The following is a 90,115-nucleotide window of genomic DNA, read 5'->3' as shown; positions in this document are numbered from 1 at the left end:
TAGCCGGGCAACAGCCAAGCGGCGCGATTCGCGCCGACCGATGTCGAACGCGGTGCGCTCCGGTGTGGTGACCGCCCGCCCGGCCAAAGTCTGCACCTCGTCGTCGAACAGTGCATCTCGCCGTGTCAGCACGTCTCGGGGTGGGCGGGGGTTGGCATAAACCAGCTCGACGCGGACATTGTCGTCGATCCACTTCGCGCCATGCAGCGCGGCGGCCGCTGCGCCGGCGATGACCCCGCGGCGCCCCGACCACAGCCAGGCGGCGGCAATGCGTTGGTCAAGGGATGGTTCAACCCGCTTGGGCAGGTAGACGTTCGGAAGCACGGCCCGGTACCGGGTCCGCAACTGGTGGCGGCTCAGCGCGCCGCGCGCCAACGCCTCGCTGCCGATAAACGGCTGTCGCGACTCGTCCACGCCGGCAGCCTCGCACGCCGGCTGCGCCGCGGGCTTCCCGCTGTGCACAGGCGCGGGCGTGGCCACGACGGCAGGTGCCTCAGCGAATTCTCAGCCGCCCGCCGCACAGTTAGAGCATGGCAGGACAGTCCGCACGCTGGATCACCACCGCGCGTGTCCTGCGCCGCGCGGGATTCGGGGTGAGCGGCGCCGAGGTCGACACCGTGGTGGCACAGGACTGGCCGGTCTACGTCGACACCGCCCTCGGTGCGAATCCCGACGCCGACCCCGGCGCGATCGCCACCCCGATACCGACCCTGGAGCCCCCGCGCATGCCGGGCAAAAAAGCCACCACCGAGGCCCGGCATCACTACGACCGGCAGCTGAGCGAGCAGATGTCGGAGCTGGCGGGGTGGTGGCTACGCCGCATGGTCGCCGTGCGTCAGCCGATCCACGAAAAGCTGACGCTGCTCTGGCACAACCACTTCGCCACCTCCGCTCAGAAGGTGCGAATCGCCGCGTACATGGCGGCGCAGAACCAGAAGCTGCGCACATTGAAGCTCGGCGATTTCCGCACCCTGGCCTACGCGATGCTGACCGATGCCGCGATGCTGCGCTGGCTGGACGGACAGACCAACACCGCCAGGGCCGCCAATGAAAACCTGGCTCGCGAGTTCATGGAGCTGTTCGCGCTGGGCCACGGCAACGGTTACACCGAATCCGATGTTCGTGCCGGGGCCCGTGCGCTGACCGGATGGGTCATCGGGGCGGGCGGAGGGACGACGATGCTGCGGCGGCGTCACGACGACACCGTTAAGACGCTGTTCGGCGTCACCCGCGACTTCGACGCCGCGGGCTTCTGCGATGCGGTGCTCGCCCAGCCTCTATCGGCGGGGCATGTCGCCGGGCGCCTGTGGCAGCAGCTGGCTTCCGACGACCCACCCTCACCGCAGGCGCTACAACGGCTGGTCAGCGCCTACGGGCCGGGCCGGGATCTGCGGGCACTCACCCGGGCGATCCTGACCGACGACGAGTTCACCACCGGCCGCGCCACCGTCGTCAACACCCCGGTGGAATGGCTGGTCGGGGTGATCCGCTCGCTGCGAGTGTCGCTCGACACCCCGGCGCGGGTGAAAATGGCCGACGCGACGCTTAAAGCGCTGGGGCAGCGGCCGTTCTACCCGCCGAGCGTGGGGGGCTGGCCACGCGGGCGGGTGTGGCTGACCACCGCCAGCGCCGGCGTGCGGCTGCGGGTCGCAAGCCAACTGGCCCGCGTCGGCGACCTGTCGGTAATCGAGGACACCGCGGCCGGTGACCGCATCGACGCCGTCGGCTATCTCATCGGTGTCGGGTCCTGGTCGGACCGCAGCGCCACCGCGCTTAAACCATTGGTGCGCCAGCCCCCGCAGCTGGTCGCCGCCGCTGTCAACACGCCGGAATACCTGACGTCTTAGCGAGGGCCGATGCCTGCAATGAGTCGCCGCAAGTTTCTGATCGCCAGCGCCGGGGCCGGCGCTTTGGGTCTGCTGTCCGCGGCGGCGGTCAGCTGGCCCGACCTACGGCATGCAGCGTCTGACCGCCCCCTCGCCGAGGGCAGCGGAATCCTGGTGATCATCACGCTTTACGGCGGCAACGACGGTATCAACACCCTGATTCCCTACGCCGACAATGCTTATCATGATGCTCGTCCCGAACTTGCTTATGCGCCAGGCGATGTCTTGCCTCTCGATGATCAGCTGGGACTCAACCCGGCTTTGCGCGGCCTGGCACGGATGTGGTCCGAGCGCAAGCTGGCCATCGTGCGCGGCGTGAGCTACCCGCAGCCCGACCGCAGCCACTTCCGGTCCATGGACATCTGGCAGACGGCATCTCCTGCCGAACCCGTCTCGACCGGCTGGATCGGCCGCTGGCTTGACGCCACCGGTGACGACCCGCTGCGTGCGGTGAACATCGGCGCCGTGCTGCCGCCGCTCGCGGTCGGTGACAAGTGCACGGCGGCAGCCCTTTCACCGTCCCTGACCCCGCAATCCGAGCAGCGGTTCACGGCGACGATGGAGGCACTGGGTGCCGCCGACCCCGGTGACAGCCCGGCCATGTCGGCGGTGTGCGCGGCCTACCGGGCGGCCCGCACCACCGACACCACCTTCGCGCCGGTCAAAGCGTCCGGTCAGGACCGTAACCCGCTGGCCGCACAGCTGGCCGTGGTGGCCCAGGCGGTGCGAGCCGGGGTGCCCACCCGCGTCTACCTGGTCCAGCTCGGCGGTTTCGACACCCACGCCGACGAACGGGACACCCAGCAGCGTCTGCTGCAGACCTTCGACGAGGCGGTGGCGGAATTCCTGCGGGAGATGGCCGTCGACCGCCACGGCAAGAACGTCGTGGTGCTGGCGTATTCGGAGTTCGGGCGCCGGGTGGCAGCCAACGCGTCCCAGGGCACCGACCACGGCACCGCCGGCCCGGTCTTCGTTGCCGGAGCCCCCGTCAAGGGCGGGTTCTACGGCGAGGAACCCAGTCTCACCGACCTGGACAACGGCGACCTGAAGCCGACCATGGACTTTCGCGACGTCTACTACGACCTGTTGGTACACACCCTCCAAAGCGATCCCACACCCTCGGTCGGCACCGGCCGACATGGCGTGGGTTTCCTGTAGGCGCCGCGCTTACGGTGCCACCGCACGAGCTGATCAACGCGGTGCGTCAGCTGCCGCGAATCAACCTGTTCCATCACCCCGAAAAACTCCTCCACGACGATCGATGACGACGATCCGTGACCATGCCAAGCCGGCCACCGGACGGACACCTCCGCCTAACGATCGAGCAGCCGCACACAATCGCGGGCGATGGCCAGCTCCTCGTTCGTCGGAATCACCAGCACCGTGATCGGTGAGGTATCGGTGGAAATCCGTCGTGCTCCGGAGGCACCGTCGGCGTTGCGGTTCTCATCGAGCTCGATGCCGAGCTCTGTCATGCCGCTCAGTGCGTCACGGCGCACCGCCATGTCGTTCTCGCCGATCCCGGCGGTGAAGCTCACCACGTCGGTGTGACCCAGCACCGCTAGGTAGGCACCGAGATACTTCCGCAACCGGTGGATGAACACGTCATAAGCCAATTGTGCTGAGCGGTCACCGGATTCGATCATCTCGTGTAGTCGCCGAAAGTCACGCTCGCCGGCCAGACCGAACACTCCGGAGCGGTGGTTGAGCATCGAGTCGATGTCGTCGACGCTCATCTGCGCGGCACGCCAAAGATAGCTGATGATCCCCGGATCGATGTCCCCGCTGCGAGTGCCCATCACCAAACCCTCCAGCGGGGTGAGACCCATCGACGTCTCCACCGGGCGGCCCGCTGCGATAGCCGACGCTGAGGAGCCGTTACCGAGATGCAGCACGATCTGATTCAGGCGTTCCAGTGGCCTACCCAAAAATGCCGCCGCCTGCTGGCTCACGTACTGGTGCGAGGTGCCGTGAAAGCCGTATCGGCGGATTTGCCACCGCCGTGCCACGCTGCGGTCGATGGCATAGCTGGCCGCCGCGGGGGGCAGGTCGTGGAAAAAGCCGGTGTCGAACACCGCGATATGGGGAATGTCCGGAAGCAGGTGGCGGGCCATTTCGATCGCGGTTACCGCGGGCGGATTGTGAAGTGGCGCCAGTGCGGACAGCTTTTTGAGTTTGGCGATCAGGGCGTCATCGACGAGGGTCGGCTGAAAAAACGTGGTGCCCCCGTGCACCACCCGATGCCCCACCGCGACCAGCTCGCCGCACCTCGGTGTGAGGCCCGCCTCGGCCAGCATGTCGAAGGCTAACCGCAGGGCCTGGTCGTGATCGGCCACCCGATGGTCACGTTTCAGGAGCTGTCCGGCCGCGACCAGCCGCGCCGAGGAGGCCCGTTCACCGATCCTCTCGATAATGCCGTCAGCAGTGGATGCGCCCGAATCCGGATTGATCAGACGGTATTTCAGCGAGGAGGAACCGGAGTTGATCACCAGCACCGTGCGCTCAGCGCTCATGGGCATCCTGGGCCTGGATCGCGGTGATGGCGACGGTGTTGACGATGTCTTCAACCAGCGCGCCACGGGACAAGTCGTTTACCGGTTTGTTGAGCCCCTGCAGCACCGGTCCGATCGCGATCGCCCCGGCGCTGCGCTGCACCGCCTTGTAGGCGTTGTTGCCGGAGTTGAGATCCGGAAAGATCAGCACTGTCGCTCGGCCCGCGACCGCGGAATCATGGGTTTTGGCGGCCGCGACGGTTGGGTCGACGGCGGCATCGTATTGGATGGGCCCCTCAACCAACAGGTCGGGTGCCCGGCTGTGAACCAACTCTGTTGCCGCCCTAACCTTGTCGACGTCAGCTCCGGCACCGGAGTCACCGGTGGAGTAGGACAGCATGGCCACCCGCGGCTCGATGCCGAACCGTGCGGCGGTGCGCGCCGAGCTGATCGCGATGTCGGCGAGCTGCTCTGTGGTGGGGTCGGGGACAATCGCGCAGTCGCCGTACACCAACACCCGATCTTCCAGACACATCAGGAAGACGCTGGACACGATGGAAACACCCGGTGCGGTCCCGATGATCTCCAGCGCCGGGCGCACGGTGTGTGCGGTGGTGTGGGCGACGCCGGACACCATGCCGTCAACGATGCCGTTGTATACCAGCATGGTGCCGAAATACGACACGTCATTGACGATCTCGCGGGCCTGCTCCGCGCTCACTCCTTTGGCCTTGCGCAGCTCGGCGTACTGGGCGGCGAACCGGTCGCACAACTGGCTGGTCCGCGGGTCGATCACGGTAGCACCGTTCAAATCCACGCCGAGTTCGGCTGCGCGCGCACGAATCTGGTTTTCGTCCCCGAGGAGGGTCAAGTCCGCAATCCCGCGCTGCAGCACCCGTCCGGTGGCCTTGAGGATACGGTCATCTCCGCCCTCGGGAAGCACGATGTGCTTGCGATCCGACCGGGCGAGTTGACGCAACCGGTAGGTGAACATCTGCGGTGTGGTCACCGTCGGGACCGGGATAGCCAGCTGCGCCAACAGATCCGCGATGTCGACGTGGCGCTCCATCAGTTCCAGCGCGGTGTCGATCTTGCGCTGAGACCCCGCGGTGACCCGGCCGCGCACCGACGCCACCGCGCTTGCGGTGTCGAAGGTCCCCAATGCGGTGGCGATGATCGGCAGCCGAAGCCCCAGACCGGCTACCAGTTTGGCGATCGACGGATGCAGCTCGAACCCGCCGTTGAGGATCATGCACGACAGCGACGGGAACCCTTCGGCGGCATGCGCACTGGCCACAGCCAGCACCACGTCCGAGCGGTCGCCGGGCGTGATCACCGCCGCGCTGTCGTGGAGCCGTTCCAGCACGTGGTCCGCGGTCATCCCGGCGACCACCACGCCCATCGCCTCGCGCCCCAGCAGCGCCACGTCGCCGCTGAGCAGCGCGCCGTTCACCGCCTTCTGCAGCTCAGCCACCGTCGGGGCCCAGAGCAGCGGTTCGTCGGGCAGCACATAGGTTCGCAGGGGGAAGGCCCGCAGTGCCGCGGCGACGGCGTGCAGCTGCGACGGCTCGCAACGGTTGGCCACCACGGCGGCGGTATGGGCGTGCTGGGCGTCCAGCTCGGCTAAGCACACCTCGACGACGCCGGTGATTTCCCTGGGGCTGCGGCCTTTGGCCCGCACCACCAGCAGCACCGGCGCACCGAGGTTGACCGCGATACGGGCGTTGACGCTCAACTCGGCGGGGCTGGTGACATCGGTGTAATCGCTGCCCACGATCAGCACCGCGTCGCAGGCATCGGCGACCGCGTGGTAGCGATCGACGATGTCGGCGATCGCGGCCTCGCGGTCCGCGTGCAGCTGGGCGTAGGTGACGCCCACGCACCGCTCGTAGGGCAGCGCGGCGGTGGCTTGCGAGAGCAGCAGCTCAAGGATGTAGTCGCGGTCCTCGCCCGGTTGCGGCGATTGCGAGCGCGGCGGACCGGCCCCGGAGACCCGCGTGATCGGGCGGAACACGCCGACCTTGGGCACCGTCGCGGTCAACCGATGCAGGATTCCCAGCGCAACCGTCGACTTGCCGGTGTCCCCTTCGGGCGCCGCGATGTATATCGCCGAGGCCGTCGGGGCATGCGGGCCGGACACGCCGGGTGACGATGCCGGCCGCGATGCGGCGGCGGGGAGAACCGAGCCATCGGACACCGGCATTAGCCTCCCGTATCAGCCGAGCCGCCGCAGCCGCGGCGCGAGGTCCTTCTGGAAAAGCTCCAGGAACCGGCGCTGGTCGTGACCCGGCGCATGGAAAACCAGGTGGTTGAGACCCCACGTCACATACTGGCCGATCCTTTCAACGGCCTCGTCGGGGTCCGATGTCACGATCCAGCGCCGCGCGACCTGCTCAATCGGCAACGCATCGGCGGCCTTTTCCATCTCGATCGGATCCTCGATACTGTGCTTCTGCTCGGCGGTCAGCGACAGCGGGGCCCAAAACCGGGTGTTCTCCAGGGCAAGTTGCGGGTCGGGATCGTAGGAGATCTTGATTTCGATCATCTTGTCGATGTCGTCCACGTTGCGGCCCGCCGCCGCCGCCCCTTCCGCCACGGCGGGGATGAGCTGGTCTTTGTAGAGCTCCGCGCCCTTGCCGGAGGTGCAGATCATGCCGTCACCGACCCGCCCGGCGTATTTGGCTACCGTGGGGCCGCCGGCGGCGATGTAGATGGGTACCCCGCCTTCGGGCACGTCGTAGATCGAGGCGCCCTTGAGCCGGTAGTAGTCGCCGTCGAAATCGATGCGGTCACCGCGCCACAACTCCCGCATCAGCCGCACCGCTTCGCGCAGCCGGGCGAACCGCTCCTGAAACTCCGGCCAGGCGCCCTGATGGCCGGCGGCGATCTCGTTGAGCGCCTCGCCGGTGCCGACCCCCAGAAACACCCGGCCGGGGTACAGGCATGCCATGGTGGCGAAGGCCTGCGCGACAACCGCGGGGTGGTAGCGAAACGTCGGGGTCAGCACCGAGGTTCCCAGCACAATCCCGCGGGTGCGCTCCCCGACGGCGGTCAGCCAGGACAGCGAAAACGAGGCGTGCCCGCCCCGATGACGCCACGGCTGGAAATGATCGCTCACGGTCGCGCTGTCCATCCCGTGGGTCTCGGCGGCGACCCCCAGTTCCACGAGTTCCCGCGGTGCGAACTGCTCAGCCGACGCCTTGTATCCGAGTTTCAGCCCAGCCACCTGTCTTTTCTACCGTCCTGCCTAAACTCGCGGGCATGGCGCCGGTGTTGACAGCGGTCACCGATACCGTGCACCTGGCCCGGGGGTCCGCCGTCAACTGGTTGCTGGTCGCCGACGACAGCGGGGTCATGCTGATCGACGCCGGCTATCCGGGTGACCGTGACGACGTGCTGGCCTCGCTGCGCCAGCTCGGCTATCGGCCCGGCGACGTGCGTGCGATCCTGCTGACCCACGCCCACATCGATCATCTGGGTTCGGCGATCTGGTTCGCTCGAGAGTGCAGCACGCCGGTGTATTGCCATGCCGACGAGGTGGGACACGCCAAACGGGAGTACCTGCAACAGGCGTCGGCGTTCGAGGTGTCGCTGCGCGTCTGGCGGCCCCGCTGGGCGGCGTGGGCCGCGCACGTGATGCGCAACGGTGGGCTGATCCGCGAGGGCATCCCGACGGTGCAGGCGCTGACCGCCCAGATCGCGGCCGAGCTGCCCGGTCACCCGATGGCCATCCCCACTCCCGGGCACACCAGCGGGCACTGCTGCTACCTGGTCGACGGCGTGCTCGCCAGCGGCGACGCGCTGGTCACCGGGCATCCGCTGCTGCGCCGCAGCGGCCCGCAGTTGCTGCCCGCGGTGTTCGGCCATAACCAGGGTGAATGCGTCCGCAGCCTGGCGGCGCTGGCGCTGCTGGAAACGGAGTTGCTGGCGCCCGGCCATGGCGAGCTGTGGCGAGGCCCGATCCGGCAGGCGACCGACCAGGCGGCGGCCCTGGCGAAGAGCCGCGCGTCGCGGCGCCTGTTGGCGTGCGCAGCCAGCCGGTTCCGGTGCGTGCCGTCGCGACCGGGTTAAGCGTCCGAGCGCCGTCGCAGCGCCGACTCGGCAACCGCCCGCCAACCGAGCAGCAGCACGGCGGTGACCGATGCCGCCACCACCACGAAACTTGCGGCCACCCCTGCCGCGGTGGCCTTGCGCAGCAGCATCCCGACCACCAGCGTGCACAGCCACACCACCACCCCGGTCGGGGCCAGGGCAGTGGGGCGCCGCCAGCCGCGGGAAGCCAGCCATCCGGTGACGGTTCCGGTCAGAAAAGGCCAGGCCGTCACCGCGAGGCCGGCGGCGCCGAGACCTTCGTCGTGGCTGCGCCTCCCGGCGGCGCAGAACACCAGGACACCGAGAACGTCGGCGCCCAGCCACGCCGGGCTGCGCCGTGGTCGCATGGCGCGAGGGTATCGCGTCGGGCCCGGCTTGACCGCGCCCCGTGGTGAACGTAGATTCACCGCCAATGAATAATCATTCACAGCGATATCGCCCGGCGGCGAAGACATCGCTTACCGGATCGATGGAGCCCTCGCGGTCATGACGGTCAACCGGTGCGGGCGCCGCAACGGTTTTTTCGACACAACCGTCGAGGAACCGATCGGGGTATTCGGGGACCCCCGACTGCGCCCGGCAGAGCACCGTGCGATCGGGGAGCTCTTATGAGCGCCAAACTCGCAGTCGTCACCGGTGCGGGATCCGGTATCGGCAGGGCGATCGCATGGGGCTTTGCCGCGCAAGGCGACCGGGTTGTCGCCGCCGACCTCGACGAGGCGGCGGCCACGGCCACCGCCCGCGAACACCCGACGCTGATCACCGCCCTGCCGGTTGATGTGGCGGACCGTGCGCAGGTGGAGGCGCTGCGCGACCGGACGCTGGCCGAAGTGGGCAGCCCCAACGTCATCGTGAACGCGGCCGGCTGGGACCGCACCGATCAATTCCTCAACGCCACACCGGAATTTGTGGACAAGGTGGTGGCCATCAACTTCCTCGGCCCGGTGCAGGTGTGCAGCGCGTTCCTCCCGGGAATGATCGAGACGGGCCGCGGCGGACGTGTTGTCAACGTGGCCAGCGATGCCGGACGAGTCGGCAGCTCCGGCGAAACCGTCTACGCCGGGGCCAAGGGCGGTGTCATTGCACTCACCAAATCGCTGGCCCGGGAAATGGCCCGCCACCAGATCACCGTCAACTGCGTGTGCCCCGGTCCCACCGACACCCCGCTGTTTCACGCCCAGCCCGAAAAGCTGAAAGACGCCTTGATCAAGGCGATCCCGTTTCGCCGGCTGGCCAAGCCCGAGGAGGTGGCCGCAGCCGTGTTGTTTTTCGCTTCCGATGACGCGTCGTTCATCACCGGGCAGGTGATCAGCGTCAGCGGCGGACTCACCATGGTGGGCTGAGTCACCCGATTAGGATCAACCGATGAGCACTACTGCGCCTTTTAATCCCTATGACCCGCTCGGCCTGGACGCGTCGCTGTCCGCCGACGAGATCGCGGTGCGTGACACCGTGAGACGGTTCTGCGCCGAGCACGTCACCCCATATGTGGCCGACTGGTTTGAGGCGGGTCAGCTGCCGGTGGTGCGGGAACTCGCCAAGCAGTTGGGCCAGCTCGGGCTGCTTGGTATGCACCTGCACGGCTACGGATGCAGCGGGGCTTCCGCCGTGCACTACGGCCTGGCTTGCCTGGAGCTGGAGGCCGCAGACTCCGGCGTCCGCTCGTTGGTGTCGGTGCAGGGCTCGCTGGCGATGTTCGCAATTGCGAATTTCGGTTCCGAGGAGCAGAAGCAGCAGTGGCTGCCGCCGATGGCGACGGGTGAGCTGCTGGGTTGTTTCGGGCTCACCGAACCCGACGCCGGCTCGGATCCGGCGGCGATGACGACCCGGGCGCGACGCGACGGTTCGGACTGGGTGCTCACCGGCCGGAAGATGTGGATCACCAACGGATCGGTGGCCGACGTTGCGGTGGTGTGGGCCGTTACCAGCGAGGGCATCCGCGGATTCGTGGTTCCCGCCGACACCTCGGGTTTCACCGCCAACACGATCCACCACAAGCTGTCACTGCGGGCGTCGATCACCAGTGAGTTGGTGCTCGACGAGGTACGGCTGCCGGCCGAGGCAATGCTGCCCAAAGCCATTGGGCTGCGGGCTCCATTGGCGTGTCTCTCCGAAGCGCGTTACGGCATCGTCTGGGGGGCGATGGGCGCGGCACGGTCGGCCTGGCAAGCCGCCCTGGACTATGCGTGCCAGCGCACTCAATTCGGCCGCCCGATAGCCGGATTCCAGTTGACCCAGGCGAAACTCGTCGACATGGCGGTCGAGCTGCACAAAGGGCAGTTGTTGGCGCTGCACCTGGGGCGCCTGAAGGACCGTGTAGGGCTGCGCCCCGAGCACGTGAGCTTCGGCAAGCTCAATAACACCCGCGAGGCACTCAAGATCTGCCGGACCGCCCGAACAATATTGGGCGGCAACGGCATATCCCTGGAGTATCCGGTCATCCGGCACATGGTCAACCTGGAATCCGTGCTGACCTACGAGGGCACCGCCGAGATGCATCAACTTATCCTCGGGCAGGCCTTTACCGGCATCAACGCGTTCCGCTGAAAAGAGCACCGATGGGCCTGACCTACACCCAGGAGCATCACCAGTTCCGGCATTTGGTGCGCGATTTCGTGAAGCAGACCGTTGTTCCCGCCCACGAGGCCTGGGAACGGGCGGGTTGCTGGGATCGATCCCTGTTTACCGAGGCGGGCAAGCTAGGGCTGCTGGGCTTTTCGGTGCCCGAGCAGTTCGGCGGCCCGGGAGTCAACGACTTTCGGTACCACGCGATCCTCATCGAAGAGCTGCAGCGGGCCGGAGCTGCGGCCGAAGCGGTGGCGTTCGCGCTGCAGAACGATATCGTGCTTCCCTATCTCACCGACCTGACGACGGTCGAGCAAAAGCAGCGGTGGTTACCCGGAGTAGTGACCGGAAAGACAATACTGGGCATCGCGATGACCGAGCCCGGGGCCGGCAGTGACCTGACGGGTATCCGCACTTCCGCGGTCCGGGAGGGCGACCACTACGTCGTCAACGGTGCGAAAACCTTCATCTCCAACGGTCAGACGGGTGACTTGTTCGTCGTCGCCGTGCGCACCTCGCCGGACCCGCACCGTGGACTTGCCCTTCTGGTGGTCGACGCCGACACCCCGGGTTTCAGCCGTGGCCGCAACCTGGAGAAGATCGGCCTGCACGCCCAGGACACCAGCGAGCTGACCTTCACCGACATGCGGGTGCCCGTCGATAACCTGCTCGAAGAAGAGGGCAAGGGGTTCTACCAGCTGGTCGCTAACCTGCCGCAGGAACGGCTTTCGCTGGCCGTCGGCGCGGTGGCCGCCGCGGAGGCAGTGCTGGCCGAGACGCTCGACTATGTGCGCCACCGGCAGGCCTTCGGCTCACCGATCGCCGGTTTCCAGAACACCCAATTCGTGCTGGCCGAGCTGGCCACCGAGATCGACATCGCCCGGACCTACCTGGATGACTGCATCGGCGAGCACCTGAACGGTGCGCTGACCGCTACCCGGGCGGCGCGGCTCAAATGGTGGACCACCGAACTGCAGGTGCGCACCGCCGACCGGTGCCTGCAACTGCACGGCGGGTATGGCTACATGCGCGAATACCCGGTGTCGCGGGCGTTCGTCGACGCCCGCATCCAGACGATCTACGGCGGAACCACCGAGATCATGAAGACCATCATCGCCAAGGATCTGGGCATCTAAGGGCCATGGCGATCGACTTCGGTGACCTTCCGGTGCGAGACGCTGTGCGTGCCGCGCGGATCAGCTCACGGCGCCGCCAGGTACTTGACGCCGCGGTCAAACTCATGGGCAAGACCGGGTTTCATCGGATGTCCATGCAGGATTTGGCGAGCGAGGCCAACGTGAGTGTCGGCTTGATCTACAAGTACTTCGGCGGCAAAGAAGACTTGCTGCTGGCGACGATCGTGCGCATCCAAGACGCGTTTCGCGATCAGCTGGCCCCGGCGATGGATGCCGCCGGAGACGATATCGTCGAGAGATTGGCCGCCGGTATCCGCCGCTACATCGAGATCGTCGACGAGAATCTGGATGCCGTGATGCTGACCTACCGGGAAAGCCGTACCCTCGACACCTCCGGCCGCGCCCAAATCAAAGAGCTTGAAATCAGCACCGCAGCGCCGCTGCGCTCAGCGATCGAGGCCGGTATCGCCGCGGGGATATTCCGCGGGGCCGACGTGGAGCTGGCGGTGTTCGACATCATGCTGCTCGCGCAGGGCTGGGCGGTCAAGCACTGGCACTTCGGTTCGATCTACAGCGTCGACGAGTACATTCGGTTACAGACCGGCATGCTGCTCAGCTCGTTGCTTTGCCATGAACTCCGCAAAGATTACGCGCATCTGTTGGCGGGAGAGCAACTGTGACAGGCGTTTTGACGAGCGGATAGCCCGGGTCGGGCGGTACCCGGGCCGCATGCGGTCCCGTGGGGTCCGTTGGACGATGATCCCCGGTGAGGAAACCGGTTCAGCCCCGTATCCGCCGCGCGGGCATGCGATCGTCGGCCAGGCCGCTGCGCCCGAAGCGGGCCAGCCACTCGTGCAAGGTCGCCGTCGACGCCTCCCAGCCGTGTTCGGTGAGCCAAACCCCGACATCGGCGCGCTCCTGCGGGTACCACAGTTCCTCGACATCGACGACGGCGGTGCTGACCAACCGGGCGGCCTCCGAATGCAGGCGCCGCATCTGGTCACGCTGGCGCGCCAGCCGTTCGGGATTCAAGGCCTCGGCAGCGACGGCGTTGGTGGCCAATCGGCTGCCGACGGCGCTGAGCGCGTGGATCCGCGTGAACAGCACATCCTGGGCCGATGGCGTCAGATAGCGCAGCAACCCTTCGGCCGACCAGGCGGTGGGTTCGGCCGGGTCCAGGCCCGCGGCGCGCAGCGCGGCGGGCCAGTCGTGGCGCAGGTCGACCGGCACGGATATCAGCTTGGCCGCGGGGCGCGCACCGTGGTGGCGCAGCGTGGCCTCCTTGAATTCCAAGACCTTTGGCTGGTCGACTTCATAGACGGTGACCCCGTCGGGCCACCGCAGCCGGTAGGCCCGGGAGTCCAGGCCCGATGCCAAAATCACCATCTGCCGGATCCCGGCTTCGGCGGCCTGCAGAAAGAACTCGTCGAAAAACACCGTCCGCACCGCCATGAAATCCACCATCGCGCGCACCAGCGCCCGCACCTCGGGGTCGATATCGTCGGGCAGCGCCGGCTCGGCGAACAGGCTCCAGATGCCCGGTCCGGCCGCATCCAGAAACACCCGCGCGAACGGATCGCTGATCAGCGGGTTTCGGCTCTCGGTTTCCACCGCGCGCGCCGCGGCAACCTGCAGCGCCGTGGCACCCACACTGTGGGTGATGTCCCAGGTGTCGTCGTCGGTTCTGGGCATACTCACCCGCTCCTTTCGGATCGGTCGAAGAACCTGCCGTGCCGCGCAGCGGCCCTGGCCCCGCAACCAGCCGCCTCCGCAGCGTCGTGACCGACGGGAGCGACCATTCAGGCCAATTCAGATGCGGCCGAACGTGGTTACGTACGCCATCATAGGCATGCGCCCGCGTAGATGACGTCCGACCGGGCGGTGTTCAACCGGCGTCGCCCCTTGCAGGACCACCGGGCTGCTGGCGGTCCTGCGGATGGTCCAACGGAACGTCAAGAGCCGATATCGTTGCGGCCAGGCCGTCGTATTGTGCTGCGAGCATACAGAATTCGATCAGCTGACGGAGATCGAAATGACAGGTCAACGCCTGCCAGGTGCCGGCGCTGATCGAGCGATTTGTGACGAACTCGTCGGTGGCCCTCAGCAACGCCTGCTGTCGTGGCGTCAGCCGGTCGCCGGGTTCACCGGTCCCTTGGGGCCAGGCGACTATCGCGTCCTGCGTCTTCGCGTCCAGCCCGCGACGGCGCGCCATTCGCCGGTGATGCTGCAACTCGTATCCGCAGGCCCGCAGCTGCGCAACCCGCAGGATCACCAACTCGGTGTCGGCACGAGGCAGCCGGCCGCGCAGCAGCACACCGGAGTACGCCAGCCAGACCCGGAACAGCCGCCGGTGGCGACCCAGCGTGGTGAACAGGTGCATCTCGGGCACGCGGACCGTTCGGGCGGCGAACTTCGCCAGCAGCCAGTTGACCGGGCCCAGCTCGCGCAGGCCCCCGGACGGGATGCGTCCGGCCGGATCGGGTCGCGGGCCGCCGGTCACGCCTGCTTCACCAGGTAGGGCGACACCGTGCTGCGATGCTCGTCGAGGTCGAGGGCTCGGCCCAACGCCGGGAAGGCCCGTTGCGGGCAGTTGTCGCGCTCGCAGATCCGGCAGCCGGCCCCGATCGGTGTGGCGGCATTCCCGGACAAATCGAGTCCTTCCGAGTAGACGAGCCGGTGGGCGTGGCGAAGTTCGCAGCCCAGCCCGATGGCGAAGGTCTTCCCCGGCTGACCATAGCGGGATGCCCGCCGCTCCACGGTGCGGGCCACCCACAGGTAATTACGGCCGTCGGGCATCTGCGCGATTTGCACCAGGATCTTTCCCGGGTTGGCGAACGTCTCGTAGACGTTCCACAGCGGACAGGTACCCCCGGTGGACGAGAAGTGAAAACCGGTGGCCGACTGGCGTTTTGACATGTTTCCTGCCCGGTCCACCCGGACGAAAGAGAACGGCACCCCGCGCAACGAGGGGCGCTGCAGCGTGGACAGCCGGTGGCAGATCGTCTCATAGCTCACCGAGTAGAACGCCGAGAGCCGCTCGATGTCATAGCGGAAGTTCTCGGTCACGTCGTGGAACTGCCGATAGGGCAGTACCGTGGCGGCCGCGAAGTAGTTGGCCAGCCCGAGCCTTGCCAGCGTGCGCGCCTCCCCGCTGGTGAATTTGCCCTGCTCGACCAGCCTGTCGATGAGATCGCCGAATTCCAGGTAGGCCAGCTCGGCGGCCATCTTGAACACCTGCTGGCCCGGCGAGAGATGACTGCTGATCTCCAGTGTCTTGGTCTCCGGGTCATAGCGGTGCAGCACGGTGTCACCGAGATCGATGCGCTTGACGATGTGCACCCCGTGCACCTCGGTGAGCCGGCGAGACAGCTCCCCGGCCAGGTCGCCGCGGTGCATCCGCATCCGCACCGTCAGGTCTTCGGCGGCGGTGTCCAGCTCGTGCAGGTAATTTTGCCGCTCGTAGAAGTAGTCCCGCACCTCCTCGTGCGGCATGGTGAGCACACCGGTGCCGCTGCCGTCGGAAAACCGCTGCTCGGTCGCGGCGGCCAGCTGCGCGGTGGTGATCCGGTAGCGGCGGTGCAAGTTGACCATGGCACGGGCCAGCGCGGGGTGCGCGCTGACCATTTCGGCGACCTCGGGCAGCGTGACGTCGATGCCCAGGTCGCGGTCCATCGTCACCTCCCGAAGCTCGGCGACCAGCCGGGTGTCGTCCTGGGAGGCGAAAAACGTCGCGTCCACCCCGAACACCTCGGTGATCCGCAGCAGCACCGCCACCGTCAACGGGCGAACATCGTGTTCGATTTGATTGAGGTAGCTTGGCGAGATACCCAGCATTTGCGCCAGGGCGGCCTGGCTGAACCCGCGCTCGTTACGCAGCTGGCGAACCCGGGAGCCGACAAACGTCTTGGCCACCCGAGCCAGCCTACCCGAGTGCGAAGACACGCTTCGCAGAGTTGGCAAGGTCCCGTCGACTGGTGGTCCGATCCCCTCGTTTGGCATCATCCGCGGGGGAGGGTATGGCACCGCGGCACAGGGAGACGACGACGGGGAGTGAGGCAGTGAGCCTGGACAAGGTGATGATGCCGGTGCCCGACGGCCACCCCGACGTATTCGATCGCGAATGGCCGCTGCGGGTCGCCGACATCGATCGCAGCGGGCGGCTGCGGCTGGACGCGGCCGCCCGCCACATCCAGGACATCGGCCAAGACCAGCTGCGTGAGATGGGCTTCGAGGAGACCCATCCGCTCTGGATCGTCCGGCGCACCATGATCGACCTGATCCGCCCGATCGAGTTCGGCGACATGTTGCGGCTGCGGCGCTGGTGTTCGGGCACCTCGAACCGGTGGTGCGAGATGCGGGTGCGCATCGACGGGCGCAAGGGCGGGTTGATCGAGTCCGAGGCGTTCTGGATCAACATCAATCGACAGACCCAGATGCCGTCACGGATTGCCGACGACTTCCTGGCCGGCCTGCATCGCACCACGGGTATCAACCGGCTGCGGTGGCAGGCGTATCTGACGGCGGGAAGACGCGAGGACGCTGCGGAGATCCACGAGTTTCCGATCCGCGTCACCGACATCGACCTCTTCGACCACATGAACAACGCGGTCTACTGGGCGGCCGTCGAGGATTATCTGGCTTCCCGGCCGGAAATGCTCTCGGCTCCCCTGCGGGCGACCATCGAGCATGAGGCGCCGGTCGCTCTCGGCGACAAGCTGGAGATCATCTCGCACGTGTATCCGCCCGGCACGACCGATCGATTCGGTGCCGGCCTTACCGATCGCACCGTGACAACGCTCACATATGCCGTCGGCGACGAGTCGAAGGCCGTCGCGTGCCTCTTCGCCCTGTGACGGCCCGGTAGGCAACCGTTCCCGGTGTTTTTGACCGCAAACGTGCGTGCTGACCTGCGATTTGTGGTTACCGACGGGTAAGCCGTGCCGCGACTCAACCGCACCGCCTATTGCCAACATTCGCACAATTCGCAAAATCTCGGCAAATCGTCACCGAAATTGGCACGGGAAACGGCTAGATCACGCTGCGGAGCTGTGCCATTGTCGGCTTAACACATGAGTGAAGAGCAGTTCCGCGAATGCCTGGCGGAAGCGGTGGTGCTTTGCAACTCAGCTACGAAGGACGGTAAGGAGCGGTCGAGTGGCTATCGTGGGCAAGCCGAAAAGCGTCGAGCAGATCCAGCACGACTGGGATACCAATCCGCGCTGGAAGGACATCACCCGGACCTATGGCGCCGCCGATGTGGTGGCTTTGCAGGGCAGCGTGATCGAAGAGCACACGCTGGCCCGCCGCGGCGCCGAGGTGCTGTGGGCGCAGCTACACGACCTGGAGTGGGTCAACGCGCTGGGCGCACTGACCGGTAACCAGGCCGTTCAGCAGGTGCGCGCCGGACTGCAGGCGATCTACCTGTCGGGCTGGCAGGTCGCCGGGGATGCCAATCTCTCCGGGCACACCTATCCCGACCAGAGCTTGTATCCGGCCAACTCGGTGCCCCAGGTGGTGCGCCGGATCAACAACGCGCTGCTGCGCGCCGACCAGGTCGCCCAGATCGAAGGCGACACGTCGGTGAAAAACTGGCTGGTGCCCATCGTCGCCGACGCCGAAGCCGGCTTTGGTGGCGCGCTGAACGCCTTCGAACTGCAGAAGGCGATGATCGCCGCGGGCGCCGCCGGCACCCACTGGGAGGATCAGCTGGCCTCGGAGAAGAAGTGTGGTCATCTCGGCGGAAAGGTGCTCGTCCCGACCCAGCAGCACATCCGTACGCTCACCGCCGCCCGGCTGGCCGCTGACGTGTGCGACGTGCCGACCGTCGTGATCGCCCGCACCGACGCCGAAGCGGCCACGCTCATCACGTCGGATATCGATGAACGCGACCGGCCGTTCATCACCGGCGAGCGCACCCGGGAAGGCTTTTACCGCACCCGCAACGGCATCGAGCCGTGCATCGCGCGGGCCAAGGCTTACGCGCCGTTCGCCGATCTGATCTGGATGGAGACGGGTACCCCGGACCTCGAGCTCGCCAAGCAATTCTCCGAGGCGGTCAAAGCCGAATACCCCGACCAGATGCTGGCGTACAACTGCTCGCCGTCATTCAACTGGCGCAAGCATCTTGATGATTCCACCATTGCCAAGTTCCAAAAAGAATTGGCCGCAATGGGATTCAAGTTCCAGTTCATCACGCTGGCCGGTTTCCATGCGCTGAACTACTCGATGTTCGACTTGGCCTACGGCTATGCCCGCAACCAGATGACCGCCTATGTCGAATTGCAGGAACGCGAGTTCGCCGCCGAGGAGCGCGGCTACACCGCGACCAAGCACCAGCGCGAGGTGGGTGCCGGCTACTTCGACCGGGTCGCCATCACCGTGGACCCGGCGTCGTCGACGACCGCGCTGGCCGGCTCCACCGAGGAGCAGCAGTTCCACTGACGTTCTGCGCCGAGCAGACGCAAAAGCGCCCTCCGCTCGGCGTGTCGCGGGGCTTTTGCGTCTGCTCGCGCATCTGAGCTGGAGTTGACAGCACCGGCCCCGCCCAGCCAAGCTGGCGGGGCCGGTTGCGGTGCATGACAAGACGACTGGAGTGGCAGTGGGCGAGGTAGCGATCCAGCGGGTCGGGGTAGTGGGAGCGGGGCAGATGGGTGCGGGCATCGCCGAGGTCTGCGCCCGTGCGGGTGTGGATGTGGTGGTGTTCGAGATCACCGACGCGCTGATCGCCGCGGGGCGCAACCGGATTGTGAAGTCGCTGGAACGCGGCGTCAGTGCGGGCAAGGTGACCGAGCCGGAGCGCGACGGGGCCCTGGGCAAGTTGACCTTCACCACCGACCTGAAAGACTTCGCCGATCGCCAACTGGTGGTCGAGGCGGTGGTCGAAGACGAAGCGGTCAAGACCAAGATCTTCGCCGAACTGGACCGGATCATCACCGACCCCGACGCGGTGCTGGCCTCCAACACCTCCAGCATCCCCATCATGAGGCTCGCCGCGGCCACCAAAAATCCGCAGCGGGTGTTGGGTCTGCATTTCTTTAACCCGGTCCCGGCGCTTCCGCTGGTCGAGTTGGTCTCCACACTGGTCACCGACCACGCCGCGGCCGATCGGACCGAGGAATTCGCCGGCGGCGTGCTGGGCAAGCAGGTGGTGCGCTGCCCCGATCAGTCGGGCTTTGTGGTGAACCGGCTGCTGGTGCCCTACCTCCTCTCGGCGATCCGGATGGTCGAGTCCAACTTCGCCACCGTCGAAGACATCGACAGGGCCGTGGTCGCCGGTCTTTCTCACCCGATGGGACCGCTGCGGTTATCCGATCTGGTGGGCCTGGACACCCTGAAGCTGATCGCCGACACCATGTTCGGCGAGTTCAAGGAGCCGCAATACGCTGCGCCGCCGTTGTTGGCGCGCATGGTCGATGCGGGTTTTCTGGGCAAGAAATCCGGCCGGGGCTTCTACTCGTACTGATGCTCGTCCTGACCGGGCGGGCCCCGGCCGCCTACCCGCGGCCGCCGTGGGGATGGTTGGACATTGCTGAAAGATTGTGCCAAGCAACAGATTTCGGAAGTAACTCGGCGGAAGTCTACTTTTGAAGCGTGAATTGCCTGACGTCGGTGTAGCCGTCGCGGAACAGCTGCGCGCAGCCCGTCAGGTAGCGCATATAGCGTTCATAGGTCTCCCCGGATTGCATCCTGAGGGCGTGGTCCTTGTTGGCCTCCAAGTTGGCCGCCCAGGCCTGCAGCGTCCGCGCGTAGTGGGGTTGCAGCGCTTGAACTTGGGTCACGGCGAACCCGCCCGCCACGGCGAGGTCCTCGACCATCGGGCTCGACGGCAGCCAGCCGCCCGGGAATATCTCGGCCAGAATGAACTTGCAGAAGTCGACCAGCTCGCGTGTCAGCGACAGGCCCAGTTTCCTGGCCTCCGCGAAGGTGAGGCGAACGATGGTGTGCAGCAGCATCACCCCGCCGGCCGGCAGGACGTCGTAGGCCATCTTGAAAAAGGCCGGGTAGCGTTGCCGGCCGAAGTGTTCGAACGCGCCGATGGAGACGATACGGTCAACCGGCTCGTGGAATTGTTCCCAGCCTGCCAGCAACACCCGCCTGTCGCAGGAGGTGTCCATCCGGTCGAACATCCGCCGGACGTGGGCGGCCTGGTTTTTCGACAGGGTAAGGCCGACGACGTTGACGCCGTACTTCTCGACGGCCCGTCTCATGGTGGCGCCCCAGCCGCATCCGATGTCCAGCAGCGTCATCCCGGCCCGCAGGTCCAGCTTCCCCAGAGCCAGGTCGATCTTGGCGATTTGCGCTTCTTCCAGGGTCATGTCCGCGCGCTCGAAATAGGCGCAGCTGTAGGTCAGCGTCGGGTCGAGGAAAAGCCGGTAGAAGTCGTCGGAGAGGTCATAGTGGGCCTGCACCTGCCCGAAATATGGAGTGAGTTGTTGGGCCATGGCGACTTGGGCCTTCCTGGGCGTCAGATGCGCCACCCGGTGCCGGGAAGGCCTGACGAAACCCTCCGTGACCGATCCGGATGCATCCGCCGCATGCTAGCTGTCGGGAGTGCTGGCATTGTAATCGCCACCGGCGGGCAGGCAACAGGGCCGGCTCAGATCAGCCGCAGCACGGCCCCGATCGCGAGGCCCGCAACCAGCAGTGCGCCGGCCTGCCGCACATGCACCCAGGCCAGGGCGGCATACCAGAGCGGCCACACCGGGTAGCCGGGCGGCGGCCGCTCGGGCGGCGGGCGGCGGAAATGCGGCCAGATTTTTGCCAGCCGGGGCAACGCCGCGAGAACCAGCACCGCCGGCCACGGCATCGCCCGGGCCAGCACGGCCAGGCCGACCAGCGGGTAGAAGCCGGCCATCAGCGCCAGGGTCACGGCGCGGGCGCGGGTGGCGCCGAGGATCACCGGCAGCGTGCGGATGCCCAGTGGGGCGTCGTAGGGGATTTTGTCGATGTGCTTGCCCATCAGCACCGTGGTGCACAGCAGGCCGTAGGGGAGCGATGCCAGCACAACGTCCGGGCCGACCGCGCCGACCGCGGCGTAGTAGGTCCCGCACACCATCAACGGACCCCACACGACGAAGACATCGGGTTCGCCCAGGCCGCGTTTTTTCAGCCGCAGGGGCGGCGCGGTGTAGGCGACGCTGAGCACGAATCCGCTGAGCGCGAACACCGCCACCGGCCAGCCGCGGGCCGCCGTCAGCACGATCAGGATCGCCAGGTCGGCCAGGTTCACCAGGACAATCGCCCCGACCAACGTCCGGCGGCTGACCAGCCCGGAGAGCACCGGGTGCGGGGCGTAAAGCGCCCGCGGGTAGCCGGCGCTGTCGGTGCCGGCCCGGGTGTCATACAGGTCGTTCATCAGGTTGTTGGCGATGTGCGCGCAGGTGATCCCCACCACGGCCAGCGCCAGCCAGCGCCAGTCCACACCGCGGTGGCCGACCGCGAGCAGGGCGGCGAGCAGGCCCGCGAACAGGGTCAACGGCAGCACCGCGGCGCGCGTGACCACCAGCCAGCGGGTGACGACGTCGATCGGCTGGCCGGGCGGCGGGTTGGTGGTGCGCAGCGCATAACCCCACGACCGCAGCCGGGAGCGGACCGTCAGCTCAGCCATGACCGGCCCGCCTCACTCGCGCGGCGGCACGATCGGCGACGGGTGCGGCTGTTCCCGGAATTTCTCCAGCGACCCGCCGGCCTCGACAATGCCGCAGATTGCGCTCCACGACAGCATGGTCAGATAGTCGATCAGTTCGTCGGCACTCATCCGGGGGTCGGAGATCCACGAGTGGGTGGCCAGCTGCACACCGCCAACGATCATGTACGCCCACGGCTCCACCCCGCCGGTGTCCATGCCGGCTTCCTGCATGCGCCGACGCAGCATCGTCGCCAGCATCCGGGCGATGATGCGCTCGGAATCGGCGATGACTTTGCTTTTGGTCGGCGAGCTGTTGGCCATCACGAACCGGTACGGCTCGGGCTCTTCGGTGACCGTTTCCACGTAGACCCGGATGATCTCGCGGGTCAGCTCGAAACCGTCCAGGTTCGCCGACAGCGCCGCGGCCATGTTGGGGATCAGCGTGGTTTGCGCGAACCGCATCAGCACCGCGGTGGTCAGGTCGTTTTTGTCGACGAAATAGCGGTACAGCACCGTCTTGGAGACCCCGATTTCGGCGGCGATCTCGTCCATGCTCAGGAAGCGGCCGTGTCGGCGGATCGCTTCGATGGTGCCGTCGACCAGCTCATTGCGGCGCTCGACCTTGTGTTTGTGCCAACGCCGCTTGCGACCATCGGTCTTTACTGTCCCAGCCAGGAGATGCTCTGCCACTATCGCGAAATCCCATTCACTTGACTCCTCGATAGTACGGCCCGTTATGCGCCTCGTCCCGGATGGGACGCGGCGCGCTGGGCACCCGGACCCTCGGTCGCGCACGGCGCGCCGGCGGTGGCGGATGATGGTGCCGTGGCCGTTAAAACCGATCCGCCGGCCTTGCTGGCGCCGCCCGCTAGCCGGACGACCGTGCCGGCCGGCCGGCATCGAGCGCCCGCTTCCCTCGCCGAATCGTTTGCCGGGGCGGATCCGGGGGCCGACGCCGAGCGGTCCCGGACGCTGCGCAAGATGAAAGCGGTGGCGCTGGGCTTCCTGGTCGGCGCCAGCGCGCTGTTTCTCGGTTGCCGATGGCTGCAAGCCGAAGGCCCGGCTTTTTCCTGGGCGGGTTACCTGGGCGCCGCCGCGGAAGCGGGCATGGTCGGTGCGCTCGCGGACTGGTTTGCGGTCACCGCGCTGTTCAAGCACCCCCTGGGCCTGCCGATCCCGCACACCGCGATCATCAAGCGTAAAAAAGACCAGCTCGGTGCGGGCCTGGGAACTTTTGTCCGGGAGAACTTCCTCTCGCCACCGGTGGTGGGGACCAAGCTGCGGGACGCGCAGATCGCCGAGAGGCTGGGCCGGTGGCTCTCCGATACCCGGCATGCGCACCGGGTTGCCGCCGAGGCCGCGACGGTGTTGCGGGTGCTGGTGGGCCTGCTGCCCGACGAGGATGTCCAGCAGGTGATCGACCGCACCATCATCAAGCGGCTCGCCGAACCGCCGTGGGGCCCCCCGGTGGGGCGGGTATTGGCCACCGTGCTGGCCGAGAATCGCCAGGAGGCCCTGATCCAGTTGCTCGCGGACCGGGCTTTTCAGTGGTCCCTGAACGCCGGCGAGGTGATCCAGAAGGTGGTGGAACGCGACTCCCCGAGCTGGTCGCCGCGCTTCATCGACCATCTCGTCGGCGACCGCATCCACCGGGAGCTGATGGACTTCACCGACAAGGTGCGTCGCGACCCCGGCCACGAACTGCGTCGCTCGGCGACGCGCTTTCTGTGTGAATTCGCCACCGACCTGCAGCACGATCCGGCCACCATCGCCCGCGCCGAGCGCGTGAAAGACCAGCTGATGGCCCGCGACGAGATCACCACCGCCGCCGCCACCGCGTGGACGACCCTCAAACGGCTGGTGATCGAGGGTGTGGACGACCCCTCCAGCACGTTGCGCGCCCGTATCGCCGACACCGTGATCCGCGTGGGCGAGTCACTTCGCGCTGACGCCGAGCTCCGGGAAAAGACCGACGCTTGGATCGTCCGGGCCACCCAGCATCTGGTCGCGCACTACGGGTCGGAGATCACCACGATCATCACCGACACGATCGAGCGCTGGGATGCCCGGGAGGCCAGCCGGCGCATCGAACTGCACGTCGGTCGTGATCTGCAGTTCATTCGGATCAACGGCACCGTGGTGGGCGCGCTGGCCGGGCTGGTGATCTACACGGTCGCGCAGGCACTGTTCTGAGCTGCGCTAACTACTGCTTGCAAAAGTTAGCATCTGGCCGTACTCTGGTTCGCGTCAGCACCGACAATTCAGGCAGCCAGGGGGTCGCCGATGCCAATGCCGCAAGAGGACAAGCTGGCCGCCGTGGTGTCCAGCGCGGCATCCGACATCGGCAGCTTTATCAGGGCGCAACGTGAAGCCGCGCAGGTGTCGGTGCGGCAACTGGCCGAAAAGGCCGGTGTCAGCAACCCGTATCTCTCCCAGATCGAGCGCGGGCTGCGTAAACCCTCCGCCGAGGTGCTCAACCAGATCGCCAAGGCGCTGAGGGTGTCTGCCGAGGTCCTCTACGTGCGGGCCGGGATCCTCGAGCCCGGCGAGCGCAGCCAGGTGCGTGACGCCATCGTCGCCGACACGGCGATCACCGAGCGGCAGAAGCAGGTTCTGCTGGACGTCTACGCCTCGTTCGTGCAGCAAAACCAATCCGCCAGAGGTGACGGGACGGCCCCTGCCTGAGCCCCGTCCGATGCGGTCCGTGACGCGAGCACACCCCGGCAGCCGACAACGAAAATCCGCTACGAAAGGATCGACACCATGCCCGAAACCCCGACTATCGACGACCTGAGGGCCCCGTTGCTGGCCGCGCTGGGCGCCGCCGACCTGGCGTTGGCCACCGTCAACGAACTGCTGGCCGAGCTCCGCGAACGTCTGGAGGAGACCCGCACCGACACCCGCGGCCGGGTCGAGGAGAGCCGGGCCCGGCTGACCAAGCTGCGCGAGGATCTGCCCGAGCAGCTGCGCGAGCAGTTGCGCGAGCTGCGCCAGCGGTTCACCGCGGAGGAATTGCGCGAGGCTGCCGATGGCTACCTGGAGGCCGCGACCACCCGTTATAACGAGCTGGTGGAGCGCGGCGAGGCCGCCCTGGAGCGGCTGCGCAGCCAAGCGGGCTTGGAAGACGTGTCGGCGCGCGCCGAGAGCTACGTCGAGCAGGCGGTCGAGCTAACCCAGGAAGCGCTGGGCACGGTCGCGTCGCAGACCCGTGCGGTCGGTGAGCGCGCCGCCAAGCTGGTCGGCATCGAGCTGCCCAAGGAAACGGCCGCAAAGAGCAGCCCGGCTAACCCGGCTAAAAAGACGGCAGCCGCCAAGGCCCCGGCCAAAAAGGCGCCCGCGAAGAAGACCCCGGCCAAGAAGGTCACCGAAAAATAAGCGACTTCTCGCTCCACTCTCCTGCACCGCTGCACGCCGGGTTGTCCTTCGGCACCTCGGAGTCGACGCCGGAGGTGGCGCCCGCCTAGGCTTACAGCGTGATGCTTCAAGGCTTGGCGGGTGATGTCCTGCTCATCGTTCAGATCGCCGTCCTACTGACGTCGGTGTATGCGCTCGTGCACGCGGCGCTGCAGCGCGCGGATGCCTACACCGCCGCCGAGAAGTTGACCAAGCCGCTGTGGTTGCTGATCCTTGGCGGCGGCGTGGCGATGGCCTCTGTCTTGAGTTACGTTTTCGGTGTGCTCGGCGTGGTGATCGCCGCCTGCGCAGCGGGGGTTTACTTAGTCGACGTGCGGCCCAAACTCCTTGAGATTCAAGGCAAGTCGCACTGAGGGCATGCGACGGAGCAGGCGAGCCCTGGTGCTGATGCCGCTGGGGGCGATCACCGCCGCGCTGGCTGTCGCCGTGGCATCCGCGGACCCGGGCGCCGAGGAGTCGACGACACCCTCACCCCCTTTCGTGGACCACGTTGAGTGGGTGCACTCGGGCCGTTCGGCCAGCCTGCGGGTCTATCCGACGCCGGCCGGCCGGACGGCGGCCAGGCAGCCGGGGACAGCCGCCGAAGCCGACGAGGCCTGGGCCGAGGTGCTCACCGTTGCGCCCGATGCCGGCACGCCGGGCATGCGCGAGCAATTCATCTGCCACTGGCAGCTCGCCGAGCTTGTGCAACCCGGCAAGTCTAGCTGGAACCTCGAGCCCTGGCGGCCGGTCGTCGACGATGCCGCGATGATCGCTTCGGGCTGCAACCCCGGCGGCGGGCCGGAGCCCTTCTCGTGACCCATCGACCATCCCGGGAGCAACTGGCGGCGCTGATCGACCACACCCTGCTCACACCGGAGGCCACGGCCGCCGACGTGGCGGCCGTGGCTGTCGAAGCCGCCGAACTTCGGGTGCACGCGGTGTGCGTCGCCCCCCCAATGGTTCCGATCGCCGCGGCAGCCGCCGCCGCGGGAGTGCGGATCGCCGCGGTGGCGGGTTTCCCCTCGGGCAAACACGCAGCCGCGGTCAAGGCGCACGAAGCCGCGCTGGCCGTCGCCGCCGGTGCCAGCGAGATCGACATGGTCATCGACGTGGGCGCCGCGCTGGCCGAAGACCTCGACGCGGTGCGGTCGGACATCGCCACGGTCCGCGCCGCGGTGCCCACGGCGGTGCTCAAGGTGATCGTGGAGTCCGCCCTGCTGCTCAGCCGGGCCGACGAGGGCACGCTGAGCGCGGTGTGCCGGGTCGCCGAAGACGCCGGCGCGGACTTCGTCAAGACCTCAACCGGGTTTCATCCGGCGGGCGGGGCGTCGGTGCGTGCCGTCGCGGTGATGGCCGAAGCCGTCGGTGGGCGGCTCGGGGTCAAGGCCAGCGGCGGCATCCGCAGCGCGGCCGACGCTCTCGCGATGCTCGACGCGGGCGCCACACGCCTGGGGCTTTCCGCCACCCGCGCCGTGCTCGCCGGGCTGGCCTGACAGCGGGCTGGCCGCGAGCCGCGGTTCCCGCGCCCCGTTCAGAGGCCGGCGAAACACGGGTTCTTGCCGCCGCCGCCCGAGGGGATGGTGGCGTTGCTGGTCGAAAACGTGGCCACCACCCCGGTAGCGGTGACCTGCACGCTGTCGGCGTGGATGCCCAGTGGGTAGTTCCGGGTCGCCTTAGAGGTCAGGTCGTCGAGGTTTTTTTGCACCGTGTCCGTCGATAGCTTGCTGCCCAGCGCGGTCAGGCTGATCACTTGCAGCGACAGGCCGTTGTTGACAATCTGCGGCTTGACCGTCGCCTTGTCCAGCAGACCCTGCAACTGGATGGTTCCCTCACCCGGGTTGGTGGTGACCTGGCTGGTGACGAAGCTGCCCAGCACCGGGATGGCGTCCTGGATCGACTGCTTGATGCCTTCCGCTGACCAGGTGATGGTGCCGGTGAGCGCTCCGATCGTGCCCTTGGAGCCGGTCGCGTTATGCAGCCGGACGTTACGGATGTCGATGCTGATCGCCATGCGTTTGGCGTCGCGGATCTGATTCCCGGCGGTCTGGATGGCGATGTCGGGATAGTGGCGGGTGAAGTACTGCCACAGCAGTGGCGGCGGAAAGGCAAACGACACGTGGGCGCTGTCTTGCACCTCGCACTGCACCGCGCGGGCCACTTTGGCGTCCGCGAGGTTGCGGACATACAGTTCGGCGCCGATCAGGCCAGCCACGACGGAGAGCACCACAATCACCAGGACCAACACCAGGGACAGCCCGCTGCCCGCGAAGTGACGCTTGGCTTTCGCGGGTGACCGGGTGGACGGTGGCCGGGTGGACAGTCGCGTCGTGGCCGGGTCCGGCGGGGTGGGAGCCCGGCCGGACGGCCCCGGGGGCGGGGAGGCCGGCCGTTGCCCCGGGGGCGGGGAGGCCGGTCGTTGCCCCGGAGGCGGCGAGCCGGTCCGCTGCCCCGGCGGATAGCCAGTTTGCCGGGCAGGCGGCGGGCCGGCCTGCGGGCGCGGCGGCCCGGCAGGGGGTTGCGGGCCGCGATCACCTCGCGGTCCGCCGGGACGCATCCGCGTGGTCGGGGACTCCGACGGCCGTTCGGGCCGGCGCGGCCGACCCTGGCCGGGGCGAGCCCATTTCGAGGGGTCGTGGGGCGACGGGCCCTGCGGAGTCGTCATCTGCGCGATTCTGCCTCATGAAGCCGGCGTCGAGACCGTGGGGTCGTCGCTGGTCGCGGAGCCACCGCGTCCGGTCTCACAGTTTGGCGAAGCAGGGATCTTGGCTCTGCGCGGGGATGGTCGCGTTGCGGCTGGAGAAATGGCCCACCACGCCGGTAGCGGTGACCTGAACGCTGTCCGGGTGAATTCCGAGGGGAAATCTGCTCATCAGCTGGCCGGTGAAGGTGTCCAGGGCGGGTTGCACGCTCTCCCGGGGGAACGGCATGCCCAACCCGTTGAGGTCCACCACCTGCAGCACCAGCCGGTCGTCGATGACCTGCGGCCGGACGGTGACACTGCCCAGCCCCAGTGGGCCTTTCAGCTCGATGGTGCCGTTGCCGGGGTTGGTGGTGACGCTGCTGACCAGCTGCCCGACCACCGGAAGCGTGTCCTGCACGGTCTCCTTGATGCCCTGCGCCGACCAGGTGAGGGTGGCGTCCAGGGCGCCGATCGTGCCCTTCGAGGTGGCGGTGCCGTGCAGGTCGACGTCGTAGATGTGCACGTCTGCCGCCATGCCCTTGGCTTCCTTGATCTGGTTGCCCGCGGTCTTGATGGCGATGTCGGTGTAGTGGCCGGTGAGGTGTTGCCACAGGAACGGCGGCAGCGGGCCGAAGGCCACACTGACCTTGTCGCGGGTGACGCACTGCGCCGCCTGGGCCACCTTGTTGTCGGCGATGTGCTGGGCGTATAGATCGGCACCGATCAGTGCGGCGACGGAGAGGGCCACTGCGGTGATGAGGATCAGCACGACGGACAGCGGGTCGCGCAGGAGACGGCGTTTGGTCTTCACCGGGGCGTCTTTCGGTGGCGGCCGGCCCGGGAGCGCCACGCCGACGGGCTGCTGCGGGCCCGCCGACCTGCCGGGCGGAGGCGGTGGTTCGGCTGGCGATGCGGGTTGCGGTGCCGGCTGGCCGCCGGGGCGTGCCCACACCGTCGGGTCGTCGGCAGGGGGGCCGGGCGGGGTGGTCATCCGCGCGATTCTGCCTTATCGGCGCGGGCGAAGTCGCGCCGGTTGCGCAGCACCGCGATGGTGTCGCGGGCGGCGGTGACGGTGTCGACGTCGATCTCGGCGACCACCAGCTGCGGATCGGCCCCGGCTGATGCCACCACCTGGCCGAACGGCGAGACCACCAGGCTGGCGCCGACCCCGGTGGGCGCGGTGGAGGCCGGCAGGCTGTCGCCGGGGTCGGCCTGGCCCGCCGCGGCGATGTAGCTCGTCGAGTCCAGGGCCCGGGCGCGCGCCAGCAGCGTCCACTGTTCCAGCTTGCCCGGCCCGCCGGCCCAGGAGGCGCAGATCACGATCAGCTGGGCCCCGCGGCGGGCCAGCTCGATGTACAGCTCCGGGAAGCGGATGTCATAGCAGATCGTCAAGCCCACCCCGAGGTCGTCGACCGGGACCACCACCGGCTCGCGGCCGGGAGCGACGGTGCGTGATTCGGCGAAACCAAACGCGTCGTAGAGATGGATCTTGTGGTAGTGAGCGTCGATGCCGGCTCCGGTCGCGATCAGCGTGTTGGTCACCCGTCGGTCGCCGGCGGGGGTGAACATCCCGGCAATCACGGTGATCCCGGTTTCGGCGGCGATTTGGCGCACCCCGTTGGCCCAGGGCCCGTCGAGGGGCTCGGCGATCGGGGCCAACGGAACACCGAACCGGCACATCGTCGCCTCCGGGAACACCACCAGCTGCGCTCCCGCGTCGGCGGCCCGGCCGGCGTAGTCGCGCAGCTGGCCCAGGTTCGCCGCCGGGTCGGTGCCGCTGAGGATTTGCGCCAACGCAATCCGCATGGCCTCAGCCTAAAGGCGCCGCTAGCGGGCGCGGATCCGGCGCGGCCGGGTCAGGCGTTCTCGGCGATCCAGGTGGTGGTGAAGCGCTGCTCGGCGATCAGCAGCTCGACCAGCTGACTGCCGATCAAGTTCTCGATCCTGCCTCCGATAAGTGGCACCCGAACCTCGACCGTGGCCCGAAACGTCAGCCGGGCACCACCGGAATCGCCGACCGGTGCTAGCACCCCGGTCCCGGTAAGGCCCACCGGGAGGTTCGGGATGGAACCGAGAACGGTGGCGTTAGCGACGCCGTCGACGACCGGGCCCCACTTCTCGTCGCGCCGGATCCGCAGATCGCCGCGATGCAACTGGGTGACCAAAGCGGGAAGCCGGTCACCGCGCAGCACCTGCACGGTGACCACGTCGATGCTGCCGTCGCTCCCGACCCGCATCGACTCCAGCGCCGCCTCATCGGCCCCGGAATTGGCCAGGCGGGCCAGCCAGTAGCCCTCGTCACCGAAAGCACGATGAACCTGTTCGACGGTGCCCCCGTAGTCGGTGGACATGTCGAATGAACGCGGCATAGCAGGTCAGGCTACCGTTACGGCTCATGAGGCAGGGCGGCGCGGGAACGTTGTTCGCCGGGGCGCATATCGCCGAGAATGTGCCGCTGGCCCCCCTGACCACGTTGCGGATCGGCCCTACGGCGCGGCGTGTCATCACCTGCACCACCACCGAACAGGCGGTCGCGGTGTTGCGCCGCCTGGACGCCGAGCGCTGCCAACCGCTGCTGGTGATGGCCGGCGGCTCCAACGTGGTGATCTCCGAAACCCTGACCGACCTGACCGTGGTGCGGCTGGCCAACGACAGCATCAGCATCGACGGCAACATCTTGCGCGCGGAGGCCGGTGCGGTGTGGGACGACGTCGTGGTCGCCGCCGTCGAACACGGACTCGGGGGACTGGAATGCCTGTCCGGCATCCCCGGTTCGGCCGGTGCCACCCCTGTGCAGAACGTGGGTGCCTACGGCGTGGAGGTGGCCGACGTCATCACCGGGGTCCGGCTGCTGGACCGGCGCAGCGGTGAGCTGCGCTGGGCATCGCCGTCCGAGTTGGGCTTCGGCTACCGCACCAGCGTGCTCAAGCCCGTCGGCGGTGACGGGCTGCGGGTGCCCATCGTGGTCGTGGAGGTGGAGTTCACGCTGGATGCGTCCGGCCGCAGCGCGCCGCTGCGCTATCACGAGCTGGTCACCGCGCTGCACGCGACGGCCGGTCAACGCGCCGACCCGGCCACCGTCCGGCGGGCGGTGCTGGCCCTGCGGGCGCGCAAGGGCATGGTGCTCGACACGGCCGACCACGACACCTGGAGCGTCGGGTCGTTTTTCATCAATCCGGTCGTCGCGCCGGCCGTGTACCGGCGCCTGGTGGAGCGGGCCGGCGCCCCGGTACCGCACTGGCCGGCGCCGGGCGGCGTCAAACTCGCGGCCGGCTGGCTGGTGGAGCGGGCCGGCTTCGGCAAAGGCTACCCGGGCACCGGCAGCGCCCCCTGCCGGCTGTCCACCAAGCATGCGCTGGCCCTGACGAACCGCGGTGGGGCCACCGCCGCCGACGTGGTGGCCCTGGCTCGCACCGTGCGCGACGGGGTGCGCGATGTGTTTGGAATCACCCTGGAACCCGAACCCGTGCTGGTGGGCTGCGTGTTGTAGCCGTTGCTTTCGGGGGCGGGGCGTTGGGCCCGGTATCTTTATCTGTCGTGAACACAGCCGGTGGCCCGACGCCGATCTGCCGGCGCCGGGCCTTGTCTGCGCTGGCGGTGGGGGTGTTCGCACCGAACGTGCTGGCCGGGTGTTTCAGCAGACCCAGCAAACACGCGGAGACACCGCCGCCACCACCGGTGCCGACGGTGACGTTCCGGCCGGCGCTCGGCACTCCCGCCGCGGCGAACGTGGCACCCACCGCGCCGGTCGGTGTCGAGGTCAAAAACGGCGTCTTCGCGCAGGTGGCCTTGACGAATCCGCACGGCAAGGTGGTGGCCGGGGCGTTCAACCGGGATCGCACCGCCTACACGATCACCGAACCGCTGGGTTATGGTGTCGCCTACACCTGGAGCGGTGCGGCGATCGGCCGCGACGGCAGGGCGGTTCCGGTCGCCGGCCGGTTCACCACCCTGACACCCAAAAAGGTGATCAACGGGCGGTTTCAGCTCGCCGACGGCCAGACCGTGGGAGTGGCGGCGCCGATCATCATCCAGTTCGACTCGCCGATCACCGACAAGGCCGCCGTCGAACGGGCGCTCATTGTCACCACCGACCCGCCCGTCGAAGGCAGCTGGGCATGGCTGCCCGATGAGGCGCAGGGCTCGCGGGTGCACTGGCGGACCCGCGACTACTACCCGGCGGGCACCACGGTCACCGTCGACGCCAAGCTCTACGGGGTGGCGTTCGGCGACGGCGCCTACGGCAAGCAGGACATCAGCCTGAACTTCCAGGTCGGCCGCCGCCAGGTGGTCAAGGCCGAGGTCACCTCGCACCGCATCCAGGTGATTCGCGACGAGGGGGTGATCATGGACTTTCCCTGCAGCTACGGCGAGGCCGACAAGCCGCGCAACGTCACCCGCAACGGGATCCACGTGGTCAGCGAGAAATACGCCGACTTTTACATGTCCAACCCGGCCGCCGGTTACAGCAACATCCACGAGCGCTGGGCGGTGCGGATCTCCAACAACGGCGAATTCATCCACGCCAACCCGGCCAGCGCCGGCGCGCAGGGCAATACCAACGTCACCAACGGCTGCATCAACCTGTCCACGGCCGACGCCGAGCAGTACTACAACAGCGCCCTCTACGGCGATCCCGTGGAGGTGACCGGCAGCTCGATCCAGCTGTCCGCCGCCGATGGGGATATCTGGGACTGGGCGGTGGACTGGGACACCTGGAAGTCGATGTCGGCACTGGCGGGCCAGGGACCCAAGCCCGGCAAGCCCATCCCGGTCACCGCGCCCGTCGGCCCTTCCGGCGCGGCCGCGGTGCCGGACGCACCCACCGCCCCGTCCGGCACGGCTAGCGCGCGACCCGGCGGGTAGCCGATGCCTGGTCGCGCGGCCGGATGACGATCTGGTCCAGGTTGACGTGGGACGGGCGGCTGGCCACGAATCCGATCACCTCGGCGATATCGGCGGCCACCAGCGGGGTCATGCCCTCATACACCGCCTCGGCTCGCCTCCGGTCGCCGTCGAAGCGCACCAGGGAGAACTCGGTCTGCACCATGCCAGGTGCAATCTCGGTGAGCCGCACGGGTTTTCCCAACAACTCACCACGCAGGGTGCGGTGTAACGCGCTTTGCGCGTGCTTGGCCGACGTGTAACCCGAACCGCCGTCGTAGATCTCGAACGCCGCAATCGAGGTGATCGTCACGATCAGCCCGTCGCCCGAGGCGATCAACTTGGGCAACAACGCCCGGGTGACCCGCAGCGTGCCCAGCACATTGGTCTCCCACATCCAGCGCCAATGGTCCAGGTCTGCCTCGGCGACCGGTTCCAGCCCCTTGGCACCCCCGGCGTTGTTGACCAGCACGTCGACTCGGCTCAATCCGCTCGCCAGTGCTTCCACAGCGGCGCCGTCGGTGACATCGGCCGCCACGGCGGTTCCGCCGATCTCATCGGCCAACGCCGCGATCCGGTCCGCCCGGCGCGCCACCGCGACTACGTGAAAACCTTGCGCGGCAAGGGTTCTCGCGGTCGCTTCACCAATGCCCGCACTGGCGCCGGTGACCACCGCGACGCGTTCGTGCGGTTGCGGTGATGGCGTGCTCATCTCACCAACTCTAGCTTTGCGTGCTAGATTCCCTCGTGTGTACCTGAGCGCCTTGCTCGGCCTGTGTCCGATCGCGGACCGCGGGTGTTGTTGCCGCGCGGTCTGCCCCGCCTGAGCTCACCCCACGCCGGGGTGGCCGGGCCCGCCGTCGGAACCCAGGGACTCGGACAAGGACACCCATGCGCTCAACCACTCTCACCAACCACCCGACCCATCGTGCCCCGGGAGGCCCGCGACGAGGGCGGTCGCATCACCGGGTCGTTGCGCCGTCGCTGCATCTGTCGGACGCCGCCGCGGCGGCGGTCTTCCGGGCCGTGCGGCTCCACGGCCCCGTTGGCCGCGACGTCATCAGCGATGTCACGTCGCTGAGCGCCGCGACGGTGAACCGGCAGGTCAACGCGCTGCTTGAGGCCGGGCTGCTGCGTGAGCGCGCCGACCTTGCGGTCGCCGGGGCGATCGGGCGTCCACGGGTGCCCGTCGAGGTCAATCACGAACCGTTCCTGACGCTGGGCCTGCACGTCGGGGCGCGAAGCACCCGCATCGTGGCCACCGACTTGTTCGGCCGCGCGCTGGACGCGGTGGAGGCACCGACCCCGCGCGGCGCCCAAGGGCCCGCGTTGGCCTCGCTGGCCGACACCGCGCGCCGATACCTGCAACGCTGGCATCGCCGCCGACCGCTGTGGGTGGGGGTCGCGGTCGGCGGAGTGGTTCACGGCGCCAGCGGCCACATCGATCATCCCCGGCTGGGCTGGCGTCAGGCACCCGTCGGTCCGGTGCTGGCCGACGCGCTGGGCCTGCCGGTGTCGGTGGCGTCGGCGGTGCACGCCATGGCCGGGGCGGAGTTGCAGCTCGGCATCCGCCGGTTCGCGTCGAGCCCGTCGAGCAGTCTTTATGTCTACGCGCGGGAAACCGTGGGCTATGCCCTGGTGATTGACGGTAGGGTACACAGCCCGGCCGGCGGCCCGGGCACCATAGCCGCCCTGCCCGCGCCTTCCGAGCTGCTGGGCGGTTCCGGGCAACTGGAGTCCACCGTCAGCGACGAGGCGGTGCTGGCCGCGGCGCGGCGACTTCGTATCCTGCCCGAGGTCGCCACACCTGGGCCGGGGCCGGCCATTGCCGAGGTGTTGCGGGTCGCCCGTAGCGGCAACCAGCTGGCCAAAGACCTGCTGGCGGAACGGGCCCGGGTGCTCGGTGAAGCGATTGCGCTGCTGCGTGACCTGCTCAATCCCGAGGATTTGGTGGTTGGCGGCCAGGCGTTCACCGAATACCCGGAAGGGCTGGTGCAGGTGAAAGCCGCGTTCGCCGCGCGTTCCGTGCTGCCGCCGCAGGAGATCCGGGTGACTGTCTTCGGCAATCGGGTGCAGGAGGCGGGTGCGGGGATCGTGTCCCTGGATGGGCTCTACGCCGATCCGCTGGGGGCGATGCGGCGCGCCAGAGCCCTCGGGTCACCGGGGCGGGCGCTGGGGCGCGCGGCGCGGGGATCGTCGAGGTGACGTGAGCATGTCGGCGACGCTGCGAAGCGCCCTGCCAAGATGGCGGTGTGGTGCCTACCGACGTTTTCCGCTCTGACGTTCGCGGGCTCGATGCGGCCGGGGTGCGCGATCCGGGCCGGGTGGCGGTGTTGTCGGTGCACACGTCACCGCTGGCCCAGCCGGGCGTCGGCGACGCCGGCGGCATGAACGTCTACGTGTTGCAGACCGCGCTGCACCTGGCACGACGGGGCATCGAGGTGGAGATCTTCACCCGGGCCACCGCATCGACCGATCCGCCGATCGTGCCGGTGGCGCCCGGGGTGCTGGTGCGCAACGTGGACGCCGGTCCTTTCGAAGGGCTCGACAAATACGACCTGCCCGCCCAACTGTGCGCGTTCGCAGCGGGGGTGTTGCGGGCCGAAGCCGGTCACGAGGCCGGCTATTACGACATCGTGCACTCGCACTACTGGCTGTCCGGTCGGGTCGGCTGGCTGGCCCGGGACCGCTGGGCCGTGCCGCTGGTGCACACCGCGCACACCCTGGCGGCGGTGAAAAACGCGGCACTGGCCGACGGGGACATCCCCGAGCCGGTGCTGCGCACGGTCGGTGAGCAACAGGTCGTCGACGAGGCGGACCGGCTGATCGCCAACACCGAGGAGGAAGCCGGGCAACTGGTTTCGCTGCTCAGCGCCGATCCCGCCAGGATCGACGTGGCCCACCCCGGCGTCGACCTCGAGGTGTTTCATCCCGGGGACCGCCGTGCCGCCCGGGCAGCGTTGGGCCTGCCGACGGATCGGCAGGTGGTGGTCTTCGTCGGGCGCATCCAGCCGCTGAAGGCACCCGACCTGGTGCTGCGGGCGGCCGCCAGACTCAGACGGGTGCACATCGTGGTGGCCGGTGGACCGTCGGGCAGCGGTCGCGCGGCCCCGGACGGACTGGTCCGGCTGGCCGACGAACTCGGTATCAGCGCGCGGGTGACATTCCTGCCGCCGCAATCTCGAGAGGATCTCGCCACCCTGTTCCGGGCCGCCGACCTGGTCGCCGTGCCCAGCTATTCGGAGTCGTTCGGCCTGGTGGCGGTGGAGGCGCAAGCGTGCGGCACGCCGGTGGTTGCGGCCGCGGTGGGCGGGCTGCCGGTGGTCGTGCGCGACGGGGTCAGCGGCATGCTGGTGTCCGGCCATGACGTCGACCGGTGGGCGGATGCCATCGAGGAGTTGCTGCGGCTCTGCTGCGGGCCGCGAGGATGGGCGATGAGCCGCTCGGCGGCCGCGCACGCCGCGGCGTTCTCCTGGGACAACACCGTCGATGCGTTGCTGGTCAGCTACCGGCGCGCGATCGCTGATTTCACCGTCCGAAACCGCCGCCGGGTGCGCGACCCGGCATCGGCACGAAAACCCCGGCGCTGGACGGTGCACCAGGAGGTCCGGGCGTGATGAGTTGCGCCGTCGAGGATGATTCCGACGGGGCCGGGATCGTGGGGGCACCGCCCGGTTGCGGGGGAGAGTGGCGCCGATGAGTTCAGCTGTACAGCGGGTTATCGAGGAAGCGCTGCAGGCCAGTCAGCTGGCTTACACGCGCCACCGGGGCGCCCACGGGGGGCCACCGGGATTGATCGTGGAGTTGCCCGGGGAACGCAAGCTCAAAACCAACACCATTCTGAGTATCGGCGAGCACGCGGTACGCATCGAGGCGTTCGTGTGTCGCAAGCCCGACGAGAACCACGAAGGCGTTTACCGGTTTCTGCTCAACCGCAACCGCCGTCTTTACGGCGTCGCCTACACGCTGGACAATGTCGGCGACATCTATCTGGTGGGCCGCATGTCGTTGGCCTCGGTCACCGCCGGCGAGATCGACCGGGTGCTCGGTCAAGTGCTGGAAGCGGTGGACTCGGATTTCAACACGTTGCTGGAGTTGGGTTTTCGCTCCTCGATCCGAAAGGAGTGGGAGTGGCGGGTGTCACGGGGCACCTCGCTGAAGAACCTTCAGGCGTTCGCTCACCTGATCGACGACGAGGAACGTTCGGCGACGATGCGGGCCGCGAAGCGGCCCGAGGAGGGGGCCGGCGATCAGATTTGAGCGATTTGTGCTTGGCCGGCGATAGGAGTGCTTGCGGCTGTTCGCAGCGTCGGACCGACCCGGCCTAGTGAACGCTGCGACCGCCACACCGCAGCGGGTCAGGCCATGACAGACTAGGCCGCCATGGGATCACAACACGCAGCCGCCACACTGGTCCTCCTCCGTCACGGCGAGAGTGAGTGGAACGCGTTGAATCTGTTCACCGGGTGGGTCGACGTCGACCTGACCGATAAGGGCCGGGCCGAGGCGGTGCGCAGCGGTGAGCTAATGGCCGAGCACAACCTGTTGCCCGACGTGGTGTACACCTCGCTGTTGCGACGGGCGATCACCACCGCGAACCTGGCGCTAGACACCGCCGATCGGCACTGGATCCCGGTGCGGCGTAGCTGGCGGCTCAACGAACGCCACTACGGTGCGCTGCAGGGCCTGAACAAGTCCGAGGTCAGGGCGCGCTACGGCGAGGAACAGTTCATGGCGTGGCGGCGCAGCTACGCTACGCCGCCGCCGCCGATCGAGAGGGGCAGCCGGTTCAGCCAGGACACCGATCCCCGCTACGCCAACATCGGGGGAGGCCCGCTGACCGAGTGCCTGGCCGATGTGGTGGCCCGGTTCGTGCCGTACTACACCGATGTCATCGTCCCGGACTTGCGGGTGGGAAGGACGGTGCTGATCGCGGCGTCCGGCAACTCGCTGCGCGCGCTGGTCAAATACCTGGACCGGATGTCCGACGATGCGATCGTCGGGCTGAACATCCCCACCGGCATTCCGCTGCGCTACGACCTAGACGCCGAGCTTCGTCCCCTGGTGGCCGGCGGCACCTATCTCGATCCCGAAGCCGCCGCCGCCGGCGCCGCCGCGGTCGCACGCCAGGGCACGTGAGCGGTTTCGAGACATCGCGGAAAACAAGACGTGAACAGCGGACGAATTCCTGCATTGCACTCTGTGACATGTCCGATTTAGGCCCCGGGCAGCTAGGGCGATGTTCACCTGATTTGTAGGATTTTCGCGTGACTATGTTCTCGGCGCTGTTGTCGGCCGGGGTGTTGTCGCTATCGGCACTGGCGGTCGGCGTTGCCGCGGGAACCCGGATGGCACCGCGGGTGACCGAGCGCCGCCAGCGTGCGGCCGCCGAATGGGCGGGGATCACGGTCTCGCAGATGCTGCAGCGCATCGTCGCGCTGATGCCGCTGGGCACCGCGGTGGTAGACGGTCATCGTGACGTGGTCTACCTGAACGACCAGGCCAAACAGCTGGGATTGGTGCGTGACCGGCAGCTCGACGAGCAGGCCTGGCAAGCGGCACTGCGGGCGCTGGCCGGCGAGGACGCCGAGTTCGATCTGTCACCGGGCAAGCGTGTGCCCGCAGGCCGGTCCGGGCTGTCGGTGCACGGCCAGGCCCGGCTGCTGAGCGAAGAAGACCGCCGCTTCGCCGTGGTCTTTGTCTACGACCAGTCCGACTACGCCCGGGTGGAGGCCACCAGGCGGGACTTCGTGGCCAACGTCAGCCACGAACTCAAGACACCGGTAGGCGCTATGGCCGTGCTGGCCGAGGCCTTGCTGGCATCGGCCGATGACCCCGAGACGGTGCGCCGCTTCGGCGAGAAGGTGCTCATCGAGGCCAATAGGCTTGGGGAGATGGTAGGTGAACTGATTGAGCTGTCGCGGCTTCAAGGCGGCGGGCCGTTGCCCAATCTGGGCGCTGTGGACGTGGACACAATTGTGGCAGAAGCGATTTCGCGTCATAAAGTGGCCGCGGACAATTCAGACATCGAAATCAGAACCGATGCGCCGAGTGGCTTTAAGGTGCTGGGCGATCAGACCCTGCTGGTCACCGCGCTGGCCAACCTGGTGTCCAACGCGATCGCGTACTCGCCACGCGGCTCACTGGTGTCGATCAGCCGTCGCCGCCGCGCCGAGTTCATCGAGATCGCCGTCACCGACCGGGGTATCGGCATCGCACGCGAAGACCAGGAGCGGGTGTTCGAGCGGTTCTTCCGGGGGGATAAGGCGCGCTCGCGGGCAACCGGCGGAACGGGGCTCGGCTTGGCGATCGTTAAGCATGTCGCTGCCAATCACAATGGCAGCATCGGATTGTGGAGCCAACCGGGGACCGGGTCGACGTTCACGTTGTCCATCCCGGCATATCGGGAGACCGGCGAAGACGCCGAGATATCGTCGAAACGCGACGCGAGGCCCGACATTTCTCAACGTGAGGAAGAGTTGAGCCGATGACCCGCGCCGACGACGAAGCAGAGCGAAGCGATGAAGAGGAGTGGCGCTGATGACCCGCGCCGACGACGAAGCAGAGCGAAGCGATGAAGAGGAGTGGCGCTGATGACCAGTGTGCTGATCGTGGAAGACGAAGAGTCGCTGGCCGATCCGCTGGCTTTCCTGCTGCGTAAGGAAGGCTTTGAGGCGACGGTGGTCACCGACGGACCGTCGGCGCTTGCCGAGTTCGACAGGGCCGGCGCCGACATCGTGTTGCTCGATTTGATGTTGCCCGGGATGTCAGGCACCGACGTGTGCAAGCAGTTGCGCGCCCGGAGCAGCGTCCCGGTGATCATGGTGACCGCCCGAGACAGTGAGATCGACAAGGTCGTCGGCTTAGAACTGGGCGCCGACGACTACGTGACCAAGCCCTACTCGGCGCGCGAGCTGATCGCCCGGATCCGCGCGGTGCTTCGCCGCGGCGGTGATGAAGAGCCCGACATCAGCGATGGCATTCTGGAGTCCGGTCCGGTACGGATGGATGTCGAGCGGCACACGGTATCGGTGAATGGCAAGCCGATCACATTGCCGCTCAAGGAATTCGACCTTCTCGAGTACCTGATGCGCAACAGTGGACGGGTGCTGACCCGCGGGCAGCTGATCGACCGGGTGTGGGGCGCAGATTATGTCGGCGACACCAAGACACTCGATGTCCACGTCAAGCGGTTGCGCTCCAAGATCGAAGCCGACCCGGCCAATCCGGTGCATCTGGTGACGGTGCGTGGACTGGGCTACAAGCTGGAGGGTTAACCAGTGGCTGTCGGGCACGTTATCATGCCTGCGCCGCCACCAGCTCGTCGGTGACCGCCAGCGCCAGCGCCATGATCGACAGTTGGGGATTGACTTCCGGACAGCTCGGCAGGATTGACGCGTCGGCGACCCACACCCCCTGCACACCGCGCAGCCGGCCGCGCTGATCGACCGGGCAGCGCTGCTCATCGGCGCCGGCCGCTGCGGTTCCCGTAGGGTGAAAAGCCGCCAGGTGCAGGCTTTTCGGGTTTGCTCGGCGCAGCACGTCCGAAAGGGCCGGCAGCGACGTCACCGTCGGCGCTGCCGACAGACCGGTGAGCACCTCAACCGCACCGGCGGCAAATAGCAGCCGGCCCATCGCCTCGATCGCGGCCATGAGCTTAGCGATGTCTGCCGGGGCGATATGGTAGCGCAGCAGCGTCTCATCGCGCACCGATAGCACCCGGCCCACGCCCCGGTCGGCCACCATGGCACCCAGCGTCGCGACTTGAGGTGCCCGCTGCAGCCAAGCGAGCAATTCGCTGCCGTAGCCAGGGAAGACTATCGAGCCCATGCCCGGCGGGGTAGAGGTCGCCTCGATCAAGACGCCTTCGGACGCGTGCAACTCGTCGACCGCCGCGCTCTGCAACACCCCGCGCCAGGCGAAAACGTCCTCGTTGAAGCGTCCGGCGACCGCGACGGCCGGATGCAGGGCAAGGTTCCGGCCGAGCTGTGGATGGTTACCAATACCGCTGCGCCGCAACAGGTTTGATGTTTCGGTTGCGCCCGCCGCAACCACGATCGTGTCGGCGAGAATGTCCAGCGCGGTGCCGTCAGGCCGGCGTGCCCGCACGCCGCGGGCACGCGCGTTTTCGTGCAGCAAGATCCGCTCGGCGCGGGCATCACTGATAATGCGTGCACCGGCTGCGCAAGCCTGCGGCAGCGCGTTGAGATGCACGCCGAATTTGGCGTTGCGCGGACAGCCGATCGCACATTGACAACACCCGTCGCACCCGGGGGCATTGCGGGGGATGGGCGCCGCGCGCCAGCCCAGCGCGCGGGCGCCGTCGAGCAGCAGGCGACCGTTGCGGCCCATGATTTCCAGCGGCACCGGGGCGACCTGCAACGTGTGCTCGACCTCGTCGAGGTATCCCGCCAACAGGTCGGGATCGGCGAGCGTCAAGCCGAATTCGTCGCGCCAGCGTCGCTGGACGGACAACGGAGGACGATAGCAGGTGCCGGAGTTGACGACGGTGGTGCCGCCCACCGCCCGTCCGATCGGCACCACCACCGCGGGCCTGCCGAGCGCAATAGTGGCTCCGGCCCCGCGGTACAGCCCGGCGTAGCGGTCGATCGGGTGGCCGGCACGGAACTCGTCGACCGTCCAGCGCCGGCCCTCCTCGACCACGACGGTGAGCCGGCCCGTGCGGGCCAGCGTGCGGGCCGCCATCGCCCCCCCGGCGCCGGAGCCGACGACCACCGCATCCGCCTTCAGCACCGACGGGCTATTTACAGCCGAGATGACGGTCAGGGCAGCGTCCGGGCGCGCGACATCGTGTTCTGTTGCGCGGGCGAGCAGTTCAGCAGCGTAGCTATCGGCGCCGTTGGCGAGAAGCACGATAGCCTTCAAGCCCTCGATCGCGGCGGCGGCATCCGGTCCGAGTGATGCTAGCCGGCGCAACACGTTCATGCGGGTATCGGGATCCAACCGTAACAGCGACCTTCCGGTGGTGAGATAGCTTGCGGCGACGACCGATAGCAGCCCCCAGCGCACAGCCGTTCGCGTCCCCACAGGCAGTCGGGCGACATAGCGGTCCACCCGTTCGACAAGCTGAGCCGGCGACGGCCCACCGCATTCCTGGGGCAGCAGCGCGGCACCGAACGAGGCGATGGCCCGCCGGGCAAGCGAACTCATCGCCGAAGAGCGCGCCGCCGGCCGAGGCGGCGACCGAGCATGATGAAAAACGGGTAGCTGGCGAACATGGCGCCCGCAACGGCATGCATGGGCCAGCCCAGCTGAGCGGTATTCAGCGCAAAGATTCCACTGTTCCACATGAAGTCGCGGCCGTTTTGGGCGCGGAACGGACGCCACATCACGCCGAGTCCCGGCACGTTCTGGTACAGGCCGAACGACGTGCCGAAGAAGAGCCCGACGGTAGCGGCCTCGGCGATGTCGCGGTTCTCCTCGGGTACCACCCGTTCGATCAGCACGCCGGCGGCGATCAGCAGCGGTGGGTCGAAAAGGAAGCTCATGAGACGGTCCTCTCGTTGACAGCGGGGGCTTCGGCGCCGCGCAGGCCGACCTCGGCATGACCGGTGCCCCATACCGACCAGCGCCGGTCGCCGACCTCGACGTGGATATCGGCCCGTTCGGTGTTAGTGCATACCGCGCGGGCACCGTCGGGATCGGTGTACGCCAAGCTGACGCAACGGCTTTCGGGCTGGTCAACACGGATCAGCACCCGGCGGCGGCCGATGTGCCCCGCCAGCTGCCAGTGTCGCAACCCGAGGGTGGTGCGCAGCCGTGTGGATGGCAAACCCAGTGCCGGCCAGTCCTTTCCGCCGATACGAAAGCGGGTGAATGCGATCGGAGGCAGGCGGCACACCCCGGGAGTGTGCGGCACCGCGGTGACGACCTCGAGCACGTCACCGTCACCGAGATCGGCGTGGATCCATCCCCAGCGCCTCGCGTTCCCGCGCCCGTAGACGTGGGCCACGCCGCCCTGCCAGCCCACGACGCGCTGGGTGGCGTCACCGACGCTCAGGGATCCGGTGAAATCGGCCGTGGGGGCGATCACCACCTGAGCGCCCGGCAACAGCTCGCGCTGCCACGCGATCCGTGGGAAGGTCCACAACGGCGCACCGGTGTCCTTCCAGCTCAGCCGCCATGCGATCGATCCGGCGCGCCCGGTGAGCTCTCCGGGTGCCGCCCGTGCGCCGGCGGCGTCGAACCAGGCGGCGCCCGCCGCGGGCCGCGCCGGAACGGGACCGAACCTCTCGGTGCGCGGGGCGCCGTCCACCGGAAACCAGGTCACCCAGCCGTGCGCATAGGCGCTCCGCCCGGCTCCGGCCGGCGGGCACGCCGGTGCGACGGTTTCGTAGTGCAGCCACAGGCCGGCGCGGGTGAGCGGATCCGAGAGGGTGGCATACCACACCTCCAGGCGGCCGGGCTGGCCCCGCCAGCGGGGGGCCGCGGCCGCCTCGGCGTTGTCGTCCATTCGGTCCCCCTGCGCTGCGGCGGCGACTGACACGTCCCGGGTAGCCCTGCCGATCGACACGATGCCCACGACGCGTGTCCACTATATTGGTTGAGCCAATGAGCCAGTCAAGACCGATTCGTCCGCCCGAGCGCCGGCGCCTGGATGAGCAGATCGCGGCGTCGATCGCCGACGCCATCCTCGACGGCGTTTTCCCGCCGGGTTCGACGCTGCCGCCCGAGCGGCAGCTGGCCGAAGAGCTCGGCGTCAACCGCACCTCACTGCGCCAGGGCCTGGCCCGGCTGCAGCACATGGGCCTGATCGAGGCCCGCCACGGCAGCGGCACCGTGGTGCGCGATCCCCAGGACCTTACCCATCCCAAGGTCATCGAGGCGCTGGTGCGCAAACTGGGCGCCGACTTTCTGGTCGAACTGCTGGAAATCCGAACGGCCTTGGGCCCGCTTGTCGGGCGGCTGGCCGCCGAACGCGCCACGCCAGGTGACACCGACGCCTTGCGGGAGGCGTTGCAGGCCGTCGAGGCCGCCGACACGTCGGCGGTCCGGCAGGCGGCCGACCTCGCGTTTTTTCGGGTACTCATTCACGCCACCCGCAATCGCGCGCTGGGGTTGCTGTACCGCTGGGTCGAGCAGGCCTTCGGCGGCAGGGAGCACGCGCTCACCGCGGCCTACGGTGATGCCCGCGCGGTGGTGGCCGAGTTGCGGGCGATCAGCGATGCGGTGGCGGCGCACGAGGCCGTGGCGGCCGGCGCAGCAGTCGAGGCGTACCTGCGTGCCAGTGCGCTGCGGATGGTCGAGGCCTACGCAAGCGCTGATTGAGGTGCTTACCGCGACCCGACGCCCGGGCGACGGTACCCCGCCGCCCGGGTTGCCGGATGCACGGCGATGAGTCCTAATTCACTGCGCCGCTTGCACATTGCCGCCAGTTCGGCGTAGGCCTTCTCGCCTATCAGTTCAGTGAGCTCTGCGGCCAGGCTCTCCCACACCTGCCGGGCGCCGACGTGCACGGCCGGATCACCGGTGCAATACCAGTGCAGGTCGGCACCGCCCGCGCCCCAGCCGCGACGGTCGTATTCGGTGATGGTGGTTTTGAGGATCTCGCTGCCGTCGGGGCGGGTCACCCATTCTTGACTGCGCCGGATCGGCAACTGCCAGCAGACATCGGGTTTCATGGTCAGCGGGTGCACACCGAGCCGAAGCGCCGCGATGTGCAATGCGCAGCCCGGACCGGTCCTAAACCCCGGCCGGTTCAGAAAGATACACGCCCCCTTGTATTTTCGGGTCCGCCACTGTTGTTCGCCGTCGTGCTCGTCGCGTTCCAGATAGCCCTTGCGGCCCAATCCTTTGTCTCGGTACTGCCAGTCGTCGTCGGTCAGTTTGGACACCGAGTCCGCCAGTCGGCCGCGGTCGTCGTCGTCGGACAAAAACGCACCGTGCGAACAACAGCCGTCATGCTCTCGGCCGGCCACGGTACCCCGGCAGGCGGGGGTACCGAACACACACGTCCAGCGCGACAGTAGCCACGTGAGGTCGGCCGCGATCAGGTGTTCGGGATTATCCGGGTCGTAGAACTCTACCCATTCCCGGGGGAAATCCAATTCCACCTCTTGGGCCTCTTGTCGAGGCCCCGGCTGCGGTATCGCCACAAGTCCCTACCGTAGACGAGATTCCGGCGATCGGGTCCGGGCCACGTAAGCTGGTGTTCCGTGCGATTAGGCGTGCTCGACGTGGGCAGCAACACCATCCATCTGCTGGTGGTCGACGCCCACCGGGGTGGGCATCCGATGCCGATGAGCTCGACCAAGGCCACCTTGCGGCTGGCCGAGGCCATCGACGGCTCCGGCAAGATCTCCCGCCGTGGTGCGGACAAAATGATCTCGACGATCGACGAGTTCGCCAAAATCGCCATCAGCTCGGGGTGCGCGGAGTTGATGGCCTTCGCCACCTCGGCGGTCCGCGAGGCCAAGAACGCCGAGGCCGTGTTGGCGCGGGTGCGCGCCGAGACCGGTGTTGACCTACAAGTGCTCCGCGGCGTGGACGAGTCGCGGTTGACCTTTCTCGCGGTGCGCCGGTGGTACGGGTGGAGTGCCGGGCGGATCGTCAACATCGACATCGGCGGCGGCTCGCTGGAGTTGTCCAGCGGTGTCGATGAGGAACCCGACGTGGCGCTGTCGCTGCCGCTGGGCGCCGGACGGCTGACCCGCGAATGGCTGCCCGACGACCCGCCCGGTCGGCGCCGGGTGGCGATGCTGCGTGACTGGCTGGACACCGAGCTGGCCGACGCCTGCGCGAGCGTGCTGAAAGCCGGCACCCCCGACCTCGCGGTGGCGACCTCGAAGACGTTTCGTTCGCTGGCGCGTCTGACGGGTGCGGCGCCGTCCGCGGCCGGTCCACGGGCGAAGCGGACACTGACCGCCAGCGGCTTGCGGCAGCTCATAGCGTTTATCTCTAGGATGACGACGGCTGACCGTGCAGAGCTAGAAGGGGTGAGTGCCGAGCGGGCGCCGCAGATTGTGGCGGGAGCGTTGGTGGCGGAGGCAAGCATGCGAGCGCTGTCGATAGCAACGGTGGACATTTGCCCGTGGGCGCTGCGGGAAGGGCTGATTTTGCGCAAACTCGACAGCGAAGCCGACGGCACCGCGCTTGTCGGGGCCTCCGTGCGCGATCCCGGCGGCCACCCCGTTGATCGGATCGCGGTCGACCGATCGAGAGGCGACACAGGATGACTGGACCACACTTCGATTCCCAAAACGATTCCCAGAACCAGAACACTCGGCCGATATCGGTGGCCGAATTGCTGGCCAAGAACGACATGATCGGCTCCCCGCCGATCAGCGGTCGACGCCGGCGCCGCCGAGGCAACGCCGATGCGGTGACGGTCGCCGAACTGACCGGCGAAATACCCGTCGTCAGTGACGACGATCCGCACGCCAAGAGCAGCCATCAGGCCACGCATTCCCGCCGCTCGAACGGCGGTGTCCGGCACGGCGAACCGGTGTCCGCTCTTCCGGGATCCGAAGAGCCGCTCGATCCGGTCGCCGAAGAGGTTCCTGCCGAGCGGTCTCAGACCGGGTATTGGTCCGAACCCGAGCCGCGTTGGCCCGAATCCCCGCCACCGAGTTCCGCCGAACCCCCGCGGTCTGGCCGGTTTCCGCGGGCGGGGGCTACCGGGGTCGAGCGCATCGGTGACGGGGCCCAGCAGTCCGGTGCCGAGGAGATGAGCCCCGACCCGTTGGTGGATTACGCCGACATCCCGGTCGACGTGATGGATACCGAGGTGCGCGAAGCGCAACCGGCGACCGAGGATTCGGCCTACGTGCGCTCCTACCTGGATGCACCGGCGGGTCGGCTGGTCGGCGGTAAAGCCATGACCGGTGATCCGCACGGTGCTGAGTCGGCGGTCGGTGCGGACCTCGACGACGTCGATGTCGGGGTGGATGCGACCGGTCCCGATGACAACGGCGATGCGTGGCCGAGCCGGACCCAGACGCTGCTGCACGGCGGGCTGGTTGTGCTGCAGTCGGTCCTCGCGGTGATGCTCGGGGCCGGGTTGTTCGTCGCGTTCGATCAGCTCTGGCGCTGGAACAACATTGTGGCACTGGTGCTTTCGGTTGTCGTCATCCTCGGCCTGGTGGTGGCGGTACGGGTGGTGCGCAAAACCGAGGACATCGTCAGCACGTTGATCGCGGTTGCGGTGGGGGCGCTGGTCACGCTCGGCCCGTTGGCGCTGCTGCAATCGGCCTAGGCGCCCCAGGAGCGTAGTGCGTCCTGCCATCAACGTCGGCCTGTCCACCGCATCGGTCTATCCGCTGCGGGCCGAGGCCGCCTTCGAGTATGCGGCCAGGCTCGGTTACGACGGGGTGGAGCTGATGGTGTGGGGCGAGTCGGCCAGCCAGGACATCGACGCCGTCGAGACGCTGTCGCAGCGTTACCTCGTCCCGGTGCTGTCGGTGCATGCGCCGTGCCTGCTGATCTCGCAGCGAGTGTGGGGCTCCAACCCGATCCCCAAGCTGGAACGCAGTGTGCGGGCGGCCGAACAGCTCGGGGCCCAGACGGTTGTGGTCCATCCACCGTTTCGGTGGCAACGGCGCTACGCCGAAGGATTCAGCGAGCAGGTTGCCGCCCTGGAGGCCTCCAGTGAGGTGATGGTGGCCGTGGAGAACATGTTCCCGTTCCGGGCGGATCGGTTTTTCCGGGCCGACCAGTCCCGGGAACGGATGCGCAAGCGCGGCGGCGGGCCGGGTCCGGCGATTTCGGCGTTCACGCCGTCCTACGATCCGCTCGACGGCAACCATGCGCACTACACGCTGGACTTGTCACACACCGCCACCGCGGGAGTTGACGCGCTGGAGATGGCGCGACGGATGGGTTCCGGGCTGGTGCACCTGCACCTCTGTGACGGCAGCGGGTTGCCGGTAGACGAGCACCTGGTGCCGGGGCGAGGCACCCAGCCCGCCGTCGAGGTGTGCCAGATGCTGGCCGCCGGCAGCTTCACCGGCCACGTCATCCTGGAGGTGAGCACCTCCGGGGCGCGTTCGGCCCGGGAACGTGAGGCCATGCTGGCCGAATCCTTGCAGTTCGCCCGCAAGCATCTGATGCGCTCGGTGGGGGTGACGGGCGACCCGCTGCGCGCGGCTGCGCCGCGCTTGCGATCGCCCGGGAGCGGTCTGTCATGCTGTCCGGCATGGCCAGAATCGCGATCATCGGCGGCGGCAGCATGGGCGAGGCCTTGCTGTCGGGGCTGCTGCGGTCGGGAAGGCCGGTCAACGACCTGATGGTGGCCGAACGGCTGGCTGATCGCGCCAGATACCTGGCGCAGACCTACTCGGTGACGGTGGTCCCGGTGAGCGACGCGGTGGCCAACGCGGCGTTCGTCATCGTGGCGGTCAAGCCCGCCGACATCGAGTCGGTGATCGGGGAGATCGCCCGAGCGGCTGCGCGCGCCGAAAACGAGCGGGTGTTCGTCACCGTTGCCGCCGGTGTCACCACCGCCTACCTGGAAGCCAAGTTGCCGGCCGGCACCCCCGTCGTGCGGGCGATGCCCAACGCGCCGGCACTGGTCGGCGCGGGGATTAGCGCCCTGGCGAAGGGCCGTTTCGCCACTCCTGAGCAGCTCAAAGAGGTCTCGGCGCTGTTCGAAGCGGTCGGCGGGGTGCTTGTTGTCGCCGAAGCGCAACTGGACGCGGTGACAGCGGTCTCCGGGTCGGGTCCAGCGTATTTCTTCCTGATGGTCGAGGCCCTGGTGGACGCCGCTGTCGGGGTGGGTCTGAGTCGCCAGGTGGCCACCGAACTGGTGGTGCGGACCCTGTCCGGATCGGCCGCGATGTTGACCGAGCGAATCGAGCACGAGCGCCACTCGAGCGGGGACACCCCGCCGAGTGGGCAGGTTGACACCAGCGCTGCTCAACTGCGCGCGACCGTTAGCTCGCCGGCGGGTACCACCGTGGCCGCGCTTCGCGAACTCGAACGTGCCGGCTTTCGCTCGGCGATCGACGCCGCTGTCCAGGCCGCAAAAAATCGCGCTGAACAGCTACGAATTACATAAGAGTAATTTACAAAATTTCCATTGAATATCCCCCACCCGTCGCAATAACCCCAGTAGTCCCGCTATTCTCCTCGTTGTACGCGCGCGTTGATCCCAGCGAAGGGGAAGTCGCTGGGATGAGCGTGCCCGACTGGAATGGGTTGCGATGACGTCAATGAACGGGCCATCGGCACGCGATTCGGCTGGCGGTAAACCCGCGCGAGACACCGGTTCTTCCGAAGGCCAGCCGGCCAGGACTCAATTCCTCACCGTGGCCGAGGTGGCGGCGCTGATGAGGGTCTCCAAGATGACGGTCTACCGGTTGGTGCACAGCGGGGAGTTGCCGGCGGTACGGGTTGGGCGGTCCTTCCGAGTGCACGCCAAAGCCGTGCACGACATGTTGGAGACCTCCTACTTCGACGCGGGTTAACCAACCGGCGACCACGCAGTCCCAAAGCGCGGTCTGCGGACAGTCGGGGCGATCAGACGCGGGTGGCCGCTCATGGCGGTGTCAGCCACCGGGTTTCGGGCTGCGTGTCATCTCGCGAGTCAGCCGTGCGATGCCTTGTCGCCGGGTGGTTTTGGTGTCCCCTGCGGGCGGCCGGGTAAAGTGACCGGGGCATTTCCAAAAGCTGGCCACAGATCAGATAGCGGAGTTCATGGGTTCTGTCATCAAGAAGCGACGTAAGCGCATGTCGAAGAAAAAGCACCGCAAACTGTTGCGCCGCACCCGGGTGCAGCGCCGAAAGCTCGGTAAATAAACTCCATGCGCGTCGGGCCGTTACGCGGCGGTAACGAGGCTGTTTTCTCGCGCCGATAGGCTAACGGCGTGGCTTCCTCGGGTGATGAGACCGGCAGCCGGACCACAGTCAGCGACACCGTGCACTACCCCAAAGTTGTGCTGGTCACCGGCGCATGTCGGTTTCTGGGCGGCTACCTGACCGCCCGGCTGGCGCAGAACGCGCTGGTGAACCGGGTGATCGCGGTGGATGCCGTCGCGCCCAGCAAGGACATGATGCGTCGGATGGGACGTGCCGAGTTCGTCCGCGCCGACATTCGTAATCCCTTTATTCTCAAGGTGATCCGTAACAATAACGTCGACACCGTGGTGCATGCCGCCGCAGCATCGTACGCGCCGCGGTCCGGCAGCGGCGCGGCGTTGAAGGAACTCAACGTCATGGGCGCGATGCAACTGTTCGCGGCCTGCCAAAAGGCGCCCTCGGTGCGTCGGGTGGTGCTGAAGTCCACCTCGGAGGTGTACGGATCGAGCGCCTACGACCCGGTGGTGTTCACCGAGGACAGTACCAGTCGGCGACCATTCCGCGAGGGTTTTCCCAAGGACAGCCTCGACATCGAGGGTTACGCTCGCGGGCTGGGCCGACGCCGGCCGGATATCGCGGTGACGATCCTGCGGCTGGCCAACATGATCGGACCGGCGATGGACACCACGCTCTCCCGGTATCTGGCCGGCCCACTGGTTCCAACGGTCGTCGGCCGCGACGCCCGGTTGCAGCTGCTCCACGAGCAGGACGCGCTGGGGGCGCTGGAACGCGCGGTGATGGCCGGCAAGCGCGGCACGTTTAACATCGGTGCCGACGGGATCATCATGCTGTCGCAAGCGATCCGGCGAGCCGGTCGGATCCCGCTCCCGGTTCCCGGGTTTGCTTTTTGGGTCCTCGATTCATTGCGGCGGGCCAATCGCTATCCGGAGATCACCCGCGAACAACTCGACTACCTTAGCTATGGCCGGGTGATGGATACCACCAGGATGCGAGTCGAACTCGAGTACCATCCCAAGTGGACGACTGCTGAGGCGTTCGACGATTACCTCCGGGGCCGAGGTTTGACTCCCGTTATCGACCCGCAGTGGGTACGATCCTTGGAAGGTAAGGCGGTGGCGGTAGCGCAGCGCTGGGGTAGCCGAAAACCAATTCCAGGGGTGAGGGTTAGGTAACCATCGTGGCGGGTGAAACCAGGGCCAAAGTCATTCCGCTACGGACCACTACGGGCCGCACTACGGCGCAGCGGCGGGCCGGCCAACGGACCGACGCCTCGCGACGGCATCCCTCGACGCTCTCCGATCCCGGTGCCCGGGAATCGGCGGAGCGGATCGCCTCCATGGTGCGCGACATCGATCAGCGCCGCGGCGCGCCGGGAACGGACGTACCGCTCAACAACCTGGCTCAGCGAGTCGCCGCGGTTGCCGAGTTCCTCCGGCAGCGGCTGACCGGCGACTACAGCGTCGACGAATTCGGGTTCGACCCACACTTCACCAACGCGATCGCACGGCCCTTGCTGAGGTTCTTTTTCAAGTCCTGGTTTCGGGTCGAGGTCAGCGGTATCGAGAATGTGCCGAGCATCGGCGCCGCGCTGGTGGTGGCCAACCACGCCGGGGTGTTGCCGTTCGACGGGTTGATGGCCTCGATCGCGGTGCACGACAAGCACCCGGCGCATCGCGACCTGCGCCTGCTGGGCGCCGATATGGTGTTCGGGTTGCCCGTGATCGGCACGGCGGCCCGCAAGACCGGCTGCACCATGGCGTGCGTCACCGATGCGCACCGGCTGCTGAGCGCCGGCGAACTCACCGCGGTGTTCCCGGAGGGATACAAGGGCCTGGGCAAAAACTTCAAGGACCGCTACCGATTGCAGCGGTTCGGCCGCGGTGGGTTCGTGTCGGCGGCGCTGCGCACCAAAGCGCCGATTGTGCCGTGCTCCATCGTCGGATCCGAGGAGATCTACCCGATGCTCGCCGACGTGAAATTGCTGGCGCGGCTGCTCAATGTGCCCTACTTCCCGGTCACGCCGCTATTTCCGCTGGCCGGCCCCGCCGGGCTGGTGCCGTTGCCGTCGAAATGGCATATCGCATTCGGCGAGCCGATCGCCACCGCGGGTTATCAGTCCGGCGACGCCGACGATCCCATGGTCACCTTCGACCTGACCGATCAGGTCCGCGAGACGATCCAGCAGATGCTCTACCGGTCACTGGCGGGGCGGCGCAACATCTTTTTCGGCTGAGCTGCCGGCAGCGTCATCGGCGACTTCCGCGACATCGCCGGCTACCGCGTGGACATCGGGCGCCCGAAGGGCTGAACACGCGCCGGGCAGTCCCCGACGGCACCGTCTCGCCGTCAGGTCCGCTTGACCAAGGTGAATTGGCAGACGTCGGTGTAGCCGGAACGGAACAGCTCGGCGCAACCCGTGAGGTACTTCAGGTAGCGCTCGTAGACCTCTTCGGACTGGACCGCTATGGCCTCGTCCCTGTGGGCTGCCAGCGCCGCCGCCCAGGTGTCCAGCGTCCGCGCGTAGTGCAACCGCAACGGTTGCACGCGGGTGAGCTCGAACCCGGCTCTGCCCGCATGCTCTTCGACCTCGGCCGCCCTCGGCAGATAGCCGCCGGGAAAGATCTCCTCCATGATGAATTTGATGAACCGCAGCAGCGTCATGGTGAGCTTGAGCTGGCGCTTGCGGGCATCCTCGTCGCTGACCCTGACAATGGTGTGCAGCAGCATGACCCCGTCGGCCGGCAGCACCTCGTAGGCCATGCGGAAAAAGGCGTCGTAGCGATCGGCGCCGAAGTGCTCGAACGCACCGATCGACACGATCCGGTCCACCGGCTCGTGGAATTGCTCCCAACCGGCCAGCCGCACCTCCATCGCGCGTGGGCTGTCCAGCGTGGCGAACATCTGCTCGACGTGGACCTGCTGGTTCTTGCTCAGCGTCAGCCCGATCACGTTGACGTCGTAGCGTTCGACCGCGCGTTTCAGGGTGGCGCCCCAGCCGCAGCCGATGTCAAGCAGTGTCATCCCCGGCCGAAGCCCGAGCTTGCCCAGCGACAGGTCGATCTTGGCCAGCTGCGCTTCCTCCAGTGTCATGTCGTCGCGCTCGAAGTACGCGCAGCTATAGGTCCAGGTCGGATCCAGAAAAAGCCGGTAGAAATCGTCGGAGAGGTCATAGTGCGACTGAACGTCGTCGAAGTGTGGTGTGAGGTCGGCGCGCTTCACCCCTGTGCAACCCCCTGTCTGATCGCCTGATCGCAGCTGAGGCTAAGCTCCGCTGCGGATCGACGCAATCGCGGCCGCCGTGGCCGCGGCGTCGGCTTCCTGGTGTCTGGCCTCCCCCAGCATGGTGACGATGCTGGTCACCACCGGATTGCCGTCGGCGTCGGTGACCTCGCTGCGGATCTCGGTGATGACCGTGCCGTGGGATTCGATGACCGAGTCCAGGTAGGCGTCGAAGAACAGCCGGTCGTGCGCCAGAATCGGCCGATGGTAGGTGAACTTTTGGTCGCGGTGGAATACCCGGGCGATGTTGATCGGGATGTCGAATTTGGTGAACAGCTCCAGTTGCACGCGCCGCCCCGCGATGGCGAGGAACGTTAGCGGCGCCACCAACGCCGGGTAGCCCACCTCGGCGGCGGCCGCCTCGTCGTAGTGCGCCGGGTGCTCGTTTTTGACCGCCCGCGCGAATTCGCGGATCTTTTCACGCCCGACGTCGAAGTGGTCAGGGAACCGGTAATGCTTTCCGATGAGGTCTTGGGCTTCGACGGGAACTGTCATGCCGGTGGTCTCCGCTCGCTTGGGGGGCTTAGCTAGCTGGGCAGCTTATCAGCGTGATCGCCGGCGCGAGGGAAAGGCGCACGCGGTCGGTGCGCCCCTCGCGCGTTACCCGCGCTCGTGGCGACGCGACACGGGTTGGTCGCGGTCGGTGCGCCCCTCGCGCGTTACCCGCGCTCGTGGCGACGCGACACGGGTTGTCGCGGTCGGTGCGCCCCTCGCGCGTTACCCGCGCTCGTGGCGACGCGACACGGCGGCGGCCAGCGCTCCGCCGGCGGCGCCCAGCGCCAGCGCCGACGGCACCCCGATCCGCGCGGCTCTACGGGCGGTCCGGAAATCGCGGATCTCCCAACCGCGCTCGCGGGCTACGCCACGCAGGCGCGCATCGGGGTTTATCGCGACCGCGGTCCCTACGATCGACAACAGCGGCACGTCGTTGTAGCTGTCGGAGTAGGCGGTGCAGCGTTTGAGGTTGAGCCCCTCCCGGATCGCCAGTGAGCGCACCGCGTGGGCTTTGGCGCTGCCGTGCAGGATTTCGCCGACCAGCCTGCCGGTAAACACCCCGTCGACCGATTCGGCGACGGTTCCCAGCGCCCCGGTCAGACCGAGTCGGCGAGCGATGGTCACCGCCAACTCGTAGGGCGTGGCGGTGACCAGCCATACCTGCTGGCCGGCGTCGAGGTGCATCTGGGCGAGTTCGCGGGTGCCGGCGAAGATTTTATCGGCGATGATTTCGTCATAGATCTCCTCGCCGAGGGCCGTCAGCTCGGCGGTGGACCGGCCTTCGATGAATGCCAGCGCCTTGCTTCGTCCGGCGGCGACGTCGTCGGGATTCTCCCCGAGTAACTGAAACTTGGCCTGGGCATAGACGAACCGGAGGACGTCGCGATAGGTGAAGTACTTGCGGGCGGCCAGGCCTCGGCCGAAATGCAGCAGCGACGAGCCCTGCACCAACGTGTTGTCCACATCGAAAAATGCTGCGGCGGTGAGGTCGACCGGCGGCTGCGTGTCCTCGGTGCGCAGATCATCGAGTGCCCGGTCGGCGCTGGCGTTTGCGGCCAGGGCCTCGAGGTCGACGCGGACGGCGTCTGCGCTGCCCGGGCCGGCGGGCCGGATGCCGCCGGCGGCCGTGCTGCCCGGGTCGGTGGAAGTCATCACGGACCTCCTAGTCTGTGCGCCCGCGAAGAGGAGTTCGCCTGCCAGTTCAACACTATCCGGCATGGTGGCAACCGGGGCGGCGTGGCCACCGACCGCAGCGGCGGCCGACAGCGAAGCTCGGGGCTCCCGTCGGCGATCCGCCTCGAATCGGGCGACGCCGCCGTCATGCCGGGGGCACGGAGTGTCGACGATATTACCCGAGTGGAACGGTTAAAGCACCTGCAGCACAACATGTCTCGTGGCGCTTCGGCGGCTCGGCGGCGTCATCGATGAGACGACACGCTTAGGGGACTCCCCGGCAGAGCTCTCGGTGTGCCGATGTCGGTTACCGCTCCCCGTGGCCACGGTAACTACCGGACCGCCGCGGCCACCTCGGCCCCGCCATCCGGGACCGCAGTTCCGGGCCGCTGCCACACTGGTGTCATGAGCCGCCCGCAGGTGCAGCTGTTGACCCGTGCCGGCTGCGTGATCTGTGCACGGGTGCACACCCGTCTGGTCGAACTGGCCGACGAGCTGGGCTTCGACCTGTCGGTCACCGACGTTGACTCCGCTGCGCGGCAGGGCAATCCCGGGCTGCGGGCCCAGTTCGGCGACCGGCTGCCGGTGATCTTGCTGGACGGCCGCGAGCACAGTTATTGGGAGATCGACGAGGCCCGGCTGCGCGCCGACCTGGCCGCCCGTTGAGACGCTCGACGGGCCGACGGAACTGATGCCGGCGGCGCCGGCGGCACCGCCGGAAATTTGGTACCCCACCTCGTCAACGTCTACCGTGGAGGTCAATCCACTGGTGCGAGCAAGGGAGCAGGCCAGGTGATTCCTTCGTGAGTGTCCTGCTCTTCGGGGTGTCGCACCGCAGCGCACCGGTGGCGGTTCTGGAACGGCTGAGCACCGACGAATCCGAGCGGGCCAAGATCATCGACCGGGTGCTGCAGTCGCCGCTGGTAACCGAGGCGATGTTGCTGTCGACGTGTAACCGCGTGGAGGTGTACGCGGTGGTGGACGCGTTCCACGGCGGGCTGTCGGTGATCGGTCAGGTGCTCTCTGAGCATTCCGGCATGTCGATGGCGGATCTGACCCGTTACGCCTACGTGCGCTACAGCGAAGCCGCCGTCGAGCATCTGTTCGCGGTCGCCAGCGGCCTGGACTCTGCGGTGATCGGCGAGCAACAGGTGCTCGGGCAGGTGCGACGGGCTTATGCCGCCGCCGAGGCCAACCGCACCGTCGGCCGGGTGCTGCATGAACTGGCCCAACGGGCGCTGGCGGTTGGCAAGCGGGTACACACCGAGACCGCCATCGACGCCGCCGGCGCCTCGGTGGTGTCGGTCGCGGTGGGGATGGCCGATGACCGGCTGGGCGGGCTTGTCGGCAAGACCGCGGCGGTGATCGGCGCCGGGGCGATGGGCGCGCTGTCAGCGGCGCATTTAACCCGAGCCGGCGTCCGCCATATCCGTGTCGTCAACCGGTCGCTGCCCCGGGCGCAGCGGCTGGCCCGCAAGGTCCGCGAGTCCGGGGCGCGCGCCGAGGTGCTCGCTCTCGACCGGCTACCCGGCGCTCTCACCGACGTCGACATGGTGGTCAGCTGCACCGGGGCGGTGCGTCCGGTGGTGTCGCTCGCCGACGTCCACCACGCGCTGGCCGCATCACGCCGCGACGAAGCGACCCGGCCCCTGGTGATCTGCGATCTGGGGATGCCGCGCGACGTGGATCCGGCGGTGGCGGGATTGCCCGGGGTGTGGGTCGTCGACATGGACCGCATCCAACACGAGCCGTCGGCCCGCGCGGCCGCCACCGACGTCGACGCGGCCCGCCGTATCGTCGCGACCGAGGTTGCCACGTATCTGGCCGGCCAGCGGATGGCCGAGGTGACCCCGACGGTGACCGCGCTGCGCCAGCGGGCCGCCGAGGTGGTGGAAGCGGAGTTGCTGCGCCTGCACAACCGGCTGCCGGACCTGGATCCCGCCCACCGCGACGAGGTCGCCCGCACCGTGCGCCGGGTGGTGGACAAGCTGTTGCACGCGCCCACCGTGCGGATCAAGCAGCTGGCCAGCGCACCCGGCGGCGACAGCTACGCCGAGGCGCTGCGTGAACTGTTCGAACTCGACCAGACCGCCGTCGACGCCGTCGCTACGGCAGGCGAATTACCCATGGTGTCAACTGAATTCGATGCCGGTACCGCTCGTACGCACCGCAGCAGACGACCTATCGACTAGCGATTGACCGACGTGATCCGGATAGGCACCCGGGGCAGCCGATTGGCCACCACCCAGGCCGCCACCGTCAGAGACGCCCTGAGAGCCGAGGGCCATGCCGCGAAGTTGGTGGTCATCACCACGGCGGGAGACCGCTCGTCGGCACCGATCGCCGAACTCGGGGTGGGGGTGTTCACCACCGCGCTGCGGGAGGCCATCGTGGACGGCCGGGTCGACGCTGCCGTGCACTCGCACAAGGATCTGCCCACCGCCGCAGACCCACGCCTCACGGTCGCCGCGATTCCCCGGCGCGATGACCCCCGCGATGCCGTTGTCGCCCGCGATGGGCTGTTGCTGGCGGAGCTGCCGGCGGGCTCGGTGGTTGGCACCTCATCGCCGCGGCGGGCCGCACAGCTTAGAGCATTGGGTCTCGGTTTGGAAATTCGCCCCCTACGAGGCAACCTAGATACCAGGTTGAACAGGGTACGCAGTGGTGACGTCGATGCCATCGTGGTGGCCCGGGCGGGTCTGGCCCGGTTGGGCCGCCTTGATGAGATCACCGAAACTTTGGAGCCGGTGCAGATGTTGCCCGCGCCGGCGCAGGGTGCGTTGGCAGTCGAGTGCGGCGTCGGCGATACCGACCTGGTCGCGGTGTTGGCGGAGTTGGACGACGCCGGCACCCGCGCGGCCGTTACCGCGGAACGCGCCCTGCTTGCCGAGCTGGAGGCGGGTTGTTCCGCACCGGTGGGTGCCATCGCCGAGGTGGTTGAGTCCGTCGATGCGGACGGCCGAGTCTTCCAGGAATTGTCGCTGCACGGCTGTGTGGCGGCGCTGGATGGATCCGATGTGATCCGCGCGTCCGGCATCGACACCCCGGGCCGGGCACGAGAGCTTGGGCTCTCGGTCGCCGGGGAACTGTTCGCGCTGGGGGCACGGAAGCTCATGGCCGGTGCGCGGTGAGATCCCGCGTGAGGAAGTGAAACTGGGAGTACGCACATGACTCGCCAAGCAAACATGCGAGGCCGCAAGCCCAAGCCGGGCCGCATTACGTTCGTGGGTTCCGGTCCGGGCGATCCGGGTTTGCTGACGACGCGGGCCGCCACGGTGCTGGCGAGTGCTTCCCTGGTGTTCACCGATCCCGATGTGGCCGAGCCGGTGCTGGCGCTGATCGGCACCGCACTGTCGTCGGCAACCCCGGCGCCCGCGAGCAGCGAGGGGGTCGAAAGCAGCGACTCCGGCGGCGGTGCCCGAAGCGCGGCCGAGGGTGCCAACGAAACCGAAGCGCCCTCGGTCGCGGGCGGTCCCGATATTCGCCCGGCTCTCGGTGAGCCCGCCGAGGTGGCTAAAACGTTGGTGACCGAGGCGCGTTCGGGCGCCGACGTGGTCCGGCTGGTAGCCGGTGACCCACTATCGGTGGATGCCGTCATCAGCGAAGTGAACGCCGTGGCACGCAGCCACCTGCACTTCGAGATCGTGCCCGGCCTGGCTGCGAGCACCGCGGTCCCCACCTACGCGGGTTTGCCGTTGGGCTCGGCGCACACGGTCGCCGACGTGCGCGGTGAGGTGGATTGGGCGGCGTTGGCCGCCGCCCCGGGTCCGCTGATCCTGCAAGCCACCCCCGAGCATCTCACCGAGGCGGCCCGCACCTTGATCGACTATGGCTTGGCGGAGAGCACCCCGTGCGTGGTGACCGCGCACGGCACCACGTGTCAGCAGCGGTCGGTGGAGACCACGCTGCAGGGGTTGACCGAGCGCGCCGCGATCGGCGGCACCGAGCCGCTGACCGGTGCGCTGGTGGTGACCATCGGCAAGACGGTGGCCGGCCGGGCCAGGCTGAACTGGTGGGAAAGCCGCGCACTATATGGCTGGACCGTGCTGGTGCCGCGGACCAAGGACCAAGCCGGCGAGATGAGTGAGCGGCTGACGTCCTACGGCGCCCTGCCGATCGAGGTGCCGACCATCTCCGTCGAGCCGCCACGCAGTCCCGCCCAGATGGAACGCGCGGTCAAGGGCCTGGTCGACGGCCGCTACCAGTGGGTGGTGTTCACCTCCACCAATGCGGTGCGTGCCGTGTGGGAGAAGTTCGGCGCCTTCGGCCTGGACGCCCGCGCGTTCTCCGGGGTGAAGATCGCCTGCATCGGCGAGGCCACCGCCGATCGGGTCCGCGCGTTCGGGATCAGCCCGGAGCTGGTGCCGTCCGGGGAGCAATCCTCGCTGGGTCTGCTCGACGAATTCCCGCCCTATGACAGCGTGTTCGACCCGGTGAACCGAGTGCTGCTGCCGCGCGCCGACATCGCCACCGAGACGCTGGCCGAAGGGTTGCGGGAACGGGGCTGGGAAATCGAGGACGTCACCGCCTACCGGACCGTGCGGGCGGCCCCGCCGCCGGCGGAGATTCGGGAAATGATCAAGACCGGAGGGTTCGACGCGGTGTGCTTTACCTCCAGCTCGACGGTGCGCAACCTGGTCGGCATCGCCGGCAAGCCGCACGCCCGCACCATCATCGCCTGCATCGGCCCCAAGACGGCCGAGACCGCTGCGGAGTTCGGTCTGCGGGTCGACGTACAGCCCGAGGTCGCCGCGGTGGGGCCGCTGGTCGACGCCCTGGCCGAACACGCCGCGCGGCTGCGCGCCGAGGGAGCGCTACCGCCGCCGCGCAAGAAGAGCCGCCGCCGCTAATGGCGATCGCAAGCGCGGCGGAGCCGGGCGCAGCGGGTCGCCATCGGTGGGGTGTGGGTGCGATCGCAAGCGCGGCGGGGCCGGGCGCAGCGGGTCGCCATTGGGGGGGTGTGGGTGCGATCGCAAGCGCGGCGGAGCCGGGCGCAGCGGGGGTCCGCGGTGGGTGTTGACGGCTACCCGCGACATCGTCCCCGTCGGCTGCGCCACACCCCGGCGATGCGTCGCCTGGTTGCGCAAACCTCGTTAGAGCCAAGGCATTTGGTACTGCCATTGTTCGTCGCCGACGGTATCGACGAGCCGCGTCCGATCGCCTCCATGCCCGGGGTGGCGCAGCACACCCGGGACTCACTGCGCGCCGCCGCCACCGCCGCCGTCGCCGCCGGGGTGGGTGGGCTGATGCTGTTCGGGGTACCGCTCCGGGGTGACAAGGACCCGGTGGGTTCGGCCGGTACCGACCCCAACGGCATCCTCAACGTCGCGTTGAGGGATCTGGCCAAGGATGTCGGTGACGCCACCGTGCTGATGGCCGATACCTGCCTAGACGAGTTCACCGACCACGGGCATTGCGGTGTCCTCGACGAGCGGGGCCGGGTGGATAATGACGCCACCCTGGCAAGATATGTGGAATTAGCCGTGGCACAAGCGGAATCGGGCGCCCACGTGGTCTCACCGAGCGGGATGATGGACGGCCAGGTGGGCGCCATCCGCGACGGGCTGGACGCTGCCGGGCACACCGACGTGGTAATCATGGCTTATGCCGCGAAGTTCGCCTCGGCCTTCTACGGTCCGTTCCGCGAGGCGGTGGCCTGCAGCCTGTCCGGCGACCGCAGGACCTACCAGCAAGATCCCGGCAACGCCCGGGAAGCGCTCCGCGAGATTGAGCTGGATATCGGTGAGGGTGCCGACATCGTGATGGTCAAGCCCGCGATGGGTTATCTGGATGTGGTGGCCGCCGCGGCGGACGTGTCCCCGGTGCCGGTGGCCGCCTACCAGGTGTCGGGCGAGTACGCGATGATTTCCGCCGCGGCCGCCAACGGCTGGATCGACAGGCGCGCCGCCGCGCTGGAGTCATTGACCAGCATCCGCCGCGCCGGGGCGGACATCGTGCTCACGTACTGGGCCGCCGAGGCGGCGGGCTGGCTGGCATGACCGGTCCAGCGGGTTGGCCGCAGCCTCCGGGCTGGCCGCAGCCCCCGAGCCCGCCGCCCCCGGGCTGGCCGCAGCCCCCGAGCCCGCCGCCCCCGCCTCCGCGACAACCGTCGAGGCGGCCGGTGGACGTGGACACCGGTTTCTGGCTGTGGGTGGCGGCGTTGCCGTTGATGGTCATCGGGTACCTCGTGGACGTGGTCTTTACGCAGGCACGCAACGGGTCCGGGCCGATCTACGCCGCAGCGGGCCTGTTCGCGGCCGTGCTGTGCGCCGTGGTGGTGACCTTCCTGGTGCTGATGCGGGCGGGTTATCGGTGGGCCCGCACCGTGTTGACCGGCGGTGGCCTGGCCACCATCGTCTACGTGGCGATGCGTTTGTTCACCGTGACCTGGCCGCCGGTGGCGGCGGTGGTCTGTGCCGTCACGGGGATCGTCGGCTCGGTGCTCATCGGTGGGGGAGTGGTTCTGTTGCACCGCAAGGACGCCCACGAGTACTTCACCAGGTGAGGACCCAGATCGGCGTCGGCCGCTGGTGAGCAGCGCCGGCGGCAGGAAACAATGCAGAAGTCAGGGTGGTGAGCCGTTGATGACCCGAGTGACCGAAACCAAGCCTGCGCCGTTGTTTTACGAGTGCGGTGCCAGCTGGTACTGGGTGTTGGCAGGTCCTGCCTCGGCGGTGGCCATGCTGCTGATCGAAAAATCCAGCGGTTACGGCTGGCAGTTTCTGGTTCCCACGGTGTTCTTGGTGCTGGTGTCCGGCTTCGTCGCCTTGCAGGTGAAGGCGGCGCGCATCCATACCTCGGTAGAGCTGACGGAGCAGACCCTGCGTCAGGGTACCGAGACCATCCGGATCTCCGAGATTCTCAAGGTGTACCCCGAACCTGGGCACCCGTTGGCCGTCGAAAAGGAAGTCGAGCGCTGGCAATCGGCGCGGGCGCTCGGTGAGCTCGTGGGAGTGCCCCGCGGGCGGGTGGGCATCGGCCTCAAGCTCACCCACGGGCGCACCGCACAGGCGTGGGCACGTCATCATCGCCACTTGCGGGCGGCGCTGACCCCGTTGGTTGAGGAGCGCGTCGGGCCGGCCTGCCCGGATGTCGAAATTGATGACGACGACAGCGGGTTCCCGCGGTGACGGCCCGCTCCCGTGCCGTCGCCGAACTCGGCCTGGCCGCGGCTGCGGCGGCGGGCTGCGCGGTAAGCTGGGTAAACGTCCGCTCCACGGTGCCGGTCGCACCCATTGTCGACGGACAGCCGGTCATCATGTCGGTGGTCTATAACCCGCCGCTACTGCTGCTGACCTTGCTGTTGGCGACGCTCGCCGGGGTGCTCGCCGTGACCGGTGCCGCCGGGTTGCGCCGTGCGCGGGCGGTGGAGCGCCAAATCCCGCAGTGAACCGCTCGCCTCGCGGTCAAACCAGCGCCGTGGGGCAGCGACGGTCCGACCGCCGAGCGTGTCGGACGGTGAATCCGCCCGGTTACGACGCCAACCATGCCAGCTCGGCGGGCAACTGGCCGCGCCAAAACTCGGCATCATGCCCACCCGGCGAGAATCCCCCGGCCGGCGGTGTGCGCAGTTGGGCGACGAACTGCCGCGTCGCCGGATAGAAGCGGTCGCCGGTGCCGCAGTCCACCCGGATCGGGATCTTGGCCAGCGCGGGCAGGCCGAACACGTTGTTGCGCACCCAGTCCTCGTAGCTGTCGAACGCCCCCGGTGCGCTGCCGGTATACGAGGTGAACAAGGCCGGGCTCACCGCACAGATCCCCGCAGTCCGTGGCGCACCCAGGCGAGCACCCAGCAACAAGGCCCCATAGCCGCCCATCGACCACCCCAGGAAGCCGACCCGCGAGATGTCCAAACCCTTCGTCGCCAGCATCGGCAATAACTCGCCGAGCACCATCGCTCCCGAGTCTTGGCCGGAAACCCGCCGGTGCCAGTAGGTATCGCCGCCGTCGACACCGACCACCGCGAACGGTGGGTGGCCCGCTTGGACCAACCGGGCAAGTTGGTCCGCCACGCCGAGGTCCACCACGCTGTTGGCGTTCCCGCCTTTGCCGTGCAAGGCGATCACCGGGCGCAGCGCCATGGCGTCCCCGGGCGGTCGCAGGATCACCCAATTGGTCGGCACGCCCCCGCGGGCGGCGGAGATGAACGATCCAGACAGGCGAGTCGGCAACGCGTTACCCGCCGGGGGCTCGGACGGGGCGGGCGACGCGTGGAGTTCACCCGGATCCCGCAATGCGCCCAACGCCCAGAGGCTCGCGACTCCTCCCGCAGCACGGGCACCAAGACGCAGCGCAGCGCGGCGGGTCAGCGGAGGCATGAGCGTGATCCTGCCGGGTCGAATAGCATCGCCCGTAAGGCCACGCCGAATCGGTTATCACACCGTGACCGCGGCGCGACCGGCCGGATTCCGGCGTGAGGACCCACATGGATCGCCGCGTTGTCCGCCTGTTGTACGAGGTGTTGTCCCGGATCGGACTAAACCCGTCGTTTGCCGCTGCCGATGTCCCCGACACCTGGCTGGTGCAGCACGTCGAAGGCGAACACCGGCTGCCACCGGGCCGGGCGCTGGACCTCGGCTGCGGCGTCGGACGCAATACGCTCTATCTCGCCCGGCGCGGCTGGGACGCGGTCGGCATCGACATGCTCGGCCGGGCAGTCGAAAAAGCGCGGGAGAAGGCGCGGGCCGAAGCCGTCGGGCGGGACGCGAAAGCGCGTTTCCTGCAAGGCGACGTGACCAGGCTCGGGGAGCTGAACCTCGGCGACGGCTACACCCTGATCGTCGACAGTGGCTGCTTTTACGGGCTTTCGGCCACCCAACGCGACGCCTACGCCGCCGGGGTCACCCGGGTCGCCGCGCCCGGCGCGCTTCTGCTCATGGCCGGCTTCACCACGATCCCGGGCACCGGCATCGGTATCTCCGAGGACGACCTGCGCCGGTTTCCCGAGTGGGAGCTGCGGACCGGCGCGCAGGTCCCGATGGCGGAGATTAGCCGCCACACCCGTATTCCGCCGCCGCTGAAGGCAGCCATGCGCAGCGGCCGGCTGCGGATCCGCAGGTTCGAACTGGTGCGGGTGCCATCCAACACCGGGGTGCATGCGGATTCGTGACTGACCCGGCCGACCAGCATTTGAGCCTCATTTCGCGCGGGCGCGCAACCCATCGGGATCGGTGATCTTGATCATGGCATATCCGACGTGGACGAGACGGTCTCGCTCGAACTCCTTGAGGATCTTGTTGATCGACGGGCGCTGTACGCCGAGCATGGCCGCCAGGGTGTGTTGGGTGAGTTGCACGGAGCCGTCGACCGCTAAGTCCAGAAGAAGCTGCGCCAATTGGGTTGGCAGCGGCCTGCCGAGCAGGCTCAACCTGACCCGCCCGGCCAACACCCGTTGGGCCACACTGGAAAGCCACCGCCGGGAGATGCCCGGATGGGCGGCGAGCAGCCGTTCGAAGGCGTCCCGATCCAGAAACAGGCACAATGCGTCCGACAACGCGCGCGCCGTGTGTGGCACCGGCAAGCCCAGCAACACCGGAATATCGCCGACCACGTCGCCGGCGCGCAGCACGTCTATCACCGCGCGCCGGCGTCCAGAGCCGGCCGTGAGCTCGATTTGCCCCGTCCGCACAATCCACACCCCGCTGGCCACGTGAGCGGCGGAGAAAACCACCTCCCCGGCGTTAAAGGCCCTAACCTGCAGGCTGTCTGCCAGTGCGGAGAGGTCTTCGGGACGCAGCGGGGCAGCCGCCCCGCGACCGACGCACCGCGCCACCCAGGCGGCGTGTCGCATCTTTGCCCCCGAGGCCGGGCGCTCGCCGGTCGGCGCGTGCACGGCTTGGTTGATCGGATCCGCCGGGTGGTCTGACACCGCGCCTCCTCCGCCACCCAGACGATGTCATCCTGCCTACAATCTTGCTCCCCGTGGATTGCCGTGCGACTACTCGCTGCGGCGGATTCGTTTACCGGACGTCGGGCGCGCGGCCCATCGGTCGACATGCCCGGGCACCATCGACCCGGTCCGCCTGGCGGCGAGTCAGCTCCAGGGTCTCGGTGCGGGCCTGGTCGATCAGCTCCGCAGCGTGCCCGAAATCGGAGGTCGGGGATCTTCCACCGGGAAGGGCAACGGCAGCACGATGAGCCGAGCTCGCTTCGGCACCCGGACGATATCGGCGGCGACCCGATGGCGGATCAGCATCGACAAAGCACGGGTGGCGATGTCCAGCGGTGTTCTCGGCGGCCGCCGCGCGCACGCGTAACCGGTCGACGTCGCGTCGTCGTAACCCGATCTACAGCCCGGCCAGTTCCTGCACCGTCGCCGCGGTGGCCGGACGGGGGCGATGAATGCGGCGCGGCGGGCGCCGACCGAGGTGGCGGTGATCAGGTCGGGCGTAATACCGCGCTCGTAGCGGGCGGGCTCAACGCCGCTCATGATTGCGAGTGTGAGCAACCCGGTGGGCGGGGCTGAGCAACGGGCTGGAGGGTTGCCGACGTCTGCGTTCCTGTCCGACGGGTTCTGCGCCGTCGGTGGCGCTTTCGATGATGTGGCACACGGTGGCGGTCTGGTCATGGTGCTGTTCGCTGCGCGCGGACTGTAGCGCGCCGATCAGTTTGGCGCGCAAGGCACACAACGCGGCGATGGCATGGTCGAGGTCGTGCACGTGCCGATCGAGCAGCGCGGTCACCTGGTCGCAGGGCATTGCACCCCGGCGATGCAGGTCTAGGATCTCTTTGATCTCCGGCAAGGAGAAGCCGAGAGTTCTGGCCCGCAGAATGAATCGCAGGATTGCGATGTCGTCGTCGCTGAACAACCGGTAGCCGACCTCGGTGCGTGCGGCCAGCGGCAGCAACCCCTTGGCCTCCCAAGTCCGGATAGCCTTCGGGGAAACTCCGACGGCTTTGGCGGCAGCACCGACGGTGTGCGCCACGGGGGCTCCCTTCCTTGCAGGGCGGCTTCTTAGGCCCTTGACCTCCGCAGTGCGGAATTTTAGTGTACTCAGCGGTCGCGATCTCTTCACCACCCTCCCGGCACATAGACAACGAGGAACCGGGGGAGAGACTAGGGAACATGACCGACCCGGGGCACCTCGGCATCGTTATCTCCGGCTATCTCCGGGCAGCCCGGCGATGCGGCCTGACCTGAAAGGGAAACCATGTCCGACGTACCAGATCCCACGTTCTACCGGAGTCCGGGCGCCGCCATCGCAGCCCCACCCGAGCGGCTGGCCTACGTTGCCGCTTTCGACCCGGCGGGTCAGGCGAAAGATGCGCTCGCCGTGGTGGACTGCGATCCGACCTCGCCGACGTACGGCGATGTGATCGGTTGGGCCGAGCTGCCCACGGCCGGCAATGAACTACACCATTTCGGGTGGAACGCGTGTTCGAGCGCACTGTGTCATGACGGGCACGGGGACCGTCACCAGTTGGAGCGCCGCTATCTGGTGGTGCCGGGGATCCGCTCGTCGACGACGTATGTCCTTGACACCAAGCCCGACCCCCGCCAACCGTCTGTGGTGCACGTCATCGAGGCGGGTGAACTCGCTGCCAAGGCCGGATATTCACGCCCGCATACCGTGCACTGCGGCCCGGACGGTATCTTCATGTCCGCCCTGGGCGGCGCCGACGGCAACGACGGTCCCGGCGGTGTCGCACTGATCGATCACGACACGTTCGAGGTCATCGGGCCGTGGGAGCGGGACCGAGGCGAGCAATTTTTCGCCTACGACGTGTGGTGGCACCTGAACTACGACACGGTGATCACGTCGGAGTGGGGGACACCCTCGATGCTCGAAAGTGGGCTCGATCCCGAGCATCTGCTTGGCCGTAAGTTCGGGCATCACGTGAACTTCTGGAGCATGTCCAAGCGGAATCTCACCCAGCGGATCGACCTTGGCGATGAGCACCAGATGGTGCTCGAACTGCGCCCGGCCCACGACCCCGCCAAAGCGTACGGCTTTGTCGGCGTGGTGATCAACGTCGAAGACCTCTCGTCGTCGATCTGGCTGTGGCACCGGCAAGCTGACCGATGGGCGCTCGAAAAGGTCATCACAGTTCCGGCCGAACCCGCCGACCCCGACGCCCTGCCCCCGGCGCTGAGGCCGTTCGCCGCTGTGCCGCCACTGGTCTCCGACATCGACTTGTCGGTCGATGACCGCTGGCTGTATGTCTCATGCTGGGGCACCGGCGAACTCAAGCAGTTCGACGTGAGCGACCCGTTCCGTCCGCGGCAAACCGCGTCGGTACGTCTCGGTGGAATCGTGCGCCGCCAGTCGCACCCGGCGGCGCCGGACTTGCCGTTGGCCGGTGGGCCGCAGATGGTGGAGATCAGCCGTGATGGACAGCGGGTCTACGTCACCAATTCGCTCTACGCGGCCTGGGACGATGTGTTCTATCCCGACGGCGTCGGGGCCTGGATGGCAAAACTTAACGCCGACACCGGCCTCGGCGGGCTCGTTCCAGATCTCGAATTCTTCCCTCGGGGCAACGCCTTTCGTGGTCTAAGGGTCCATCAGACCCGGCTGCAGGGCGGCGACGCGTCGAGCGACTCGTACTGCTACACCGGTTGAACCCGACGTGCCGCTGCCGTGGCAGGAGTCCGACGGCGCCGGCGCATGCTTTAGCCGCCCCTACGGCGCGCTTCGGCGCTGAGGTCGGTCGCTGGTCGCACTCCCGCAGCTAACCCGGCCGAGCCGGCAATCGTGCCGCAGCGCTTGACCTTGTCCCAAGGGCAACCCCTAGATTGGCGGTACCGTCGGTGGGCTGATCGAGCGGGGGTCGACCCGCCGGCGTCAACGTTGCGCTTCAGCGAGGAAGGATGAGTGAAACGGCTGAATCCGGGTTCGAGACCCTTGGGTTGCCGAAACGCTGCCTGTGTCAGCGAAGTTGGACAAGTTTCGCCAGTTCTGAGGTGGGTCGAGGGATCGGCACCCGGCTTGGCAAGCGCCGGCACCGGCTCGATTGGGCTCGGTCTGCGGCACCACGCGGAAAGCGCAGCAGCGGAGAAGTCACCGCCGCACTTGCCGGGGCAACGATGAGTAAGGAGTGTTCCAGATGACAGCACGACATGGACGGCTGGCGAAGGCGGCGCCCACGCTGGGCACCCACATCTTGTTGGTGTATGCCGGCCATGAGGCGCTGCATTGGGCTTTGGCCAAGGTTCCGTGGCGCAAGGCGACGGTCACCACCACCGCCTGGGGTCTGCGGGTTGCCCGCAAGGTGGAGCGCACGGCCAAGGATGGCGTTGAGCGGGCTCGACTGGCGGCCGCCGACATGCTCGCCGAGGCGGTCGAGCGCATCGGGGAGGAAGTTTCACCGCCGGCGGCGGACACCGGTGCCACCCAGGAGCACTGATGCTGACCGTCGATGCCCCCGCCGACACCGCAGCAAAGCTGACCGTGCTCTCCGCCGGGGCAGGCCGGATGCGGGTGCACGCCACCGGGTTTCAGTTTGACGGGGCCAGGGCTGCCGCGATTGAGCGGTCGGTTGGCCAGCTGACCGGTGTGCGCGGCGTGCGCGCCTATCCGCGGACGGCATCGGTGGTGATCTGGTACGCACCGGCTGGCTGTGACACCGCTGCGGTGCTGTCGGCGATCACCGAGGCGGTGCGCCGGACGGCGACGCCCGCCCCGACGGCGCACCGGGCTGATGCCGGCGGCGGGGTGGTGGGGAAGGTCGTGGGGGGGATCGCGCGAACGCTGTTGGGTCTGCGCGGGGAGGTGGCGGAGCGCCCGCCGCAGATCCGGAGGCTGGCCGAGGCGCTGGATCGTCTCGGCTATCACCTCGAGTCGGTCACCGAGAGCCCACCGTCGCCGGGCGAGGAGAGTCGGCGCGGGATTCGCGCCTGGTTGCGGCGGGTGTGGCTGGCCTGGCCGTTGGGGCTGCTGGCGTCCGGGTTGTCGATGTTTTTCGGCGGCTACCCGTGGGCACGCTGGTTGGCGTTTGCCGCGACGATACCGGTGCAATTCATAGCCGGGTGGCCGTTCCTGGTGGGGGCCGCGCAGCGTGCGCGGGAAAAGACCGCGAACATGGACACCCTGATCGCGCTGGGCACGCTCACCGCGTTCACCTACTCCGCTTATGAATTGTTCGCTGGCGGGCCGCTGTTTTTCGACACCGCGGCGTTGATCATCGCATTCGTGGTGCTGGGCCGCTACTTCGAGGCCAGGGCTCACGGCAAGACCCGGGAGGCGATCAGCAAGCTGCTGGAGATGGGCGCCAAGGAGGCCCGGCTGCTCGTCGACGGCCAGGAGCGCCTCGTCCCAGTGGACCAGGTGCAAGTCGGAGACCTGGTGCGGGTGCGTCCCGGGGAGAAGATCCCGGTCGATGGTGAGGTCATCGATGGGCGCGCCGCCGTCGATGAGTCGATGCTCACCGGCGAGTCCGTCCCGGTCGAAAAAACGGTGGGTGATCATGTTGCCGGGGCGACGGTCAACACCGACGGCCTGCTGACCGTGCGGGCCACCGCCGTGGGGGCCGACACCGCGCTGGCCCAGATCGTGCGCCTGGTCGAGCAGGCCCAGGGCGGCAAGGCCCCGGTGCAGCGGCTGGCCGACCGGATCTCGGCAGTGTTCGTGCCGAGTGTCATCGGTGTTGCCGCCACGACGTTCGCCGGGTGGGCGCTGATCGCCGCCAACCCGCTCGCGGGTATGAGCGCCGCGGTCGCGGTACTGATCATCGCCTGCCCGTGTGCGCTGGGGCTGGCCACCCCCACGGCGATCATGGTCGGCACCGGCCGCGGCGCGGACCTGGGGATCTTGATCAAGGGCGGTGAGGTGCTGGAAGCCTCCAAGAAGATCGACACCGTGGTGTTCGACAAGACCGGCACCCTCACCCGCGCCCAGATGCGACTCACCGACGTGATCGCCGATGACCGGCGCCAGGCGGATCGGGTGCTGCGGCTGGCCGCCGCGGTAGAATCCGGTTCTGAGCATCCCATCGGGGCGGCGATCGTCGCGGCCGCCCGTGAGCGAGGGCTGCAGGTTCCGGCGGCTACAGGTTTCACCAACCTCGCCGGGCACGGTGTGCGCGCCGAGATTGACAGCAAACCCGTGCTGGTCGGGCGGCGCACCCTCGTTGACGAGCACGATTTGGCATTGCCTGAGCATTTCGCTGTGGCGGCCGAGGAACTGGAAGAGCGGGGCCGCACCGCGGTGTTCGTCGGCCGGGACGACCGGGTTGTGGGGGTGCTCGGGGTGGCCGACACGATCAAAGACGAGGCCGCCGAGGTGGTGCGCCGGCTGCACGCCCTGGGGCTGCAGGTCGCCATGATCACCGGGGATAACGCCCGCACGGCGGCCGCGATCGCCGAGCAGGTCGGCATCGAGCGGGTACTGGCCGAGGTGCTGCCGGCCGACAAGGTCAGCGAAATCCGCCGACTGCAGACCGAGGGCCGGGTAGTTGCGATGGTTGGCGATGGCGTCAACGACGCCCCCGCGCTGGTGCAGGCCGATCTGGGGATCGCGATCGGCACCGGCACCGATGTGGCCATCGAGGCCTCCGATATCACGCTGATGTCCGGCCGGCTCGACGGTGTGGTGGATGCGATCGAACTCTCCCGGCGCACCCTGCGTACCATTCACCAGAACCTGGGGTGGGCGTTCGGCTACAACACCGCCGCCATCCCCCTGGCCGCACTCGGCCTGCTGAATCCGGTCATCGCGGGCGCGGCGATGGGATTCTCCTCGGTCAGCGTGGTGAGCAACTCGCTGCGGCTACGCCGCTTCGGGCGCGAACGCAGGACCGGGGCTCATATCACCATCGGTAGCCGAGCGGATGGCAACGTCACGACCCCCCTCGATCAGGGCGGTTGGGTCGCTCGTGATCCATGATCTGGTGCTTCGGTGGGTGGTTACCGGGCTGTTCTCGCTGAGCGCCGCCGAATGTGTGCTAGCGATCGTCACCAAACGCCGACCGTGGACCTGGGTCATCAGCCACGGGCTGCATTTCGTCATGGCAGTGGCGATGGTGGTGATGGCCTGGCCGTGGGGCGCAGATTTACCGTCCACCGGACCAGCGGTGTTTTTCCTGCTGACGGCCGTTACGTTCGTGACGATGGCCGTCGTTGCGGCCCGAAGAGCCGCCCAACGGGTGCAATACGGCTACCACGCTCTGATGATGCTGGCAACGGCCTGGATGTACGCCATCATGAATACTCAGCTGTTTCCGATACGAATGGGCACTCAACCAGGTGCGTCGATGGCAGGCATGGACATGGTCGGCATGAACATGCCGGCAAGCGGCGGATCGTCATATGGTTGAGCGCAGTCAACTGGCTCGGTAGCGTCGGCTTCGCGGTCGCGGCGGTTTTTTGGACCTATCGGTACGTTGTCACACGCCGGCACGAACGTTCCCGCTTCGACTCGCTGGGGAACCTCAGTCAGGCGGGCATGGCCATCGGAATGACTTTTCTCTTCCTCAGCACGCTATTTCACATCTGATCCGGCCCCCGGTTATCCCCGGTTATCCCTGCATCAGCGTAGAGCTCACGTAATCAGCGTAGAGCTCACGTAGCCGCTTGGTGACGTCGGCCGGCTCCTGATCCAGTCGCGCGGGAGCTCTTCACGCGCCTGGTGCCGGGCCGCCAGCGAGACGCTGCGGGCACGAAATGGTACGGCGCTGTGCCCTTGACTTTGCCTTTGGGGCAAGCTCTACCGTAGAAATCACCGGCAGAGATGCCTCCGCCCTGATCCCGCATAGGAGGCCAACATGGGTTTAGCCACAACCTAATTGGATTTCGCGATCCCCACCGGCCACCGTATGACGCACCCCTGTGAGCGGCAACGTGGTGCGTGCTCGCAGCATTTGCAGACACTTCCGTCTCGACCCGGACTGCGCTCCACCACGATCGCACAGGTCGACGGCGTGGCCGATAAGCCGATGACCGGGAGATCACCAACCCGTTGCGCTTTTACGGGTGTTCTCAGCACAGATAGGAGAAGCCCGATGAAATCTCAAGCTAAGAAGGCAATTACGTTGTCAGGTGGCGCAGTCCTCGTCGTTGTAGCGCTCGAATTCGGCAGCGGCGAGTTGTCAACCCCCGATACTGGTGCGTTGGTTAGGGCCAGCGCCGTCAGTGGTGCCACTGACCTGGGGCAAGACCGCACAGACGAGCCGCCGTGCATCGCCGACCCGACAGATCCATGCCTGCCGCCAATGGACGTTTCGGCCAATGCACCGAGTCGGCTTTCGCCGCAGCCGGTGGGTCCGCCCCGCACACAGATTTTTTGCCAACCTGCCGGAGTCTTTGGGCAATTGTGCTATCGGCGGATAGCGCCATGAAGCGCGACTCGGAGTTGGTGCGACCCGCTAGGTTGAGCCGCCAGCTAACGTTCGCCCAACGCCACCTTGACGCTGAAACGATTTGGACAGGGCTCCGTGACGTATCCTCGAGTGTGCTCGACCTTGCCGTTAAGGCAAGCCCGGAACTCGTGCGACGGGTTGTGAGCCCCTGCCGCCCGGGAAAGGACCAAGATCAATGACGGCTGCCATCCATGAACGAAGCCCTCTGGCGCACACGGTCGGCGATGCCGCCAAAGCCATCGGTGTCTCGGCCAAGGCCATCCGGATCTGGGAAGCCAAGGGGTTGCTACCGCCGGCTGAGCGCACCCAAAGCGGTTACCGGCTGTTCAGCGATGAGGACATCGCGATCCTGCGGTTCATTCTGCGCGCCCGGACCCTGGGTTTGACATTGTCGGAGATCAAAGAGGTTCTCGACCTGCATCGTCAGGGCATGGCGCCCTGTGAGCAGGTCACCGCCCTGCTCGATAAGCACATCCGCGACATCGACCGCACCATCGCCCACTTGCGAGCCCTGCGCACTACACTGGTCGCTGCCCTGCAGACCGCTCAAAGCGACCAGCGCCGCGGTCGGCTTGCCACCGTCTGCCGCATCATTGAATCACCCACGGAATAAGCTTTGCGCAGCGGGCCAGGCGGGGAGCACGTCGGCAAACGCTGCCCGTTCGAGACAACGGCCGCCTGAATCGCAACGACCGATAAGAGCACTGCCAGAACAGAAATTGGTCAACACGTTTACGGGGTCAACACCTCAGGAGGCGCAGCAGGACAGTTTGGTGACATCGCGGGTGAAGGTCTGCGCGGCCAGCTTGAGGCCTTCGGCCATGGTCAGATACGGGCACCACTGCTCGGCCAGCTCGGCCACGGTCGCCTTGTTGGCCAGCGCGCCGACGGCGGCGGCGATAACCTCGCCGGCGCCCTCGGCGATCACGTGCGCGCCCAGCAGCCGGCCCGAGTCTTGCTGGGCAACGAGTTTGATCAGGCCGCGGGTGTCGCGATTGACGATTGCTCGCGGTACGTAGTGCAAGGGAAGCACGCGGCACTCGCACTCGTAGCCGGCCTCGATCGCCTCGCGCTCGGTGATCCCGACCGCGGCAATGGCCGGACTGGTGAACGTCACCCGCGGCAGCGCCGTGTAGTCCACGCTTCGCTGTGTTCCGTCAAATGCGTTGTCGGCCACCAGGTTTCCGTGAGCTGCCGCGACGTAGACGAATTGCGGGGCACCGGTGACGTCGCCGGCCGCCCAGATCCGCGGGTTGGTGGTGCGCAGAAAATCGTCGACGAGCACCTCGCCCCTGCTGCCGGTGGATACGCCGACGGCGGCCAGGTTTAGCGAAGCGGTGACCGGTCGGCGGCCGGTGGCGACCAACAACTGCTGGGCGCGCAACCGGCCGCCGTGCCCGTCGGCAGTGCGGTAGTCCAGCCGGTAGCCGCCGTGCTCGTATCCGACCCGGGTGGTGGTCGTGCCGGTGAGCACCCGCAGCCCTTCATCGGTGAACGCCCGCTCGATGGCGGCCGAGATTTCGGGTTCTTCGAGCGGCGCCAACCGTTCCAGCACTTCCACCACGGTGACCTGCACCCCTAACCGTGACCACAGCTGGGCCTGCTCGAGGCCCACCGCGTTGCCGCCGAGCACGATCATCGATTCCGGCAGCGCATGCATCTCCATCGCGGTGGTCGAGGTCAAAAAGCCGGTCTCGGCCAATCCGTCGACCGGTGGCGCCCATGGTGCCGACCCGGTGGCGATCAGATACTGCTCGGCCTCCACTCGGGTGGACCCGCCATCGGTGAGGGCGATATCCAGGACGGGCCCCGGCGCGAAGCGGGCGGATCCCGCCACGATATCCCACCCGTATTCGGCGGCCAGGTCGGTGTATTTCGCGGCGCGCATCGTTGCCACCAGGTCATCCTTGGCGCCGATCAGCCGCGCCACGTCAACGCCGAACGGGGTCACGCCGATGCCCGGGAAACGCTCCACAAGGCTCTCGCTGCGGATCGCCGCGGCGGCCAGCAGCGCCTTTGACGGCACACACCCGGTGTTGACACACGTCCCGCCGACCGTGCCGCGCTCGATCATGACCACCCTCTTGCCCTTGCCGCGGGCGGCGATCGCCGCGGCGAACCCCGCGCCTCCCGAGCCGATCACCGCGAGGTCATAGCCCACCATCCGATCCTTCCTCCGCTTTCATTCGCGTTGCCAAATGTGTCTATAGTAACCTAGGATTCGTAAATCCGGATATCTCAGTGAGGGTTAGTTCTGTGGTCGACGTTTCTGGGCCCCGCACCAGCCTGTTGCCCACCACCGCGAACGGGGTGGAGACGGTGGCGAAATTCTTCCGTGCCCTTGCCGATCCGGCCCGGTTGCGGTTGCTGGAGTTCTTGTTGGACGAGGAGCACACCGTTAGCGAGTGCATGGCGCACATCGGACTCTCCCAGGGCCGGGTGTCCAGCCATCTGGCGTGCCTCTCCGACTGCGGCTACGTGCAGCTGCGCCGCCGCGGCCGCTTTAGCTGTTATCGAGTCAGCGACCCGCGGGTCGCGGAACTGGTGCTGCTGGCCCGCTCGTTGGCCGCCGACAACGCCGCCGCCTTGGCCGCGTGCATGCGCATCACCACCCCGAACGCTTGATCGACGAGGGCTTGATCGACGAGGGCCGATCGACGAGGAGGACCACCATGTCGACGCATCCCGGGCCGCGCCGCACCCCGATCGCGCTGGTGGCGGCGGGGTTGCTGCTGCCCGCGTTGTGTTGCGGGTTACCGGTGTTGATCGCCGCCGGCGCGATCGGCGCGGTGGCCACGGCTTTGACCGATCCCCGCGTGATCGGTGCCGCTGTGGCGGTGGCTGCCGCCATAGCGGTGCGGTTTATGTGGCATCGACGCAGCTGCGGTCGGGATCCCCGGTGCTGTCCACGCGCGCCGACCGCGCCGGCCGCCCGCAGCCGCTCCGATCACCCCACCCGTCATCCAATCTGACCCAGGAGTGTTAACCCATGCCCGAGCAGCCCTCGACCACCCGCCCCGTCGCGCCGGTTTGGCGCCGTCGCCCGCTGGTGCTCCTGCTCATCGCCGCGGCGGTGCTCGCGATCGCGTTGGCGCTGTATACGGCGCTGTCCCCGGGGGGTAAACACCAGCACCCCGCCGGCCCGCCCGCGGCCGGGCCGGCGGTGACCGCCCACACCTTGCAAGGCAAGCAGGTCAGGGTGCCCGACGGCTCCCGGCCCGGGGTGCTGTTCTTCTTCTCCGCCACCTGCGGCAACTGCGGCCCCAGCGCCCGGGCGGTCGGTCAGGCCCAGCAGGCCGCCGGCTCCAAGGCGGCCTTCGTCGCCGTCGACATCGACCCCTCCGACAGCGAGCAGGCCATCGAGGAGTTCCTGACCGCCAACCAGGCCACCGGGGTGGCCTTCACCCGCGATACCCACGCCGCATTGATGAGCGGCTGCCAGGTCACTCAGCCCTCCACCGTCGTGGTGCTGGACATCCCCGGCACGGTGGTGTTCCGGGCGGTGGAACCCACCGCCGCTCAGATCGGCGCCCAACTGGCGAAGCTGGGCGCATGATCGGACCGCTGCTGGCGCTCGCGTTCGGTGCGGGGATGCTGGCCCCGGTCAACCCGTGCGGCTTCGCGGTGCTGCCGGCCTACCTCGCCTACGCGGTCGACGCCGCGGATCACCCCGGCGCTCGGGTGGGGGCGCTGTCCCGGCTGGCCGGCGGGCTGCGGGCCGGATCGGCCCTCACCGCCGGTTTCGCCGGCACCCTCACCGTCATCGGGCTGTTACTCGCTCTCGGGTTGCGCTCCCTGCTGCGGCTCATCCCCTGGCTGGCCGCGGCGCTCGGCGCCGGCCTTGCCGTCGTGGGCCTGGTCATGCTCGTCGGCCGGCAGCTGCCGTTGCGGCTGCCGACACGAAGTTCCAGTACCCGGCGGCAGGCACCGCTGGGAATGGTGGCCTTCGGTGCCGGATATGCGCTGGCCTCGGCGTCCTGCTCGATCGCGGTGCTGCTAGCGGTGATCACCCAGGCGCTGGCCACGACCAACATCTCGGGGATGCTGCTGGTCTTCACCGCCTATGCCGCCGGTGCGGCGACACTGTTGTTGTGCCTGGCGGTGTTTGCGGCCTTCGCCAGCGGTCTGATCACCCGTTTTCTGCGCCGGCTGCTGCCCTACATGAACCGTATCGCCGGCGCCGTGCTCGCTATTTCCGGCGGCTACCTGGTGCTGTACTGGTTGCCGCAATTGTTTGGCGGCCAACCCGGCGCCACTGCTTTCAACGGCGTGGCCACCGCCGTATCGGCCTGGATCGGTGGGCACCAACTAGCGGTCACCCTCATCGCGCTCGGCATCGCCTTGCTTACCGCGGTGGCCGCCGTCACCGCCCGCGCCACCAAGCACACCGCCGACGTCGAGGACTGCTGCGCGTCTCAGGAAACGCCACCCGCAGAAGCCGCCGACGGCACCGGGCTATAGCCGCAACGACACACCAAGACACCACACCAATGAATCGAATTTGGCAATCTCACGCAATTCGCGCGCGGTGTGTGCGGCAAGTTTTCTCCGGCTACCCCGAGGGGCTCATAACCGCAGCATTTCTCGTTTCATCCGGAAGGGTTCAAGAAAATCCAGCGGCGGCGGATAATGCGATGGTAGCCGACCCTGGGCTGGTGATGGGGCTGGTGATGCCGCCATCGGGGACCCGGCGGCGTCGGTAACCACCCCGGTTCTCCGGAAGAAGGGCCGTAACGGCTGGGTGGCCGGGGCTGAAACGATCACGTACCCGGTGTCGGTACCGGTGTGTGGCGAGATCTCGCGCATCGGTGGTGAGACCGATGCGACCAGCGTCCCCTTCGATGTGCGGATCGGCACCGCGGATAATACCCGCATTGCAATGCTTCCTTTACTTTGTCGCTCACAATTCACCATCACTTACAGAAAACCGCGAAATCGACTTTTGCGGTCCCTGAATGTCAGGCAGCTGACAATGGTCGATCCCGGCGAATTACCCTTGTCAAGGGTGGGGTGTTGGTGAGCAATCCGCCCCGGCTCTACCGGTGAGCGGCACGCTGTGACGGGCGTCAACTCTTACACCCCGTAGTGGACAGGAGCAGGGCAGCTGGAACACTGGTGGACGTGCACGGTGCTGACCCGGCGACAACCGCGGCCGGGACTTCCACGAGGGCGTCGGCCGCGCTGTTCGAGCAGGCTTGCGCGGTGATCCCCGGCGGGGTGAACTCCCCGGTGCGGGCGTTTCAGGCGGTCGGCGGGACGCCCCGGTTCATCACCCGGGCACGGGGCTGCTGGCTCACCGACGGCGACGGCAACCGCTATGTCGACCTCGTTTGCTCGTGGGGTCCGATGATTTTGGGTCACGCTCACCCGGCGGTCGTCGACGCCGTGACCGGGGCCGCCGCCGACGGGTTGTCGTTCGGGGCGCCGACCCCGGCCGAGACCGAGCTGGCCACCGAGATCATCGCCCGGGTGGCGCCGGTCGAGATGATCCGGCTGGTGAATTCCGGCACCGAGGCCACCATGAGCGCCATCCGGCTGGCCCGGGGGTTCACCGGCCGGGCCAAGATCGTCAAGTTCGCCGGCTGTTACCACGGCCATGTGGACGCTCTGCTCGCTGACGCCGGCTCCGGGGTGGCGACGCTGGGCCTGCCGTCCTCACCGGGGGTCACCGCCGCCGCCGACACCCTCGTGTTGCCCTACAACGACATCGAGGCGGTCCGCCAGACCTTCGCGCGGTTCGGCGAGCAGATCGCGGCGGTGATCACCGAGGCCAGTCCGGGCAACATGGGCGTCGTCCCCCCGGCACCGGGATACAACACCGCGCTGCGCGCAATCACCGCCGAGCACGGCGCGCTGCTGATCATCGACGAGGTGATGACGGGTTTCCGGGTCAGCCGAAGCGGGTGGTACGGGCTTGATCCGGTCGACGCCGATCTGTTCACCTTCGGCAAGGTGATGAGCGGCGGACTGCCGGCCGCGGCCTTCGGCGGGCGCGCCGAGGTGATGGAACGGCTGGCCCCGCTCGGGCCGGTGTATCAGGCCGGCACACTATCGGGTAATCCGGTGGCGGTGGCCGCCGGGCTGGCGACCCTGCGCGCCGCCGACGAGGCCGTCTACGCCACCCTGGACACCAACGCCGAGCGGCTGGCCGCGCTGCTGTCCGAAGCGCTGGCGGGCACCGGTGTGCCGTATCAAATCGCCCGGGCCGGCAACATGCTCAGCGTCTTTTTCGCCGCCGATCCCGTGACCGACTTCGCCGCGGCGAAGGCCAGTCAGACGTGGCGTTACCCGGCGTTCTTCCACGCGTTGCTGGACGCCGGGGTGTACCCGCCGTGCAGCCCGTTCGAAACGTGGTTCGTCTCGGCCGCTCTTGACGACGTCGCCTTCGCGCGGATCGCCGAGGGGCTGCCGGCCGCCGCCGCCGCCGCTGCCCGGGAGCGCGAACCCTGATGGGCGAGCATACCCGGATCCACCTGGTGCGCCACGGCGAGGTGCACAACCCCGACGGCATCCTGTACGGCCGGCTGCCGGGATTCCACCTGTCCGACGCCGGTCGACGGCAGGCCGCAGCGGTCGCCGACGCGCTGGCTCGCCACGACATCGTCGCGGTGATCGCCTCCCCGCTGCAGCGGGCCCAGGAGACCGCCGCGCCCATCGCCGCCCGCCACGACCTGGTCGTGGACACCGATCCCGACCTCATCGAGTCGACCAACGTCCTGCAGGGCAGGGGTGTTTCGCCCGGCGACGGCGCCTGGCGCGACCCGCGCGTGTGGTGGCACCTGCGTAATCCGTTCACCCCCTCGTGGGGAGAGCCCTACTCCCAGATCGCGGCCCGGATGACGACGGCGGTCGACAAGGCCCGCGCTCGGGCCGCCGGGCACGAGGCGGTGTGCGTCAGCCATCAGCTGCCGATATGGACGCTGCGGCTGTATCTGACCGGCAAACGGCTCTGGCATCTGCCGACGCGGCGGCAGTGCGCGCTCGCGTCGGTGACCTCTCTGGTCTACGAGGGGGACCGCCTGGTGGACGTGGTGTACTCGCCGGGGGTGGCGACGTGACCATGCGCCGATGCCTGGTCGTCGGGGCGGCGCTGGCCGCCCTGGCCAGCGGCTGTGCGAGCGGGGGCGACGCGGTGGCGCAGGGCGGCACCTTCGAGTTCGTCGCCCCCGGCGGCAAGACCGACCTCTTCTACGACCCCCCCGGGCGGCGCGGTCGCCCCGGGCCGCTGAGCGGCCCGGACCTGATGAACCCCGAACACACCCTGTCGTTGGACGATTTTGCGGGCGACGTCGTCGTCATCAACATCTGGGGCCAGTGGTGTGGCCCGTGCCGCGCCGAAGTCGGCCGGTTGCAGCGGGTGCATGAGGCCACCCGCAGCGAGGGGGTGTCTTTCCTCGGCATCGACGTGCGAGACACCGGCCGGCAGGCAGCCCGCGACTTCGTCGTGGACCGCCACGTCACCTACCCGTCCATTTACGACCCGGCGATGCGCACCCTGATCGCCTTCGGCGGCAAATACCCCACCGCCGTCATCCCCTCGACGCTGGTGCTGGACCGCCGCCACCGGGTGGCGGCGGTGTTTTTGCGGGAACTGCTCGCCGAGGACCTGCAGCCGGTGGTGCAACGGGTGGCCTCAGAAAAGCCCCCCGAAAAGCCCCCCGAAAAGCCCCTGGAAACCGGCACCGCGCCACCCCCGGGGGAACCGCGATGACCGCGATGACCGGGTTCACCGGGTTTTCAGCGCTCGCAGCGGCCGGGCCGCTGCTGCCGGCGCTCGCGGTGTGCCTGCTGGCGGGGCTGGTGTCGTTCGCCTCGCCATGCGTCGTGCCGCTGGTGCCGGGCTACTTGTCGTATCTGACCGCCGTGGTCGGCGTCGACGAACAGCCGCGGCCGGGTGCGCGCAGGGCGCCGCCCGCCGCGCGGTGGCGGGTCACCGGCTCGGCGGCGTTGTTCGTGGCCGGGTTCTCCGCGGTGTTCCTGCTCGGCACGGTGGCCGTGCTCGGAATGACCACCACCCTGATCACCGACCGGCTGGTGCTGCAGCGAGCCGGCGGTGTCCTGACCATCGTCATGGGCCTGGTCTTTATGGGCTTCCTTCCGGCCCTGCAGCGCCAGGCCCGCCTCACCCCGCGGCGGTGGTCGACGCTGGCCGGGGCGCCGATGCTGGGCGCGGTGTTCGCGCTGGGCTGGACCCCGTGTCTGGGGCCGACGCTGACCGGCGTGATCACCGTCGCCTCGGCCACCCAGGGGGCGACGGTGCTGCGCGGGATCGTGCTGGTGCTCGCCTACTGCATGGGACTGGGAATCCCGTTTGTGCTGCTGGCGTTCGGCTCGGCGACGGCCGTGACCGCCGTGACCTGGCTGCGCCGGCACACCCGGGCGATGCAGATCTGCGGCGGCGCCCTGCTGGTCGTGGTGGGTGCGGCGCTGGTCACCGGGGTGTGGGACGACTTCGTCTCGTGGTTGCGGGACGCCGCGGTGTCCGATGTGAGGTTGCCGATTTGACCCCGCAAGCGACCGCGCATGTCTCCCGGACGGCCCGGATCGGGGCGATCTCGCGTGGCCTTGCCTGGGTGCGCAACACCTGGCGTGCGCTGACGTCGATGGGCACCGCGTTGGTGCTGCTGATCCTGCTGGCGCTGGGCGCGATACCCGGTGCGCTGCTGCCGCAGCGCAGCCTCAACCCCGCCAAGGTCCAGGACTATCTGACCGCCCACCCGGTGATCGGGCCGTGGCTGGACCGGCTGCAGGCGTTCGACGTGTTCTCCAGCTTCTGGTTCACCGCCGTCTACGTGCTGCTGTTCGTGTCCCTGGTGGGCTGTCTCGTCCCGCGGCTGGTCGAGCACGCCCGCAGTTGGCGCGCCACGCCGGTGGCGGCGCCCCGCAACCTGGCCCGGCTGCCCAAGCACGCCGCCGCCACCGTCGCCGGCCGTCCCGAATCCGTGGCCGAGACGATAACCCGGCACCTGCGCGGCTGGCGCACCGTCACCCGCCGCCAACCCGCCGGCGCCGTCGAGGTGTCCGCCGAGAAAGGGTATCTGCGCGAACTGGGAAACCTGGTGTTTCACTTTTCGCTGCTGGGTCTGCTGGTCGCGGTCGCGGTCGGCAAGCTGTTCGGCTACCAGGGCAACGTGGTCGTCATCGCCGACGGCGGCCCGGGCTTCTGCTCGGCATCCCCGGCCGCGTTCGACTCGTTTCGCGCCGGCAACAGCGTCGACGGCACCTCCCTGTATCCCATGTGCATCCGGGTCAATGATTTCCAGGCGCACTACCTGCCCTCCGGGCAGGCCACCTCGTTCGTGGCGAACATCGACTACCAAGCCGGCCGCGACCTGGCCGCCAACAGCTGGCGGCCCTACCGGCTGGCGGTCAACCACCCGCTGCGGCTCGGCGGCGACCGGGTCTACCTGCAGGGTCACGGGTATGCGCCCACGTTCACCGTGACCTTCCCGGACGGGCAGACCCGCACCGCAACCGTGCAGTGGCGCCCCGAGAATGCCGCGACGCTGCTCTCGGCGGGTGCGGTGCGCATCGACCCGCCCGCCGGCACCCACCCCGACCCCGACGAGCGTCGCAAACACCAGATCGCGATTCAGGGCCTGTTCGCGCCGACCGCACAGCTCGACGGCACCCTGCTCTCGTCGAGCTTTCCCGCGCTGAACGACCCCGCGGTGGCGGTCGACATCTACCGGGGTGACACCGGCCTGGACAGCGGCCGGCCGCAGTCGCTGTACGCCCTCGATCCGCGGCTCGTCCGGGACGGCCGGCTGACCAGGGAGAAGCGGGTGAACCTGCGCGCCGGCGAGCAGGTCCGGCTGGAGGACGACGGGACCGTCGTCCGCTTCGACGGCGCGGTGCCGTTCATCGGCGTGCAGGTCTCCCACGACCCGGGCCAGATCTGGGTGCTGGTTTTCGCTGTCACGATGATGACCGGGCTGGTGGTGTCGCTGGTGGTGCGCCGCCGCCGGGTGTGGGCCCGGATCCTCCCGGCGGCGGCCGATACGGTGACAGTCGAGCTGGGCGGCCTGGCGCGGACCGACAACGCCGGCTGGGGCAACGAGTTCGAGCGCCTGAGCGAGCGGGTGCTCGCCGGTGTCGTCTCGGGTCCGGCCGAGCCGCCGGCGCCGCGGCAACCCGCCCCGGCGGGAAGGGACGTCGGATGAACACCATGCACGTCAATATCGGCTTGGCCCGCTACTCCGACTGGGCGTTCACCTCGGCCGTGGTTGCCCTGGTGGTGGCGCTGCTGCTGCTGGCCGTCGAATTGGCCTTCACCCGCAGCCGCACCGACGGGCTGGTGACGGCCGGCGCGGCGGCCATCGACCGGGGGACACCCGGTGCGGCGCCCGACGCGGCGCAGCCGTTCGAGGAGCGCGTCGGGCGGGCCGGCCTGGCGGCGGCCTACCTGGGGATCGGGCTGCTGCTGGTCTGCATCGGGCTGCGCGGGCTGGCCACCATGCGAGCGCCCTGGGGCAACATGTACGAGTTCATCAACGTGACCTGCTGCTGCGCCCTGCTGGCCGGCGCCGTGGTGCTGCGCCGCTTGCAGCACCGCGGGCTGTGGGTCTTCCTGCTGGTTCCGGTGCTGATCCTGCTGACGGTGTCCGGGCGCTGGCTGTACACCAGCGCCGCCCCGGTGATGCCCGCGTTGCAGTCTTACTGGCTGCCGATCCATGTTTTCGTGGTCAGCCTGGGCTCGGGGGTGTTTTTGGTCGCCGGCGTGGCCAGCCTGCTGTTTTTGGCGAGGATGTCGCGGTTGAGCGACCCGGACAGCCCCGGAACGCTCGCGCGGCTGGTGCGCCGGTTGCCCGATGCGCAGACCCTGGACCGGATCGCCTACCGGACGACGATCTTCGCCTTCCCGGTGTTCGGATTCGGGGTGATTTTCGGGGCGATCTGGGCCGAGCAGGCGTGGGGCCGGTACTGGGGCTGGGATCCCAAGGAGACGGTGGCGTTCGTCGCCTGGATCGTGTATGCGGCCTACCTGCACGCCAGGTCGACCGCGGGATGGCGCGACAAAAAGGCGGCCTGGGTTAACGTGATCGGCTTCGCGGTCATGGTGTTCAACCTGTTCTTCGTCAACCTGGTGACCGTGGGGCTGCACTCCTATGCTGGGGTGGGCTGAACAACGAGGGGAAGTGCACGTGTCTGAGCATCCAACGCAGGCCGGCGAGGTGCCTCGAGACCAGGACGATCATCCGACAACGGAGTTGCCGCCGCAACCGCACGCCGGCGGGCCCGACACGAGAGCCAGCGAGGCCGAGACCAAGGCGTTCGCCGGCTTTCGCACCCAACGGCGCTTCACCGACACCCAGACCCGTGGTGTGGCGCCCCCGCCGACCCGCGCCGAGCCGCGGGCATGGGCGGCCACGACGCCGGCCAGGGGAATCCCGCAGCAGGTTGTCGACGGCCCGCTCTACCCGCATTACGGCGGCCCGCTGGCCGAGGGATCGCTGCAGGTGCCGTATCCGCCGGCGCCGATGCCGCCCACCCGTTATCCGGAGCTGTCCACCAGCACGCTTTTGCGCCAGGTCAAACCGCCGCCCTCGGAGGGCTGGCGGCGCTGGCTGTATGTGTTGTCGGGCCGGTTGATCAACGTGGGGGAAAGCCCCCGGGTTAACCGGTACAACGACCTGGTGGTGCAGGCGAACCGGCCGCTGCGCGGCTGCTACAAGATCGCCCTGCTGTCCCTGAAGGGCGGGGTCGGCAAGACCACCATCACGGCCTGCCTGGGCGCCACCTTCGCCTCTATCCGCGGCGACCGGGTGGTGGCGGTGGACGCCAATCCCGATCGCGGCACGCTGAGCCAAAAGGTGCCGTTGGAGACCTCGGCGACGGTGCGCCACCTGCTCCGCGACGCCGAGGGCATCCAGCGCTACAGCGATGTTCGCAGCTACACCAATCAGGGACCGAGCAGGCTGGAAGTGCTGGCGTCGGAGACCGATCCGGCCGTGTCGGAAGCGTTCAGCGACGAAGACTACGCCCGCACCCTGGACATCCTGGAGCGGTTCTACGGAATTGTGCTCACCGACTGCGGCACCGGATTGCTGCATTCGGCGATGGCGGCGGTGTTGGCCAAGGCCGACTTGCTGATCGTGATCAGCTCGGCGTCCATCGATGGTGCGCGCAGCGCCTCGGCGACCCTGGACTGGCTGGACGCGCATGGTCATGAAGACCAGGTCCGCAACTCCATCGCGGTGATCAACGCGGTGCGGCCCCGCTCGGGCAAGGTCGACATGCAAAAAGTGGTCGATCACTTCTCCCGGCGGTGCCGGGCGGTGCGGCTGGTGCCGTTCGACCCGCACCTGGAAGAGGGCGCCGAGATCAGCCTGGAGCGGCTGAAGCGGGAGACACGCGAGGCGCTGATCGAGCTCGCTGCGGTTGTCGCCGACGGGTTTCCCAGTGACCAGCGACGACCCCACGAGGCGTTCCTCTGACGCTGACCGGGCCTAATGCCCAATGGGCTTACTGGGGCCTGTTGATGCTTAACGAGGGTTGTTGATGCTTAACGGGGGTTGTTGATGCTTAACGGGGGGTTTTGATGCTTAATGGGGGTTGTTGTCGCCCTGGCTTAGCCGACGCAGGAACTCCGGGTCGTCGTCGGGCCCGATCACCCGCGTCACCGGCCGGTTGGCCTGCGAGCGGGCCACCCGCCAGCCGATGTAGATCAGCGTCCCCAAGACCAGGATCAGGAGCAGGTAGAGCACTCGACACCTCCTTTCTCCGAATATACCTGCGCCGTAATCTCGAACCGTGCCGGATGATCCCACCTCCACCGGTCGGGTAGCCGTTGACGTGCTGCTCTACGCGGCAGCCCGCACGCTTTTGGCGGTCGCGCTGAGCGCCGCGATCTACGCGGTGGCCCGGGGGCTCGGGGTGACCGAGTTCCCGGTCGTCGTCGCCGCGTTGTTCGGTCTGATCATCGCGATGCCGCTGGGCATCTGGGTGTTCGGTCCGCTGCGCCGCCGGGCCACCGCCGGTCTGGCGATGATCGGGGAGCGGCGGCGCCGGGAGCGCGAGCGGTTGCGCGCCCGGCTGCGGGGAGAACCGCCGCCCGACGGTCAGTAACCGCCCGGGTGTCGGCCGGGGAGGCGCCGGCATCCCCGGTCGACGCCTCCGGCGTCCCCGTGGGCCGGCGGTGGGCCCTGGTGAGCCCTCAGTGGGCGAGCGTCAACGCCAGCGCGACGGCCGTCGACCAGACCAGCATCGCCAGCCCGGTGTCGCGCAGCACCGGGATCAGCTCAACCCCGCCGGCGCCACACCGCACCGGTCGTAAGGCCCGCAGTGCCAGCGGCACGGCAAGCAATCCCGCAGCGCACCAGGGCGTGGCTGCCATCAGCACCAGGGTCAGCACCCCGGCGGTCGCCAGCAGTGCCTGATAGAAGACCCGGGTGCCGGTGTCGCCCAGGCGCACCGCCAGAGTGGTCTTGCCGGATTGCCGATCGGTGGGGATATCCCGGAGATTGTTGGCCACCAGCACCGCCGACGACAGCGCCCCCACCGCCACCGCCGTCACCAGGCCCACCCGATCCACTCGCAGGGCCTGGGTGTATTCGGTGCCCAGCACCGCGATCAGCCCGAAGAACACGAACACCGCCAATTCACCGAGGCCCGCGTAACCGTAGGGCCTTGAGCCACCGGTATATAGCCACGCGCCGGCGATGCAGAGCGCGCCGACGGCGATCAGCCACGGTGCGCTGCACAGCGCCAGGGCCAGTCCCGCCAGCGCCGCGACCACCAGGCTCACCACGCCCGCGGTCAGCACCTCCCGGGGGGTCGCCAGCCGTGAGCCCACCAACCGCAGCGGTCCGGCCCGTTCGTCGTCGGTGCCGCGGATGCCGTCGGAATAGTCGTTGGCGAAGTTCACCCCGACGATCAGCGCCAGCGCCACGGCCTGCGCCAGTACCGCTTTCCACCACACGGCGGCATGCAGCCAGGCCGCGGCACCGGTCCCGGCGATGACCGGCGCCACCGCGTTGGGCCACGTCCGGGGCCGCGCACCGGCGATCCATTGCCCGAAGCTGGCCACGCTGCGATCCTTCCACGGGAATGCCCGACAATGAGCGGGTGCTCGCGGTGATCGGCGGCAGTGGTTTTTACACCTTCTTCGGTGACACAACGCGCGCCATCAGCATGGACACCCCGTTCGGCAAGCCCAGCGCGCCGATCACCGTGGGCGTGGTCGGCGAGCATAAGGTCGCTTTCCTGCCCCGGCACGGACTCAACCACGAGTACTCGGCGCACACGGTGCCCTACCGGGCCAACATGTGGGCGTTGCGGGCTCTCGGGGTGCGCCGGGCCTTCGCCCCGTGCGCGGTCGGCAGCCTGACCCCCACGATCGGCCCCGGCACGGTGGTGGTGCCCGACCAGCTGGTCGACCGTACCCACGGCCGGCCGGACACCTATTACGAATCCGGCGGGATCCATGTCAGTTTCGCCGACCCGTACTGCCCGACGTTGCGGGCCGCGGTCACCAGTCTGCCGGGGGTGGTCGACGGCGGCACCCTGGTGGTGGTGCAGGGGCCCCGGTTTTCCACCCGCGCGGAAAGCCGCTGGTTTGCCTCCGCCGGGTTCACCTTGATCAACATGACCGGCTACCCGGAGGCAGTGCTCGCCAGAGAACTCGAAATATGCTATGCGGCAATTGCTTTAGTGACCGATCTGGATGCGGGGGCGGTGTCCGGTGGTGGCGTCAAGGCCGTGGACGTCTTCGCCGAATTCGAGAAGAACCTCGAGGGCTTCAAAACATTGGTACGCCGGGCGATCGGCCGGCTCCCCGTGCCACACACCTGCACACAGTGCCTACCGCACGTGGGGGCCAAGCTACCGTGGGATTTGCCGTGAGGCCGCTGCCGAGCGGGGCCGGCGATCGCCGCTAATCGCCTGGGGGGCCTACGGATCCGGCGGATCGCGGCGGGCGTTGCCGCCGAACCTGCGCGCCAGCGCCTCCCGGTCCACCTTGCCGATCCCGCGCCACGGTAGCGCCTCGACAACGTGCAGTTCACGCGGCGCGGCGGTGGCGTCCAGGGTGCGGGCCAGGTGCGTGCGCAGTGTCTGCAGTGTCGGGGGCGCACACCCGGGGGTCACCACCACCGCGGCCACCACCCGCTGACCCAACCGGTCGTCGGCAACCCCGAACACCGCACAGTCCTCGACCGCGGGATGGGTGCGCAGCGCGGCCTCGACCGGCTGCGGCAGCACCGTCAGCCCGCCGGTGCTGATCGCCTCGTCGATGCGGCCCCGCACCGTCAGCACACCGGAATCGTCCAGGGTTCCCGCATCATTGGTGTGAAACCAGCCCGGCTCGACGAACGGGTCGGGGTGTACCGGGTTGCGATACCCTGTGGCCAGGGTGGCACCGCCGATCACAATCCGCCCGCCGGCGTCGATCCGCAGCCGTACCCCGTCGAGCGGGATCCCGTCATACACGCAGCCACCGGCGGTTTCGCTCATGCCGTAGCTGCGCACCACCGGAATGCCTACCGCCGCGGCGGCGTCCAGGACCCGGCTCGGGGCCGGCCCGCCGCCGATCAGCACGGCGTCCACCTCGGCCAGTGCGCCCGCCGCCGCGGGGTCGGCGAGCGCCTTGGCCAGCTGCGCTGCTACCAGTGACACATAGCGGCGACCGGAGCCCAGTCGCCGAACCGCGCCGGGCAGGTCTGCGACGTCGAACCCCGCGGAGACGTTCATCTCCACCGGGGTGGTGCCGGCCAGCACGCAGCGCACCAGCACCTGCGCACCGGCGATGTGATACGGCGGCAGCGCCAGCAGCCACCGGCCGGCGCCGCCGAGCCGGCGATGGGTCGCAGCCGCACTGGAGATCAGCGCGGCGGCGCTCAGCAGCGCACCCTTGGGTACCCCGGTCGTTCCCGATGTCGCCATCACCAGTGCGACGTCGTCGTCGATGTCCTCACCCACCCGCAGCGCCGCTGTCAGCGGTCCAGACCGACGGTCATCGGCGGGCACCGGGACGATCGCCGGGGCGCGCCCGGCCAACACTTCTTCCAGGGCCGGCAACATCGCCGCCGCTGCGGACCCCGGCGAAACGGCAAGCGCACGCAAAACGGCTATGGGGCCACCTCGCTCTCGCGGCTACCGCCAAGCGGCGACATGGGCTCGGCCGGGTGATAACGCCGGGTTCGGCCGGTGATCACCGCAGGGAGAAACGGGTTGCGCACCACGACGGGCAGATCACCACGACGGGATATTACGGGAACTGCTCCCGGCCGCCCCGCAGCTCACCGCGGGTGTCGCGGCGCAACGGGTGATCCTCGGGCACCTGGACAAAGATCAGCGTCACCCCGTCCGGGTCGGTCACGTGCATCTCGTGCAGTCCCCAGGGCTCGCGGCGGGCCTCCCGGGTGATCGGCACGGCTCTGCTCTGCAGTTCGGCCCGGGCGGCGGCGAGGTCACGCACCTGCAGCCACAGCGCTCCCGGAAACGGGCCGCGCGAGTGGTCCGGCGTGCCGTAACCGGCCAGCTCAAGCAGTGATTGTCCTGCGAAAAACACTGTGCCAGAATAATATTCGCGGGCGATAGCCAGCCCGATCTGGTCGCGGTAAAAGCTGAGCGACCGTTGATAGTCTCTCGGTCGAAGCAACATCCGGCTGGCCAAAATCTCCATGCCCTCGTGTCTATCACGGGTGTCTCACCCCGGAGGCGAAGCCGGGTCGCTGTTTCGCCGCCTCATCAGGGCGGTGACCCAGCCGGGACCGATGCTGTCCAGGGCGTTGACCGCGACCGCGACCCGTGGGGCGATCCGGACCGGCCGGGTGCGGGCCGCGGTGACCATCCAGCCCGCGGCCTCGTGCGCGCTCAGTGCGGGTATTCCCTCGAAGGCTTTCGTCGGTGCGATCATCGGGGTGGCCACCAGCGGGTAGTACAGCGTCGTCGAATGCACTCCCTTTGCGGCCCATTCGGTTTCGATGACCCGGCTGACCGCCGAGAGTGCGGCTTTGGAGGCGTTGTACACCGAGAACAGCGGCGAGGCCTCCGAGAGCACCCCCCAGGTCGCGACGTTGATGATGTGGCCGTCGCCGCGCTCGAGCATCCCGGGCGCGATCCCGCGGATCAGCCGCAGCGGGGCGTAGTAGTTGAGCACCATGGTGCGTTCCACGTCATGCCAGCGCTGCAGTGACTCGGCCAGCGGCCGGCGGATGGACCGCCCGGCGTTGTTGACCAGGATGTCCACCCCGCCGAGACGTTGCTCGACGTCGGCCACCAGCGTGTCGACGGCGTCCATGTCCGACAGATCGCAGGCGATCGCCATCGCGCTGCCGCCGCGACGGGTGATCCGGTCCGCCACCGCGTCGAGCCGGTCTTTGCGGCGGGCGACGGCGACCACGGTGGCGCCGTGGCGGGCGAATCTCTCGGCGGCGGCCTCCCCGATGCCCGAGGATGCCCCGGTGAGCAGCACCCGCTTTCCGGCTAACTCCACCGGCTTTACCGCGGGCCGGTAGAGCAGCAGCCGCGGGCTGACGGGCGGGCGCATACCGGCCAGCGCGAACGCCTCGGCGGCCCGGCGAAGCGGACTTTTACCCATGAACCGGAAGTCTAGGCGGCGGCCCGGCGCGCCCGGGGTCGTCGCCGCCCATCGCCGGGCGGGCCCTGAGAAGTCCCTCAGAAGTAGCGGGGAAACCGGCTCCAGTCCGGGGGGCGCTTCTGCAGGAAGGCATCGCGACCCTCGATGGCCTCATCGGTCATGTACGCCAGTCGCGTGGCCTCGCCGGCGAACAGCTGCTGGCCCACCAACCCGTCATCTAGCAGGTTGAACGCGTACTTCAGCATCCGCTGCGCCTGAGGGGATTTCGCGTTGATCGCGGCCGCCCACTGCAGGCCGACGGTCTCCAGATCCCGGTGGTCCACCACCGCGTTGACCGCACCCATGCGCTGCATCTCCTCCGCGGTGTACGCCCTGCCCAGGAAGAAGATTTCCCGGGCGAACTTCTGGCCCACCTGGCGTGCCAGGTACGCGCTGCCGTAGCCGCCGTCGAAACTTCCCACGTCGGCGTCGGTCTGCTTGAAGCGGGCGTGCTCGCGGCTGGCCAGGGTGAGGTCGCAGACCACGTGCAGGCTGTGACCGCCGCCGGCCGCCCAGCCGTTGACCAGGCAGATCACCACCTTGGGCATGAACCGGATCAGCCGCTGCACCTCCAGGATGTGCAGCCGTCCGGCGCGCGCCGGGTCGACGGTGTCGGCGGTCTCCCCGGAGGCGTACTGGTAGCCGGTGCGCCCACGGATACGCTGGTCTCCCCCGGAGCAAAACGCCCAGCCGCCGTCTTTCGGCGACGGGCCGTTGCCGGTCAGCAGCACCACGCCGACGTCCGGCGACATCCGGG

91 protein-coding genes and 3 pseudogenes (1 of these 94 running past the window's edge) are annotated in these 90,115 nt (G+C 68.1%); 60 read left to right on the top strand and 34 right to left on the bottom strand.

Going from position 1 to position 90,115, the window contains the following annotated elements; translation table 11 throughout:
* A pseudogene (locus QJR12_RS00785) lies at window positions 1-414 on the bottom strand (hypothetical protein); the annotation flags it as partial.
* 116 nt (window positions 415-530) lie between these two features.
* Here QJR12_RS00785 and QJR12_RS00780 point away from each other — a divergent pair.
* Both QJR12_RS00780 and QJR12_RS00775 read left to right on the top strand, forming a co-directional pair.
* Window positions 531-1,847, top strand: coding sequence for a DUF1800 domain-containing protein (locus QJR12_RS00780; protein WP_300575128.1), 1,317 nt, complete (start codon window positions 531-533; stop codon window positions 1,845-1,847).
* A gap of 9 nt (window positions 1,848-1,856) precedes the next feature.
* Window positions 1,857-3,044, top strand: a complete 1,188-nt coding sequence (locus QJR12_RS00775) for a DUF1501 domain-containing protein (protein ID WP_300575126.1) — start codon at window positions 1,857-1,859, stop codon at window positions 3,042-3,044.
* Between the two features lie 155 nt (window positions 3,045-3,199).
* On the opposite strand, the gene QJR12_RS00770 is transcribed toward QJR12_RS00775, so the two are convergent.
* The 3 genes from QJR12_RS00770 to fgd all read right to left on the bottom strand — a co-directional run bounded on the left by QJR12_RS00770 (window position 3,200) and on the right by fgd (window position 7,604).
* Entirely contained in the window at window positions 3,200-4,399 is a 1,200-nt protein-coding gene (locus QJR12_RS00770; RefSeq protein ID WP_300575125.1) for an acetate kinase, read from the bottom strand.
* The gene (pta, locus tag QJR12_RS00765) at window positions 4,389-6,518 is read right to left on the bottom strand and encodes a phosphate acetyltransferase (RefSeq protein WP_300575124.1); all 2,130 of its coding nucleotides are present in this window, start codon (window positions 6,516-6,518) and stop codon (window positions 4,389-4,391) included. Before pta ends, QJR12_RS00770 begins: the two co-directional genes overlap by 11 nt.
* Window positions 6,519-6,593: 75 nt before the next feature.
* A complete protein-coding gene (gene fgd, locus QJR12_RS00760; RefSeq protein WP_300575122.1) occupies window positions 6,594-7,604 on the bottom strand; it encodes a glucose-6-phosphate dehydrogenase (coenzyme-F420) in 1,011 nt (336 codons plus the stop codon).
* A gap of 35 nt (window positions 7,605-7,639) precedes the next feature.
* On the opposite strand from fgd, the gene QJR12_RS00755 reads away from it, so the two are divergent.
* The gene (locus QJR12_RS00755; protein WP_300575120.1) at window positions 7,640-8,449 is read left to right on the top strand and encodes an MBL fold metallo-hydrolase; all 810 of its coding nucleotides are present in this window, start codon (window positions 7,640-7,642) and stop codon (window positions 8,447-8,449) included.
* Here QJR12_RS00755 and QJR12_RS00750 read toward each other — a convergent pair.
* A complete protein-coding gene (locus tag QJR12_RS00750) occupies window positions 8,446-8,817 on the bottom strand; it encodes a DUF3054 domain-containing protein (RefSeq protein ID WP_300575118.1) in 372 nt (123 codons plus the stop codon). The genes QJR12_RS00755 and QJR12_RS00750 overlap by 4 nt on opposite strands.
* 261 nt (window positions 8,818-9,078) lie before the next feature.
* Here QJR12_RS00750 and QJR12_RS00745 point away from each other — a divergent pair, with 261 nt between their 5' ends.
* From QJR12_RS00745 to QJR12_RS00730, 4 genes are read left to right on the top strand one after another with little or no spacing between them, the layout of a single operon-like run.
* Window positions 9,079-9,813 (top strand): glucose 1-dehydrogenase, encoded by a 735-nt coding sequence (locus QJR12_RS00745; RefSeq protein ID WP_300575116.1) that lies wholly within the window; start codon window positions 9,079-9,081, stop codon window positions 9,811-9,813.
* Between the two features lie 22 nt (window positions 9,814-9,835).
* Complete coding sequence (locus QJR12_RS00740) at window positions 9,836-11,017, top strand: acyl-CoA dehydrogenase family protein (protein WP_300575114.1); 1,182 nt, start codon at window positions 9,836-9,838, stop codon at window positions 11,015-11,017.
* An 11-nt stretch (window positions 11,018-11,028) separates the two neighbouring features.
* Window positions 11,029-12,171 carry an acyl-CoA dehydrogenase family protein gene (locus QJR12_RS00735; protein ID WP_300575112.1) on the top strand — a complete coding sequence of 381 codons (1,143 nt, stop codon included), beginning with the start codon at window positions 11,029-11,031 and terminating at the stop codon, window positions 12,169-12,171.
* 5 nt (window positions 12,172-12,176) lie between these two features.
* Window positions 12,177-12,851 (top strand): TetR/AcrR family transcriptional regulator, encoded by a 675-nt coding sequence (locus tag QJR12_RS00730; RefSeq protein ID WP_300575110.1) that lies wholly within the window; start codon window positions 12,177-12,179, stop codon window positions 12,849-12,851.
* A gap of 100 nt (window positions 12,852-12,951) precedes the next feature.
* On the opposite strand, the gene QJR12_RS00725 is transcribed toward QJR12_RS00730, so the two are convergent.
* From QJR12_RS00725 to ramB, 3 genes are all read right to left on the bottom strand, one after another.
* Window positions 12,952-13,863: a class I SAM-dependent methyltransferase gene (locus tag QJR12_RS00725; protein ID WP_300575108.1), complete on the bottom strand. Its 912-nt coding sequence runs from the start codon at window positions 13,861-13,863 to the stop codon at window positions 12,952-12,954.
* Window positions 13,864-14,056: 193 nt separating this feature from the next.
* Window positions 14,057-14,671 (bottom strand): carboxymuconolactone decarboxylase family protein, encoded by a 615-nt coding sequence (locus QJR12_RS00720; protein WP_300575106.1) that lies wholly within the window; start codon window positions 14,669-14,671, stop codon window positions 14,057-14,059.
* Window positions 14,668-16,083: an acetate metabolism transcriptional regulator RamB gene (ramB, locus tag QJR12_RS00715; protein WP_300575104.1), complete on the bottom strand. Its 1,416-nt coding sequence runs from the start codon at window positions 16,081-16,083 to the stop codon at window positions 14,668-14,670. The genes QJR12_RS00720 and ramB overlap by 4 nt, the downstream gene beginning before the upstream one ends.
* 146 nt (window positions 16,084-16,229) lie before the next feature.
* Between ramB and QJR12_RS00710 the strand changes: the two genes are divergently transcribed.
* The 3 genes from QJR12_RS00710 (at window position 16,230) to QJR12_RS00700 (ending at window position 19,633) form a co-directional block, all read left to right on the top strand.
* A complete protein-coding gene (locus QJR12_RS00710; protein ID WP_300575102.1) occupies window positions 16,230-17,024 on the top strand; it encodes an acyl-[acyl-carrier-protein] thioesterase in 795 nt (264 codons plus the stop codon).
* 301 nt (window positions 17,025-17,325) lie between these two features.
* Window positions 17,326-18,612 carry an isocitrate lyase gene (aceA, locus tag QJR12_RS00705; protein WP_300575100.1) on the top strand — a complete coding sequence of 429 codons (1,287 nt, stop codon included), beginning with the start codon at window positions 17,326-17,328 and terminating at the stop codon, window positions 18,610-18,612.
* 157 nt (window positions 18,613-18,769) lie between these two features.
* On the top strand, window positions 18,770-19,633 hold the full coding sequence (locus QJR12_RS00700; protein WP_300575098.1) for a 3-hydroxybutyryl-CoA dehydrogenase: 864 nt from the start codon (window positions 18,770-18,772) through the stop codon (window positions 19,631-19,633).
* Between the two features lie 115 nt (window positions 19,634-19,748).
* On the opposite strand, the gene QJR12_RS00695 is transcribed toward QJR12_RS00700, so the two are convergent.
* The 3 genes from QJR12_RS00695 to QJR12_RS00685 all read right to left on the bottom strand — a co-directional run bounded on the left by QJR12_RS00695 (window position 19,749) and on the right by QJR12_RS00685 (window position 22,489).
* Window positions 19,749-20,612, bottom strand: coding sequence for a cyclopropane mycolic acid synthase family methyltransferase (locus QJR12_RS00695; protein ID WP_300575096.1), 864 nt, complete (start codon window positions 20,610-20,612; stop codon window positions 19,749-19,751).
* 155 nt (window positions 20,613-20,767) lie between these two features.
* Window positions 20,768-21,778 carry a prenyltransferase gene (locus tag QJR12_RS00690; protein ID WP_300575094.1) on the bottom strand — a complete coding sequence of 337 codons (1,011 nt, stop codon included), beginning with the start codon at window positions 21,776-21,778 and terminating at the stop codon, window positions 20,768-20,770.
* Window positions 21,779-21,790: 12 nt separating this feature from the next.
* A complete protein-coding gene (locus QJR12_RS00685) occupies window positions 21,791-22,489 on the bottom strand; it encodes a TetR/AcrR family transcriptional regulator (protein WP_300575092.1) in 699 nt (232 codons plus the stop codon).
* Window positions 22,490-22,651: 162 nt separating this feature from the next.
* Between QJR12_RS00685 and QJR12_RS00680 the strand changes: the two genes are divergently transcribed.
* From QJR12_RS00680 to deoC, 6 genes are all read left to right on the top strand, one after another.
* Window positions 22,652-23,992: a DUF445 domain-containing protein gene (locus QJR12_RS00680; protein WP_300575166.1), complete on the top strand. Its 1,341-nt coding sequence runs from the start codon at window positions 22,652-22,654 to the stop codon at window positions 23,990-23,992.
* A 96-nt stretch (window positions 23,993-24,088) separates the two neighbouring features.
* A complete protein-coding gene (locus QJR12_RS00675) occupies window positions 24,089-24,484 on the top strand; it encodes a helix-turn-helix transcriptional regulator (protein WP_300575164.1) in 396 nt (131 codons plus the stop codon).
* 78 nt (window positions 24,485-24,562) lie between these two features.
* Window positions 24,563-25,174: a heparin-binding hemagglutinin gene (locus tag QJR12_RS00670; RefSeq protein WP_300575090.1), complete on the top strand. Its 612-nt coding sequence runs from the start codon at window positions 24,563-24,565 to the stop codon at window positions 25,172-25,174.
* A gap of 101 nt (window positions 25,175-25,275) precedes the next feature.
* Window positions 25,276-25,566 (top strand): DUF2516 family protein, encoded by a 291-nt coding sequence (locus QJR12_RS00665; protein ID WP_300575162.1) that lies wholly within the window; start codon window positions 25,276-25,278, stop codon window positions 25,564-25,566.
* 4 nt (window positions 25,567-25,570) lie between these two features.
* Window positions 25,571-26,011 carry a DUF2599 domain-containing protein gene (locus QJR12_RS00660; protein WP_300575088.1) on the top strand — a complete coding sequence of 147 codons (441 nt, stop codon included), beginning with the start codon at window positions 25,571-25,573 and terminating at the stop codon, window positions 26,009-26,011.
* Window positions 26,008-26,688, top strand: coding sequence for a deoxyribose-phosphate aldolase (deoC, locus tag QJR12_RS00655; protein ID WP_300575086.1), 681 nt, complete (start codon window positions 26,008-26,010; stop codon window positions 26,686-26,688). The genes QJR12_RS00660 and deoC overlap by 4 nt, the downstream gene beginning before the upstream one ends.
* Window positions 26,689-26,726: 38 nt before the next feature.
* Here deoC and QJR12_RS00650 read toward each other — a convergent pair whose 3' ends face one another.
* From QJR12_RS00650 to QJR12_RS00635, 4 genes are all read right to left on the bottom strand, one after another.
* Window positions 26,727-27,440: a DUF2993 domain-containing protein gene (locus QJR12_RS00650; RefSeq protein WP_300575084.1), complete on the bottom strand. Its 714-nt coding sequence runs from the start codon at window positions 27,438-27,440 to the stop codon at window positions 26,727-26,729.
* Window positions 27,441-27,933: 493 nt separating this feature from the next.
* Window positions 27,934-28,866 carry a DUF2993 domain-containing protein gene (locus QJR12_RS00645; protein WP_300575082.1) on the bottom strand — a complete coding sequence of 311 codons (933 nt, stop codon included), beginning with the start codon at window positions 28,864-28,866 and terminating at the stop codon, window positions 27,934-27,936.
* Window positions 28,863-29,681 carry a carbon-nitrogen hydrolase family protein gene (locus tag QJR12_RS00640; RefSeq protein ID WP_300575080.1) on the bottom strand — a complete coding sequence of 273 codons (819 nt, stop codon included), beginning with the start codon at window positions 29,679-29,681 and terminating at the stop codon, window positions 28,863-28,865. Before QJR12_RS00640 ends, QJR12_RS00645 begins: the two co-directional genes overlap by 4 nt.
* A gap of 50 nt (window positions 29,682-29,731) precedes the next feature.
* Complete coding sequence (locus tag QJR12_RS00635) at window positions 29,732-30,244, bottom strand: DUF2505 domain-containing protein (RefSeq protein WP_300575078.1); 513 nt, start codon at window positions 30,242-30,244, stop codon at window positions 29,732-29,734.
* A 26-nt stretch (window positions 30,245-30,270) separates the two neighbouring features.
* On the opposite strand from QJR12_RS00635, the gene QJR12_RS00630 reads away from it, so the two are divergent.
* Both QJR12_RS00630 and QJR12_RS00625 read left to right on the top strand, forming a co-directional pair.
* Window positions 30,271-31,365 (top strand): UDP-N-acetylmuramate dehydrogenase, encoded by a 1,095-nt coding sequence (locus QJR12_RS00630; RefSeq protein WP_300575076.1) that lies wholly within the window; start codon window positions 30,271-30,273, stop codon window positions 31,363-31,365.
* Between the two features lie 23 nt (window positions 31,366-31,388).
* Entirely contained in the window at window positions 31,389-32,741 is a 1,353-nt protein-coding gene (locus QJR12_RS00625) for an Ig-like domain-containing protein (RefSeq protein WP_300575074.1), read from the top strand.
* Here QJR12_RS00625 and QJR12_RS00620 read toward each other — a convergent pair.
* Window positions 32,719-33,471: an SDR family oxidoreductase gene (locus tag QJR12_RS00620; protein ID WP_300575072.1), complete on the bottom strand. Its 753-nt coding sequence runs from the start codon at window positions 33,469-33,471 to the stop codon at window positions 32,719-32,721. The two genes, QJR12_RS00625 and QJR12_RS00620, sit on opposite strands and share 23 nt — an antisense overlap.
* Before the next feature lie 179 nt (window positions 33,472-33,650).
* Here QJR12_RS00620 and QJR12_RS00615 point away from each other — a divergent pair, with 179 nt between their 5' ends.
* From QJR12_RS00615 to regX, 6 genes are all read left to right on the top strand, one after another.
* A complete protein-coding gene (locus tag QJR12_RS00615) occupies window positions 33,651-34,964 on the top strand; it encodes an ROK family protein (RefSeq protein WP_300575070.1) in 1,314 nt (437 codons plus the stop codon).
* 50 nt (window positions 34,965-35,014) lie between these two features.
* A complete protein-coding gene (gene mshA, locus QJR12_RS00610; protein WP_300575068.1) occupies window positions 35,015-36,376 on the top strand; it encodes a D-inositol-3-phosphate glycosyltransferase in 1,362 nt (453 codons plus the stop codon).
* 79 nt (window positions 36,377-36,455) lie between these two features.
* The gene (locus QJR12_RS00605) at window positions 36,456-37,019 is read left to right on the top strand and encodes a YbjN domain-containing protein (RefSeq protein WP_300575066.1); all 564 of its coding nucleotides are present in this window, start codon (window positions 36,456-36,458) and stop codon (window positions 37,017-37,019) included.
* A 123-nt stretch (window positions 37,020-37,142) separates the two neighbouring features.
* Window positions 37,143-37,898 carry a phosphoglyceromutase gene (locus QJR12_RS00600; protein WP_300575064.1) on the top strand — a complete coding sequence of 252 codons (756 nt, stop codon included), beginning with the start codon at window positions 37,143-37,145 and terminating at the stop codon, window positions 37,896-37,898.
* Between the two features lie 128 nt (window positions 37,899-38,026).
* Window positions 38,027-39,250: an ATP-binding protein gene (locus QJR12_RS00595; protein ID WP_300575062.1), complete on the top strand. Its 1,224-nt coding sequence runs from the start codon at window positions 38,027-38,029 to the stop codon at window positions 39,248-39,250.
* A gap of 102 nt (window positions 39,251-39,352) precedes the next feature.
* On the top strand, window positions 39,353-40,036 hold the full coding sequence (gene regX, locus QJR12_RS00590; protein ID WP_300575060.1) for a two-component sensory transduction protein RegX: 684 nt from the start codon (window positions 39,353-39,355) through the stop codon (window positions 40,034-40,036).
* 22 nt (window positions 40,037-40,058) lie between these two features.
* Here regX and QJR12_RS00585 read toward each other — a convergent pair whose 3' ends face one another.
* Genes QJR12_RS00585 through QJR12_RS00575 form a run of 3 tightly spaced genes read right to left on the bottom strand, consistent with a single transcriptional unit; the run spans window position 40,059 to window position 43,233 of the window.
* Complete coding sequence (locus tag QJR12_RS00585; protein ID WP_300575058.1) at window positions 40,059-41,930, bottom strand: GMC family oxidoreductase; 1,872 nt, start codon at window positions 41,928-41,930, stop codon at window positions 40,059-40,061.
* Complete coding sequence (locus tag QJR12_RS00580) at window positions 41,927-42,268, bottom strand: hypothetical protein (protein ID WP_300575056.1); 342 nt, start codon at window positions 42,266-42,268, stop codon at window positions 41,927-41,929. The genes QJR12_RS00585 and QJR12_RS00580 overlap by 4 nt, the downstream gene beginning before the upstream one ends.
* A complete protein-coding gene (locus QJR12_RS00575; protein ID WP_300575054.1) occupies window positions 42,265-43,233 on the bottom strand; it encodes a hypothetical protein in 969 nt (322 codons plus the stop codon). The genes QJR12_RS00580 and QJR12_RS00575 overlap by 4 nt, the downstream gene beginning before the upstream one ends.
* A gap of 98 nt (window positions 43,234-43,331) precedes the next feature.
* Between QJR12_RS00575 and QJR12_RS00570 the strand changes: the two genes are divergently transcribed.
* The gene (locus tag QJR12_RS00570) at window positions 43,332-44,048 is read left to right on the top strand and encodes a GntR family transcriptional regulator (RefSeq protein WP_300575052.1); all 717 of its coding nucleotides are present in this window, start codon (window positions 43,332-43,334) and stop codon (window positions 44,046-44,048) included.
* Window positions 44,049-44,053: 5 nt separating this feature from the next.
* Here QJR12_RS00570 and QJR12_RS00565 read toward each other — a convergent pair whose 3' ends face one another.
* On the bottom strand, window positions 44,054-44,875 hold the full coding sequence (locus tag QJR12_RS00565) for a hypothetical protein (protein ID WP_300575050.1): 822 nt from the start codon (window positions 44,873-44,875) through the stop codon (window positions 44,054-44,056).
* A 60-nt stretch (window positions 44,876-44,935) separates the two neighbouring features.
* On the opposite strand from QJR12_RS00565, the gene QJR12_RS00560 reads away from it, so the two are divergent.
* The 8 genes and pseudogenes from QJR12_RS00560 to QJR12_RS00525 all read left to right on the top strand — a co-directional run bounded on the left by QJR12_RS00560 (window position 44,936) and on the right by QJR12_RS00525 (window position 51,768).
* Window positions 44,936-45,955 (top strand): Ppx/GppA phosphatase family protein, encoded by a 1,020-nt coding sequence (locus tag QJR12_RS00560; protein ID WP_300575048.1) that lies wholly within the window; start codon window positions 44,936-44,938, stop codon window positions 45,953-45,955.
* Complete coding sequence (locus QJR12_RS00555) at window positions 45,952-46,974, top strand: hypothetical protein (protein ID WP_300575046.1); 1,023 nt, start codon at window positions 45,952-45,954, stop codon at window positions 46,972-46,974. Before QJR12_RS00560 ends, QJR12_RS00555 begins: the two co-directional genes overlap by 4 nt.
* Window positions 46,975-46,990: 16 nt before the next feature.
* A pseudogene (locus QJR12_RS00550) lies at window positions 46,991-47,830 on the top strand (sugar phosphate isomerase/epimerase); the annotation flags it as partial.
* Window positions 47,831-47,913: 83 nt separating this feature from the next.
* A complete protein-coding gene (gene proC / locus QJR12_RS00545; protein ID WP_300575044.1) occupies window positions 47,914-48,774 on the top strand; it encodes a pyrroline-5-carboxylate reductase in 861 nt (286 codons plus the stop codon).
* Window positions 48,775-48,919: 145 nt separating this feature from the next.
* A complete protein-coding gene (locus tag QJR12_RS00540; protein ID WP_300575042.1) occupies window positions 48,920-49,183 on the top strand; it encodes a helix-turn-helix domain-containing protein in 264 nt (87 codons plus the stop codon).
* Window positions 49,184-49,412: 229 nt separating this feature from the next.
* Window positions 49,413-49,514: an AURKAIP1/COX24 domain-containing protein gene (locus tag QJR12_RS00535; protein WP_003402602.1), complete on the top strand. Its 102-nt coding sequence runs from the start codon at window positions 49,413-49,415 to the stop codon at window positions 49,512-49,514.
* A 68-nt stretch (window positions 49,515-49,582) separates the two neighbouring features.
* A complete protein-coding gene (locus QJR12_RS00530; protein WP_300575037.1) occupies window positions 49,583-50,707 on the top strand; it encodes an SDR family oxidoreductase in 1,125 nt (374 codons plus the stop codon).
* 5 nt (window positions 50,708-50,712) lie between these two features.
* Window positions 50,713-51,768 carry a lysophospholipid acyltransferase family protein gene (locus QJR12_RS00525; protein ID WP_300575035.1) on the top strand — a complete coding sequence of 352 codons (1,056 nt, stop codon included), beginning with the start codon at window positions 50,713-50,715 and terminating at the stop codon, window positions 51,766-51,768.
* Between the two features lie 113 nt (window positions 51,769-51,881).
* Here QJR12_RS00525 and QJR12_RS00520 read toward each other — a convergent pair whose 3' ends face one another.
* The 3 genes from QJR12_RS00520 to QJR12_RS00510 form a co-directional block, all read right to left on the bottom strand.
* Window positions 51,882-52,754: a cyclopropane mycolic acid synthase family methyltransferase gene (locus tag QJR12_RS00520; protein ID WP_300575033.1), complete on the bottom strand. Its 873-nt coding sequence runs from the start codon at window positions 52,752-52,754 to the stop codon at window positions 51,882-51,884.
* Between the two features lie 42 nt (window positions 52,755-52,796).
* A complete protein-coding gene (locus QJR12_RS00515; RefSeq protein WP_300575031.1) occupies window positions 52,797-53,309 on the bottom strand; it encodes a MaoC family dehydratase N-terminal domain-containing protein in 513 nt (170 codons plus the stop codon).
* A 222-nt stretch (window positions 53,310-53,531) separates the two neighbouring features.
* Window positions 53,532-54,461 carry an HAD-IB family hydrolase gene (locus QJR12_RS00510; RefSeq protein WP_300575029.1) on the bottom strand — a complete coding sequence of 310 codons (930 nt, stop codon included), beginning with the start codon at window positions 54,459-54,461 and terminating at the stop codon, window positions 53,532-53,534.
* Window positions 54,462-54,887: 426 nt separating this feature from the next.
* On the opposite strand from QJR12_RS00510, the gene QJR12_RS00505 reads away from it, so the two are divergent.
* The 8 genes from QJR12_RS00505 (at window position 54,888) to QJR12_RS00470 (ending at window position 61,872) form a co-directional block, all read left to right on the top strand.
* Window positions 54,888-55,148 (top strand): glutaredoxin family protein, encoded by a 261-nt coding sequence (locus tag QJR12_RS00505; RefSeq protein WP_300575027.1) that lies wholly within the window; start codon window positions 54,888-54,890, stop codon window positions 55,146-55,148.
* A gap of 137 nt (window positions 55,149-55,285) precedes the next feature.
* Complete coding sequence (locus QJR12_RS00500) at window positions 55,286-56,674, top strand: glutamyl-tRNA reductase (RefSeq protein WP_300575025.1); 1,389 nt, start codon at window positions 55,286-55,288, stop codon at window positions 56,672-56,674.
* Window positions 56,675-56,686: 12 nt separating this feature from the next.
* Window positions 56,687-57,613: a hydroxymethylbilane synthase gene (gene hemC / locus QJR12_RS00495; protein WP_300575160.1), complete on the top strand. Its 927-nt coding sequence runs from the start codon at window positions 56,687-56,689 to the stop codon at window positions 57,611-57,613.
* Window positions 57,614-57,667: 54 nt separating this feature from the next.
* The gene (locus QJR12_RS00490; protein ID WP_300575158.1) at window positions 57,668-59,332 is read left to right on the top strand and encodes a bifunctional uroporphyrinogen-III C-methyltransferase/uroporphyrinogen-III synthase; all 1,665 of its coding nucleotides are present in this window, start codon (window positions 57,668-57,670) and stop codon (window positions 59,330-59,332) included.
* A gap of 159 nt (window positions 59,333-59,491) precedes the next feature.
* A complete protein-coding gene (gene hemB, locus QJR12_RS00485) occupies window positions 59,492-60,481 on the top strand; it encodes a porphobilinogen synthase (protein WP_300575023.1) in 990 nt (329 codons plus the stop codon).
* A gap of 122 nt (window positions 60,482-60,603) precedes the next feature.
* Window positions 60,604-60,987, top strand: a complete 384-nt coding sequence (locus QJR12_RS00480) for a hypothetical protein (protein WP_300575021.1) — start codon at window positions 60,604-60,606, stop codon at window positions 60,985-60,987.
* Window positions 60,988-61,066: 79 nt separating this feature from the next.
* The gene (locus QJR12_RS00475) at window positions 61,067-61,612 is read left to right on the top strand and encodes a DUF3093 domain-containing protein (protein ID WP_300575019.1); all 546 of its coding nucleotides are present in this window, start codon (window positions 61,067-61,069) and stop codon (window positions 61,610-61,612) included.
* Complete coding sequence (locus QJR12_RS00470) at window positions 61,609-61,872, top strand: hypothetical protein (protein ID WP_300575017.1); 264 nt, start codon at window positions 61,609-61,611, stop codon at window positions 61,870-61,872. Before QJR12_RS00475 ends, QJR12_RS00470 begins: the two co-directional genes overlap by 4 nt.
* Window positions 61,873-61,954: 82 nt before the next feature.
* On the opposite strand, the gene QJR12_RS00465 is transcribed toward QJR12_RS00470, so the two are convergent.
* Window positions 61,955-62,800, bottom strand: a complete 846-nt coding sequence (locus QJR12_RS00465) for a hypothetical protein (protein WP_300575015.1) — start codon at window positions 62,798-62,800, stop codon at window positions 61,955-61,957.
* A 95-nt stretch (window positions 62,801-62,895) separates the two neighbouring features.
* On the opposite strand from QJR12_RS00465, the gene QJR12_RS00460 reads away from it, so the two are divergent.
* Window positions 62,896-63,591 (top strand): class I SAM-dependent methyltransferase, encoded by a 696-nt coding sequence (locus QJR12_RS00460; protein WP_300575013.1) that lies wholly within the window; start codon window positions 62,896-62,898, stop codon window positions 63,589-63,591.
* 27 nt (window positions 63,592-63,618) lie between these two features.
* On the opposite strand, the gene QJR12_RS00455 is transcribed toward QJR12_RS00460, so the two are convergent.
* The 3 genes from QJR12_RS00455 to QJR12_RS00445 all read right to left on the bottom strand — a co-directional run bounded on the left by QJR12_RS00455 (window position 63,619) and on the right by QJR12_RS00445 (window position 65,407).
* Complete coding sequence (locus tag QJR12_RS00455; protein ID WP_300575156.1) at window positions 63,619-64,326, bottom strand: Crp/Fnr family transcriptional regulator; 708 nt, start codon at window positions 64,324-64,326, stop codon at window positions 63,619-63,621.
* 222 nt (window positions 64,327-64,548) lie between these two features.
* Window positions 64,549-64,911 carry a hypothetical protein gene (locus QJR12_RS00450; RefSeq protein WP_300575011.1) on the bottom strand — a complete coding sequence of 121 codons (363 nt, stop codon included), beginning with the start codon at window positions 64,909-64,911 and terminating at the stop codon, window positions 64,549-64,551.
* On the bottom strand, window positions 64,898-65,407 hold the full coding sequence (locus QJR12_RS00445; RefSeq protein ID WP_300575009.1) for a MerR family DNA-binding protein: 510 nt from the start codon (window positions 65,405-65,407) through the stop codon (window positions 64,898-64,900). Before QJR12_RS00445 ends, QJR12_RS00450 begins: the two co-directional genes overlap by 14 nt.
* Window positions 65,408-65,632: 225 nt before the next feature.
* Between QJR12_RS00445 and QJR12_RS00440 the strand changes: the two genes are divergently transcribed.
* The 5 genes and pseudogenes from QJR12_RS00440 to QJR12_RS00420 all read left to right on the top strand — a co-directional run bounded on the left by QJR12_RS00440 (window position 65,633) and on the right by QJR12_RS00420 (window position 72,390).
* The gene (locus QJR12_RS00440) at window positions 65,633-67,045 is read left to right on the top strand and encodes a selenium-binding protein SBP56-related protein (protein ID WP_300575007.1); all 1,413 of its coding nucleotides are present in this window, start codon (window positions 65,633-65,635) and stop codon (window positions 67,043-67,045) included.
* Between the two features lie 484 nt (window positions 67,046-67,529).
* Entirely contained in the window at window positions 67,530-67,829 is a 300-nt protein-coding gene (locus QJR12_RS00435; protein ID WP_300575005.1) for a DUF1490 family protein, read from the top strand.
* 68 nt (window positions 67,830-67,897) lie between these two features.
* On the top strand, window positions 67,898-70,306 hold the full coding sequence (locus QJR12_RS00430; protein WP_300575154.1) for a copper-translocating P-type ATPase: 2,409 nt from the start codon (window positions 67,898-67,900) through the stop codon (window positions 70,304-70,306).
* Window positions 70,296-70,915, top strand: a pseudogene (locus QJR12_RS00425) (DUF5134 domain-containing protein). Before QJR12_RS00430 ends, QJR12_RS00425 begins: the two are co-directional and overlap by 11 nt.
* Window positions 70,916-71,952: 1,037 nt before the next feature.
* Window positions 71,953-72,390 (top strand): heavy metal-responsive transcriptional regulator, encoded by a 438-nt coding sequence (locus QJR12_RS00420; RefSeq protein ID WP_300575003.1) that lies wholly within the window; start codon window positions 71,953-71,955, stop codon window positions 72,388-72,390.
* A 135-nt stretch (window positions 72,391-72,525) separates the two neighbouring features.
* On the opposite strand, the gene merA is transcribed toward QJR12_RS00420, so the two are convergent.
* Window positions 72,526-73,941, bottom strand: a complete 1,416-nt coding sequence (gene merA / locus QJR12_RS00415) for a mercury(II) reductase (protein WP_300575001.1) — start codon at window positions 73,939-73,941, stop codon at window positions 72,526-72,528.
* A 92-nt stretch (window positions 73,942-74,033) separates the two neighbouring features.
* Between merA and QJR12_RS00410 the strand changes: the two genes are divergently transcribed.
* The 11 genes from QJR12_RS00410 to QJR12_RS00360 all read left to right on the top strand — a co-directional run bounded on the left by QJR12_RS00410 (window position 74,034) and on the right by QJR12_RS00360 (window position 84,214).
* Entirely contained in the window at window positions 74,034-74,402 is a 369-nt protein-coding gene (locus QJR12_RS00410; protein WP_300574999.1) for a metalloregulator ArsR/SmtB family transcription factor, read from the top strand.
* A gap of 47 nt (window positions 74,403-74,449) precedes the next feature.
* Window positions 74,450-74,749, top strand: coding sequence for a hypothetical protein (locus QJR12_RS00405; protein WP_300574997.1), 300 nt, complete (start codon window positions 74,450-74,452; stop codon window positions 74,747-74,749).
* A gap of 17 nt (window positions 74,750-74,766) precedes the next feature.
* Window positions 74,767-75,333: an alkyl hydroperoxide reductase gene (locus QJR12_RS00400; protein WP_300574995.1), complete on the top strand. Its 567-nt coding sequence runs from the start codon at window positions 74,767-74,769 to the stop codon at window positions 75,331-75,333.
* Complete coding sequence (locus QJR12_RS00395) at window positions 75,330-76,238, top strand: cytochrome c biogenesis protein CcdA (protein WP_300574993.1); 909 nt, start codon at window positions 75,330-75,332, stop codon at window positions 76,236-76,238. Before QJR12_RS00400 ends, QJR12_RS00395 begins: the two co-directional genes overlap by 4 nt.
* Window positions 76,239-76,898: 660 nt before the next feature.
* Window positions 76,899-78,227, top strand: coding sequence for a glutamate-1-semialdehyde 2,1-aminomutase (gene hemL / locus QJR12_RS00390; protein WP_300574991.1), 1,329 nt, complete (start codon window positions 76,899-76,901; stop codon window positions 78,225-78,227).
* Window positions 78,227-78,835: a histidine phosphatase family protein gene (locus QJR12_RS00385; protein ID WP_300574989.1), complete on the top strand. Its 609-nt coding sequence runs from the start codon at window positions 78,227-78,229 to the stop codon at window positions 78,833-78,835. The genes hemL and QJR12_RS00385 overlap by 1 nt, the downstream gene beginning before the upstream one ends.
* A 2-nt stretch (window positions 78,836-78,837) precedes the next feature.
* Window positions 78,838-79,488 carry a TlpA disulfide reductase family protein gene (locus QJR12_RS00380; RefSeq protein ID WP_300575152.1) on the top strand — a complete coding sequence of 217 codons (651 nt, stop codon included), beginning with the start codon at window positions 78,838-78,840 and terminating at the stop codon, window positions 79,486-79,488.
* A 5-nt stretch (window positions 79,489-79,493) separates the two neighbouring features.
* Window positions 79,494-80,282, top strand: a complete 789-nt coding sequence (locus tag QJR12_RS00375) for a cytochrome c biogenesis CcdA family protein (protein WP_300575150.1) — start codon at window positions 79,494-79,496, stop codon at window positions 80,280-80,282.
* 98 nt (window positions 80,283-80,380) lie between these two features.
* Window positions 80,381-81,940 carry a cytochrome c biogenesis protein ResB gene (locus QJR12_RS00370; RefSeq protein ID WP_300575148.1) on the top strand — a complete coding sequence of 520 codons (1,560 nt, stop codon included), beginning with the start codon at window positions 80,381-80,383 and terminating at the stop codon, window positions 81,938-81,940.
* The gene (ccsB, locus tag QJR12_RS00365) at window positions 81,937-82,902 is read left to right on the top strand and encodes a c-type cytochrome biogenesis protein CcsB (protein ID WP_300574987.1); all 966 of its coding nucleotides are present in this window, start codon (window positions 81,937-81,939) and stop codon (window positions 82,900-82,902) included. The genes QJR12_RS00370 and ccsB overlap by 4 nt, the downstream gene beginning before the upstream one ends.
* 19 nt (window positions 82,903-82,921) lie before the next feature.
* A complete protein-coding gene (locus QJR12_RS00360; protein ID WP_300574985.1) occupies window positions 82,922-84,214 on the top strand; it encodes a MinD/ParA family protein in 1,293 nt (430 codons plus the stop codon).
* A gap of 108 nt (window positions 84,215-84,322) precedes the next feature.
* On the opposite strand, the gene QJR12_RS00355 is transcribed toward QJR12_RS00360, so the two are convergent.
* A complete protein-coding gene (locus tag QJR12_RS00355) occupies window positions 84,323-84,484 on the bottom strand; it encodes a hypothetical protein (RefSeq protein ID WP_300574983.1) in 162 nt (53 codons plus the stop codon).
* 46 nt (window positions 84,485-84,530) lie between these two features.
* Between QJR12_RS00355 and QJR12_RS00350 the strand changes: the two genes are divergently transcribed.
* On the top strand, window positions 84,531-84,845 hold the full coding sequence (locus tag QJR12_RS00350) for a DUF4229 domain-containing protein (RefSeq protein ID WP_300574981.1): 315 nt from the start codon (window positions 84,531-84,533) through the stop codon (window positions 84,843-84,845).
* An 88-nt stretch (window positions 84,846-84,933) separates the two neighbouring features.
* On the opposite strand, the gene QJR12_RS00345 is transcribed toward QJR12_RS00350, so the two are convergent.
* Entirely contained in the window at window positions 84,934-85,806 is an 873-nt protein-coding gene (locus tag QJR12_RS00345) for a 1,4-dihydroxy-2-naphthoate polyprenyltransferase (protein WP_300574979.1), read from the bottom strand.
* A gap of 20 nt (window positions 85,807-85,826) precedes the next feature.
* Here QJR12_RS00345 and QJR12_RS00340 point away from each other — a divergent pair, with 20 nt between their 5' ends.
* Entirely contained in the window at window positions 85,827-86,621 is a 795-nt protein-coding gene (locus QJR12_RS00340; RefSeq protein WP_300574977.1) for an S-methyl-5'-thioadenosine phosphorylase, read from the top strand.
* A 48-nt stretch (window positions 86,622-86,669) separates the two neighbouring features.
* Here QJR12_RS00340 and menE read toward each other — a convergent pair whose 3' ends face one another.
* The 4 genes from menE to QJR12_RS00320 form a co-directional block, all read right to left on the bottom strand.
* A complete protein-coding gene (gene menE, locus QJR12_RS00335) occupies window positions 86,670-87,797 on the bottom strand; it encodes an o-succinylbenzoate--CoA ligase (RefSeq protein ID WP_300575146.1) in 1,128 nt (375 codons plus the stop codon).
* 187 nt (window positions 87,798-87,984) lie between these two features.
* A complete protein-coding gene (locus QJR12_RS00330) occupies window positions 87,985-88,401 on the bottom strand; it encodes a VOC family protein (protein ID WP_300574975.1) in 417 nt (138 codons plus the stop codon).
* A gap of 24 nt (window positions 88,402-88,425) precedes the next feature.
* Window positions 88,426-89,319: an SDR family oxidoreductase gene (locus tag QJR12_RS00325; protein ID WP_300574973.1), complete on the bottom strand. Its 894-nt coding sequence runs from the start codon at window positions 89,317-89,319 to the stop codon at window positions 88,426-88,428.
* Window positions 89,320-89,396: 77 nt separating this feature from the next.
* Window positions 89,397-90,115, bottom strand: the 3' portion of a protein-coding gene (locus QJR12_RS00320; RefSeq protein ID WP_300574971.1) for a 1,4-dihydroxy-2-naphthoyl-CoA synthase. 196 nt of this gene lie beyond the right edge of the window; 719 of the gene's 915 nt are visible here — the last part of the coding sequence; the start codon falls outside the window, past its right edge; the stop codon is at window positions 89,397-89,399.

Source organism: Mycobacterium sp., from assembly GCF_029961025.1.
Classification (GTDB): domain Bacteria; phylum Actinomycetota; class Actinomycetes; order Mycobacteriales; family Mycobacteriaceae; genus Mycobacterium.
This window is presented reverse-complemented; position numbering and strand designations above follow the sequence as displayed.

Excerpts from the sequence above, each read along its gene's own strand:
- QJR12_RS00570 (WP_300575052.1), top strand. The coding sequence starts at position 43,332 with ATGAGCCAGTCAAGACCGATTCGTCCGCCCGAGCGCCGGCGCCTGGAT.
- QJR12_RS00555 (WP_300575046.1), top strand. The coding sequence starts at position 45,952 with ATGACTGGACCACACTTCGATTCCCAAAACGATTCCCAGAACCAGAAC.
- QJR12_RS00440 (WP_300575007.1), top strand. The coding sequence starts at position 65,633 with ATGTCCGACGTACCAGATCCCACGTTCTACCGGAGTCCGGGCGCCGCC.
- QJR12_RS00660 (WP_300575088.1), top strand. The coding sequence starts at position 25,571 with ATGCGACGGAGCAGGCGAGCCCTGGTGCTGATGCCGCTGGGGGCGATC.
- QJR12_RS00670 (WP_300575090.1), top strand. The coding sequence starts at position 24,563 with ATGCCCGAAACCCCGACTATCGACGACCTGAGGGCCCCGTTGCTGGCC.
- QJR12_RS00600 (WP_300575064.1), top strand. The coding sequence starts at position 37,143 with ATGGGATCACAACACGCAGCCGCCACACTGGTCCTCCTCCGTCACGGC.
- QJR12_RS00725 (WP_300575108.1), bottom strand. The coding sequence starts at position 13,863 with ATGCCCAGAACCGACGACGACACCTGGGACATCACCCACAGTGTGGGT.
- QJR12_RS00630 (WP_300575076.1), top strand. The coding sequence starts at position 30,271 with ATGAGGCAGGGCGGCGCGGGAACGTTGTTCGCCGGGGCGCATATCGCC.
- QJR12_RS00620 (WP_300575072.1), bottom strand. The coding sequence starts at position 33,471 with ATGAGCACGCCATCACCGCAACCGCACGAACGCGTCGCGGTGGTCACC.
- QJR12_RS00735 (WP_300575112.1), top strand. The coding sequence starts at position 11,029 with ATGGGCCTGACCTACACCCAGGAGCATCACCAGTTCCGGCATTTGGTG.
- QJR12_RS00325 (WP_300574973.1), bottom strand. The coding sequence starts at position 89,319 with ATGGGTAAAAGTCCGCTTCGCCGGGCCGCCGAGGCGTTCGCGCTGGCC.
- QJR12_RS00450 (WP_300575011.1), bottom strand. The coding sequence starts at position 64,911 with ATGAGCGGCGTTGAGCCCGCCCGCTACGAGCGCGGTATTACGCCCGAC.
- QJR12_RS00330 (WP_300574975.1), bottom strand. The coding sequence starts at position 88,401 with ATGGAGATTTTGGCCAGCCGGATGTTGCTTCGACCGAGAGACTATCAA.
- merA (WP_300575001.1), bottom strand. The coding sequence starts at position 73,941 with ATGGTGGGCTATGACCTCGCGGTGATCGGCTCGGGAGGCGCGGGGTTC.
- QJR12_RS00750 (WP_300575118.1), bottom strand. The coding sequence starts at position 8,817 with ATGCGACCACGGCGCAGCCCGGCGTGGCTGGGCGCCGACGTTCTCGGT.
- QJR12_RS00400 (WP_300574995.1), top strand. The coding sequence starts at position 74,767 with ATGCCCGAGCAGCCCTCGACCACCCGCCCCGTCGCGCCGGTTTGGCGC.
- QJR12_RS00640 (WP_300575080.1), bottom strand. The coding sequence starts at position 29,681 with ATGCGGATTGCGTTGGCGCAAATCCTCAGCGGCACCGACCCGGCGGCG.
- QJR12_RS00635 (WP_300575078.1), bottom strand. The coding sequence starts at position 30,244 with ATGCCGCGTTCATTCGACATGTCCACCGACTACGGGGGCACCGTCGAA.
- QJR12_RS00605 (WP_300575066.1), top strand. The coding sequence starts at position 36,456 with ATGAGTTCAGCTGTACAGCGGGTTATCGAGGAAGCGCTGCAGGCCAGT.
- QJR12_RS00505 (WP_300575027.1), top strand. The coding sequence starts at position 54,888 with ATGAGCCGCCCGCAGGTGCAGCTGTTGACCCGTGCCGGCTGCGTGATC.
- QJR12_RS00740 (WP_300575114.1), top strand. The coding sequence starts at position 9,836 with ATGAGCACTACTGCGCCTTTTAATCCCTATGACCCGCTCGGCCTGGAC.
- QJR12_RS00475 (WP_300575019.1), top strand. The coding sequence starts at position 61,067 with ATGACCCGAGTGACCGAAACCAAGCCTGCGCCGTTGTTTTACGAGTGC.
- QJR12_RS00780 (WP_300575128.1), top strand. The coding sequence starts at position 531 with ATGGCAGGACAGTCCGCACGCTGGATCACCACCGCGCGTGTCCTGCGC.
- QJR12_RS00730 (WP_300575110.1), top strand. The coding sequence starts at position 12,177 with ATGGCGATCGACTTCGGTGACCTTCCGGTGCGAGACGCTGTGCGTGCC.
- QJR12_RS00385 (WP_300574989.1), top strand. The coding sequence starts at position 78,227 with ATGGGCGAGCATACCCGGATCCACCTGGTGCGCCACGGCGAGGTGCAC.
- menE (WP_300575146.1), bottom strand. The coding sequence starts at position 87,797 with ATGTTGCCGGCCCTGGAAGAAGTGTTGGCCGGGCGCGCCCCGGCGATC.
- QJR12_RS00465 (WP_300575015.1), bottom strand. The coding sequence starts at position 62,800 with ATGCCTCCGCTGACCCGCCGCGCTGCGCTGCGTCTTGGTGCCCGTGCT.
- QJR12_RS00380 (WP_300575152.1), top strand. The coding sequence starts at position 78,838 with ATGCGCCGATGCCTGGTCGTCGGGGCGGCGCTGGCCGCCCTGGCCAGC.
- QJR12_RS00435 (WP_300575005.1), top strand. The coding sequence starts at position 67,530 with ATGACAGCACGACATGGACGGCTGGCGAAGGCGGCGCCCACGCTGGGC.
- QJR12_RS00405 (WP_300574997.1), top strand. The coding sequence starts at position 74,450 with ATGTCGACGCATCCCGGGCCGCGCCGCACCCCGATCGCGCTGGTGGCG.
- QJR12_RS00395 (WP_300574993.1), top strand. The coding sequence starts at position 75,330 with ATGATCGGACCGCTGCTGGCGCTCGCGTTCGGTGCGGGGATGCTGGCC.
- QJR12_RS00510 (WP_300575029.1), bottom strand. The coding sequence starts at position 54,461 with ATGACTTCCACCGACCCGGGCAGCACGGCCGCCGGCGGCATCCGGCCC.
- QJR12_RS00540 (WP_300575042.1), top strand. The coding sequence starts at position 48,920 with ATGACGTCAATGAACGGGCCATCGGCACGCGATTCGGCTGGCGGTAAA.
- proC (WP_300575044.1), top strand. The coding sequence starts at position 47,914 with ATGGCCAGAATCGCGATCATCGGCGGCGGCAGCATGGGCGAGGCCTTG.
- QJR12_RS00615 (WP_300575070.1), top strand. The coding sequence starts at position 33,651 with ATGCGCTCAACCACTCTCACCAACCACCCGACCCATCGTGCCCCGGGA.
- QJR12_RS00375 (WP_300575150.1), top strand. The coding sequence starts at position 79,494 with ATGACCGGGTTCACCGGGTTTTCAGCGCTCGCAGCGGCCGGGCCGCTG.
- QJR12_RS00370 (WP_300575148.1), top strand. The coding sequence starts at position 80,381 with ATGGGCACCGCGTTGGTGCTGCTGATCCTGCTGGCGCTGGGCGCGATA.
- regX (WP_300575060.1), top strand. The coding sequence starts at position 39,353 with ATGACCAGTGTGCTGATCGTGGAAGACGAAGAGTCGCTGGCCGATCCG.
- QJR12_RS00340 (WP_300574977.1), top strand. The coding sequence starts at position 85,827 with ATGCCCGACAATGAGCGGGTGCTCGCGGTGATCGGCGGCAGTGGTTTT.
- QJR12_RS00575 (WP_300575054.1), bottom strand. The coding sequence starts at position 43,233 with ATGGACGACAACGCCGAGGCGGCCGCGGCCCCCCGCTGGCGGGGCCAG.
- QJR12_RS00580 (WP_300575056.1), bottom strand. The coding sequence starts at position 42,268 with ATGAGCTTCCTTTTCGACCCACCGCTGCTGATCGCCGCCGGCGTGCTG.
- QJR12_RS00515 (WP_300575031.1), bottom strand. The coding sequence starts at position 53,309 with ATGACAGTTCCCGTCGAAGCCCAAGACCTCATCGGAAAGCATTACCGG.
- ccsB (WP_300574987.1), top strand. The coding sequence starts at position 81,937 with ATGAACACCATGCACGTCAATATCGGCTTGGCCCGCTACTCCGACTGG.
- QJR12_RS00420 (WP_300575003.1), top strand. The coding sequence starts at position 71,953 with ATGACGGCTGCCATCCATGAACGAAGCCCTCTGGCGCACACGGTCGGC.
- QJR12_RS00645 (WP_300575082.1), bottom strand. The coding sequence starts at position 28,866 with ATGACCACCCCGCCCGGCCCCCCTGCCGACGACCCGACGGTGTGGGCA.
- QJR12_RS00755 (WP_300575120.1), top strand. The coding sequence starts at position 7,640 with ATGGCGCCGGTGTTGACAGCGGTCACCGATACCGTGCACCTGGCCCGG.
- QJR12_RS00490 (WP_300575158.1), top strand. The coding sequence starts at position 57,668 with ATGCGAGGCCGCAAGCCCAAGCCGGGCCGCATTACGTTCGTGGGTTCC.
- QJR12_RS00585 (WP_300575058.1), bottom strand. The coding sequence starts at position 41,930 with ATGAGTTCGCTTGCCCGGCGGGCCATCGCCTCGTTCGGTGCCGCGCTG.
- QJR12_RS00695 (WP_300575096.1), bottom strand. The coding sequence starts at position 20,612 with ATGGCCCAACAACTCACTCCATATTTCGGGCAGGTGCAGGCCCACTAT.
- QJR12_RS00665 (WP_300575162.1), top strand. The coding sequence starts at position 25,276 with ATGCTTCAAGGCTTGGCGGGTGATGTCCTGCTCATCGTTCAGATCGCC.
- QJR12_RS00535 (WP_003402602.1), top strand. The coding sequence starts at position 49,413 with ATGGGTTCTGTCATCAAGAAGCGACGTAAGCGCATGTCGAAGAAAAAG.
- QJR12_RS00770 (WP_300575125.1), bottom strand. The coding sequence starts at position 4,399 with ATGAGCGCTGAGCGCACGGTGCTGGTGATCAACTCCGGTTCCTCCTCG.
- QJR12_RS00430 (WP_300575154.1), top strand. The coding sequence starts at position 67,898 with ATGCGGGTGCACGCCACCGGGTTTCAGTTTGACGGGGCCAGGGCTGCC.
- QJR12_RS00745 (WP_300575116.1), top strand. The coding sequence starts at position 9,079 with ATGAGCGCCAAACTCGCAGTCGTCACCGGTGCGGGATCCGGTATCGGC.
- QJR12_RS00775 (WP_300575126.1), top strand. The coding sequence starts at position 1,857 with ATGCCTGCAATGAGTCGCCGCAAGTTTCTGATCGCCAGCGCCGGGGCC.
- QJR12_RS00675 (WP_300575164.1), top strand. The coding sequence starts at position 24,089 with ATGCCGCAAGAGGACAAGCTGGCCGCCGTGGTGTCCAGCGCGGCATCC.
- QJR12_RS00690 (WP_300575094.1), bottom strand. The coding sequence starts at position 21,778 with ATGGCTGAGCTGACGGTCCGCTCCCGGCTGCGGTCGTGGGGTTATGCG.